Source organism: Kribbella sp. NPDC049227, from assembly GCF_043197265.1.
Classification (GTDB): Bacteria; Actinomycetota; Actinomycetes; order Propionibacteriales; family Kribbellaceae; genus Kribbella.
Map to the genome: position 1 here is coordinate 1,116,810 of NZ_JBICST010000001.1, position 111,133 is coordinate 1,227,942.

At 69.1% G+C, this 111,133-nt stretch carries 112 protein-coding genes and 1 pseudogene (2 of these 113 only partly in view); 48 read left to right on the top strand and 65 right to left on the bottom strand.

Going from position 1 to position 111,133, the window contains the following annotated elements:
• Positions 1–611, bottom strand: partial view of a BTAD domain-containing putative transcriptional regulator gene (locus ACGFH6_RS05615; RefSeq protein WP_393380768.1) — the beginning only. The gene continues 1,276 nt to the left of window position 1, outside the view; 611 of the gene's 1,887 nt are visible here — the first part of the coding sequence; its start codon is at positions 609–611; its stop codon lies beyond the left edge, outside the window.
• Positions 612–641: 30 nt separating this feature from the next.
• Between ACGFH6_RS05615 and ACGFH6_RS05620 the strand changes: the two genes are divergently transcribed.
• Complete coding sequence (locus ACGFH6_RS05620) at positions 642–1,502, top strand: alpha/beta fold hydrolase (protein ID WP_393380769.1); 861 nt, start codon at positions 642–644, stop codon at positions 1,500–1,502.
• Here the strand turns inward: ACGFH6_RS05620 and ACGFH6_RS05625 are convergent.
• Complete coding sequence (locus tag ACGFH6_RS05625) at positions 1,492–2,733, bottom strand: amidohydrolase family protein (protein ID WP_393380771.1); 1,242 nt, start codon at positions 2,731–2,733, stop codon at positions 1,492–1,494. The genes ACGFH6_RS05620 and ACGFH6_RS05625 overlap by 11 nt on opposite strands.
• A 120-nt stretch (positions 2,734–2,853) precedes the next feature.
• Here ACGFH6_RS05625 and ACGFH6_RS05630 point away from each other — a divergent pair, with 120 nt between their 5' ends.
• Positions 2,854–3,336: a MarR family winged helix-turn-helix transcriptional regulator gene (locus tag ACGFH6_RS05630; protein ID WP_393380773.1), complete on the top strand. Its 483-nt coding sequence runs from the start codon at positions 2,854–2,856 to the stop codon at positions 3,334–3,336.
• A gap of 46 nt (positions 3,337–3,382) precedes the next feature.
• Here ACGFH6_RS05630 and ACGFH6_RS05635 read toward each other — a convergent pair whose 3' ends face one another.
• From ACGFH6_RS05635 to ACGFH6_RS05645, 3 genes are all read right to left on the bottom strand, one after another.
• Positions 3,383–3,598: a helix-turn-helix domain-containing protein gene (locus tag ACGFH6_RS05635; RefSeq protein WP_012923942.1), complete on the bottom strand. Its 216-nt coding sequence runs from the start codon at positions 3,596–3,598 to the stop codon at positions 3,383–3,385.
• 128 nt (positions 3,599–3,726) lie between these two features.
• On the bottom strand, positions 3,727–4,902 hold the full coding sequence (locus tag ACGFH6_RS05640; protein WP_393380774.1) for an acetoin utilization protein AcuC: 1,176 nt from the start codon (positions 4,900–4,902) through the stop codon (positions 3,727–3,729).
• Positions 4,903–4,919: 17 nt separating this feature from the next.
• Positions 4,920–5,231 carry a hypothetical protein gene (locus tag ACGFH6_RS05645; RefSeq protein WP_393380775.1) on the bottom strand — a complete coding sequence of 104 codons (312 nt, stop codon included), beginning with the start codon at positions 5,229–5,231 and terminating at the stop codon, positions 4,920–4,922.
• Positions 5,232–5,313: 82 nt separating this feature from the next.
• Between ACGFH6_RS05645 and ACGFH6_RS05650 the strand changes: the two genes are divergently transcribed.
• The 4 genes from ACGFH6_RS05650 (at position 5,314) to ACGFH6_RS05665 (ending at position 8,697) form a co-directional block, all read left to right on the top strand.
• On the top strand, positions 5,314–5,862 hold the full coding sequence (locus ACGFH6_RS05650; protein WP_393380777.1) for a TetR family transcriptional regulator: 549 nt from the start codon (positions 5,314–5,316) through the stop codon (positions 5,860–5,862).
• A gap of 275 nt (positions 5,863–6,137) precedes the next feature.
• Positions 6,138–6,824, top strand: a complete 687-nt coding sequence (locus ACGFH6_RS05655) for a hypothetical protein (protein ID WP_393380778.1) — start codon at positions 6,138–6,140, stop codon at positions 6,822–6,824.
• 164 nt (positions 6,825–6,988) lie between these two features.
• The gene (gene trpS / locus ACGFH6_RS05660; protein WP_393380779.1) at positions 6,989–7,957 is read left to right on the top strand and encodes a tryptophan--tRNA ligase; all 969 of its coding nucleotides are present in this window, start codon (positions 6,989–6,991) and stop codon (positions 7,955–7,957) included.
• Complete coding sequence (locus ACGFH6_RS05665; RefSeq protein WP_393380780.1) at positions 7,954–8,697, top strand: endonuclease/exonuclease/phosphatase family protein; 744 nt, start codon at positions 7,954–7,956, stop codon at positions 8,695–8,697. Before trpS ends, ACGFH6_RS05665 begins: the two co-directional genes overlap by 4 nt.
• 28 nt (positions 8,698–8,725) lie before the next feature.
• Here the strand turns inward: ACGFH6_RS05665 and ACGFH6_RS05670 are convergent, their stop codons facing one another.
• Both ACGFH6_RS05670 and ACGFH6_RS05675 read right to left on the bottom strand, forming a co-directional pair.
• Positions 8,726–9,628 (bottom strand): TIGR03560 family F420-dependent LLM class oxidoreductase, encoded by a 903-nt coding sequence (locus ACGFH6_RS05670; protein WP_393380782.1) that lies wholly within the window; start codon positions 9,626–9,628, stop codon positions 8,726–8,728.
• Positions 9,629–9,652: 24 nt separating this feature from the next.
• Positions 9,653–10,009, bottom strand: coding sequence for a helix-turn-helix domain-containing protein (locus ACGFH6_RS05675; protein ID WP_131360109.1), 357 nt, complete (start codon positions 10,007–10,009; stop codon positions 9,653–9,655).
• Positions 10,010–10,060: 51 nt separating this feature from the next.
• On the opposite strand from ACGFH6_RS05675, the gene ACGFH6_RS05680 reads away from it, so the two are divergent.
• Complete coding sequence (locus ACGFH6_RS05680; protein WP_393380784.1) at positions 10,061–10,495, top strand: TIGR03618 family F420-dependent PPOX class oxidoreductase; 435 nt, start codon at positions 10,061–10,063, stop codon at positions 10,493–10,495.
• A 72-nt stretch (positions 10,496–10,567) separates the two neighbouring features.
• Complete coding sequence (locus ACGFH6_RS05685) at positions 10,568–10,909, top strand: hypothetical protein (protein ID WP_393380785.1); 342 nt, start codon at positions 10,568–10,570, stop codon at positions 10,907–10,909.
• Here the strand turns inward: ACGFH6_RS05685 and ACGFH6_RS05690 are convergent.
• From ACGFH6_RS05690 to ACGFH6_RS05700, 3 genes are all read right to left on the bottom strand, one after another.
• Positions 10,906–11,484 carry a hypothetical protein gene (locus tag ACGFH6_RS05690; protein WP_393380787.1) on the bottom strand — a complete coding sequence of 193 codons (579 nt, stop codon included), beginning with the start codon at positions 11,482–11,484 and terminating at the stop codon, positions 10,906–10,908. The two genes, ACGFH6_RS05685 and ACGFH6_RS05690, sit on opposite strands and share 4 nt — an antisense overlap.
• Positions 11,485–11,565: 81 nt before the next feature.
• Entirely contained in the window at positions 11,566–12,369 is an 804-nt protein-coding gene (gene proC / locus ACGFH6_RS05695) for a pyrroline-5-carboxylate reductase (RefSeq protein WP_393380789.1), read from the bottom strand.
• Positions 12,370–12,423: 54 nt separating this feature from the next.
• Positions 12,424–13,353 (bottom strand): proline dehydrogenase family protein, encoded by a 930-nt coding sequence (locus ACGFH6_RS05700; RefSeq protein ID WP_393380790.1) that lies wholly within the window; start codon positions 13,351–13,353, stop codon positions 12,424–12,426.
• Positions 13,354–13,569: 216 nt separating this feature from the next.
• On the opposite strand from ACGFH6_RS05700, the gene ACGFH6_RS05705 reads away from it, so the two are divergent.
• The gene (locus tag ACGFH6_RS05705) at positions 13,570–14,604 is read left to right on the top strand and encodes a DUF695 domain-containing protein (RefSeq protein ID WP_393380791.1); all 1,035 of its coding nucleotides are present in this window, start codon (positions 13,570–13,572) and stop codon (positions 14,602–14,604) included.
• Positions 14,605–14,678: 74 nt separating this feature from the next.
• Here the strand turns inward: ACGFH6_RS05705 and ACGFH6_RS05710 are convergent, their stop codons facing one another.
• From ACGFH6_RS05710 to ACGFH6_RS05735, 6 genes are read right to left on the bottom strand one after another with little or no spacing between them, the layout of a single operon-like run.
• Positions 14,679–15,416 (bottom strand): ABC transporter permease, encoded by a 738-nt coding sequence (locus ACGFH6_RS05710; protein WP_393380793.1) that lies wholly within the window; start codon positions 15,414–15,416, stop codon positions 14,679–14,681.
• A complete protein-coding gene (locus ACGFH6_RS05715; protein ID WP_393380794.1) occupies positions 15,413–16,135 on the bottom strand; it encodes an ABC transporter ATP-binding protein in 723 nt (240 codons plus the stop codon). The genes ACGFH6_RS05710 and ACGFH6_RS05715 overlap by 4 nt, the downstream gene beginning before the upstream one ends.
• 48 nt (positions 16,136–16,183) lie before the next feature.
• Positions 16,184–16,771: an HDIG domain-containing metalloprotein gene (locus ACGFH6_RS05720; protein WP_393380795.1), complete on the bottom strand. Its 588-nt coding sequence runs from the start codon at positions 16,769–16,771 to the stop codon at positions 16,184–16,186.
• Positions 16,771–17,409: a TetR family transcriptional regulator gene (locus tag ACGFH6_RS05725; RefSeq protein ID WP_393380797.1), complete on the bottom strand. Its 639-nt coding sequence runs from the start codon at positions 17,407–17,409 to the stop codon at positions 16,771–16,773. Before ACGFH6_RS05725 ends, ACGFH6_RS05720 begins: the two co-directional genes overlap by 1 nt.
• Positions 17,406–18,257, bottom strand: a complete 852-nt coding sequence (locus ACGFH6_RS05730) for a sugar phosphate isomerase/epimerase family protein (protein ID WP_393380799.1) — start codon at positions 18,255–18,257, stop codon at positions 17,406–17,408. Before ACGFH6_RS05730 ends, ACGFH6_RS05725 begins: the two co-directional genes overlap by 4 nt.
• Positions 18,258–18,262: 5 nt before the next feature.
• Entirely contained in the window at positions 18,263–19,195 is a 933-nt protein-coding gene (locus ACGFH6_RS05735) for a Ppx/GppA family phosphatase (protein ID WP_393380801.1), read from the bottom strand.
• Between the two features lie 84 nt (positions 19,196–19,279).
• Here ACGFH6_RS05735 and ACGFH6_RS05740 point away from each other — a divergent pair, with 84 nt between their 5' ends.
• Positions 19,280–20,020, top strand: a complete 741-nt coding sequence (locus ACGFH6_RS05740; RefSeq protein ID WP_393380803.1) for a hypothetical protein — start codon at positions 19,280–19,282, stop codon at positions 20,018–20,020.
• On the opposite strand, the gene ACGFH6_RS05745 is transcribed toward ACGFH6_RS05740, so the two are convergent.
• Entirely contained in the window at positions 20,013–20,963 is a 951-nt protein-coding gene (locus ACGFH6_RS05745) for an NAD-dependent epimerase/dehydratase family protein (RefSeq protein WP_393380805.1), read from the bottom strand. The two genes, ACGFH6_RS05740 and ACGFH6_RS05745, sit on opposite strands and share 8 nt — an antisense overlap.
• A gap of 76 nt (positions 20,964–21,039) precedes the next feature.
• Here ACGFH6_RS05745 and ACGFH6_RS05750 point away from each other — a divergent pair, with 76 nt between their 5' ends.
• The 3 genes from ACGFH6_RS05750 to ACGFH6_RS05760 are packed head-to-tail and all read left to right on the top strand — an operon-like array spanning position 21,040 to position 22,554.
• On the top strand, positions 21,040–21,672 hold the full coding sequence (locus tag ACGFH6_RS05750; RefSeq protein WP_393380806.1) for a VOC family protein: 633 nt from the start codon (positions 21,040–21,042) through the stop codon (positions 21,670–21,672).
• Between the two features lie 58 nt (positions 21,673–21,730).
• A complete protein-coding gene (locus tag ACGFH6_RS05755) occupies positions 21,731–22,078 on the top strand; it encodes an ArsR/SmtB family transcription factor (protein WP_393380808.1) in 348 nt (115 codons plus the stop codon).
• Complete coding sequence (locus ACGFH6_RS05760) at positions 22,075–22,554, top strand: SRPBCC domain-containing protein (RefSeq protein WP_393380810.1); 480 nt, start codon at positions 22,075–22,077, stop codon at positions 22,552–22,554. The genes ACGFH6_RS05755 and ACGFH6_RS05760 overlap by 4 nt, the downstream gene beginning before the upstream one ends.
• Here ACGFH6_RS05760 and ACGFH6_RS05765 read toward each other — a convergent pair.
• Both ACGFH6_RS05765 and ACGFH6_RS05770 read right to left on the bottom strand, forming a co-directional pair.
• On the bottom strand, positions 22,551–23,957 hold the full coding sequence (locus tag ACGFH6_RS05765; protein ID WP_393380812.1) for a wax ester/triacylglycerol synthase family O-acyltransferase: 1,407 nt from the start codon (positions 23,955–23,957) through the stop codon (positions 22,551–22,553). The genes ACGFH6_RS05760 and ACGFH6_RS05765 overlap by 4 nt on opposite strands.
• 129 nt (positions 23,958–24,086) lie before the next feature.
• On the bottom strand, positions 24,087–25,511 hold the full coding sequence (locus ACGFH6_RS05770; protein WP_393380813.1) for a beta-N-acetylhexosaminidase: 1,425 nt from the start codon (positions 25,509–25,511) through the stop codon (positions 24,087–24,089).
• A gap of 182 nt (positions 25,512–25,693) precedes the next feature.
• Between ACGFH6_RS05770 and ACGFH6_RS05775 the strand changes: the two genes are divergently transcribed.
• From ACGFH6_RS05775 to ACGFH6_RS05825, 11 genes are all read left to right on the top strand, one after another.
• Positions 25,694–26,923 carry an MFS transporter gene (locus tag ACGFH6_RS05775; protein ID WP_393380814.1) on the top strand — a complete coding sequence of 410 codons (1,230 nt, stop codon included), beginning with the start codon at positions 25,694–25,696 and terminating at the stop codon, positions 26,921–26,923.
• A 4-nt stretch (positions 26,924–26,927) separates the two neighbouring features.
• Positions 26,928–27,623, top strand: coding sequence for a class I SAM-dependent methyltransferase (locus ACGFH6_RS05780; protein ID WP_393380815.1), 696 nt, complete (start codon positions 26,928–26,930; stop codon positions 27,621–27,623).
• 114 nt (positions 27,624–27,737) lie between these two features.
• Positions 27,738–28,301 carry a hypothetical protein gene (locus tag ACGFH6_RS05785; protein ID WP_393380816.1) on the top strand — a complete coding sequence of 188 codons (564 nt, stop codon included), beginning with the start codon at positions 27,738–27,740 and terminating at the stop codon, positions 28,299–28,301.
• Positions 28,302–28,389: 88 nt separating this feature from the next.
• On the top strand, positions 28,390–29,550 hold the full coding sequence (locus ACGFH6_RS05790) for an ABC transporter substrate-binding protein (protein ID WP_393380818.1): 1,161 nt from the start codon (positions 28,390–28,392) through the stop codon (positions 29,548–29,550).
• Positions 29,550–31,322, top strand: coding sequence for a sugar ABC transporter permease (locus ACGFH6_RS05795; protein ID WP_393380819.1), 1,773 nt, complete (start codon positions 29,550–29,552; stop codon positions 31,320–31,322). Before ACGFH6_RS05790 ends, ACGFH6_RS05795 begins: the two co-directional genes overlap by 1 nt.
• Positions 31,319–32,647, top strand: coding sequence for a hypothetical protein (locus tag ACGFH6_RS05800; RefSeq protein ID WP_393380821.1), 1,329 nt, complete (start codon positions 31,319–31,321; stop codon positions 32,645–32,647). Before ACGFH6_RS05795 ends, ACGFH6_RS05800 begins: the two co-directional genes overlap by 4 nt.
• Positions 32,648–32,681: 34 nt before the next feature.
• Positions 32,682–34,082 (top strand): DNA repair protein RadA, encoded by a 1,401-nt coding sequence (radA, locus tag ACGFH6_RS05805; RefSeq protein ID WP_393380823.1) that lies wholly within the window; start codon positions 32,682–32,684, stop codon positions 34,080–34,082.
• 154 nt (positions 34,083–34,236) lie between these two features.
• Positions 34,237–35,175, top strand: coding sequence for a beta-ketoacyl-ACP synthase III (locus tag ACGFH6_RS05810; protein ID WP_393380824.1), 939 nt, complete (start codon positions 34,237–34,239; stop codon positions 35,173–35,175).
• A gap of 219 nt (positions 35,176–35,394) precedes the next feature.
• Positions 35,395–36,450, top strand: a complete 1,056-nt coding sequence (gene disA / locus ACGFH6_RS05815; RefSeq protein WP_393381159.1) for a DNA integrity scanning diadenylate cyclase DisA — start codon at positions 35,395–35,397, stop codon at positions 36,448–36,450.
• A 118-nt stretch (positions 36,451–36,568) separates the two neighbouring features.
• Positions 36,569–37,141: a PadR family transcriptional regulator gene (locus ACGFH6_RS05820; RefSeq protein ID WP_393380826.1), complete on the top strand. Its 573-nt coding sequence runs from the start codon at positions 36,569–36,571 to the stop codon at positions 37,139–37,141.
• The gene (locus ACGFH6_RS05825) at positions 37,117–38,643 is read left to right on the top strand and encodes a DHA2 family efflux MFS transporter permease subunit (protein ID WP_393380828.1); all 1,527 of its coding nucleotides are present in this window, start codon (positions 37,117–37,119) and stop codon (positions 38,641–38,643) included. The genes ACGFH6_RS05820 and ACGFH6_RS05825 overlap by 25 nt, the downstream gene beginning before the upstream one ends.
• Here the strand turns inward: ACGFH6_RS05825 and ACGFH6_RS05830 are convergent.
• On the bottom strand, positions 38,614–39,261 hold the full coding sequence (locus tag ACGFH6_RS05830) for a hypothetical protein (protein ID WP_393380829.1): 648 nt from the start codon (positions 39,259–39,261) through the stop codon (positions 38,614–38,616). The genes ACGFH6_RS05825 and ACGFH6_RS05830 overlap by 30 nt on opposite strands.
• Positions 39,262–39,284: 23 nt before the next feature.
• Here ACGFH6_RS05830 and ACGFH6_RS05835 point away from each other — a divergent pair, with 23 nt between their 5' ends.
• Positions 39,285–40,190 (top strand): A/G-specific adenine glycosylase, encoded by a 906-nt coding sequence (locus ACGFH6_RS05835; protein ID WP_393380831.1) that lies wholly within the window; start codon positions 39,285–39,287, stop codon positions 40,188–40,190.
• A 57-nt stretch (positions 40,191–40,247) separates the two neighbouring features.
• On the opposite strand, the gene ACGFH6_RS05840 is transcribed toward ACGFH6_RS05835, so the two are convergent.
• Positions 40,248–41,198: a DivIVA domain-containing protein gene (locus ACGFH6_RS05840; protein ID WP_131512584.1), complete on the bottom strand. Its 951-nt coding sequence runs from the start codon at positions 41,196–41,198 to the stop codon at positions 40,248–40,250.
• 72 nt (positions 41,199–41,270) lie between these two features.
• On the bottom strand, positions 41,271–43,253 hold the full coding sequence (locus tag ACGFH6_RS05845; RefSeq protein ID WP_393380833.1) for a kinetoplast-associated-like protein: 1,983 nt from the start codon (positions 43,251–43,253) through the stop codon (positions 41,271–41,273).
• A 249-nt stretch (positions 43,254–43,502) separates the two neighbouring features.
• Here ACGFH6_RS05845 and ACGFH6_RS05850 point away from each other — a divergent pair, with 249 nt between their 5' ends.
• Both ACGFH6_RS05850 and ACGFH6_RS05855 read left to right on the top strand, forming a co-directional pair.
• On the top strand, positions 43,503–46,190 hold the full coding sequence (locus ACGFH6_RS05850) for a hypothetical protein (protein WP_393380834.1): 2,688 nt from the start codon (positions 43,503–43,505) through the stop codon (positions 46,188–46,190).
• The gene (locus ACGFH6_RS05855) at positions 46,187–46,696 is read left to right on the top strand and encodes a hypothetical protein (RefSeq protein ID WP_393380836.1); all 510 of its coding nucleotides are present in this window, start codon (positions 46,187–46,189) and stop codon (positions 46,694–46,696) included. Before ACGFH6_RS05850 ends, ACGFH6_RS05855 begins: the two co-directional genes overlap by 4 nt.
• 6 nt (positions 46,697–46,702) lie before the next feature.
• Here ACGFH6_RS05855 and ACGFH6_RS05860 read toward each other — a convergent pair whose 3' ends face one another.
• The 5 genes from ACGFH6_RS05860 to ACGFH6_RS05880 all read right to left on the bottom strand — a co-directional run bounded on the left by ACGFH6_RS05860 (position 46,703) and on the right by ACGFH6_RS05880 (position 54,349).
• A complete protein-coding gene (locus tag ACGFH6_RS05860) occupies positions 46,703–47,953 on the bottom strand; it encodes an MFS transporter (RefSeq protein ID WP_393380838.1) in 1,251 nt (416 codons plus the stop codon).
• 116 nt (positions 47,954–48,069) lie between these two features.
• Entirely contained in the window at positions 48,070–50,610 is a 2,541-nt protein-coding gene (locus ACGFH6_RS05865; RefSeq protein ID WP_360449803.1) for an ATP-dependent Clp protease ATP-binding subunit, read from the bottom strand.
• A gap of 349 nt (positions 50,611–50,959) precedes the next feature.
• Entirely contained in the window at positions 50,960–51,289 is a 330-nt protein-coding gene (locus ACGFH6_RS05870; protein WP_131360032.1) for an Lsr2 family protein, read from the bottom strand.
• A 318-nt stretch (positions 51,290–51,607) separates the two neighbouring features.
• Entirely contained in the window at positions 51,608–53,128 is a 1,521-nt protein-coding gene (lysS, locus tag ACGFH6_RS05875) for a lysine--tRNA ligase (protein ID WP_393380840.1), read from the bottom strand.
• 9 nt (positions 53,129–53,137) lie between these two features.
• Complete coding sequence (locus ACGFH6_RS05880) at positions 53,138–54,349, bottom strand: MFS transporter (RefSeq protein ID WP_393380842.1); 1,212 nt, start codon at positions 54,347–54,349, stop codon at positions 53,138–53,140.
• A gap of 58 nt (positions 54,350–54,407) precedes the next feature.
• Here ACGFH6_RS05880 and ACGFH6_RS05885 point away from each other — a divergent pair, with 58 nt between their 5' ends.
• The 4 genes from ACGFH6_RS05885 (at position 54,408) to ACGFH6_RS05900 (ending at position 57,068) form a co-directional block, all read left to right on the top strand.
• Entirely contained in the window at positions 54,408–54,974 is a 567-nt protein-coding gene (locus ACGFH6_RS05885) for an ArsR/SmtB family transcription factor (protein ID WP_393380843.1), read from the top strand.
• Positions 54,975–55,046: 72 nt separating this feature from the next.
• Complete coding sequence (locus tag ACGFH6_RS05890) at positions 55,047–55,493, top strand: NfeD family protein (RefSeq protein WP_393380845.1); 447 nt, start codon at positions 55,047–55,049, stop codon at positions 55,491–55,493.
• A complete protein-coding gene (locus ACGFH6_RS05895; protein ID WP_393380846.1) occupies positions 55,481–56,368 on the top strand; it encodes an SPFH domain-containing protein in 888 nt (295 codons plus the stop codon). Before ACGFH6_RS05890 ends, ACGFH6_RS05895 begins: the two co-directional genes overlap by 13 nt.
• A gap of 46 nt (positions 56,369–56,414) precedes the next feature.
• Positions 56,415–57,068 carry a DedA family protein gene (locus tag ACGFH6_RS05900; RefSeq protein WP_393380848.1) on the top strand — a complete coding sequence of 218 codons (654 nt, stop codon included), beginning with the start codon at positions 56,415–56,417 and terminating at the stop codon, positions 57,066–57,068.
• Here the strand turns inward: ACGFH6_RS05900 and ACGFH6_RS05905 are convergent.
• Together ACGFH6_RS05905 and ACGFH6_RS05910 are read right to left on the bottom strand one after the other, a co-directional pair.
• Positions 57,054–58,346, bottom strand: a complete 1,293-nt coding sequence (locus ACGFH6_RS05905) for a hypothetical protein (RefSeq protein ID WP_393381161.1) — start codon at positions 58,344–58,346, stop codon at positions 57,054–57,056. The genes ACGFH6_RS05900 and ACGFH6_RS05905 overlap by 15 nt on opposite strands.
• Positions 58,347–58,456: 110 nt before the next feature.
• A complete protein-coding gene (locus tag ACGFH6_RS05910; RefSeq protein WP_393380849.1) occupies positions 58,457–59,134 on the bottom strand; it encodes a hemerythrin domain-containing protein in 678 nt (225 codons plus the stop codon).
• A gap of 105 nt (positions 59,135–59,239) precedes the next feature.
• Between ACGFH6_RS05910 and ACGFH6_RS05915 the strand changes: the two genes are divergently transcribed.
• Both ACGFH6_RS05915 and ACGFH6_RS05920 read left to right on the top strand, forming a co-directional pair.
• Entirely contained in the window at positions 59,240–62,506 is a 3,267-nt protein-coding gene (locus tag ACGFH6_RS05915) for a BTAD domain-containing putative transcriptional regulator (RefSeq protein WP_393380850.1), read from the top strand.
• Positions 62,507–62,572: 66 nt separating this feature from the next.
• On the top strand, positions 62,573–63,133 hold the full coding sequence (locus ACGFH6_RS05920) for a carboxymuconolactone decarboxylase family protein (protein WP_393380851.1): 561 nt from the start codon (positions 62,573–62,575) through the stop codon (positions 63,131–63,133).
• On the opposite strand, the gene ACGFH6_RS05925 is transcribed toward ACGFH6_RS05920, so the two are convergent.
• The 7 genes from ACGFH6_RS05925 to ACGFH6_RS05955 form a co-directional block, all read right to left on the bottom strand.
• A complete protein-coding gene (locus tag ACGFH6_RS05925) occupies positions 63,121–64,569 on the bottom strand; it encodes a multicopper oxidase family protein (protein ID WP_393380853.1) in 1,449 nt (482 codons plus the stop codon). The two genes, ACGFH6_RS05920 and ACGFH6_RS05925, sit on opposite strands and share 13 nt — an antisense overlap.
• A complete protein-coding gene (locus ACGFH6_RS05930; RefSeq protein ID WP_393380855.1) occupies positions 64,570–65,004 on the bottom strand; it encodes a hypothetical protein in 435 nt (144 codons plus the stop codon).
• Between the two features lie 87 nt (positions 65,005–65,091).
• Entirely contained in the window at positions 65,092–65,856 is a 765-nt protein-coding gene (locus tag ACGFH6_RS05935) for a type III pantothenate kinase (RefSeq protein WP_393380856.1), read from the bottom strand.
• Positions 65,856–66,710, bottom strand: coding sequence for a carboxylating nicotinate-nucleotide diphosphorylase (nadC, locus tag ACGFH6_RS05940; protein ID WP_393380858.1), 855 nt, complete (start codon positions 66,708–66,710; stop codon positions 65,856–65,858). The genes ACGFH6_RS05935 and nadC overlap by 1 nt, the downstream gene beginning before the upstream one ends.
• Positions 66,703–68,370 (bottom strand): L-aspartate oxidase, encoded by a 1,668-nt coding sequence (locus tag ACGFH6_RS05945; protein WP_393380859.1) that lies wholly within the window; start codon positions 68,368–68,370, stop codon positions 66,703–66,705. Before ACGFH6_RS05945 ends, nadC begins: the two co-directional genes overlap by 8 nt.
• A gap of 22 nt (positions 68,371–68,392) precedes the next feature.
• Positions 68,393–69,220 carry a pantoate--beta-alanine ligase gene (gene panC / locus ACGFH6_RS05950; protein ID WP_393380860.1) on the bottom strand — a complete coding sequence of 276 codons (828 nt, stop codon included), beginning with the start codon at positions 69,218–69,220 and terminating at the stop codon, positions 68,393–68,395.
• The gene (locus tag ACGFH6_RS05955; protein ID WP_393380861.1) at positions 69,217–70,146 is read right to left on the bottom strand and encodes a Rossmann-like and DUF2520 domain-containing protein; all 930 of its coding nucleotides are present in this window, start codon (positions 70,144–70,146) and stop codon (positions 69,217–69,219) included. Before ACGFH6_RS05955 ends, panC begins: the two co-directional genes overlap by 4 nt.
• A 31-nt stretch (positions 70,147–70,177) precedes the next feature.
• Between ACGFH6_RS05955 and ACGFH6_RS05960 the strand changes: the two genes are divergently transcribed.
• Together ACGFH6_RS05960 and ACGFH6_RS05965 are read left to right on the top strand one after the other, a co-directional pair.
• The gene (locus tag ACGFH6_RS05960; protein WP_393380863.1) at positions 70,178–70,735 is read left to right on the top strand and encodes a 2'-5' RNA ligase family protein; all 558 of its coding nucleotides are present in this window, start codon (positions 70,178–70,180) and stop codon (positions 70,733–70,735) included.
• Positions 70,732–71,613, top strand: coding sequence for an SAM-dependent methyltransferase (locus ACGFH6_RS05965; protein WP_393380865.1), 882 nt, complete (start codon positions 70,732–70,734; stop codon positions 71,611–71,613). Before ACGFH6_RS05960 ends, ACGFH6_RS05965 begins: the two co-directional genes overlap by 4 nt.
• Before the next feature lie 20 nt (positions 71,614–71,633).
• Here ACGFH6_RS05965 and ACGFH6_RS05970 read toward each other — a convergent pair.
• Together ACGFH6_RS05970 and ACGFH6_RS05975 are read right to left on the bottom strand one after the other, a co-directional pair.
• Positions 71,634–72,926: pseudogene (locus ACGFH6_RS05970) on the bottom strand (PH domain-containing protein); the annotation flags it as partial.
• Positions 72,914–73,402: a PH domain-containing protein gene (locus ACGFH6_RS05975; RefSeq protein ID WP_393380866.1), complete on the bottom strand. Its 489-nt coding sequence runs from the start codon at positions 73,400–73,402 to the stop codon at positions 72,914–72,916. The pseudogene ACGFH6_RS05970 and the gene ACGFH6_RS05975, both read right to left, overlap by 13 nt.
• Positions 73,403–73,427: 25 nt before the next feature.
• On the opposite strand from ACGFH6_RS05975, the gene ACGFH6_RS05980 reads away from it, so the two are divergent.
• Positions 73,428–74,633 (top strand): NADH-quinone oxidoreductase subunit D, encoded by a 1,206-nt coding sequence (locus ACGFH6_RS05980; RefSeq protein ID WP_393380868.1) that lies wholly within the window; start codon positions 73,428–73,430, stop codon positions 74,631–74,633.
• Positions 74,634–74,666: 33 nt separating this feature from the next.
• On the opposite strand, the gene ACGFH6_RS05985 is transcribed toward ACGFH6_RS05980, so the two are convergent.
• The 15 genes from ACGFH6_RS05985 to dacB all read right to left on the bottom strand — a co-directional run bounded on the left by ACGFH6_RS05985 (position 74,667) and on the right by dacB (position 87,898).
• Entirely contained in the window at positions 74,667–75,449 is a 783-nt protein-coding gene (locus tag ACGFH6_RS05985; RefSeq protein ID WP_393380870.1) for an inositol monophosphatase family protein, read from the bottom strand.
• Positions 75,450–75,509: 60 nt separating this feature from the next.
• Positions 75,510–75,905 (bottom strand): hypothetical protein, encoded by a 396-nt coding sequence (locus ACGFH6_RS05990; protein WP_393380872.1) that lies wholly within the window; start codon positions 75,903–75,905, stop codon positions 75,510–75,512.
• A gap of 43 nt (positions 75,906–75,948) precedes the next feature.
• A complete protein-coding gene (locus ACGFH6_RS05995; RefSeq protein ID WP_393380873.1) occupies positions 75,949–76,389 on the bottom strand; it encodes a hypothetical protein in 441 nt (146 codons plus the stop codon).
• Between the two features lie 11 nt (positions 76,390–76,400).
• A complete protein-coding gene (locus tag ACGFH6_RS06000; protein WP_393380874.1) occupies positions 76,401–76,916 on the bottom strand; it encodes a DUF3180 domain-containing protein in 516 nt (171 codons plus the stop codon).
• A complete protein-coding gene (gene folK, locus ACGFH6_RS06005; RefSeq protein WP_393380876.1) occupies positions 76,916–77,473 on the bottom strand; it encodes a 2-amino-4-hydroxy-6-hydroxymethyldihydropteridine diphosphokinase in 558 nt (185 codons plus the stop codon). Before folK ends, ACGFH6_RS06000 begins: the two co-directional genes overlap by 1 nt.
• Positions 77,470–77,862: a dihydroneopterin aldolase gene (gene folB, locus ACGFH6_RS06010; RefSeq protein ID WP_360449872.1), complete on the bottom strand. Its 393-nt coding sequence runs from the start codon at positions 77,860–77,862 to the stop codon at positions 77,470–77,472. The genes folK and folB overlap by 4 nt, the downstream gene beginning before the upstream one ends.
• The gene (locus tag ACGFH6_RS06015; RefSeq protein ID WP_360449875.1) at positions 77,859–78,344 is read right to left on the bottom strand and encodes a nuclear transport factor 2 family protein; all 486 of its coding nucleotides are present in this window, start codon (positions 78,342–78,344) and stop codon (positions 77,859–77,861) included. Before ACGFH6_RS06015 ends, folB begins: the two co-directional genes overlap by 4 nt.
• Entirely contained in the window at positions 78,341–79,138 is a 798-nt protein-coding gene (gene folP, locus ACGFH6_RS06020) for a dihydropteroate synthase (protein WP_131513139.1), read from the bottom strand. The genes ACGFH6_RS06015 and folP overlap by 4 nt, the downstream gene beginning before the upstream one ends.
• Before the next feature lie 117 nt (positions 79,139–79,255).
• Positions 79,256–80,380 (bottom strand): S1 family peptidase, encoded by a 1,125-nt coding sequence (locus ACGFH6_RS06025; RefSeq protein WP_393380878.1) that lies wholly within the window; start codon positions 80,378–80,380, stop codon positions 79,256–79,258.
• A 572-nt stretch (positions 80,381–80,952) separates the two neighbouring features.
• Entirely contained in the window at positions 80,953–81,525 is a 573-nt protein-coding gene (gene folE / locus ACGFH6_RS06030; protein WP_393380879.1) for a GTP cyclohydrolase I FolE, read from the bottom strand.
• Positions 81,526–81,589: 64 nt separating this feature from the next.
• Positions 81,590–83,626: an ATP-dependent zinc metalloprotease FtsH gene (gene ftsH, locus ACGFH6_RS06035; RefSeq protein ID WP_360449880.1), complete on the bottom strand. Its 2,037-nt coding sequence runs from the start codon at positions 83,624–83,626 to the stop codon at positions 81,590–81,592.
• Between the two features lie 172 nt (positions 83,627–83,798).
• The gene (hpt, locus tag ACGFH6_RS06040; protein WP_360449883.1) at positions 83,799–84,350 is read right to left on the bottom strand and encodes a hypoxanthine phosphoribosyltransferase; all 552 of its coding nucleotides are present in this window, start codon (positions 84,348–84,350) and stop codon (positions 83,799–83,801) included.
• Between the two features lie 4 nt (positions 84,351–84,354).
• Positions 84,355–85,419, bottom strand: a complete 1,065-nt coding sequence (gene tilS / locus ACGFH6_RS06045) for a tRNA lysidine(34) synthetase TilS (RefSeq protein WP_393380881.1) — start codon at positions 85,417–85,419, stop codon at positions 84,355–84,357.
• Complete coding sequence (locus tag ACGFH6_RS06050) at positions 85,391–86,485, bottom strand: zinc-dependent metalloprotease (protein WP_360449888.1); 1,095 nt, start codon at positions 86,483–86,485, stop codon at positions 85,391–85,393. Before ACGFH6_RS06050 ends, tilS begins: the two co-directional genes overlap by 29 nt.
• Positions 86,486–86,536: 51 nt before the next feature.
• Positions 86,537–87,898, bottom strand: coding sequence for a D-alanyl-D-alanine carboxypeptidase/D-alanyl-D-alanine-endopeptidase (gene dacB / locus ACGFH6_RS06055; protein WP_393380883.1), 1,362 nt, complete (start codon positions 87,896–87,898; stop codon positions 86,537–86,539).
• Positions 87,899–87,948: 50 nt separating this feature from the next.
• On the opposite strand from dacB, the gene ACGFH6_RS06060 reads away from it, so the two are divergent.
• Positions 87,949–88,437, top strand: a complete 489-nt coding sequence (locus ACGFH6_RS06060) for an inorganic diphosphatase (RefSeq protein ID WP_393380884.1) — start codon at positions 87,949–87,951, stop codon at positions 88,435–88,437.
• Positions 88,438–88,467: 30 nt separating this feature from the next.
• On the opposite strand, the gene ACGFH6_RS06065 is transcribed toward ACGFH6_RS06060, so the two are convergent.
• Positions 88,468–88,899, bottom strand: a complete 432-nt coding sequence (locus ACGFH6_RS06065; RefSeq protein ID WP_393380885.1) for a MarR family winged helix-turn-helix transcriptional regulator — start codon at positions 88,897–88,899, stop codon at positions 88,468–88,470.
• A gap of 88 nt (positions 88,900–88,987) precedes the next feature.
• On the opposite strand from ACGFH6_RS06065, the gene ACGFH6_RS06070 reads away from it, so the two are divergent.
• The 3 genes from ACGFH6_RS06070 to ACGFH6_RS06080 are packed head-to-tail and all read left to right on the top strand — an operon-like array spanning position 88,988 to position 91,618.
• Entirely contained in the window at positions 88,988–89,950 is a 963-nt protein-coding gene (locus tag ACGFH6_RS06070; protein WP_393380886.1) for a zinc-binding alcohol dehydrogenase family protein, read from the top strand.
• A 19-nt stretch (positions 89,951–89,969) separates the two neighbouring features.
• Positions 89,970–90,860 (top strand): LysR family transcriptional regulator, encoded by an 891-nt coding sequence (locus ACGFH6_RS06075; protein ID WP_393380888.1) that lies wholly within the window; start codon positions 89,970–89,972, stop codon positions 90,858–90,860.
• A gap of 44 nt (positions 90,861–90,904) precedes the next feature.
• Positions 90,905–91,618, top strand: coding sequence for an SDR family oxidoreductase (locus ACGFH6_RS06080; protein WP_393380889.1), 714 nt, complete (start codon positions 90,905–90,907; stop codon positions 91,616–91,618).
• Positions 91,619–91,661: 43 nt separating this feature from the next.
• Here the strand turns inward: ACGFH6_RS06080 and ACGFH6_RS06085 are convergent, their stop codons facing one another.
• The 4 genes from ACGFH6_RS06085 to ACGFH6_RS06100 form a co-directional block, all read right to left on the bottom strand.
• Positions 91,662–93,062: a C40 family peptidase gene (locus ACGFH6_RS06085; RefSeq protein WP_393380891.1), complete on the bottom strand. Its 1,401-nt coding sequence runs from the start codon at positions 93,060–93,062 to the stop codon at positions 91,662–91,664.
• 260 nt (positions 93,063–93,322) lie between these two features.
• Positions 93,323–94,135: an endonuclease/exonuclease/phosphatase family protein gene (locus tag ACGFH6_RS06090; RefSeq protein ID WP_393380893.1), complete on the bottom strand. Its 813-nt coding sequence runs from the start codon at positions 94,133–94,135 to the stop codon at positions 93,323–93,325.
• Between the two features lie 63 nt (positions 94,136–94,198).
• Positions 94,199–95,284 (bottom strand): WD40/YVTN/BNR-like repeat-containing protein, encoded by a 1,086-nt coding sequence (locus tag ACGFH6_RS06095; protein ID WP_393380894.1) that lies wholly within the window; start codon positions 95,282–95,284, stop codon positions 94,199–94,201.
• Positions 95,285–95,306: 22 nt separating this feature from the next.
• On the bottom strand, positions 95,307–96,578 hold the full coding sequence (locus ACGFH6_RS06100) for an RICIN domain-containing protein (protein ID WP_393380896.1): 1,272 nt from the start codon (positions 96,576–96,578) through the stop codon (positions 95,307–95,309).
• A gap of 162 nt (positions 96,579–96,740) precedes the next feature.
• On the opposite strand from ACGFH6_RS06100, the gene ACGFH6_RS06105 reads away from it, so the two are divergent.
• Complete coding sequence (locus ACGFH6_RS06105) at positions 96,741–97,625, top strand: bile acid:sodium symporter family protein (RefSeq protein ID WP_393380898.1); 885 nt, start codon at positions 96,741–96,743, stop codon at positions 97,623–97,625.
• Here the strand turns inward: ACGFH6_RS06105 and ACGFH6_RS06110 are convergent.
• Positions 97,601–98,446, bottom strand: a complete 846-nt coding sequence (locus ACGFH6_RS06110; protein WP_393380900.1) for a helix-turn-helix transcriptional regulator — start codon at positions 98,444–98,446, stop codon at positions 97,601–97,603. The genes ACGFH6_RS06105 and ACGFH6_RS06110 overlap by 25 nt on opposite strands.
• A 99-nt stretch (positions 98,447–98,545) precedes the next feature.
• On the opposite strand from ACGFH6_RS06110, the gene ACGFH6_RS06115 reads away from it, so the two are divergent.
• Positions 98,546–99,289, top strand: a complete 744-nt coding sequence (locus ACGFH6_RS06115) for an SDR family oxidoreductase (RefSeq protein WP_393380901.1) — start codon at positions 98,546–98,548, stop codon at positions 99,287–99,289.
• Here ACGFH6_RS06115 and ACGFH6_RS06120 read toward each other — a convergent pair.
• The 3 genes from ACGFH6_RS06120 to ACGFH6_RS06130 are packed head-to-tail and all read right to left on the bottom strand — an operon-like array spanning position 99,278 to position 101,835.
• The gene (locus ACGFH6_RS06120) at positions 99,278–99,577 is read right to left on the bottom strand and encodes a thiamine-binding protein (protein ID WP_329482473.1); all 300 of its coding nucleotides are present in this window, start codon (positions 99,575–99,577) and stop codon (positions 99,278–99,280) included. The genes ACGFH6_RS06115 and ACGFH6_RS06120 overlap by 12 nt on opposite strands.
• Before the next feature lie 18 nt (positions 99,578–99,595).
• On the bottom strand, positions 99,596–101,176 hold the full coding sequence (locus tag ACGFH6_RS06125) for an MDR family MFS transporter (RefSeq protein ID WP_393380903.1): 1,581 nt from the start codon (positions 101,174–101,176) through the stop codon (positions 99,596–99,598).
• Complete coding sequence (locus tag ACGFH6_RS06130; RefSeq protein WP_393380904.1) at positions 101,173–101,835, bottom strand: TetR family transcriptional regulator; 663 nt, start codon at positions 101,833–101,835, stop codon at positions 101,173–101,175. The genes ACGFH6_RS06125 and ACGFH6_RS06130 overlap by 4 nt, the downstream gene beginning before the upstream one ends.
• 165 nt (positions 101,836–102,000) lie before the next feature.
• Between ACGFH6_RS06130 and ACGFH6_RS06135 the strand changes: the two genes are divergently transcribed.
• Positions 102,001–102,546: a hypothetical protein gene (locus ACGFH6_RS06135; protein WP_393380905.1), complete on the top strand. Its 546-nt coding sequence runs from the start codon at positions 102,001–102,003 to the stop codon at positions 102,544–102,546.
• Here ACGFH6_RS06135 and ACGFH6_RS06140 read toward each other — a convergent pair.
• The gene (locus ACGFH6_RS06140) at positions 102,536–102,997 is read right to left on the bottom strand and encodes a methyltransferase family protein (RefSeq protein WP_393380906.1); all 462 of its coding nucleotides are present in this window, start codon (positions 102,995–102,997) and stop codon (positions 102,536–102,538) included. The genes ACGFH6_RS06135 and ACGFH6_RS06140 overlap by 11 nt on opposite strands.
• Positions 102,990–103,460, bottom strand: a complete 471-nt coding sequence (locus tag ACGFH6_RS06145; RefSeq protein ID WP_393380908.1) for a MarR family winged helix-turn-helix transcriptional regulator — start codon at positions 103,458–103,460, stop codon at positions 102,990–102,992. Before ACGFH6_RS06145 ends, ACGFH6_RS06140 begins: the two co-directional genes overlap by 8 nt.
• A gap of 38 nt (positions 103,461–103,498) precedes the next feature.
• Between ACGFH6_RS06145 and ACGFH6_RS06150 the strand changes: the two genes are divergently transcribed.
• From ACGFH6_RS06150 to ACGFH6_RS06165, 4 genes are all read left to right on the top strand, one after another.
• Positions 103,499–104,743, top strand: coding sequence for a nucleotide disphospho-sugar-binding domain-containing protein (locus ACGFH6_RS06150; RefSeq protein ID WP_393380910.1), 1,245 nt, complete (start codon positions 103,499–103,501; stop codon positions 104,741–104,743).
• 222 nt (positions 104,744–104,965) lie between these two features.
• Entirely contained in the window at positions 104,966–107,437 is a 2,472-nt protein-coding gene (locus ACGFH6_RS06155; RefSeq protein ID WP_393380912.1) for a GH116 family glycosyl-hydrolase, read from the top strand.
• A gap of 30 nt (positions 107,438–107,467) precedes the next feature.
• The gene (locus ACGFH6_RS06160) at positions 107,468–108,019 is read left to right on the top strand and encodes a TetR/AcrR family transcriptional regulator (protein ID WP_393380913.1); all 552 of its coding nucleotides are present in this window, start codon (positions 107,468–107,470) and stop codon (positions 108,017–108,019) included.
• A 10-nt stretch (positions 108,020–108,029) separates the two neighbouring features.
• Positions 108,030–108,536, top strand: coding sequence for a DUF2867 domain-containing protein (locus ACGFH6_RS06165; protein WP_393380915.1), 507 nt, complete (start codon positions 108,030–108,032; stop codon positions 108,534–108,536).
• Positions 108,537–108,543: 7 nt separating this feature from the next.
• On the opposite strand, the gene ACGFH6_RS06170 is transcribed toward ACGFH6_RS06165, so the two are convergent.
• Positions 108,544–109,098, bottom strand: coding sequence for a TetR/AcrR family transcriptional regulator (locus ACGFH6_RS06170; protein WP_393380917.1), 555 nt, complete (start codon positions 109,096–109,098; stop codon positions 108,544–108,546).
• 91 nt (positions 109,099–109,189) lie between these two features.
• On the opposite strand from ACGFH6_RS06170, the gene ACGFH6_RS06175 reads away from it, so the two are divergent.
• On the top strand, positions 109,190–111,133 hold the 5' portion of the coding sequence (locus ACGFH6_RS06175) for a bifunctional FO biosynthesis protein CofGH (RefSeq protein ID WP_393380918.1). The gene runs 567 nt beyond the window's last position; only the first 1,944 of its 2,511 coding nucleotides appear in the window; its start codon is at positions 109,190–109,192; its stop codon lies off the right edge, out of view.

Genomic DNA, 111,133 nt, shown 5'->3' on the forward strand with positions numbered 1-111,133 from the left:
GCCAGCAACCGCCACGCGTCCTCACGCCACGGATGCTCGGTCACATGCGCATCCAGCTCAGGCACAGCCTCAGCAGCAAGCCCTAGGGCCAGCCGCGCCTCCCCCAACCGCTCCACCGCCCGCAGCCGCAACTCCGTCAACCGCGACCGTTCACCCTGAGCCCATCCCTCGTCAGCAAACTCGGCGTACGCCGGACCGCGCCACAGCTCCAGCGCCTTCGTCAGCTCGGGCACCAACTCCACCGCCGGCAACGCAGCACCGACAGCCGCTTCGAACCGCCACGCGTCAACAGCATCCGTCCGCAACGCATAGCCCGGACCATCGGTCACCAGCAGCCGAGCCGGCGACCGCGGCGCCCGCTCCGGTTCCACCGCCCGCCGCAGCGCCGCGACGAACGTCCGCACCGCGCCCAACGCACCCTCCGGCGGATCCGCCCACAGGTCGTCCACCAGGACAGTCGCCGGTACGACGCGCCCGCGCGCAACGATCAACCGCGCCAGCACGGCCCGATGCCGCGGTCCCTTCAGACCCACCTGCCGGCCGACATCGTCCCAGGCCACCACCGGCCCGAGCACCCCGAAGTCCACCCGGCCACCGTAGCGCTCATCCAACGCTCATCCGCGCGCGCGATCCTGGCCGGCATGAAAATCAACGGCTTCGACTACCATCGCGTCTCCGGCCCCGATGACGTGAAACTCAACGTCGCCGTCGGCGGTTCCGGTACGCCGATCGTCCTCCTGCACGGGTTCCCGCAGACCCATCTGATGTGGCGGCACGTCGCCACCGACCTGGTCGCCGACCACACCGTCATCTGCCCCGATCTCCGCGGCTACGGCGAGAGCGACAAGCCGGCCGACGGCTACGCGAAACGAGTGATGGCCGCGGACATCATCGCCGTGGCGCGGAACCTCGGACACAGCCAGTTCGCCCTGGCCGGGCACGACCGTGGCGCCTTGGTCGCGTTCCGGGCCGGCCTCGACCACCCTGACACGATCACCCAGCTGATGTGCCTGGACGTGCTGCCCACCCTCGACATGTGGGACGTGATGCGCGGAACGAGCGCCGCTGTCGGGTTCCACCTCTACCTGATGGCGCAGCCACCCGGCCTGCCTGAGGAGCTGATCGCGGCCCGCCCGGACGCGTTCTTCGGCCACTTCCTCGACCTGTGGGCCAACGATCCCGCCGCGATCCCGCCCGATGTCCGGGCCACCTATCTGGACGCGTGCCGGGCTGCGGTTCCGTCGATCGTCGCGGACTACCGCGCCTCGGCAGCGATCGACGTCACCCACGACCAGGAAGATCTTGCCCAGGGCAACAAGCTGCGAATGCCAGTCACGGTGATCCAGCAGGACTGGGGAGCCGCGCTCGGCTTCGACGCCGCGGCGCGCTGGCAGGCGTGGGCTCCCGACCTTCACCACCAGACCACGACCGCGGGTCACTTCATGGCCGAGGAGTCCGCCGCAGAGATCACCACCGCGATCAGAGCCTTGCTCAAGCGGTGAGATACGTGGTCGAGTCGGCCAGGGCTTCGTAGGCAGCCGGCAGCGACGTACTGATCAGCTTGCCGTCCCGCTTGACCGGCGTACCGCCGACCAGGACGGTGTCCACGTTGCCGGGGTGGGCCGCGGTGACGACCGTGGCGATCGGGTCGTGCAGGCCGCCGGCCAGGTTGATGTCGGTGTGACGCAGCAGCACCAGGTCGGCACGGTTGCCTACCGCAAGCGATCCGACGTCGGTCAGTCCGAGGGCGCGAGCACCTCCGACGGTGGCGATCCGCAGTACTTCGGCCGCCGTGAAGGTCTTGTAGCCCAGGGCAAGCAGCTCGTGCATGGCGGTGAACATGTTGCCGCCCGCGCTCGTCACGACGTCGACCCCCAGGCTGACGTTGACACCCGCCGCACGCAGCCGGCCGGCCAGCGGCTCGCCCATCTCCATCCGCGCCTCCACGGTCGGCGTTGTCGACACCGACGCTCCGGACTCCGCGATCAGCTTCAGCTCGGAGTCCGGCAGCAGGTTCCCGTGTACATACAGCGTGTTGGGTCGCAGCAGACCGGCGTCCCGCAGACGCGTGATCGGGTCCGGAATCTGCGAGCTGCTGCTGATGTGCACGACAACCGGCACGCCCAGCGAATCGGCCAGCTCCCAGTCGGCACGGACGGTCTCGAACGACGTGAACGACGGTCCGATCGCCGCCGCCGCGAGCCCGATCCGCTCCGACCGGCGGTCCATGATCCGCCGCAGCTCGTCCGCGTCGACCGCGCCACCGCTCAATGGCGAAGGACCGTAGCCGAAGACCGCACGGATCCCGCTGCGCTCCAGGGCATCCAGCGCCGCGTCGGCCTGTGCGGGCGAGGACTGCACGTGCGAGTAGTCCTGGACCGTCGTGATCCCCGCGTCGAGACACTCGAGCGCACCCATGAGGTTGCCCGCAGCAACATCTTGCGGACGGAACCTCGAGCCGTAGGAGCCCAGTACGCGGTCGAAGTACGTGCCGAGATCGTCATCGACCGTGATACCGCGCAGCGCGGTCTGCCACAGATGCCGGTGCGTGTCCACGAACCCCGGCAGCACGATCCGCTCCGACGCGTCGATCACTTCGACGTCCGACGGATCCGCGATCAGCTGAGGGCCGACCGCCGCGATCCGCCCGTCCTCGATCAGTACGTCGGCCCGGCGGGCCACCACCTCCGGATCGGTGTCGATCACCACACCACCACGCAACAACAGGCGCATGCGCACATCTCCTCATCAGAAAGCTTTCCTGAAAGCTATCATCAAAGGCACTTAGACTGTCAACCATGACCAGACGCTCATGCGCGCTGCCCCTCGGGCAGGACGACCGGAGGGGCCGCCATGAGTGATGACCGGGTGGATCGGCTGATTGCCTCGTGGCAGCGGGAGTTGCCGGGAGTGCTGTATCCGACCAGCGAACTGACCAAGCGGATCCTCGTGCTGGCCACCGAGCTCAACGAGGCCACCCGGCGGGTGCTGCGCGACCTCGGGCTGACCACGGCCGAGTTCGACGTGATCGTGTCGCTGCGCCGATCAGGACCGCCGTACCGGCAGAAGCCGTCGGACCTCAGCCGCAGCCTGCTGCTGTCCACCGGCGGGACGAGCAACGTGACGAATCAACTGGTCCGGCGCGGTCTGGTCGTCCGCGAGCCCGATCCCGACGACGGCCGCGGCACCCAGATCCGGCTCACCGACGAGGGGGTCACCCTGGCCGAGCGCGCCGTACAGGCCAGTGCGGCCGCGCACCACGAGCTGTGGTCGGGCCTCCCGGACGACGCCGTGAAACAGGCGACCGTCGCGCTGCGGGACGTGTCCCGGACATAGCGAAGCGGCCGGTCCCGAGGGATCCGGCCGCCTGCTCTTCTCGTGGTTATCCGGCCTGGAAGAAGGCGCCCTTGAGGTAGTCGTGCACGGCATCCTCGGACACCCGGAACGAACGACCCACCCGCACCGCGGGCAGCTCACCGGAGTGCACCAGGCGGTACACCGTCATCTTGGACACGCGCATGGCCGTGGCGACCTCCGCCACGGTCAGGAACTTCACCTCGGCGAGCGGCTGCTCACCACCGGACTTCTTTGATGCCATTGCGCACCGCACTTCCAGCACGGATCGTGCGCCGGCTTCCCCTCCGGCACCTCCGTCCGTGCATGCAACGAGCGTAGTGGCTGTTGGTACGAATGGGAAAGAGGGGGACTCGTGTGACTCAGCCGGCACTAGTAGGTGGGGTCGAGGCCCAGGAGCGGGAAGCTGGCGTCGCGGGTCGCCTTGATCGACCGGTCCAGCCAGGTGTCCGGGTTGTAACCGGTCGACCAGTCCGTGTACGACGCGTCCTGGCCGTCGGTCATCCGCACCGGTGCGACCCGCTGGAACCGGATCCGGACCTCTTCGCGCCACGCCTCGGGCACCGGCGTCTGCGGGTCGATCGGGTTCCCCGCGACGATCGCCAGCAGGTGAGTCCAGGCCCGCGGTACGACGTCGACGATCGCGTACCCACCGCCACCGGTGGCGATCCACTTCCCGTCCGCGAGTTCGTGCGCCAGGTCATGCAACGCCAGGTACGCCGCGCGCTGCCCGTCGACCGTCTTCGTCAAGTGGGCCAGGGGATCCTCGACATGCGAGTCACACCCGTGCTGGGTCACCAGCACCTGCGGCCGGAACGCCTTCACCACGTCCGGAACGATCGCATGGAACGCCCGCAACCAGCCGGCGTCCCCGGTCCCGGGCGGCAGCGGGATGTTGACCGCAGTACCTTCCGCGTCAGGTCCACCGGTCTCCCCTGCGCTGCCGGTGCCCGGAAAGAGTGTGGTCGGCGACTCGTGCAGACTCACGGTCAGCACTCGCGGATCGTTGTAGAACACCTCTTGGACGCCGTCCCCGTGGTGCACGTCGACGTCGACGTACGCGACCCTCTCGGCACCGTGATCGAGCAGCCACTGGATGGCGACGGCCGGATCGTTGTAGACGCAGAAACCGCTGGCCCGGTCGGGCATCGCGTGGTGCAGACCGCCGGAGATGTTCGCGGCGTGCCGCACCTCGCCCTCCCAGACGGCCCGCGCCGCCTCCACGCTCGCGCCGACGATGCGTGCGGAGACGTCGTGCATCCCCGGAAAGCAGTACGTGTCGTCGGTGCCGAGTCCGTGCTCCAGATCCGGCACGTCCGGGTGCTCCCCGGCGCGCTTGACCGCGGCGATGTAGCCGGCCGTGTGCACGGTCCGCAGCAGCGCGTCGTCGGCCGTCGGAGGCGGAACGACCTTGAGTTCGTCGAGTACGCCGAGCGCCCGCGCCAGGTGCATCGTCAGCTCCACCCGGATCGGACTCATCGGATGCCCGCGCCCGAAGTCGTACGCCGTCAGACCCTCGTCGAAGACCAGCATCGCCTCACCGCTCATGCCTCCGACCTTAGCCGTCACCGCGCGGGCACTGGTTTCCCGAATCTGGCGTTCAGCCGGTAAGCACCACCACGCGCGTGGAACACGGACATCAGCAGCACACCCACGACAGCTGCGACGGCCGCCGCCAGCCGATGGTCGCCCACATGCGCCCAGAAGGTGAGCAGCCCGGCGATGACGAACGCGCCCACGCCGCCGACCGCGTTGCGGACCGGCGAGTTGCCGGTCAGGTTCGGGTACTCGCGGGCGGTGATGCCGAGGACGAAGTGCGGGATCCCGTTCGCCCCCATCAGCCCGGCCAGGAAGCTCAGCACGATGGCCAGTGTCATGATCAAGCCCTTTCAGTCTACGTGTGTTGACTGAAATCTAGGCCGGATCGGCGACTGAGTCAACATGCGTAGACTGAGCGGCGTGACGACCAGGATGGAGCAGCGACGGCGGACCGAAGAGCGGATCCTGGCGGCGGCGCGGCAGTTGTTCGGCGAGCACGGGTACGACCGCACCACCATCCGCGCGATCGCCGAGGCGGCCGGCAGCGACGCCGGCCTGGTGATGCGGTACTTCGGGTCCAAGGACAAGCTGTTCGCCCAGGCCGCGACCATTCCCCCGGACGGGCCGATCACGGGTTCGCCCGAGGAGATCGCCGGATTGCTGACGGCTGCTCTGACCGCCAAGCTGGCTGAGGAGCCGGCCGCCGCGCTGGCGGCGATGCGGGCGATGTTCAGCCATCCGGAAGCGGCCGCGGAGGTGCGGGCGGCGATGACAGGACAGCAACGACAGATCGCCGAGCAGTTGCCGGGTGAGGACGCCGTACTGCGCTCGGGGGTGATCGGGGCGTTGACGCTCGGGCTCGTGATCGGGCGGCACCTGGTCCGGCTGGACGGACTGGACGCGTCGCCCGAGGAGCTGATGGCGGTGGCCGGGCCGATCATCGAGGAACTGGCGAACGGTTCCAGCTGAGCCGCCAGCGGAAACGGGCGGGCGCGGCACCCCTCCAAGGCCGCGCTCGCCCGTTTCCGATCGTGCTGGTGCCAGGCACGTGCTTCATCGCGCAAACACTGCAAGGTGTTACAAGACTTGCAGGAACCTGCAAATCAGGCCGCGATTCGATCACGGAGGGTTGCACTCGAGGCGGTCTGGGCCGCACTGTCCATCCCGTGAGGAACGCCATGAACTCGGCGAGACCCAATCGGCGGCAGATCTTTACGGCGGGGGCCGTGGTTGCTGTTTCGACGGTGGCTGTCTCGACTGCGACATCGACAGAAGCCGCCTTCGGCGGCCCGTACGGCTCCGGTGACCTCGGGGCCTGGCAGGCCATGAGCAAGGCGATCTCGACCGAGACCCAGATCAAACGGGTGCTCGCGACCAACGGGGTCTTCATGTTCGGCGACAGCATCGCCGTCCAGGACGGGAAGACGCTGGCGGCCCGGCTGATCGGCCGCGACGGAAGCCAGCTGGCGGTGCACAACTGGTCCGGGCGGCCGACGTCCGGCGCCGTCGACGCGATGGCCCAGTGGGCCACGGCGTACGGCCTGACGCGCCGGATCCTGATGGCGACCGGCAGCAACGACATCTTCGACCCGCCCAGGTTCGCCGCCCAGGTCGACCGGGCGATGAAGCTGGCCGGCTCGAACCGGTACGTGTACTGGGTCAACGTGCACGCCACCCGGTGGTCGAAGACCGCGGCCGTCCAGATGGCCGACCAGCGCAACTCCGCCTGGGTCAACCTGCAGTTGTCCGACGCCCAGAAGAAGTACCCGAACCTGCGGATCATCCGCTGGGCCGAGTACCTGGCCGCCAAGCCGAGCCGGATCACCTCCTATCTGCGCGACGGCGTGCACACCTCGATCACACTCGGCCAGGCCGCCCGCAACGAACTGACCGTCCAGTCCCTGGTGGCGCCGCTGCCGGCTGCCAAGTGACCGGGCCGTCCATCGGTTATGCTGATGGTGTGAACACGAACTTGCAGCTGTGGTGGGCCGCCTAGGGCGGTCCCCAGCGTTCACGCGCATCCAACAGGCCGCCTCGCCGAGGCGGCCTTTTTGATGCCCTCGGTGAGGCATCCACGCACCGAAAGGGCATCGACATGACCACGCTTTCCGGCATCACCCCGTCCGGCCGTCTGACGCTGGGCAACCACCTCGGCGCACTGCGCCGGTTCACCGACCCCGAGGGGTTCTACTTCGTCGCGAACCTGCACGCGATGACGACCAAACACGACCCCAGACGGCTCGCCGCGCTGACCCGCGAGTTCGCGACGCTCATGCTCGCGGCCGGCACCGCACCGGGCACGGTGTTCGTCCAGTCCGACGTCAACACCCATGCACAGCTGGCGTACCTGCTCGAGTGCACGTCGTACGTCGGCGAGCTGTCCCGGATGATCCAGTACAAGGAGAAGGGCAAGGGCCGGCCGATGACGCGGGCTTCGCTGTTCACCTATCCGTGCCTGATGGCCGCGGACATCCTGCTGTACGGCGCCGACCGGGTCCCCGTGGGCGGCGACCAGTCCCAGCACGTGGAGTTGGCGCGTGACGTGGCGATCCGGTTCAACCGCGAGTACGGCGAGACGTTCGTCGTACCGCAGCTGGCCAAGGCGGCGTACGCAACCAGGGTCAAGGATCTGGCCGACCCGACGAAGAAGATGAGCAAGTCCGAGGCGGACGACGCGGTCGGGACGATCCGGCTGCTGGACCCGCCGGACGTGATCCGGCGCCAGATCATGCGGGCCGTCACGGACTCAGACAACGAGGTTCGCCACGACGAGGCCGCGAAGCCCGGGATCACCAACCTGCTGGACATCCTGGCCGCGTGCACCGACGGCGACCCGGTGCAGCTGGCGACGGCGTACTCGTCGTACGGCGAGCTGAAGCGGGACGTCGCGGACGCGGTGCTGGCCGTGCTCGAGCCGCTGCAGAAGGAGTACGCCCGGCTGACGACCGACCCCGGCGCGATCGACGAGCTGCTCGCGCAGGGCCGGGACCGGGCGCTGGAGGCGAGCCTGCCCCGGCTCCGGGCGGCGGAGCGCGCGATGGGTTTGGCAGGATCTGCTGTATGAAGATTCGCGCCGCCACCTTCAACATCCGGAACTCCTCGGCGCCGGACGGCGACAACGCCTGGCCGGTCCGCAGGGATGCGACGGTGGCGGCGATCGAACACCTCGACGCGGACGTGGTCGGGCTGCAGGAAGTGCTGCCCGACCAGCTCGAGTACCTGCGCTGGCGTTTCCCGCGGTACGACATCGTCGGCGTCGGCCGCGACGACGGGATGGACGCGGGCGAGCACTGCACCGTGATGGTCCGGCCGGGTGACTGGCGGGTGGACAAGCAGGAGACTCGCTGGCTGTCCGACGACCCGAACACGCCGGGATCCGTCGGCTGGGACGCGCACCTGACCCGGATCGCGACGCTGGTCTGGCTGCGGCACCGCAACGGTACGACGGTCGGCGTGGCGAACGCGCACTACGACCACGCCGGTGAGGTCGCCCAACTCCAGTCCTCGCGGCTGATCGCCCGGTGGACGACCGGTGCGCTGCCGTGGATCGTGATGGGCGACCTGAACGCGACGCCGGACTCGCCGGCTTTGAAGGTGCTGACCGAGGCCGGCCTGCGGCACGCCGTACCGATCTCGGCCGGTGGGAGCTGGCACGACTTCACCGGCGCGGAGGACAACGACCGGATCGACCACATCCTGGTCAGCGCCGGGTGGACCGTGGACGAGGCAGCCGTCTCCCACTACCGCCCCGGCGGACGGCTGCCCAGCGACCACTGGCCGGTCATGGCCACGCTGTCCCTCTAGATCTCGGCGTCCCTCTGGATCTCGGCTTTCAGATCTTGGCGAAGACTTCTTCGCGGAGGCGTTCGAGGGCCTCGAAGCGGCGGTTGCCGGTGCCGAGCATCGAGTCCGGGACGAGGACCTCGTCGATCCCGGCCGCCGGGTACTGCGCGACCGTGTCGAGCACCTCCTGGGCCGAGCCCATGATCACGTGCCCGCCGCGGCTCTCCAGCCGCTCCTTGCGCTCGGCCGCCTCGGTGTCCCCCGGTACGACGATCTCCAGCATCGTCTGAGCGGAACGGCGTACCGACTTGGGGTCCCGGCCGATGCGCTCGCAGTGCTCGGCGAAGACTTTCCCCTTGTGGGCGGCGAGTTCCGGGCTGCCCCAGTGGTTCCACTCGTCGGCGTACCGGGCAACGATGCCCAGGGCAACCTTCTCGCCGGCGGCGCCGATCATGATCGGCAGGTTGGCCGGCTTCGGCTCCAGCGGGGCACCGGTGAGCTGGTAGTAGGTGCCGTCGAAGCTGGTGCGATCCTGGCTGATCAGGCCCTTGATCACCTGGCAGGCCTCCTCGAACCGGGCCAGCCGCGCGCGGACCGGCGGCAGCTCGATCCCGTAGACCTCGTGCTCGTTCACCTGCCAGCCGGCCCCGATCCCGAGCACGAACCGGCCGTTGCTCATCTGGTCGATGGTCGCCGCCTGGTTCGCGACGACGGCGGGATGGCGGTAGGTGTTGCCGAGCACCATCGAGCCGACGCGCACCCGCTCGGTGCGGGCAGCGATGCCGGCGATCAGGGCCAGGCACTCGTTGACCGGGACGGACAGGTCGTCACCGTTCTGCATGAAATGGTCGGCGATCCAGACACCGTGCCAGCCGGTCCGTTCGGCGTACTCCGCTCCGTCGAGCACTTCCTGCCAGGTCCGGTTGGCCGCGGGCCACAAAGAGAAATCCATGTCCTTAGTTTCTCTTGTGACTGCCTATGTTCGCTCCTGCGCGTCCAGAACCGCTTCGCCGTTCTCCTCCGCCCACAGGGTGAGCATCCGGATCGGGCCCATCAGGGTGCGGCCGAGCGGGGTCAGTTCGTACTCCACGCGGGGCGGGACGCCGCCGAAGTTCTCGCGGGTGACCAGTCCGTTCGTCTGCAGCCGGCGCAGCGTCTGGGTGAGCACCTTCTTGGAGATGCCGCCGATCAGTGTGATCAGCTCCGTGTGGCGTCGCGGGCCGTCGTTCAGGCCCCACAGGACCACCACGGCCCACTTGTCCGCGATCACCTCGACCGCGAGCCGGGCCGGGCAGTCGGCAAGAAACACGTTCCCCGGATCCAAACCGTCCACGGGCGTCAGGGTACCCAGAGGTTCCCACGGCGGTGCCTAGCGTCTTTGTCCATGAACGGTCTTCCCGAGAGCGCACACCGGCTCTTCACCGAGCCCAAGGACGTCACTGTCATCACCCTCGACCCGGACGGATCGCCGCAGGCGTCCCTGGTCTGGGCCGAGCGGGACGGCGACGACATCCTGATCGGCATCCAGCACCCCCACCGCAAGACCCGCAACCTGCGCCGCGACCCCCGCGTCACCCTGCTCGTCCAGGACGACCAGGTGAGCTCCCGCGGCATCACGCAGTACCTGACCATCCGCGGCACCGCCAAACTCGAAGGCCCGGACATCCCCGCCGACTACAAGTCCCTGATGGACCGCCTGTCCCAGCGCTACCTCAACCTCCCCGAATTCCCCTTCGGCGAAGGCATCTGGCACACCGGCGTCATAGCCCGCATCACCGTCCAATCCACCACCGGCGAAGGCCCCTGGGGAAGGCATTAGCCGCAAACACCGTTGACACCGGGTCTGCCGCCAACACAGCATCAGGCAACAACCGACCTGGGGGATATGAACGTGGGCAAGTTCTGGTGCCGCCGCGGTTCCGTCGTACCAGTCGACCTTCGGATTCGGGTGCTGCTGTCGTTTCAGCGGGCGCTGTGGGAGCAGGTGACGCCGGGGCTGCGTGGGGTTGCTGTCCGGGTGGGATCGCAGATGGTGGAGGGGCGGTTCCTGTACGACGGTGTGCCGGGTGAGGTCGAGGAGGAGATCGTGTCCGAGACCGAGACGTACGTGATTGCTGATCTCGAGCCGGCGGTGGGTGTCAGCTTCCGGGCGGAATGGGCGCCTGAGGCAACTGCCCGGACGCTGGGACCTGGTGAGGAGTGGGTGTACCTGCGGCGGGAGCCGACCGGCTAGACGAGGTGCCAGCGGAGGAGGAAGGCTCCTATGGAGAGGATGAGGTAGGTGAGGACGAGGAGGGTGCCGATGCCGGGGCGGGGGCGGTGGTGGTGGGTAGGGGTGTCGGCGGCCTCGTGGCGGATGGCTTCCATGACGGCGCCTACCTCGGCGGTGCGGTCGCGGGGGATGCCGTTGATCTCGTTCTCGTCCTGGCCGCGGGTGAGTACGACGTTGTCGTCGCCGACCTCGATCGTGTCGACGTCCTGCCAGGCGAGGCTGCGGACCAGCATGCTGGTGCGGGCGCGGAGCGCGGTCGCGGTGAGCTCGACGCGGTAGAGGACGACACCGCCGGCGACGCGCACCACCGACGCCCCGATGATCGTGAGCAGCCCGACCGCGAGCATGTCGCGGGCGCCCATCCACAGCCAGGAATTCAGTGCGGGTACGACGATGAACGGCGCGACGAACAGCGCCCACGCCCACCACGGCGCCGGATCCAGCGGCACCCGCCACGGCAGGTCGGGGACCTGAGCCGCGCGCACGGGGGCAGGGCTCACCTGTTCGGGGCTCTCCTGCTCCGAACGATTACTCATGGGCGGGACCATAGTCGACTCATCCCTTGAACACGGCAGGAAACTGCGGCGCCAACAATAACGCCACCGGTAGCAGAGGTGTTACTCGGCGGCCAACGCGCGCGAACGGTTGCGCGCGGCCTCGATCGCGGACAGGAACGCGGCGCGGACCTTGTGGTCCTCCAGTTCGCGGACGGCGGCGGCCGTCGTACCACCCGGGGACGTCACCCGCTCGCGCAGTACCGTCGGGTGCTCGCCGGTCTCCCGCAGCAGCTTCGCCGAGCCCACAACGGTCTGTACGACGAGCTCCGTAGCGGTCCCACGCGGCAGCCCCATGTGCACGCCGGCCTCGATCATCGCCTCGACGACGAAGAAGAGGTACGCCGGTCCGGACCCGGAGATCGCGGTCACCGCATCCTGCTGCTTCTCCGGCACCCGGATCACCCGTCCCGTCGCGGCCAACAGGCCCTCCGCCAACTCCAGATGGCTCTCGTCGCAGTGCGCACCACGGGAGATCGCCGCCATGCCCTCGTCGACCAGCGCCGGCGTGTTCGGCATGACGCGTACGACGGCAACACCCTCAGGCAGCCGGGACTCGATGAACCCGGTGGTGATCCCGGCGGCCAGCGACACCACGGTCTGCGACGCCCGGACGGCCGGGGCGATCTCGGCGAGCAGATCCGGCATGTCCTGCGGCTTCACCACCAGCACCAGGGTGTCCGCCTTGGCCGCCGCGTCCACGTTGGTCACCACGTCGACGCCGTACCGCTCCCGCAGCTCGGCGGCACGCTCCTCCCGGCGCTCGGTGATCAGGAGCTCCTGCGGTCGCCGCCCGGCTCGAATCAGCCCGGACAGCAACGTCTCCCCCATCACACCGGCCCCGAGAATGGCCACCTGACTAGTCATGGCCAACACACTACTGATCCGGGCCGCCCGGGGACCCGAGCGCCCACCAGCCGGTTACTTCTTGCTGATCAGGGAGCGGGCGAAGAACTGGAGGTTGGCGGGACGCTCGGCCAGGCGGCGGACCAGGTAGCCGTACCAGTCCTCGCCGTACGGGATGTAGATGCGCATCGTGTGACCGAGGCCGGACAGGCGGAGCTGCTCCTCGGGGCGGATGCCGAACAGCATCTGGTACTCGTAGCTGCCCGGCTGCCGGTTGGCGCGGTCGGCGAGCGAGCCGGCGATCGCGATCAGCCGCGGGTCGTGCGACGCGATCATCGGGTAGCCGGCGCCGTTCATCAGGATCTTCATCGCCCGGACGTACGCCTTGTCCACGCCGCGCTTGTCCTGGTACGCCACCGACTCGGGCTCCTTGTAGGCGCCCTTGCACAGGCGGACCCGGGAGCCGGCGTGGGCGAGGTCGCGGCAGTCGCCCTCGGTCCGGCGCAGGTACGCCTGCAGCACCGCGCCGGTCTCCGGGAAGTCCTGGCGCAGCTCACGCAGGATGCCCAGCGTGGAGTCGGTGGTCGTGTGGTCCTCCATATCGAGGGTGACCGTCGTACCGGCGTTGCGGGCCGCGAGGCAGATCGTCCGCGCGTTCTCGAGCGCGATCTTCTCGCCGTCGCCCGGCAGCGCCTGGCCGACCGCGGACAGCTTGACCGAGACCTCGGCGTTCTTGGTCAGGCCGGCTTCGGCCAGTTTGCGGAGCAGTTCGAGGTAGGCGTCCGCGGTCGCGGTCGCGGCGGCCAGGTCGGTGACGTCCTCGCCGAGGTGGTCGAGGGTGACGTTCAGGCCGTTGCTGACCAGCTTCTCGGTGGCCAGCACGGCCTCCGGCGCGGTCTCACCGGCGACGAAGCGCGCGACGATGCCACTGGACACCGGGAGCGACGAAACCGCCTTCTTGATCTGGGGGCTGCGGGACATGCCCAGCAGGACTCGCCGAAGCACTACGTGTTCCTCCTCATCGACCCACCCGGCCCCATCTGCCAGTGGTGTCAGCAGGCTACGCGGCTGAACCTGAGGCTCGCGAATCGTGTGGCAGGGACCACACCACCGGGGTCACTGGTTCGGTCGTCGGTCACTGCTGACGCCGGATCGGTGACAGTACGTCGCCGTTCCGGGAACCATCGCCGGACGCACCCATGACCGGGAGAGGATGCGTCCATGCCCATCTTCAAGCGTCGCAAGCGGACTGCCGTGGAGGCCGACCCGATCGGCGCGTTCTGGTCCTGGTGGAGCGAATCCGGTGCGGCGCTGGTGGCCGATGCGATCGCACGCCAGGTGCCGGCGGATCTGAGCGACGTACTGACCGATCTGATCGCGCGGATCGATCCGGATCTGGAGTGGGAGCTCGGCCCAGGGTTGCACGCCGAGCACGTCCTGATCGTCACCGCGGCCGGGAACCCGAGCCGCCGTGCTGTCGCGCGACGCTGGCTGCGGGCCGCGCCGCCGTCGGACCGGACCTGGGAGTACGCCGACCTGCGGCGGCCGGGGCCCGCGTTCACGATCCGGTTCGACGGGATGCCGCCGATCCCGATCGACGAGGCCGTGGTTTCGATGGAGCCGGATTCGTCGGCGATCCATGTCGGCGTACATCATCCGGCGTTTCCTGAACTGCCGCTGGAGGTGCAGCGGCGGGTGACGTTCCTGATGCTCGATCTCGTGCTGGGCGAGGAGATGGTGGAGACCTGGGTCGGGGCGATCGACACGTTGGCCGAGGCGCCGGCCGATGCTGTGCCGATCGAGACGCTGCTGCCCGCGGTTGCCGCGTTCGCGGCCGATCACACCCTGGAGGACGGGAGTCCGGCGTGGAAGATGCTCGAGGGGACGCGAGACGGGCAGCGGTTGATCGCTACGGCGGAGTACCCGTTGCGGTCGATCCGGCGGCCGCACCTCGACACTCACGTCGCGGTCTCGATCCGCTACCCCGTGGTGCGCGACGACGGGCTGCCCGAGTCCGAGATGCTGGATGAACTGCGCCGCTTCGAGGACCATCTGACCGACCGCCTCGGCGGCTCCGGCAATCTGCTCGCCCACGAGACCTCGGCCGGGACCCGGACCCTCCACTACTACGCCGACGGCACCACTCCCGCCGGCGCTCAACTCCAGGCCGCCACCACCGGCTGGCCCCACGGCCAGGTCTCCGTCGAAGTCACCGAGGACCCCGCCTGGCACAACGTCTCCCACCTCGCCGGTTGAGGACTGGCTGCCAACCGCGGCACGAGGTACGGACTGTGCTCGTCGGCGATGTTCGGCGGGATCAAGACGCCACCTCAGGCAGTGCGGCGTTTGAGCGTTGCGGCGCCTAGGGCCAGGGCGGCGAGGATGAAGGCGGTGACGACCAGGGCGTCGGTGCCTGCGCCGGCACCGAAGCCGTTGCCTTGGGCAACTCCGGTGACGGCGTCGACGGCGTACGACAGAGGCAGTACGTCGCTGACGGCGTGCAGCACGCTCGGCAGTTGGTCGCGTGGCAGGAGGAGTCCGCAGAGCAGGATCTGCGGGATCATCACGGCCGGCATCATCTGGACCGCCTGGAACTCGGTCGCCGCGAACGCACTCGCGAACAGGCCGAGCGCCGTACCGAGAACGCCGTCGAGCACCGCGACCACGCCGAGCTGCCAGGCGGCGCCCTCGATGTTCAGATCGAGGGCGTAGAGCGCGATCGACACGACCACGAGGGCCTGGACCACCGCGATCAGGGCGAACGCCAACGCGTAGCCGAGCAGGAAGTCCACCTTCGCCATCGGCATCGTGAACAGCCGCGCCAACGTACCGCTGGAGCGCTCCCGCAGTGTCGCCACCGAGGTCACGATGAACATGATGATCGCGGGGAACACGGCCAGCAGCGGCCCGCCGACGCGGTCGAAGGTGGTGGGTGAGTCGATGAACATCCACCACATCAGGCTGACCAGCAGCGCCGGCAGCACGATCAGCATCGCCACCGTGCGGTGGTCGCGGCGCAACTGGGCGAGCACCCGAGCGGCGACGGCGAAGGTGACCCGGGGCGTCATTGCGCACCTGCCTTCTGCTCGATGAGCGTGAGGAACGCCTGCTCGATGTCGTCGGTGCCGACCGATTCGAGCAGGGCCTGCGGGGTGTCGTCGGCGAGCAGCTCACCGTCGCGCATCAGCAGAAGGCGATCGCAACGCGAAGCCTCGTCCATCACATGACTCGAGACGAGCAGGGTCGCGCCGGCGTCGGCGAGCCGGTGGAAGAGGTCCCAGAGATCCCGCCGGAGAACGGGATCCAGGCCGACGGTCGGTTCGTCGAGGACGAGGAGCTCGGGGTCGCCGAGGAGCGCGGCGGCAAGCGACGCCCGTGACCGTTGCCCGCCGGACAACCGATCGACGCGTACGTCGGCGTGCGACCGCAGGTCGACCGCGTCGATGACCCGGCCCACGTCGTCGGCCGGGACCCCCAGCACCGCGGCGAAGAAGCGGAGGTTCTCGGTCACGCTCAGATCCCCGTAGACACTGGGCTCCTGGGTGACATACCCGATCCGGCCACGCAGCTTGGGCGCACCGGCGGGCAGTCCGAGGACGGAGACGTCGCCGGTGACCTTGGCCTGGAGACCGACGATCGCGCGGATCAGCGTCGTCTTGCCGCAGCCGGAGGGACCGAGCAACCCGGTCACCGTCCCGGTCCGGAGGTCGAACCCGACCCCGTGCAGGACCTCCCGGTCGCCGCGCACCACCACGACGTCCCGGCAACTCACCGCGTTTTTCATCATGTGATGAATTTAGCGCGAGACCACGCGCTTGGCAACAACCTGGAGAGCTCAGATCAGCGCCTGGCCGGTGGAGTCGCTCAGACCGGCCAGGTCCGGATCGCCGTACCGGCGTCGCAGAGCGGCGAACGCGACAGCCTTCTCCTCACCCCACCGGCGGACGGCGATCTCGTACGACGCGCCGCTCACGAACACCGGCGGAGTCCGCTTGCTGTGGAACTTGTCGGCGTACATGACCAGCTCCTCCTCCCGCGACTCCGCCACGTAGTCGTCCGCCGGGATCGGCAGGCCTTGCCGCAGTACGTCCTCCCGCGTGATGCCGACCCCGCTGTGACGGGAGCAGAACCGGCTGATCGTCTCCGAGAACCCAAGACCCGCGAGCAACTCGTGCCCGAGTACGCCGTGCCGCACATAGCCAACTGTGTCGAGCACGCCGGCCGTGTAGAGCCGGTAGACGCCGACGTCGTGCAGAAGTGCGCCGGCGCGGACCAGATCGGCGTCGACGTCCAGCGACTGGAAGTACTGCGAGGCGAGCTGACAGACGATCCGGCAGTGTTCGTACACGGACTCGAAGGCCTCGCGGGTAGGCGCGTGATCGCGATGCAGGGTCTCGATCTCGCGGTCGGTCGGGAGCTGCATCAACCGGTCAGGTGAAGTTGCAGGACAGGCCCGAGCCGGTCGATCAGGGTGGCCAGGTCGACGGACGCGACCGGTTCGAGCTCGACCAGGTAGCGCGCCATCGCGAGCCCGATGAGCTGCGTCGCGACCAGCGTGACGCGAAGCTGCGCGTCGGGTACGTCGAGCACCTTGGAGACCGGCTGGATGATCATCTGGGTGATGCCCTCGCGCATGATCCGGGCCACCTCGTCGCTGCTCACCACACTGCGAAAGATCGCCTTCATCCGCTGCTGGCCGTCGGCCGATTCCCAGACGCCGAGGAACGCGGTCGCGATCCGGCGACCGAGTTCGTCGCGCGGACCGTCGATGATCCGCGCGGCGATCTGGCGCGGGTCCACCGGGACGGCCATCGCCTCGATGAACAGCTCGTCCTTGCTGTCGAAGTAGTGGTGCACCAGGGCCGCGTCCACCGCAGCCTCCCGGGCGATCGCGCGGATCGAGGTCGCCGTGAAGCCTTTGTCCGCAAAGGATTCCCGGGCCGCGCGGAGGATGTCGCCGCGGGTGTCCGGGCCGCCGGGACGTCGCCCCGCCCGCCCGGTGGTCGTCGTACGGGTCGCGCCGGACTCCGCCGTACCGCCGGATCCGCCGCGGGCGTTCACGACGTGAGCTCCGAGATCTCGCCCTGGGGAGTGACCGCGAACGACGACCGGCGCGACGTCCGGACGAAGTGCTTGCGGGTGAAGTCGAGCGACTCGACCAGGTCGACCTCGCGCTCGGACCGGCTCGTCGCGCGGCGGGTGTTGATCTCGATGATGATGTGGCCGCGGAAGTCCTGGTTCGCCAGGCCGGCCAGCAGGTCCGCGGCCCGTTGGGTGCCGCGGCCGGGCACCAGGTGCTCGTCCTTGGCGGAGCCTGTCCCGTCGGTCAGGTGGATGTGGGTGAGGCTCCGGCCCATCGTCGCGGCCAGTTCGACGCAGTCCTGCTCGGCGGTCGACGAGTGCGACAGGTCCAACGTGGTGTGCGCGTAGTCCTGCTCGGTCGGGTCCCAGCTCGGCGCGTACGCCTGCAGGCCCTTGCCGGGCGCGCGCCACGGGTACATGTTCTCCACCGCGAAGATGACGCCGGTCTCGGCTTCGAGCCTGGCGATCCCCTCGACGAACCCGCGCGCGTAGTCGCGCTGCCAGCGGAACGGCGGATGGACGACGACCACGTCGGCGCCGAGATCCTTCGCCGCCTCGGCGCTGCGCTCGAGCTTGCCCCACGGATCGGTCCCCCAGACCCGCTGAGTGATCAGCAGGCAGGGTGCGTGGATCGCGAGCACCGGCAACTGGTGGTAGTCGACCAGCCGCTGGATCGCGTCGATCTGGGTGCTCAGTGGGTCGATGCCGACCATCACCTCGACGCCGTCGTACCCGAGCCGGGCGGCCAGCTCGAACCCGCTGGCGGTCGACTCGGGGTAGACGGAGGCCGTGGACAGGCCGATCTTGGCGGTCGTGCTGGGGCTCATCGGGCTCACCGCGGTTGCAACTGGTCGAGCCGGGACAGGATGACACCTTCCCGCAGCGCCCACGGGCACACCTCGAGCGAGGGCAGGTTGAACAGATCCATCACGGCGTCGGCGACGAGTGCCCCGGCGACCAGCTGCGACGAGCGGCCGATCGAGACCCCCGGCAGGTCGGCCCGCTCGGCCGCGGTCATCTTGGTCAGCTTCGGCGTCCATTCGGCCAGATCGTCCCGGCTGAGCGAGCGCGACACGTACGGACCGTCGTCGGACGGCGCCGCACCGCAGATCCGCGCCAGCGACCGGAACGTCTTGCTGGTCGCGACCGACCGCTGCGGCTTGCCTGCCCGCAGTACGGGCCCGGCCACGGCGGCCATCTCCATCCGGATCCGCTTGCGCAGCGCCCTGACCTCGTCCTTGGCCGGCGGGTCCTGGGACAGGCCCTCCCGGGTCAGCCGGCCGGCCCCGAGCGGTACCGACACCGCGACCGTCGGCTCCTCGTCCGACCCGGCGGCGATCTCCAGCGAACCGCCGCCGATGTCGAACACCGCGAGGCGGCCGGACGACCAGCCGAACCAACGACGTACCGCCAGGAACGTCAGCCGGGCCTCGTCCTCGCCGCTGAGCACCTGCAGGTCGATCTCGGTCTCGGCGCGGACCCGGTCCAGCACCTTGTCGCCGTTGGGCGCCTCCCGCAGCGCCGACGTGGCGAACGAGAGCACCGACTCGCAGCCCTTGTCCTCGGCCAGTTCGACGGCTTCCTTCACGAACGACACCAATCCGTCGGAGCCGGACTGGGCGATCTTCCCGTCCTTGTCCAGATGTTCGGCCAGCCGCAGCTCGGTCTTGTGCGAGTACGCCGGGTACGGCGCGGCACCGCGATGCGCGTCCACCACCAGCAGGTGAACGGTGTTGGATCCCACGTCGAGTACGCCGAGCCGCATACCAACACGCTACTGGACTGCGCGAGGACCGCGCGCCGGAGTCGGCATTCACTGTCTGCGGGCGAAGGCGCGTACGCTTTCCAGGTGCCTGAGGTTTCTCTCGATTTCCCGCGTGCCTGGGTCGAGTTCATCGACCCCGACGACCCCGACCAGGTGTTCCGTTGCGACCTGACCTGGCTGACCTCCAACTGGACCTGCATCTTCGGTGGTGGCTGCCGCGGCATCTACAAGGGCCGGCCGAACGACGGCTGCTGCACCCTCGGCGCGCACTTCTCCGACGAGGACGACGAGAAGCGGGTGAAGCAGTACGTCAAGGAGCTGACCAAGGACGACTGGCAGTTCCGCAAGGAGGGCCGGAAGAACGGCTGGGTCGAGACCGACGACGACGGTGACCGCAAGACCCGCGTCTGGGAGGGTGCCTGCATCTTCCTGAACCGGCCGGGCTTCGCCGGTGGCGGCGGGTGTGCGCTGCACGGCCTGGCGCTGAAGAAGGGCGTGCACTTCGTCGAGACCAAGCCGGACGTCTGCTGGCAGTTGCCGATCCGCCGGACCTTCCGCGAGGTGGAGCGCCCGGACGGTACGACGTACACCGAGGTCGGCATCGGGGAGTACGACCGGCGTGGCTGGGGACCGGGTGGACACGACCTGGACTGGTACTGCACCGGCAACACCGAGGCGCACATCGCCGTCGAGGCGGTCTTCGAGTCCAGCCGGGTCGAGCTCCAGACGCTGATGGGCCACAAGGCGTACGACGTCCTCGCGGATCTGTGCCGGCAGCATCTGGAGGCAGCCCGGCCGTTGCTGCCTCACCCGGCGTCTAAGTGATCTTGCCGTTGTCGACGAGCCACTCGATGCCTGACAGGGCAGCCTCGATCGCCGAGTAGCGCGGGCGGAAGCCGAGCAGTCTGGCAGCCTTGTCCATCGAGCAGTTCGGGCTGTGCGCGACGTGGTCCCACATGGCTCCAGCGTCCCGTTCCGACAGTTGCTCGCGCAGTTGGCCGATCGGCAGGAAGCCGAGCTTGGCCTCCTGGCCGAACCAGTCGGCCACCGCATGGGCGTAGCCGCGCAGCGTCACCGCATCGCTCGCGACCACGTGGAAGCTCTCGCCGATCGCGGTCGATCGGCTGGTGATCGCGGCCAGGAAGATGCCGGCCACGTCGTCGGCGTGCACCGGGTTGATCGTCTCCAGGCCGAGGTTCGGCAGCAGCAGGTCGTGGCCGTGGGCGAGCTTCTCGTACACCTCCAGGTTGAAAGTGGCGGCCGGAGTGATCGGAGTCCAGCCGGGACCGCAGATGTGGCCGGGGTGGATGATCGTGGCCGGCAGGCCTTTGCGGCGGGACTGGTCGAGCAGGTAGCGCTCGATCGCCGCCTTCTGGATGCCGTAGTCGCCGAACGGCCGGCGCGGCGTGTCCTCCGTGGTCGGCACGGTCATGCTCGGCCCGTGCACCCAGATCGTGCCGCAGTGCAGGAGGTGCTGGATCTTGCCGTGCACGGCCTCGACGAGCTGCTTCGCACTGTCTTCGGTGAAGCAGATCAGGTCGATCACGATGTCCGGCTCGAGCCCGGCCACGCGCTGACCGAAGGTGCCTGCGGCATCTTCCGCGGCGCGATCGACCTGGACGAGCTCGACCTGTTTCCAGCCGCCCTCGCTCTGGTACGGCGACCGTTCGCCGCGACTGAGCACGGTCACCTGATGCCCGAGCCGCACCAGCCCCGGGACCAGGTAAGTACCGATGTGGCCAGTTCCTCCGATGACGACCGTACGCATGGTGCCGAGCTTAGAACGTGGCCCCGACACACCCCGGGGACCACGAGTGTCGGTGGGTGGGGACACAATGACTGGCATGCGTCTGGATCATCTGTCGTACGCGTGCGGCCCTGACGGCTGCAAGGCCACGCTCGAGCGGTTGTCCGCGCAACTGGGGGCGGAGTTCGTCGACGGTGGGGTGCACCCGCGCTTCGGCACGGTGAACTACATCCTCCCGTTGGAGAACGATCGGTACATCGAGGTCGTCGACGTGCTCGATCACCCCGCCTCGGACAAGGCGCCGTTCGGCCAGGCGGTCCGTGCCCGCAAGGAGCTGGGCGGCGGCTGGCTCGGCTGGGTGGTGGCGGTCCGCGACATGGCGCGGATGGAGCAGCGCCTCGGCCGCGAGGCCGCACCCGGCAACCGGCACCGCCCTGACGGGGTGAACCTGACCTGGCGGCAGATCGGCGTGAAGGGCCTGATCGCCGACCCGCAACTGCCGTTCTTCGTGCACTGGGACGACCTCACCGAGCACCCCTCGGTCGGCGGCAAGGGCATCAAACTCACCGCGCTGGAGATCGCCGGCGACCCCCACCGAGTCACCGACTGGATCGGACACCCCGCCGACCATCTCCTCGACGACCTGGATGTCGCCTGGGTCGGCCCCAACGGCCAGCCCGGCCTGGTGGCCGCCGTCTTCCAAACCCCCAACGGCGTCGTCCGCCTCTAGCACCAGATCCGCGGCTTGTGGTTGACCGGGGATGGTCGCCGGGCTAACGTACAACCAAATGGTTGTAGATGATGCTGTGGTCGACGGGTTGCTGGCGGCGTTGGCGGATTCGACCCGGCGCGACATCGTGCGGCGGTGTCTGGCGGCGGAGGCGTCCGTGTCGCGGTTGGCCGAGGCGTATCCGATGAGTTTTGCGGCGGTGCAGAAGCACGTCGCGGTACTGGAGCGGGCCGGGCTGGTGACCAAGGAACGCAGGGGACGCGAGCAACTGGTGCGCAGCGAGATGGACGCCGTACGGCGGGCCCGGGACGCACTCGACCAGCTCGAGGCGACCTGGCGTGGTCGCGTGGACCGGATGACGGACCTGCTGACCGAGAGCACACCGGAGCGAAGGGACAAGAAATGAGTGTCACGAGCGTTGACAAGGACTTCGACGCACTGACCCTGACCCTGATCGCGGACTTCGCCGCGAGTGTGGAGCAGGTGTGGGACCTGTGGGCGGACCCACGGAAACTCGAGCGGTGGTGGGGCCCGCCGACGTACCCGGCGACGGTGATCGAGCACGACCTGACGCCGGGTGGCGAGGTGTTCTACTACATGACCAGCCCGGAGGGCGAGAAGTTCCACGGCCGCTGGCAGATCGTCGCCGTCGACCCGCCCGCGGCGATGGAGTTCGTCGACTCGTTCGCCGACTCCGAGGGCAACCCGGCCGCGGGGATGCCGGCGACCACCACGCACCTGCACCTAGGCGCGCACGACGGCGGCACCCGGATGGAACTGCGGGCGGTCTTCGGCACCCGCGAGCAGATGGACCAACTCATCCAGATGGGTATGGACACCGGACTGGAACAGGGCGTCAGCCAGATGGACGCTTTGCTCTAGTGGATGTTCTCGAGGTCGGCCAGTGAGACCTCGAGCTGTGTCAGCAGCCGTTGCAGGTGCGGGACCGTCCGGCGGCAGCCGGTCAGACCGAAGTGCAACTGGTGGTCGTAGCTGGTGACGCTGATGTTCAGCGCCTGGCCGTTGAGCACGATGCCGGCCGGATACATGCCGAGCAGGCGCGACCGGTTCCAGTACAACGGGCTCTCGGCCGGGCCGGGCACGTTCGAGATGACGACGTTGTACGGCGGCGTCGTACGGCCGGCCACGCCCGGGACAACCGCCGCGGGACCGGCGATGCTGAAGCCGAAAGCGCCGACCAGCAGCCGCTGCAACGGACTGAGCTCGGACAGCACGCCTTTGGCATACGTGGTCGAGGCCATGATGCGGCGAATCCGCCGCTCGGGGTCCGCCTCGTCGGTGGCGAGATCGGCGATCAAGGTGCTCAGTGCGTTACCGCCGCCGGGTGCGTCCGCCCCGCCGCGCAGGGAGACCGGGACCATCGCCGTCAACGCCTTGTCCGGAAGGGCGTCCAGCTCGAGCAGATAGTTGCGCAAGGCACCTGAACACATCGCCAGCATCACGTCGTTCAGCGTCGCCCCGGTGATCGCGCGGACTTTCTCCAACCGTTCGATCGGCCACGACTGCGCCGCGAACCGACGCGCTCCGGTGATCGGCTGGTTGAGGATCGTCCGCGGCGCCTGGAACGCGACGGAAGAATGCTCCGCCTGCACAGTCCGGAGCAGACTCTTCACCCCGACAGGCGTGAGACCGGCAAGATCAGCCAACACCCTGACGGTGTTGCCCGGCAGCCGGCCGGCCGCCGTCAACAGGCCGGTTGACGGGATCGCCTCCGGAACAGACTCCGGGAGGGCGAAGGTGGCGGGCATGTCTGTTGTCTCGGGGCTGGTGGTGAGGGTGTCCTGCATCCAGCGGAGGGCTGTGACGCCGTCCAGCAGCGAGTGGTGGAGCTTGCTGTAGAGGGCGAAGCGCCGACCCTCGACGCCCTCGATCAGATGCATCTCCCACAGCGGCCTATGCCGGTCCAACAGGGTCCCGTGCAGGCGGCTGGTCAGCTCGAACAGTTCGCGGAACCGCCCGGGACGCGGCAGTGCGGACAGCCGCACGTGGTACTCGAGGTCGATGTCGTCGTCCTGCTCCCACGACCAGTAGCCGAGGTCGAGCGCCCGGTTCCGCACCCGCCGGGCGAACAACGGATTCACCGCCGGCGCCGCGACCATGTCGTGGTACAGCTGCGACACGTAGTCCCGGGAACCCTCCGGGAACACGTGGTCCCGTCCGGCGCCCTCGGGCAGCTCGAACACCATCAACCCGCCGACGTGCATGGGCTGCTCACGGCTCTCACCGAGCAGGAACATCGCGTCCAGCGGTCCCACCGCGGTCATCGTCCCTCCCGCTCCCGACCTGGGATCCCCGACGCCTCATCGTCGCCATCGGGGCCCAGTCCGTCTACCCCTGCCCACAGCGCTTACGGAGATTTTGTTCTCCGATCAGCGACTGCAGCAGATGCGACCTCAGTCGAGAGGACGGTAGTTGACGCCGATGCGCTCGATGCGGGCCAGGTGGGGGCGCAGGCGGGTGAGGAATTCGTCGTACGACGTCCGCGGGGAGCCCCAGGCGCGTTCGGCGAAGGCGGACAGGCGCGGCAGGAGCATGTAGCCGACCTGCTGCTCGTCCGGCATGTACTCGGTCCAGATCTGGCACTGGGTGCCGACGATCAGGGCCGCCTCCTCCTCGGTGAGCGAGGCCGGGATCACCTCGAAGTCGTAGACCTTCTCCAGCGGGATGAAGTTGCCGATCGCGAGCGGCTCGGTCGCCGGGTCGCCCTGGTAGTAGTCGAAGTACACCGACTCGCACGGCGCCATCACGGTCTGGTGGCCGGCCTTCACCGCGATCTCGCCGCGCTGCGCGCTGCGCCACGCCATGATGACCGCGTCCTTCGGGCAGTCGGTCTCGACCATCTCGTCCCAGCCGACCAGCCGGCGGCCCTCCTCGGCCAGCACCGACGCGACCTGCTCGGTGAACCAGCCCTGCAGTTGCCCCGGCTCGGTCAGCCCGAGCTCGGCCTGCCGCTTCTGCGCCTCCTCCGAGACGCCCCACTGCACCGACGGGCACTCGTCGCCGCCGAGGTGGATGTACGGGCTCGGGAAGATGTCCAGCACCTCGCGCAGCACGGTCCGGACGAACTCGACGGTCGCGTCGTTCACGTTCAGTACGTCGTCGCTGATGCCCCAGTACTGCCGCACGGTCAGCTGGGTGTCGGGGTTGTTGCCGAGCTCCGGGTACGCCGCGATCGCGGCCTGCATGTGGCCCGGCAGGTCGATCTCCGGGACCACGGTGATGCCGCGCTCGGCGGCGTACGCGACGATCTCGCGCAGGTCGTCCTTGGTGTAGAAGCCGCCGTGCCGCTGCCCGTCGTACTCGAAGTCCTTCTGGCCGTGCGACATCTTGCCGACCATGGTCTCGTCCCGCCACGCGCCGATCTCGGTCAGCCGCGGGTAGGCCTCGATCTCGACCCGCCAGCCCTGGTCGTCGGTCAGGTGGAAGTGCAGCGTGTTCAGCCGGTGCAGGGCGAGCACGTCGATCACCTTGAGTACGAACTCCTTCGGCATGAAGTGCCGGGCGACGTCCAGCATCATGCCCCGCCAGGCGAACCGTGGTGCGTCGGCGATCCGCACCGCCGGCACCGCGACCTTGCCGTCCTCGGCCGGCTCGGCCGCGTCCAGCAGTTGCGCGTACGTCGACTCCGCGTGCCGGAGTGCGTCCTCCGAGCCGGCCGACAGGCGGGCGCCGTCCGTGGTCACGTCGATCCGGTACTCGGTCTCGCCGAGGTTCTCGACGACGTCCCGGATGGCTTCGCCGGCGGGATCCCCGCTCACCCACTGGCCGTCGTCGACGGAGAGTTCACGCGGGGCAGGAACGATCGCGATGTCGGGCATCCGGAACTCCAAAGCAGGGGGTGGAATTACGTCAGAACGATCCTATAAGCGCGCATCGGCGTCCGTCCACGTTCTCAAGTGCGCATAGACCGGACGCTGGGAACAGTGTCGAGCACTGTTGAGCACCGTCGAACACACGGAATCGAGCTGCCGTACCGGTCGGCTCGATGAGAAGGTGAGGCGTGACCGCCGACACCAGACCCGCCGAGCTGCAACGAACGACGCTGCGGGTGCTGGTGGTGAGCAACGTCGTGGGCGGGGTCGCCGTCGCGAGCGGGTTCGCGGTCGCGGGGTTGCTGGCCGAGAGCATCTCGGGATCCACCTCGATGGCCGGACTGGCCGCCACGTCGACCACTCTCGGCGCCGCGATGCTCGCCGTACCGCTGGCCGGACTGGCCAGGTCGCGCGGCCGGCGGGTGTCGTTGACCGTCGGCTACCTCATCGCTACGACCGGAGCGCTGCTGAGCATCGTCGCAGCCCAGATCGACTCGCTCGCACTGCTTCTGCTGGCCGGTTGCCTGTTCGGCAGCGGTTCCGCCTCCAACCTGCAGTCCCGGTACGCCGCCACCGACGCAGCGGACCCGGCACACGTCGCCCGCTCGCTGTCCCTGGTCGTCTGGGCCACGACGATCGGCGTTGTCGTCGGGCCGAACCTCACCGGTGTCGGCGGCGCTGTGGGTACGTCGCTCGGAGTCATGGCACTCGCCGGCCCGTACATCTTCTCGGTCATCGCCTTCGCGATCAGTCTGGCCACGGTGTGGTTCGGGTTGCGCCGGCTGCACCGGAGCACCCCCAGAGCCAAGGTCGAACGGCAGCCGCTCGCCTCCACGTTCCGGACCGTGATGTCGATCCCCCATGCCCGGCTGGGGCTGCTCTCCATCGCGGTCGCCCATGCGGTGATGGTCGGACTGATGTCGATGACGTCGGTGCACCTGCGGCACCACGGTGCATCCCTCACCATCGTCGGCTTCGTCATCAGCGGGCATGTGGCCGGCATGTACGCCCTGTCCCCCGTGATGGGCTGGATGGCGGACCGCCTCGGCCGCATCCCGACCATCGGCATCGGCCTGGGTCTGCTTGCCTCGGCCATGACCGTGGCCGCGCTGGCACCCGACGACGCACACGGCCTGACCGCTGCCGCGCTGGCCTTGCTGGGACTCGGCTGGTCGGCCTGCCTGGTCGCAGGATCCACACTGCTCACCCGCTCGGTGCCGGAAGACATCCGCACCTCGGCACAGGGCCTGTCCGACCTCACCATGGGTGCGTTCGCCTCGATCGCCGGTACGGCGGCCGGACCGGTCCTCGCCCAACTCGGCTTCCACTGGCTCGCCATCCTCTGCGGGATGCTCCTGATCCCGGTCGCACTCCTGGCCGCGACGACCAGACCAGTGCCGGCAGCAACTAGGGTCTAGCGGTGTGAGCATCGCGGAAGGTGGGATCCCGAGTCCCAACATCTGGCATCACCCGAAGGTGTACGAGGTCGAGAACCGCGCCGTCGATCCTGACGGGGTGATCGAGCCGGCCATGCGGGCGATCCGGGACTGGGCCGGCGCGACGCTGCTCGACATCGGATGCGGCACCGGGTTCCACCTGCCGGCGTTCGCGGCGACCGCGGGCCGGGTCATCGGGGTCGAGCCGCACGGTGCACTGGCCGACGCCGCCAAACGCCGTACCAAGGACCTGCCGAACGTCGAGGTCCGGCAGGGTACGGCGCAGCGGCTGCCGGTGCCGGACTCGTCGATCGACGTGATGCACGCGCGCTGGGCGTACTTCTTCGGGCCGGGCTGCGAACCGGGGCTGGCCGAACTGGACCGGGTGATGCGGCACGGCGGGACCGCGTTCGTGATCGACAACGACGGCAGCCGGTCGACGTTCGGGCGCTGGTTCGCCGAGGCGTACCCGAAGATCAAGGCGGCGGAGGTGGAGGCCTTCTGGACCGCGCGCGGCTGGCAGCGCACGCAACTCGACATGGGCTGGCGGTTCGAACGCCGGGAGGACCTCGAGGCGGTGATCCGGATCGAGTTCGCGCCGGCCGACGCGGAGCGGATCATCGCATCGCACTCGGGGGTCGAGGTCGACTACGCCATCAACCTGTGGAGCCGGACCTTCTGAACCTCTTCTGAACCTCTTCTGAAACGACACCCGGACGGCCCTGCGAGCGGACCTCCACTGCCCATAGGGTTGACGAACCACTCGACGGGTCTTCTGGGGAGGCGCCAGCCAGGGATGGACGGTCTGCTGCTCGAACAGGTCCCCGGCTTGCCGGAGAAGGTCCGGATCGACGTAGGCGAGCAGCGAGCGCTGGTGATGCCGTCCGCCGCTGCCGCACGCCGGCTGGTCGACGTACTGACCGGTGCGGACGATCCACCGGCCGATGCGGTGGTGAAGATCGGCGATCCGGTCCGATTGGTGCCCGCCGAAGGCGGGCTGCTGCCACACCTGACGGTGCTCGGCAACGTCGTCCACGGCCACATCGTGAGGCACCGCGTGACCCGCAAGGCCGCGGAGGAGGAGAGCCTCGTCACCGCGGGAGACTGCGGACTGGACGACGTACTGGATCGCTATCCGCACGAGATCACGCCAGGCCGTCGCCGGCTGGCCGGTGTGGCTCGTGCACTCCGCGCACACCCGAGGCTGATCGTGCTGGAGGACGCGGCCGGCCTGCCGACGTGGGGATCGTTGCTCCGGCTGCACCACCCACCCGAGGAACCACCCCCTGAGCTGTACGGAGCCGCGGTGCTGCTGATCACCACCGACTCCAGCCGTACGACGGGCTTCCGCGATGCGTAGTAGCCGCAGAGCATTCCTGGGAGCCGCCGCGACGCTCATGGTCGCGGGTTGTTCGAACGACGTGTTGGGGCTCCGGCGCAGTGTGCGGGTGGCGGTGAGCTGGAGCGGTCAGGAGCTGCACGCGTTCCACGACGTACTCGACGGTCTGGGCAAGCTGGACTATCCGGTGGAGGTCGTGCCGCTGGGCGACGACATCTCCACCGCGTTCGGGGCCCGCTCCGGCCGGCGGCCGGACATCGTGATGCTGCCGCAGCCCGGACTGGTCCCACGCGAACGCAACGAGCGCAACGACCTCCAGGCCATCCCGGACGAACTGGCGAACCCCGGCCGAGCACGACTCTGGAAAGACCTGCTCGTGTACGACGGCACGACGTACGGCGTCCCGTTCAAGACCGCCCACAAGTCAGCGGTCTGGTACCGGCCCTCGGTGTTCCGGGAGGTCGGTGTGGAGCCGCCACAGCTCTGGTCGGAATGGCTGACGCTGAACAAGACACTGTCGGATGCAGGTGTCCGGCCACTCTCGCTGGCCGCGGGTGATGGGTGGGTGCTCACCGACTTTCTCGAGAATGTCCTGCTGGGCATAGCGCCTGCCGTCTATGCAGGGCTGGCGACAGCGACGGACCCCCGGCCGTCACGACGACCCGAGTTCGCCGCAGCCCTTCGTCTGCTGGGATCCATGTGGTCCGCTCCGGGTGCGTTGGCCGGCGGTGTGAAGCGCTCACTCGTGCAGCAGTTCCCGGACGCGATCGTCGAGGTGTTCGGCCATCGCCGAGCCGCCATGGTGCTGGCGTCCGACTTCGCCGAGCCGGTGGTGCGTTCGTTCGCGACCGATCCGGACGACATCGGAGTGTTCACGTTCCCGGCACTCGCGCCCGGCGCGGCCGCGCCGGTCGTGGTCGGAGGCGACGTGATGGTGCTGCCGAAGCCCTCCAGCGACGACGCGGTCGACTTGGTCCGCCGCCTGTCCGCACCGACCGCGGTGGACCCGTGGATCAGACAGGGCGGCTTCCTGGTCGACGGACGGGTGTCCGGCTACTCCCCCGAGCTGACCAGGCTGGCCGAACAACTGATCGCACCGAACGGACTTCTCCAGTTCGACCTGTCCGACCAACTGGGACCCGTTGGGGGCATCAACGGACTGTGGCGAGTGCTCACCGACTTCCTGATCAGGATCGGCGATCGCGGCAGTGCCGTCGTACCGCAGGCTGTCGATGCCGCGGTGAACGAACTGCGTGAGGTGGAGAGCTGATGGGCTTGCAGACGAACGGCCTGTCACTGGAGATCGTCGGCCGCGAGGTCAGCGGCCGTCCCGTGGCCGGCAAGCCACGGCGACCGGCCGGACCGTATCTGCTGGGGCTCCCCGCACTGTTGCTCAGCAGCCTGCTGCTGATCCCGATCGGGGTGACCGTGGTGGCGGCGTTCCGGACCACCAGCGGCTTCGGGTTCGGCAACTTCGCGGTGATGGGCGACCCCGGCGCATTGCGTGCCGTAGGCAACAGTCTGGCCTGGGTGCTGGTCGCGTTCGCGCTGGTCGTGGTCGGGTTCTTCCTTGCCCTGTTGAGTTATCGGCTGCCCGGCCTGACGTCGTTCCTGCAGCCTGCGCTGGTGATCCCGTTCGCGGTGTCGGTGCTGGTGTCGGGCGCGACGTTCCGCTTGATCTTCGACCCGGCACCGGAGCGCGGCACGGTGACCGCGGTCTGGACGCGGCTGTTCGGCACGAGCCCGGTGTGGCTCGGCCCCGGCCTGTTCTGGCTCGTGCTGGTGTCCGCCTTCGGCTGGACCTGGCTCGGGTACGTCGTCTCGCTGTTCCGCGCCGGCCTGGACGCGATACCGGACGACGTCACCCGCACCATCGCCGCCGAGGGTGTCACCGGCTGGCGACGGCTGTTCGCGTTGGAGATCCCACTGCTCCGGCCGATCACCGGTGTGGTGACGCTGACCCTTGTCATCGCGGCGGTCCGGGTCTTCGACCTGGTCCTGATCGTCGTACCTGGTTCCATGCAAGGTTCCGCGGACGTGCTCGGCCTGAACTGGTGGCGTGCGAACGCGAACGGTGCTGACTCGGGTCGCACGGCGGCGCTGGGTGTGGTGCTGTTCGCGATCGTGGCCGCTGTCGCCGTGATCGGCGTACGCGGCCTGCGCCGACGCCGCTGGGCGATGCCAGTCTCTGTGGTGACCCCGGATCCGACGCTGGGCCGTCCGAAACCCAGCAAGCTGGTACGCCGCTTCGGATGGATCGTCGGCTTCGCAGTCAGCCTGGTGTGGATCTTCCCGGCCGTGGTGCTGGTCGCTACTGCTCTCCACTCGCCGCGCGAGGCCGGTCTGCACGGTTGGTGGTCGCTGTCCGGTCTCGGCTTCTCGTCCTTCAGTGCTGCCGCGAACATCGGGCTGTTCCGGGCCTTGCTGTCGACAGTCCTCATCGCCGGCGCAGCCACAGCAGTTCTGCTGGTGATCGCCGTACCGACGGCCTATCTGGTCGCGTGGGGCGGTCTACCGCAGTGGCTGGGCCGTGTGGTGATGGCCATGTTCGTCGTACTCGCGGTGACGCCGGTCCAGATGTACGCCGCTCCGTTGCAGGATGCGATCGGTGCAGCGGGATTGGCCGGATCGCGGATCGCGTTGGCACTGGTCCATGCGGCCGCCGGTCTGCCGTTCGCTGTCCTGCTCCTGCGGTCCGCGTTCGCCTCTGCTCCACCGGCCCTGGTTTCTGAGGCATTGATGGGTCCTGCGCGACAGAGCGCCGTACTGGCGACGGTGCAGAGGACCTATCGGCCGGCGGTGATCGCTGTGGCGGTGCTGGAGTTCGCTCTGGTGTGGAACGACTTCATCGTCGGGTTCCTGATCAGCGGTCCTGGTACGACGCCGTTGTCGCTGGTGTTGTGGGGCGAGGCTCGGCAGTTCTCCGCGTCCAGTGGGACCGTCGCTGCTGCCGCTGTGGTCGCGTCTGTCGTGCCCGCCGTACTGATGCTGACGTTCTGGCAGAAAGTGGTGCGTGGACTGACCGCAGGGAGCCGGCCATGACCTCTGGGCCTTCTGGCGACCGGCAACCCAAGCCGGAGGACAAACCACGCCAAAGCCGCCGGCGGGGTGACTTCTTCGGGATCAGCGCGCTCGCCTCGGCGTTGCTGTCCGGTCTTGCCGGCGAGCGGTTGTCACAGAGTCTCGACAGCGGCGGCTGGGTCCGTGTGGTCGGCCTGTCGCTGACATTCCTGTTCCTGCTCATCTGGGCGGCGTACTACGCGCCGACGGTGCTGGCGGCGTACCGGCGACGGCGGCAAGAGGCTGAGGCAGTCGTCGCAGCCCCGGAGCTGCGAGCAGCTGCGGAGGAGGCCGAGCAGTGGATGATCGCGCTCGGCTCCGACACCGGCGGTATGGCGGCGGCCGAGTGGTACTCATTGAACGAGCCGCAACTGCGCGAACGCCTGCAGGCCGAGAAGCCACGCGAAGGCATTGCGGACGACTTCGCCCGGATCTGCGACGCACTGGAGGTCTGGTACCTGCGCCGGTCCGAGCCCCTCCCTTTGCTGGAGCTCAGCGAACTCCTGTCTGCCGTCGCCGAAGCATGCGGCCGCCGCGATCTCGCGGAGCTCGCTGCGGCTCGCGAGGCGACGGCGTACCGACTGCTGGGTGATCTGGAGAGCGCGACCACGCGGCTGGGTGTCTCGGACAACGTGGCGACCCATAGCCGGACCGCGGCGGCGCTGACAACTCGCCGGCAGGTCGAGCGGGCGCTGCTCCACCTGGCCCGCGCGGAACAGTCGCCGGCGGGCAACGACCGGGTCGAGGCGGTGCTGAACGCGCGGGACCGGTTGGACGACGCGCGCCTCAACCGGCCGGGCCCTGACCTGGCTGCCGAGGTGGCGATCCTCATCAACCGCGCGATCGTGAACCTGTACCAGCTGCAGCCGGAAGAGGCACTCGACCAACTGCGGCCCGCCGTCGCACGTGCCCGCGCGGCCGGCGACATCAGCGGCCAGGCACACGCGTCCGAGCTCATGGGGGTAGCGGCCTGGATGCAACGCAGTCCGCACGAGGCCAAGCGGATGTGGCGACATGCGGAACACCTCTACTCGGAGATCGACGAGAGCGAAGGCCGCGCCCGCTGCCTGCAGCACCTCGGATCGGCAGAGGTCGTGGCCGGCCGGAAGAAGCAGGCCCGGACGTTGCTCGAGCGCAGCGCGGACCTCCGGACGTCGGAGAGTGAACTGCTGACGCAGTACCTCGAAGCCGCGCAGGAGGACGGGCAGCCGCCCGAGGTGGACGACGACGGCGGGGCCGGGGTCACGGTCAGCCGGATCCGCCGGCTGCTCGACCGGGTCCGGGATCACTTCACGCTCAGCCGCTGACGTTTTGTCGGCGGGTTCGCCTAGGTTGTTCTGCATGGCGAAGGCGACGGGGACGACGAAGGCGAAGCCGCAGTTCGCGTGCACCGAGTGCGGGTGGACATCCGCGCGCTGGATCGGACGCTGCGGCGAGTGCCAGGCCTGGGGCACGGTCGCCGAGGTCGGTGCACCGAAGGCCGCCCGGATCAGCGCCGGGCCGGTGTCGTCGCCGGCCATGCCGATCGCGAAGGTCTCCGTCATCGAGGCCGAGTCCCGCCCGACAGGCATTGCCGAGCTCGATCGCGTTCTCGGTGGCGGCGTCGTGCCGGGCGCCGTCATCCTGCTCGCCGGCGAGCCCGGGGTCGGCAAGTCGACGCTGCTGCTCGAGGTCGCCGCGCAGTCGGCTCGCCGCGGGCAGCGCACGCTCTACGTGTCGGGTGAGGAGTCGGCCGCCCAGGTCCGGCTGCGAGCCGGCCGGACCGACGCGCTGGTCGACGAGCTGTACCTCGCGGCCGAGACCGACCTGTCCGCGGTGGTCGGCCAGGTGGACGCGGTCGAGCCGACGTTCCTGGTGATCGACTCGGTGCAGACGATGGCGCATCCCGAGGTGGACGGCGCTCCCGGCGGCGTGACCCAGGTGCGTGAGGTCACCGGTGCCCTGGTGCGGCTGGCCAAGGAGCGGCACATCGCCGTCGTGCTGGTCGGCCACGTGACCAAGGACGGCGCGATCGCGGGGCCGCGGATGCTCGAGCACCTGGTCGACGTCGTGCTGGCCTTCGACGGCGACCGGCACTCCGGGTTCCGGATGGTGCGCGCGACGAAGAACCGGTTCGGTCCGTCCGACGAGGTCGGCTGCTTCGACATGGTCGACACCGGGATCGTCGAGGTGAGCGATCCGACCGGCCTGTTCGTCTCCGAGCACGCCGAGCCCGTCGCCGGGACGTGCGTGACCGTGATGATGGAGGGCCGCCGGCCGCTGCTGGCCGAGGTCCAGGCGCTGGTCGGCCCGTCCGCCGCGCCACAGCCGCGCCGGACCACCTCCGGACTCGAGTCGTCCCGGGTCGCGATGGTCCTCGCCGTCCTCGGCAACCGGGTCGGCCTCAAGCTGACCGACCAGGAGGTGTATGTCGCCACCGTCGGAGGCGTGAAGATCACCGAACCGGTGGCCGACCTGGCCGTCGCGATCGCGGTCGCGTCCTCGGTGATGGACCGTCCGATCCATCCCGGCCTGATCGCGATCGGCGAGGTCGGGCTGGCCGGTGAGGTGCGCCGCGTCGGCGGTCTGGAGAAGCGCCTGGCCGAGGCCGCCCGGCTCGGCTTCACCAAGGCGATCGTCCCCGCCGACATCCCCAACCGCGGCAAGGATCTCAAGCCGATGGACATCCAGGCCAAGTACGGCCTGCGCACCTTCGCCGCACCCGACCTGCCCTCTGCTCTGCTGGCCGCCGGCCTGACGTGACGCCTGTGTCCCTGCCCACACGATCGGGTGAGGGATGAGACGCGGGCTGCCCGGCGTCCGTGGACGGAACGTAGTCTGGTGACGCCCCCGCCGGGTTCAGTGCTGAACCTGGGATACCGCCCGGCGTTGCCGGATGACCTCAGGAGCACTCGAGATGACCGGATCCAGAGTTGTCGCGCTCGGCCACTATCAACCGGAGCGGGTGCTCACCAACGACGAGCTCGCCACCATGGTCGAGACCAGTGACGAATGGATCCAGAGCCGGGTCGGCATCCGCGAACGCCGGATCGCCGCGCCCGACGAGAGTGTCGACGAGATGGCCTGGCGAGCGGCCGACAAGGCCGTGGCCAACGCGGGCCTCGCCAAGGACGAGATCGACTACGTCGTGGTCGCCACCTGTACGGCGATCGACCGGTCACCGAACATCGCCGCCCGGGTCGCGGCCCGCCTCGGCCTCGGCAACCCGGCCGCGATCGACGTGAACACCGCCTGCTCGGGGTTCGCCTACGCACTGGCGATCGCCGACCAGGCGATCCGGGCCGGCGACGCGACGAAGGCGCTGGTGATCGGCGTGGAGAAGCTGAGCGACTGGACCGACTGGACCGACCGCACGACGTGCGTGCTGATCGGCGACGGCGCCGGCGCGGCCGTGGTGGTCGCGAGCGACGAGCGCGAGGTCGGTCCGGTGGTCTGGGGCTCGGTGCCGGAGATGTCGGACGCGGTCCGGATCGAGGGCCGCGAAGGCCCGTTCCAGCAGGAAGGCCTGAGCGTCTTCCGCTGGGCCACCACCCAGCTGCCCGAGATCGCCCAGCAGGTCTGCGCGAAGGCCGGGCTCAAGCCCGAGGATCTCGGCGGCGTGGTGCTGCACCAGGCCAACCTGCGCATCATCGAGCCGCTCGCGAAGCGACTCGGCGCGACCAACGCGGTGGTCGCGAAGGACGTCGTCGAGTCCGGCAACACGTCGGCGGCGAGCATCCCGATCGCCCTGTCCAAGCTGGTCGAGAAGCGGGAGATCCCGTCCGGCGCGCCGGTGCTGCTGTTCGGATTCGGCGGTGGCCTGTCGTACGCCGGCCAGGTCATCCGCTGCCCCTGACGCGGCAGACGCCGTACCCCGAACGCCGGGTTTCACGCGGGGAACCGGAACTGCACGGTCCGGATGCACGGGCGCCTGCACGCGCACGGGCGAACACCGTCGCGACCTGACCTGCCGAGCGACCGGTCGCCGGGTACTTCCGCGCGAACGCGGCGGCGTGACCGCATAGACTCAGGTTTCGTGGCTCCGAATTCCGACAAGAACAGCACCGGCGCCCGGATGCGCGCGACCCTCGCGGCGGTGGCTCCGGGTACCGAACTGCGCGAAGGCCTGGAACGGATCCTGCGCGGGCGTACCGGCGCCCTGCTCGTCCTGGGTCACGACAAGACCGTCGACTCGATCTCGACCGGCGGCTTCGAGATCGAGGTCGAGTTCACCGCGACCGGGCTGCGTGAGCTGAGCAAGATGGACGGCGCGATCATCCTCGACCGCGACGCCACCCAGCTGATCCGCGCCGCCGTGCACCTGATGCCCGACCCGTCCATCCACACCGACGAGACCGGTACCCGGCACCGCACCGCCGACCGGGTCGCGCGGCAGACCGGGTTCCCGGTGATCTCGGTGTCGCAGTCGATGCACATCATCGCGCTGTACGTCGACGACCAGCGCTACGTGCTGGAGGACTCCGGCGCCATCCTGTCCCGCGCCAACCAGGCCCTGGCCACTCTGGAGCGATACAAGCTGCGTCTGGACGAGGTGTCCGGCACCCTGTCCGCACTGGAGATCGAGGATCTCGTCACGGTCCGGGATGTGGCCGCTGTCGCGCAGCGGCTGGAGATGGTCCGCCGGATCGCCACCGAGATCGACGGGTACGTCGTCGAGCTCGGGACCGACGGCCGGTTGCTCACCCTCCAGCTGAACGAGCTGGTCGCCGGTGTCGCCGGCGAACGCGAGCTCGTGGTTCGCGACTACCTGCCGCCGGCCGCGGGCCGCCGGCCCAAGACGGCCGACGACGTACTGCTCGAGCTGGATGCGGTCAGCCCCACGGACCTGCTCGACATCGGGCAGGTCGCCCGGGCCCTGCAGCTGGGTGGCGCCGAGCAGCTCGACGCCGCCGTGACCCCGCGCGGCTACCGCCTGCTGGCCAAGGTGCCGCGCCTGCCGGGCGCCGTCATCGACCGGCTGATCGATCACTTCGGCCACCTGCAGAAGTTGCTGGCGGCAAGTATCGACGACCTGCAGACGGTCGAGGGCGTCGGCGAGAACCGCGCCCGCACGGTCCGCGAGGGCCTGTCCCGGCTGGCCGAATCCAGCATCCTCGAACGCTACGTCTGACTGTTCGCCAGCAACGCCCCCGGCTCGTGACCGAGCCCGGGGGCGCTTGCGTTTCCGGGGTACGGCGAGCAATACTCCACATGGAACATTTCGCGTGGAACACTCCGGGTGGAGGAAGATGGCCGACCTGACCCCGCTGGCGATCTCGGTGCTGGCGCTGCTCGAGGAGCGGCCGATGCACGCCTACGAGATGTACCAACTGCTGATCAGCCGGCACAACGACAGGATCGTCAAGGTCCGCCCCGGCTCGCTCTACCACACGGTCGAGCGGCTGGCCGGGCAGAACCTCGTCCGCGCGACCGGCACCGAACGCGCCGGGAACCGCCCCGAGCGGACGACGTACGAGATCACTCCGGAGGGCAGCGAGGCGCTGACCCGGCGGGTGGAAAGTGGTATCGAGAAGTACGTCTACGAGTACCCGCTCTTCCCGGTGGTGCTGAGCGAGGCACACAACCTGGACGCCGAGGACGCGGTGCTGCGGTTCCGCCGCCGCGTCGAGGACCTGGACCACTGGCTGGCCGATCTGGACGAAGTGGTCGGCGCCGCCCGGGCGGCGAAGGTGTACGAGCCGTACTGGATCGGCGGCGCCTACGTCCGCAGTCAGATCGCCGCGGAACGCGACTGGCTCGCCACCGTCATCGAACGTATCGAGAGCAAGGACTTGGAATGGCAACCCCGCAAGAAACAGTGAGGCCGGAGGTTCGGCCGTGGCCGGCGCTGTGGGCGCTGGTCCTCGGCTTCTTCATGATCCTGGTCGACTCGACCATCGTGTCGGTCGCGACCCCGGCGATCCTGAACGATCTCGGCACCGACGTAGGCAACGTCCTCTGGGTGACCAGCGCCTACCTGCTGGCGTACGCCGTACCGCTGCTGGTGACCGGGCGGCTCGGCGACCGGGTCGGGCCGAAGAAGGTCTACCTGACCGGTCTGGCCCTGTTCACGCTGGCCTCGGTCTGGTGCGGTTTCACCACCACGATCGGGATGCTGATCGTGGCCCGGGTCTTCCAGGGCCTCGGCGCGTCGATGATGACGCCGCAGACGATGGCGGTGATCACCCGGATCTTCCCGCCGGACCAGCGCGGCCGGGCGATGAGCCTGTGGGGCGCGACGGCCGGCGTGGCGACCCTGGTCGGCCCGATCCTGGGCGGTGTCCTGGTCGACGGTCTCGGCTGGCAGTGGATCTTCTTCGTGAACGCGCCGGTCGGGGTGGTCGGCTTCGTGCTGGCCATGCGGCTGGTGCCGAACCTGGAGACGCATCCGCACAAGTTCGACCTGATCGGCGTCGCGTTGAGCACGGCCGGTCTGTTCTGCCTGGTGTTCGGGATCCAGGAGGGTCAGAAGTACGACTGGGGCCAAATCAAGGGACCGATCTCGGTCTGGTCGCTGATCATCACCGGGCTGCTGCTGCTGGTGGTCTTCGTCGTCTGGCAGTCCCGCAACCGCGGTGAGCCGTTGCTGCCACTGGGCCTGTTCAAGGATCGCAACTTCTCACTGGCCAACATCGCGATCACCACGGTCGGCTTCGCGATCACCGCGATGGCGTTCCCGTTGATGCTGTACGCGCAGTCGGTGCGTGGCCTGAGCCCGACCCAGGCCGCGCTGCTGCTGGTCCCGATGGCGGTGATCTCCGGTGCGCTGGCGCCGTTCGTCGGCCGGCTGGTCGACCGGACGCCGCCGCGGTTCATCGCCGGCTTCGGGCTGCTCTGCTGCTCGGTGGCGATGTTCTGGCTGAGCCAGGTGATGGAGCCGGACCTGCCGATCTGGGAGCTGCTGCTGCCGATCGCACTTCTGGGTGTCGCGAACGGCTTCATGTGGGCTCCGATCGGCAGCACCGCGACGCGGAACCTGCCGATGCACCAAGCCGGAGCCGGCGCGGGTGTCTACAACACGACGCGCCAGGTCGGTGCCGTCCTCGGCAGCGCGGGCATCGCCGTACTGATCGAGTCCCGGCTGGCCCACAACCTGCCGGCTCTGCCAGGCGGTGCGCCTGCGGGCGAGGGTGCTGTTGCCGGAGGCAAGCTGCCGGAGGCGCTGGTGCAGGGATTCAGTGACTCGATGGCTCAGTCGCTGATCCTGCCGGGCGCCGTGCTGCTGATCGGTCTGGTCGCGGCGCTGATGTTCGCCAAGCCGGCGCACATGGCGCGGCCGGCCGACGTCCCGGGATCAAACGACCTGGAAGGCCTGCGCGGATGACGGATTGCCGTCGAAGACGGCCTTGACCACATAGGTACCGGGCTTGGCCACCGGCTGCCCCGGCAGGCAGCCGGGGCCGGACCGGTGGCCGTTCCAGGCCACGGCACTGACCGCTTGCTTGCCCTGAGCAACCACCAGGGTTGCGCGCTTGATCGCTTGCGCGCAATGGGTCGTGGTCCAGATCAGGTCGTTGCCCGACGTCACCGTCACGGTCAGCTGACCGGGATCGACACTCGCCTTGCACCCGTCCGAGACCGCGTCGAGCCGGACCACGAAGTTCAGCACGGACCCGGAGACGATCCGGCGGGTCGCGGGCAGTACGTCGACGCGCAGGTCGGATCCTTCGCACTTGGTGTCGCGCGGCGTCGGCGGCGGCGTGCTCTTGGCCGGCTTGTCGGTCTCTGTCGCCGTCGGTGTGGTGACCGGCGTCGGCGGCGGGGCGCTGCTCGGGTTCTGCTGCGGGCCGGACGCGGCCGAGTTCTGCGGATCCTCACCGCCGCCGGAGAACAGCCGGAGGACCAGGATGAACAGCAGCGCCAGGACGACGAGCACCAGTCCCCGGCGGAACCAGTACACGCTGGCGGGCAGATGCCCGACCGGACGGAGCAGGCTGCTCATGCTCGCACCCTAATATCGGCTCTGTGCTGGACCAGTCAGGCTCGCCGCTCACCGCCGCAGCTACCGCTCTGCACGAGCCGGTGCTGCGCTGGTACGACGCCAACGCCCGGGTGCTGCCGTGGCGGCAGCCCGACGCCGGTCCATGGGCGGTGATGGTCAGTGAGTTCATGCTGCAGCAGACACCGGTCAATCGGGTGCTGCCGGCGTACCACGCCTGGCTGGAACGGTGGCCGAAGCCGGTGGACCTGGCTGTAGAGCCGCCAGGTGAGGCTGTGCGGGCCTGGGACCGGCTCGGGTACCCACGGCGTGCGCTGCGGCTCCACGCGGCGGCACAAGCGATTGTGGAGCGCCACGGCGGCGAAGTACCGGACGACCACGATGCACTCCTCGCTCTGCCCGGTGTGGGCACCTACACGGCTGCAGCGATCGCGTCCTTCGCGTTCGGGCAACGGCACGCGGTCGTCGACACCAACGTGCGCCGGGTGCTCGCCAGAACTCTCACCGGCGTCGCACAGCCGACCATCTCACCCACTGCGGCCGATCAGCGGTTGGCAGTGACCGCATTGCCCGCAGACGAGCCGACAGCGGCCCGCTGGGCGGTTGCCTCGATGGAGCTCGGCGCCCTGATCTGCACAGCACGTACGCCGAAGTGCGGCGACTGCCCGATCCGCGACCGCTGCGCCTGGGTCCTCGCCGGCAGCCCGCCGTACGACGGTCCGCCACGCAGAGGGCAGACCTACGAAGGCACCGATCGCCAGGTCCGCGGCCGGCTGCTGGCCGTCCTGCGGGCCGAGTCAGGCGCCGTACCGAAGACGGCTCTGGACGCGTGCTGGCATGACGAGGTCCAGCGTGAGCGCGCGCTGGACGGCCTCGTGGCCGACGGCCTGGTCGAGCCGCTCCCGCGCGCTCGCTACCGGTTGCCGAACTGAGCGACCGGTCACTCGAACTGAAAGGCCGGCCCGAGGTTCTCGGGCCGGCCTGGTGTTTCAGTTCTTCTTGCTGCCGGTGGTGGCTTCTTCGTCGTCGTCGGCCAGCAGGTCGAGCGGCATCGCCGGGCTGCCGGACAGCGTCGCCAGCATCTGGCGGACGTTGGTCAGCTGCGCGTTGATGCTGTCGCGGCGCTGGGTCGCGGCGGCGAGCTCGCGCTCGGACTCGGCCCGGATCCGCTCCGCCTTGTCCTTGGCGGCGGCAACGATCTCCTGAGCCTGCCGGTTCGCGTCGGCCAGCTGCTGCTGAGCCAGCCGCTCCGCCTCGGAGCGGGAGCGGTCGGCTTCGCGCTGCACCTGGGCGGCGCGGTCGGTGACGGCGGCGAGCTGCTGCTCGGCCAGCGCGGTCCGGGCGGCGAACTCCTGCTCGACCTTGCCCCGGCGCTCGGCCAGGGTGGTCTCGAAGGCGGCCGCGGCCTGAGCGGACTTGGCCCGCTCCTGCTCGTACAGCGCCTGGGCCTCGCTGCGGCGCGCGGTCGCGTCGCGCTCGGCCTCGTCACGCATGTCGTCGGCCTGGGTGCGCGCCTCCTCCAGGATGCGGGCAGCCTCGGCGTCGACCTCGCTCTTCCAGTCCAGGGAGTACTGCTCGGCCTCCTTGCGGACCTTCTTGGCGTGCGCCTCGGCGTCGGCGACGATCGCCTCGGCGTCGGTGCGGGCCCGGGTGACCAGGTCGCGGGCCTCGTCGTCGGCCAGCGACAGGATCTTCGCCACCCGCTCACCGAACTCGGTGAAGGTGGGCGTCCGGTCCTTGTTGTCCTCCTGGGCGGAGATGACCGCCGACTCCGCGGCGTCCGTGCGCTGCTGCAACTCCTGGACGTGCCGCTGCAGCTGCTCGGACTGCTGCTGCAGCGCGGTCAGCGAGGTGGTCAGCTCACGGATGTGCTGGTCCACCTGGGCAGGCTCGTAGCCACGCAGAACGGTCCGGAACGGGGTTGGGCTTTCACTGCTCATGTCTTCTGATGCTCACTTCGGTGGGTGGGTGGATCACACATTGTCACTGACAAGGATCTGACTGTCACGTCCTCATCCTGATTCCCCCGTGGAACCCTCGCTGGATGACATTCCACCACCTGGACGGAATCCCGGTACAGCGAGTGCCTCGATCACACCCGAAAGCTGGGTGAGCTCCTTGGTGATCTCATCACGGCGCTGGTTCAGTGCCGCGACCCTCGCCTCGGCGTCGGCGAGAAGTTTTCGGGCCTGAGCACGCAGGTCGTCGGCATGCTCGCGGGCCTGCGCCTCGAGCTGCTGCGCCTCGGCGCGGGCCTTGCGGATCAGGTCGTGCGACTGACGCTGCGCATCGGCCAGATCGTTGGCGGCGCGCTCCCGCAGTACCTGCGTGCTCGCCTGCGCCTCGGCCTCGCGGCGGGTCGCCCGCTCGACGATCTCGCGGGCCTCGGTCTGTGCGTTGCCCTTCAGCTTGTCCACCCGGCTCTGCGCCTGGGCGGTGAGCTTGTCCGCCTCGTACTGCGCGCTCGCCAGCGTCGCCTCCGCCTGCTGGTTGGCCGTCGACAGCGTGGTCTCGGCCAGCGCGGTCAGCTCGGCGTTCTCCCTGGCGATGGCGTCCTGGGTCTGCTTCAGCCGGCTGGTCGTGCGACCGACCACGCGGCGCATGTGCGCCCGCTTCTGACGCAGAACCTCGGTCGCCTCGGCCTGGGCCTTCGCCCGGATCGACTCGGCCTCGGACTCGGCCGCACCGATCAGGTCGTCGACCGTCTTCTTGCTCCAGATGGTCTGCCGCTCGGCCTCCGCGAGCGCCGCCTCGGCCGCCTTGTTGGCGTCCTCGACGATCCGCTGCGCCTCGGCCGTCGCGGTACGGCGATCGGCCTCGATCGAGTCGACGACCAGCTTGGCCTGCGCGCGGGCGTCGGCCATCAGCCGCTCGTTGCCGGCCTCGGCCGCGGCCTTGCGCTCGGCGATCTCGGCGACTGCCTCGGCCCGCAGCTTGTCGATCTCGAGCGAGATCGAGGCCAGCTTGGCCCGCTCGGTCTCCTCGAGTTCGGCGGTCCGGCGCTCCAGCTCGGCCCGGTTCTCGCCGCGCAGCCGCTCGATCTCGGCGTGCGCCTCGGCGATCTCGACCCGCGCCTTCTCCCGGGCGCTCTCGACCGCGAGCTCCACCGACGCTCGCAGCTCGCTCGCCTCGGTCTCGGCGCGGGCGATCAGCTCGGCTTCGTTGCGCACCGCTGCCTGCGAGACCAGCGCGGCCTGCTCGCCGGCGTCGGCGACCAGCTGCTGGGCCTCACGACCGGCCCGCTCGATCGTCTGCTGTGCCGACTCCCGCGCCATCCGGGCGTCCTCGAGCAGTTCGTCGGCCTCTTCCTTCAGCCGCGCCGCCTCGGCCTCGGCGGCCGCGATCCGCCGGTCCGCCGCCGCTTGCGACTCGGCCCGCAACCGGTCGGCCGCCGCCTGGCTCTCGGTCCGCAGCTGCTCGGCCGCTGCCTCGGACTCGGCCCGGCGCCTGGCCACTTCGTCCGCCACGGCGGCCCGGAGTTGTTCGGCCGCGCTCTCCGACTCCGCCTTCAGCCGCTGCGCGATCGAGTTCGCCTCGGCCTGGACCCGCTGCGCCTCAGCGGTCGACTCGGCGTGCAGCTTCTGCGCCGCGGCCGCGGCATCCCGGCGTACTCGCTCCGCCTCGGCGGTCGACTCGGCGCGGAGCCGCTCGGCGGTGGTCTCCGCCTCGGCGCGGACCCGGTCGGCCTCGGCCTCGGACTCGTTCCGCAGCTGCTCGGCAGCCCGATCGGCGTCGTTCAGCAGGCGCTGCGCCGCGGCGTTCGCGTCGGTCCGCAGCTTCTGCGCCGCTGCCTCGGCGTCGGCCCGCAGCCGCTCGCTCTGGGCGCGGATCCGGCCGGCTTCCTCGCGGACGACGTCGTTCTCGTGCTCGGCCTGCTCGCGCAGGGTGTCCGCGATCCGCTGGGCTCGTTCGAGCACGCCACCCGCTTGCCGCACGCCAAAGGAACCGGTGTCGGCGACCGGTTCCTGGGTCAGTGGCAGACGCGGCGCGTCCATGCGACGAGATGATTCCATCCCCGGCCCCCTTTCCGACAGTCCGGGTCCATCAGCGTGGTCACAGGGTTACAACGCGGTACATGGGTGGCAGGTAACTTCTTTTTCATGCCGCTGCGCGATCTTCCCACCGAATCGAAGGCCGCGGCGGCCCTTCTTCGTACCGATGAGATCACGCACCGCAGGACCATACGACGAACGGGGTGGCAGGGTGTAACGCTCGCGTGTCTCAGTGTGGCCACAGTGCTCTCGGTGCTCGTCCCGGCCCCGGTGGGCACAGGCTGTTACCTCTGGCGGGCGACCACCCAGCCCGTGAACGGCCGCGGTGCGGCCCTGGTGCTGCCGGTCGCGATGGTCCTGCTGGTGCTCGCGGATCGCTTGTCCGCGGACCGATTCCAGCTTCGCCGGCAGATCAGATGGACCGGTACGACGGCGATCGCACTGGTCACCGTGGCGACCTGGACCGGCCTGGTCGCGCAGGGCCGCTCAGGTTGCACGACCTCACCGGCAGTGATCGGCACCATCGCCTGCGGGACCATCGCCACCGCGGTCGCGGCGCACTGGGTGATGCGCTCGCCCGCCCCGCCCGCACCCGTCGACGACGAGCCCGGCGAGGACGCCGAAGAACCTCTCAACCAGTCCGAATTGCGGGCAGTCTTTGTCCGACTGATGACCACCGTCGACAACTGGCCCTCGCTCCGGCTCCAGCCGATGCCTGTGCTCACCGGCGTCCTCGCCGTACTGCTGTTGGCCACCACGGTCCTGTCCTGGCGTGAACTGCTCGACCCGGTGGCGCTCGGCCCGACGGCTGCCGAGGCTGGTCTAGCCCGGTCTCAACTCTGGGAGATCCCGTCGGCCCGGACGTGGACCGTCGCCATCTGTCTGCTCGCGGTCGCAACATTGCTGTCGTCCGGCGTGGTACGTCGCGCCTTGGCCGTCGGCACTGGGACAGCGATGGTTGCCGGGGTGCTGTCGCACATGGTGTGGCTGCCACCGAGGCTGCCGAATGGTGTGGGATACCGGCCCGGTCTGGGTGCTTGGACCGCGCTCGGACTCGGCTTGCTGCTCGTTGCCGCAGGCATGGTGGGTGTGCGCGGCTTGCGAGTCGTTGCCGGTGCGGCCGTGGTCGGGCTGCTCGGCGGGCTGCTGCTTCCGTCGGCGACAGGAGCTGGGTATGCGCCCGAAGCGGCTGCCGGGAAGCCGCACCGGTTGCTGGATCTGCACGGTGGCCAACTGGTCGACCGCCTTGGCATGCGGGTGTCCATCGGTACGTCGGATGCCTTGGATTCGTTGGCCGGGAGACTCGACGGGTCGCCAGGGCAATGGCTGCTGGGGCGGACCGGATCCGAGAGCTCGACGGTGTTCGCGTACCGGGACGGAGTCGCGCTGCCACAGGTGACGCTGAACCACGGCGCCACTCCGCCGGCGCTGTGGGGCGTCGCCGACAACCGCATGGTCATGCTGGCCGGCGGAGCGCTCGGCAAGCCGTGGGCGATCCTGGCCGTGCCGCTCGACCTGGCGCAGGCCGACGTGAGCCTCAGCCACAAGGACCAGAACGGCGGGTACTACGTGACGCCCGGAGTACAGATCCTTGCGACCGGCATCGGTCCCGCACTCAGCCACCGCAACTCGGACCGGTCGATCGTGGTGTCGGGTTCGGCGACCACCTGGCAGATCCCCGCGAACCAGCTGCGACCGGGCATGGTGCTGAAGGACTTCGTGATCGACCCGGGTATCGGTGCACCAGGCAACGAGGTCTCCAGCGGCCCGGACGGTACGACGGCCTGGCGTACGAGCGAGACCGGGCTGGCGATCATCCGGCCGGGCGGAAAGCCGCAGCAGCTGACGGGGATCGCTCCGGCGGGCTGTCTGGTGAGCAGTGATGCGGCCAGCTCGTCCATGACCGTGGACGCGTTCGCGGTCGATGTGCGGGGCAACCTTTGGCTGGGTGGCGCTGCTCCTACCTCGGTGATCACGCCGGACGGCGTACTGCGGAAGCTGCCGGGTGGAGCCGATGGTGTCGAGAGCATCGAGGCCAAGCCGGACGGATCGGTGGTGCTGGGGGCGTCACCGGGTGGGGGCGACCAGGTGCTGGTGATTCCCGATGCGGCGACGGCGGCCGCGGCGTACCCGGCTGCACCGCCGCCTGATCGCCGGTGTGATCGGCGTACGGCGGTTGCCGGGACGACGACGTACACGGCGACCGACATGCCGGCGGTGCCGGTGGTGGATGGCCAGCCGGGCGCGGCCGGGGTGAGCTCTCAGCTGGCCCTGGACGCCGCTGGGAGGCTGGTTCGGGTTCGAGTGCCGTTGGCGGCGCGCGCGTGGGCTCCGGACGGTCAGGGCGGCGTGTGGTGGACCCTGCTCGATCGGCCGGGCGCGGAGACCGCCGTACACCTGGTGGACGGCCGGACGACGCGTGTGCACGATCCACGGCCGGTGCAGGGTGATCCGAAGGCCGAGTTCGCCGGGGCCGCTGGGGATCGGCTGGTGACTGCGATCAATACGAGTGTCTACAACCTCTACGGGCCGGGGAGCGCGGTACGTCGCGTGCAGGTGAAGGGCGCGCTGCGGCCCGACGGGTTGGTGCAGTTGCCGTCCGGTGCGGTGGCGATGGTTCTCGGCGAGCGACTCGTGCTCGTCGGGCCGGACGGGCGGTCGGTCACGCTGCTCGGTGGTTCGACGACCGGGTGGCCTGTCTCGGCGACCGGCGTACCGGCGTCGCAGCGGACGGCCGACGGGACGTGGTTCGCCGGGCCCGACGGCAAGCTCTGGGGGTACGACGGCAGCCACCTCGTCCGCGTGGACGCGCCGGGACGCATCACGGTCGTCGCGGGGCCGACCCAAGGTGTCCCGCAGGCCACCGATCACCTCACGGTCATCGGGTCGGCGCTCTACTTCCAGCTGGGCAACGATCTGATCCGCTTGGACGCCTCATGACCGAACTACCGGACGAGGAACTCCCGGGCCGTCTCGACGCGGCAGAAAGCGAGCTGGCCACTGCTGAGCATCAGTGGTTCGCCAGGGCCACGCTCTTCGCCGCACTGGCTACCGGGGTGGCCCTGCTGCTCCCGTGGACCTACAGCCGGCGCCTTGGCTTGTCCGTCTGGCAGCTCGGCATCGAGACCGAACCGGCCCTGGCCTTCACCTGGCTGGCCGGACTGGCCACCACTGTCGTCGGACTGCTCCTCAAACCCGGCCCCAAGTCCCAGGCAACCGCAGCCGTCACCACGATCATCACTCTGCTGTTCCTGGCCGCCACCTGGCAGGCCACCAACCCCGCCACGCCCGCCGACACCTGGACAGCCCCCGGCCCCGCCGTAGCCCTCGCCACCTCGCTGACCTGGCTCCTCACCACGCTCCCCCAGTTCTTCACCCCGCGCTCCCGGCCCGTGCCCCCATCCGCCCTGGCCCGAACGGTCACCCGCCTCCGTCGTACCCGCTGATCTCACCTACCGCGGATGCCCCTCGGCGCCGGTCACCTTGCCACCGATCAGCGGGAGCACCGAGATCGCCATGACGGCGGCCGCGACCAGCAGCATCGACCGGCTGCCCAGCCGGGCTCCACCGAGCCCGCCGACCAGACCGCCCACCGGGAACAGCGCATAGACCAGGAACCGTCGTACGGCGTTCACGCGCCCGAGCAGATCCGGCGGGGTGACCAACTGCCGCATGGTCAGCTGGCCGATCGTGTACACCGCACCAGACACCCCGCCGACGAACTGTCCGACCCCGACCAGCACCGCCGGAACCACGCCGAACGGGGCTGTCAGCAGGGCGATCGCGACCGCGGTCGTGAGGATCGCGACCATGACCGAGCGGCCGAATCCGAAGCGGGTGGCCGCCCAGTTCGCCAGCAGCCCTCCGACCACCCCACCGACGCCGGCGAGCATCGCAAGCAGGCCGACGAGTCCCGCCGAGAAGTGCAGCTCACGCACGAGGGCCAGCACCAGCGACGAGTCCCGGATCGCCACCGCGAACGCCCCGATGCCGGACGACAGGCACAGCGCGACCAGGACGCGATCCTTCAGCACGTACGCCAGGCCGCTCCGGATGTCGCCGATGATCCCCCTCCGCCCACTGATCCTCGCTGCCACGAGCTCGGGCGACCGCAGGAACAGCAGCAGAACCCCGGAGCAGACGTACGACACGGCATCGACGGCGACCGCAACCGTGGCGCCAACGAGCTGGACCAGACCACCGCCCAGGCCGTTCCCCGCGATGCCGGCCACCGAACCGTTCACCGAGATCGCGCTGTTCCCCGCGCCCAGCATCACGGGCGGGAGGACCCGCGGCACCATCGACGCCGAGGCCAGGTCGTTCACCAATGTCTGCGCCTGCACGAGGAACACAACGCCGTACAGGACGGGCATCGACAACAGGTCGAGCAGACCCAGGACCGGCACGGCGCCCAGACAGATCGCGCGGCCGAAGTCGGTGAGAACCAGCACGGCCCGTTGCGGCGACCGATCGATCAGCGCGCCCGCCACGAGGCTGAACAGCACGTGCGGTACGGCGTTCAGCGCCGTCAGGACGCCGACCTCCAGCGGTGACGCGTGCAGCACCACAGCCGCCAGCAACGGGATGGCCAGCACGGTCACCCCCGTGCCGAGCGCAGACACCAGGTGCGCGGCCCAGAGCCGCCGGAAGTCCGGATACCCACGCAGCGCCGCCAACCATCGGGGTCCAGCCAGCTCACTCATGTTCCGTACGACGAGGCGGCGCCGCGAATCGTCACCAGATCTGCTGCAAGAAAAATGCCGAGCGCGGCGAGCAATGTGCTCGCCGCGCTCGGCTTGCTGGAAGGCAGTCCCTCAGATCACGTGTCCTGCAGACCCGAGCTGCCACCGGCGGCCAGGTCGGTCAGCTCCAGGTCGGGGCTGCTCGCCTTCGGCGTACCGGTGAAGGTGAAGTACTCCGCCAGACCGTCGGAGTTGACCGTGCCCTCGGGGGCCGCGTCGACCAGAACGATCTGGCCCGGGCGCACCTCCCCGAACAGGATCTTCTCCGCCAGCACGTCCTCGACGTCGCGCTGGAGTGCGCGGCGCAGCGGACGGGCACCCAGGACCGGGTCGAAGCCACGCTTGGCGACCAGTTCCTTCGCCGCCGGGGTGAGCTCGATGCCCATGTCCTTGTCCTTGAGCCGCTCCTCCACCTGCCCGACCATCAGGTCGACGATCTTGATGATCTCGTCCGGGCCGTGCTGGTGGAACACCACGATCTCGTCGACGCGGTTCAGGAACTCGGGCCGGAAGTGCTGCTTGAGCTCCTCGGTGACCTTCGCCTTCATCTTCTCGTACGAACCCGAGGTGTCGCTGGCCTGCGAGAAGCCGAGGCTGACGGCCTTCGCGATGTCCTTCGTCCCGAGGTTCGTGGTCATGATGATGATGGTGTTCTTGAAGTCGACCACGCGGCCCTGGGCGTCGGTCAGACGACCCTCGTCCAGGATCTGCAGCAGCGAGTTGAAGATGTCCGGGTGGGCCTTCTCCACCTCGTCGAACAGCACCACGCTGAACGGCTTGCGGCGCACCTTCTCGGTCAGCTGACCGCCCTCTTCGTACCCGACGTAGCCAGGCGGGGACCCGAACAACCGGGACGCCGTGTGCTTCTCGGAGTACTCCGACATGTCCAGGCTGATCAGTGCCGACTGGTCACCGAACAGGAACTCGGTCAGTGCCTTCGACAGCTCGGTCTTACCGACGCCGGACGGGCCGGCGAAGATGAACGAGCCGCTCGGGCGGCGCGGGTCCTTCAGGCCTGCACGAGTACGCCGGATGGAGCGCGACACCGCCTTCACGGCGTCCTCCTGGCCGATGTACTTCTTGTGCAGCTCCTTCTCCATGTCGAGCAGCCGGGTCGACTCCTCCTCGGTCAGCTTGAAGACCGGGATGCCGGTGGCCGTGCTGAGCACCTCGGCGATCAGCTCCTCGTCCACCTCGGCGACGACGTCCATGTCGCCGGCCTTCCACTGCTTCTCCCGCTCCGACTTGGCGTTGATCAGCTTCTTCTCGTCGTCGCGAAGGCTCGCGGCGCGCTCGAAGTCCTGCGCGTCGATCGCCGACTCCTTCTCCCGGCGCACGTTCGCGATCTTCTCGTCGAACTCACGCAGGTCCGGCGGAGCCGTCATCCGGCGGATCCGCAGCCGGGCCCCGGCCTCGTCGATCAGGTCGATCGCCTTGTCCGGCAGGAACCGGTCGGAGATGTACCGGTCGGCCATCTGCGCGGCGTTCACCAGCGCGGCGTCGGTGATGGTCACCCGGTGGTGGGCCTCGTAGCGGTCCCGCAGGCCCTTGAGGATCTCGATCGTGTGGGCGATCGAGGGCTCGGCCACCTGGATCGGCTGGAACCGGCGCTCCAGCGCGGCGTCCTTCTCGACGTACTTGCGGTACTCGTCGAGGGTGGTGGCACCGATGGTCTGCAGTTCGCCGCGGGCCAGCATCGGCTTCAGGATGCTCGCCGCGTCGATCGCGCCCTCGGCCGCGCCGGCCCCGACGAGGGTGTGGATCTCGTCGATGAACAGCACGATGTCACCGCGGGTGCGGATCTCCTTGAGCACCTTCTTCAGGCGTTCCTCGAAATCACCTCGATAGCGGGACCCCGCTACGAGTGCGCCCAGGTCAAGTGAGTAGATCTGCTTGTCCTTCAGCGTCTCCGGGACGTCACCACGGACGATCTGCTGGGCCAGACCCTCCACGATGGCGGTCTTGCCGACGCCCGGCTCACCGATCAGGACAGGGTTGTTCTTGGTCCGCCGGGACAGCACCTGCATGACCCGCTCGATCTCCATCTCGCGCCCGATCACCGGGTCGAGTTTCGATTCGCGGGCGGACTGGGTGTAGTTCCGGCCGAACTGGTCGAGCACCAGCGAGCTGCTGGGAGCACCCTCGGCGGCTGGGCCACCGGCGGACGCCGTCTCCTTGCCCTGGTACCCGCTCAGCAGCTGGATGACCTGCTGCCGGACCTTGTTCAGGTCCGCGCCGAGCTTGACCAGGACCTGCGCGGCGACACCCTCACCCTCGCGGATGAGGCCGAGCAGGATGTGCTCGGTGCCGATGTAGTTGTGGCCCAGTTGCAGGGCCTCGCGCAGGGAGAGCTCCAGCACCTTCTTGGCGCGGGGGGTGAACGGGATGTGCCCGCTCGGTGCCTGCTGCCCCTGGCCGATGATCTCTTCGACCTGGGAGCGGACGGCCTCGAGCGAGATACCCAGGCTCTCGAGAGCCTTGGCGGCGACACCCTCACCCTCGTGGATCAGGCCGAGCAGGATGTGCTCGGTCCCGATGTAGTTGTGGCTGAGCATCCTGGCCTCTTCCTGAGCCAGGACGACTACCCGACGGGCGCGGTCCGTAAATCGTTCAAACATCGCCAAAGCGCTCCTTGCCTCAGAGGAGTCGGACGTGCCGTGTAGGCCGACCCCCGTACATGCATGCTAGTCCCCGGTGCCGACAGGCTCGCTCTGGGCGAACAAAAGAACACTGCTCGATCGGCCACCCGGGACGCATCACAAGGGAAGAACCCCACGGCTCTCCAGCGTGTTCCCGTCCGGCCAGGATCGGACAGCGTGTTCGCCACCAGCGAATTCACCGAACTACCTGCCGGAGCAACCATCCGCTTCCGATCCCCGGTCACCGGGGCGTCCACACTGTGAAACAACCGGAATGCGGACGGTCCCGGCACCCTGGTGGGCGCCGGGACCGGCAGGTCCGTGGGAATTACTTGGCTTCGTTGTACGCCGCGCGTACCTCGGCCGAGATCCGGCCCCGCTCGCTCACCTCGTAGCCGTTCTCCTTGGCCCAGGCCCTGATGTCGGCGGAGTCCGACGCCGACCGGCCGCGGCCCCGCGCCCGGCCCGCGGCACCGCGGCGACCGGACACCCGGCGCGCCGAGCCGACGTACCCGGCCATGGCGTCGCGCAGCTTGGCGGCATTCTTCTTCGACAGGTCGATCTCGTACGTCGTGCCGTCCAGCCCGAAGGTCACGGTCTCGTCGGCCTTACCTCCGTCGAGGTCGTCCTCGAGAACTACCTGCACCCTTTGCGCCATCGATGACAGTCCTTTCCGCGCCCGCCACCGGGCACAATCCCCCTGCCGAATTGTTCGCACCTGATTTGTACCGCACAAACCGCCTTCGTGTCATTCACCACCCGGAATGACACGGAAAGATGTGACCAAAACCTTCGGTTCGGTGAGGTACGGGCGACACTGTGCTCCGACGGTGACCTTCAGTATTCAGCCGGGCCGGTGGATCGTAACTCGGGCTGGACCGGAATCAATTGGCCCCCGGGAATTGCATGGCCCGGAGGTTGTGCTATGCAACGAACCTCCGGGCCGGTTTCCTGAATCACTCGGGTGCGGGCGGAATCACTCCGGGCGCAGCAACGGGAACAGAATCGTCTCCCGGATACCGGCGCCGGTGAACAGCATCACCAGCCGGTCCAGGCCCATCCCCATCCCGCCGGCCGGCGGCATCCCGAACTCCATCGCGCGCAGGAAGTCCTCGTCCAGCTCCATCGCCTCCGGGTCGCCGGCTGCGGCCAGCAACGACTGTGCCACCAGGCGTTCCCGCTGGATCACCGGATCGTTCAGCTCCGAGTAGGCGGTACCCAGCTCGACGCCGTTCACGATCAGGTCCCAGGCCTCGACCAGTCCGGGAATTTCGCGGTGCGGCTTCGCCAGCGGCCGCGCCGACTCCGGATAGTCACGGACAAAGGTGGGCTGGATCAGCGTGTGCTCGACCAGCTTCTCGAACAACTCCACCGCGATCTCACCGGCATTCCAGCCCGGCTGCAGCTCGACGTCGTGCTGCTCGGCCAGCTTGGTCAGCGCGGCCACGTCGGTGGTCACGTCGACGGTCTCACCGACGGCTTCGGAGACGAGGCCGAAAAGCGTCGCATGCCGGAACGGCTGCTCCAGATCGATGTCCGAACCGTCGCGCGCGGTGATCGTGGTCCGGCCGATCGCACGACCGGCGTTCCGCATCAGCTCGGCGAAGAGTTCGGCCATCGTGTCGTAATCGCCGTACGCCTCATACGCCTCGATCATCGAGAATTCCGCCGCATGGGTGGAGTCGAGTCCCTCGTTGCGGAACGTCCGGCCGATCTCGAAGACCCGGTCGACGCCGCCGATCATCGCCCGCTTGAGATCCAGCTCGAGCGCGATCCGCAGCTTCATCTCCTGGTCGAACGCGTTCAGGTGGGTCGAGAACGGCCGCGCCGCGGCGCCGCCGTTGGTCAGCTGCAGCACCGGCGTCTCGACCTCGATGAAGTCGTGCGCGTCGAAGGTCGCCCGCAGTGACTTCAGTACGGCGGCCTTGTTCCGGACCATCTCGCGCGCCTCCGGGCGGACGATCAGGTCGACGTACCGCAGCCGGACCCGGGCCTCCTCGTTCAGCGGCTTGTGCTCGTTCGGGAGCGGGCGCAGGGTCTTGGCGGCCATCTGCCAGCCGGTCGCCTGCACCGACAGTTCACCGCGACGGCTGGTGATCACCTCGCCCTGGACGGACAGCAGGTCGCCGATGTCGACGAGTTGCTTGAACCGGGCAAGCCCCTCGTCGCCGAGGTCGGCCACCGACAGCATCACCTGGAGCTCGGTCCCGTCACCCTCGCGCAGCCGGACGAAGCACAGCTTGCCGGTGTTGCGGAGGAAGATGACCCGTCCGGCCACCGAGACGTGCTCGCCGGTCCGGGTGTCCGGCTCCAGTTCCTGTCCGTCGTACTTCGCCCGCAGGTCCTTCAGCAGGTGCGTCCGCGGCACCGAGATCGGGTACGGCTGCACTCCCTCCGCCAGCAGGCGGTCACGCTTCTCCCGGCGAACCCGCATCTGCTCGGGCAGGTCGTCCTGCCCGCTGTCGGGGTTCACCGGGTTCACGTGTGCGTCTGTCATGCCTAAAGGCTAGTGACTGACCGCCTCCACAACCGAATCCTTTGTTCGCACCAGGAGTACGGCGGCGATCGCGGCGGTCACCACGCCGGTGATCCCGCAGGTCACGAACGTCATCCGGGTCCCGAGCGCCGCGCCGAGGAGACCACCCAGGGGAAGCGCGATCAGACTGCAGCCCCGCACCGTGCCGCCCAGCGCCGCGACGACCCGCCCGCGGACGTGTTCGGCGGTCCGGGTGACGATGAGGGTGCTGCAGGCGGCGTTGAGCATGCCGCTGCCCGCTCCGACCGCCAGGCAGCCGATGGCCAGCGTGACCACGTCGTGCGACAGGCCCATGAGCACAACCGAACCGCCGATGGAGGCCATCCCGGCCAGGAGCGCCCGGGAACGGGACGCGCCGGTCACCAGGCGGCCGCTGACCCATGCTCCGACGATCAGTCCGGCTCCCTGCGTGGCCATCAGCCAGCCGTAGCCCGATGCGCCGAGTCCGACCTCGTCGGTGACCAGGAACACCTCCATGACGTTGACCGCCTCACCCGTCAGCACGAAGACCCACAGACACGTCACCAGGATCCGGAGCAGCGAGTCGCCGAACAGACTGCGCAGGCCGGCCATCAGTGCGCCGGGCTCCCGGACAGCGCCCGGCTCGGGGCGACGGCGGGTGGTGACCAGTCGGGCGACCAGGCCCAGGACGAGGAAGGTCAGGGCGTCGATCAGGAGGGCGCCGCGGTCACCGGACCAGCCGACCAGCACGCCTCCTGCGGCTGAGCCGACCAAGGTGGCGACGCCGATGAGCGCCTGGCTGGTGCCGGTGGTCCTGCCGACCAGATCGTCGCCGACGATGCGCGGGATGAGTGCGCCCCAGGCTGGTCCGGCCACGGCTTGACCGACCTGGAGGACGCAGACCAGCGCCAGGGTCTCGGCCAGGCCATGGCTGAAGGCCAGACCGATACCGGCGGCTGTCTGAAGCAGGGACGCCCAGACCAGGACGGTCCGCGAGTCGTGCCCGTCCACGATCCGGCCGGCGAACGGGATCATCACGACGGTCGGTACGGCGAACGCCAGCAGCAGGGCCGTGATTGCGCCGGGTCCGCCGTCGTGGGACACGCGCAGCATCAACGCGACCAACGCCACCGAGTCACCCGCGTAGGACAGCGCGCGGGCGGGCAGCACCAGCCGGATGTCGCGGAAGGACCAGATCGAAGTCTGAAGTGATTGCTTCATAGTTGTGAAGCTACTGCTTCATATTCCGGATCGTCAAGGGATTGGCTACGCTGACCTCGTGGCCAAGAAGAAGCGCGTGGTGATCTCCGATCCGCGGGCGATCCGCGCCCTGGCGCACCCGGCCCGGCAGCGGGTCATCGACGAGCTCTACAACGGCAGGGTGCTGACCGCGACCGAGTGTGCGGAGCTGGCCGGGCTGACCCCGTCGGCAATGAGCTACCACCTGCGGGCCCTGGAACGCTGGGGCATCATCGAGCGCGCCGAGGAGTCCGGCGACGGCCGGGAACGGCCCTGGCGGGCGTTGGCCGGCAGCCTGATGATCTCGTCGCAGGCGTCCAACGCGGGCCGGCTGGCCAGCCAGACGATCATGCGGACGACGGCGGACCGGGTTCTGGAGCAGTTCGAGGAGATGGCCTCCGACGACCCCTGGGACGACGTGAGTTCGCTCAGCCGGTCCCGGTTGTGGCTCACCCACGACGAGGCCAAGCGGTTCGGCCAGGAGCTGAGCGAGCTGGTCGACCGCTACAAGAAGGGCCGTACGCCGACCACCCATCCGGCCGCCGCCCGTCAGATCAGCACCCTGATGGCCGTCGTACCGACCGGGAAGCCGCCACAAGATAGCTGAACCGTTAGCTGCCTTCCCGCGTATCGAGGGGTACCTTCGAAAGAGAGGTCCTCTCCGCCGGCGGGTGGTCATATGGAGTCCTGGCTTTTGTGGTTGATCATCGCCGCCGTCCTCGGCACCGCCGAGTTGATGACGGCAACCCTCGATCTGCTCCTGCTCGCCGTCGCCGCGCTGGCCGCGGCCGGAGTCGCCGGGCTCGGCCTCGGGACCGGCCTGCAACTCCTCGCGTTCGCCGTCACGGCGGCCGCGATGATCACGCTGGTCCGGCCGGTCGCGCGACGGCACCTGAGATCGCACCCGCAGCTGCGGACCGGCGTCGCGGCGCTGATCGGGCGCGAGGCCGTGGTGCTGACCCCGTGCGGCCGCGATCCCGGCCGGGTCAAGATCGGCGGCGAGGAGTGGAGTGCCCGGTCGTACGACCCTGACCTGCTCATCCCCGCGGGCACCCGGGTCGACGTCTTCGCCATCGAGGGGGCCACCGCCCTCGTCCATCCTCAGGAGGATCCATGGCCGAACTGATCATCGGGCTGGTCGTCGCCGTACTCGCCGTCGTCCTGGTACTCCGGACGGTCCGGATCGTCCCGCAGGCGCGGGCCAGTAACGTCGAGCGCCTCGGCCGCTACCTGCGCACGCTCGAACCCGGGCTGAACGTCGTGATCCCGTTCATCGATCGGCCCCGGCAGCTGATCGACCTGCGCGAGCAGGTGATCTCGTTCGAGCCGCGGTCGGTGATCACCGAGGACAACCTGGTCGTCGACATCGACACGGTGCTGTACGTCCAGGTGACCGATCCCCGCGCGGCGGCGTACGAGATCGCCAACTTCGAGCAGGCGATCGAGCAGCTCACCGTCACCACACTGCGCAACGTGATCGGCAGCCTGGACCTGGAGAAGGTGCTGACGTCCCGCGAGCACATCAATTCCCAGCTCCGCGGCGTACTGGACGAGGCGTCGGGCAAATGGGGCATCCGGGTGAACCGGGTCGAACTGAAGGCGATCGACCCGCCGCCGTCGATCAAGGAGTCGATGGAGAAGCAGATGCGGGCGGACCGGGAGAAGCGGGCCGCGATCCTCACCGCCGAGGGCGTGCGGCAGTCCCGGATCCTGACCGCCGAGGGCGAGCGGCAGGCGGCGATCCTGCGGGCCGAGGGTCAGGCGAAGGCGATCGACACGGTGTTCGAGGCGATCCACCGCAACGACCCGGACCCGAAGCTGCTCGCGTACCAGTACCTGCAGATGCTGCCCGAACTGGCCAAGGGCCCGGGCAACACGTTCTGGGTGATCCCGTCCGAGGTCACCTCCGCGCTACAGAACGTCACCAAGGCGTTCAACGGCTATCTCCCGGAAATTCCTCCCGACACCAACGGCCACAGCCCTGAGAATCCCCTGAAATAGTTGCCTCGTCCCGTAATCGGTTGACCCCGGATGTCACTATGGGTGTATGGGGGAACCGTTGCACGCGCTCGCGATCATGGTCCCGACCGGCGGGGTGGCGATCGTCGCGTACCTGGTGGTCGGCCTTGTCATCGGCGTCGAGAGCATGGGGGTTCCGTTACCCGGTGAGACGACGCTGATCGCGGCCGCGCTGCTGGCGTCGCAGGGCAACCTGCACCTCGAGTTCGTCATCGCCGCGGCGGCCACCGGCGCGATCGTCGGCGACTCGGTCGGGTACTACATCGGCCGCAAGGCCGGCCGAAGCCTGTTCGAGCGGCTCGGCCGCCGGTTCCACCACTTCTCCGAGGACCGCATCGTCAAGGCCGAGAAGTACTTCCACAAGTACGGCGTCTGGACGGTCTTCTTCGGCCGGTTCGTGGCCCTGCTGCGGATCTTCGCGGGCCCGATGGCGGGCATGCTGCGGATGCCGTACCCCAAGTTCCTGGCCGCCAACGCGGCCGGCGGGATCGCCTGGTCGACCACGATCGGCATCGTCGCGTACAACATCGGCGACAACGCCGACAAGATCTTCGGCCAGCTGTCGGTCTGGGCCCTGGTCGTGCTCGCGCTCGCCGCGGTCGCGGCGTACACCTACTACCGGATCCGCCGCCGGCACCGGGAGACCGCCGCGGTGCGGGAGCCGGAGTCAGCGGACGTATAGCAAAAGGTGCTGCGTGATCGTCCCGCTCATCGACCGGCCGTACATCGTCGCGGCCGGCAGCACGAACCGGTAGGCGAAGGTCCCCGCCGAGCCCGCCCGGAACGTCCATGACGTACGGCCGTTGCGGATCGGTGTCTCCTTGACGCCGACCCACCTGCGCAGCACGCGGTTCCACACCTGCAGCGTCGCGGTCGAGCTCATGGCCGGCTTGATGATCGCGAACGCGGTGACGTTCGACCCGCGCTTCTTGACCGTCAGCCCGCCGGCGAATCCGGCCGACGCGACCCGGACCACGTTACGGACGTACGTCGGCCGGCTGGTCGACGTACTCGTGAGCAGACCGGGCTTGGTGTAGTTCGGCACCGTGACCGCGTACGGGCGGCTGCCACCGGTCGGAACCCCGACGTCGTAGTGCCCACCGGCCGTCGTCTTGCCGCGAGCCACCGGAGTCCAGCGGCCACCCGGAATCACCTGGGTGAGTACGACGATCGGCACGCCGGCCGGCGTGGCCCGCCGCTGGGTGCACGGCGTCTCGGGCTCGCACGCCACCTGTTGCAGGATGACCCGGCCGCGAGCGCGGATCGGCAGGCTGAACTGGGCCAGCCCTGGCATCGCCGCGGTGACCGAGCTGGTCAGGCCGAGCACCTGCCCGCCGAGCCGGGTGCTCCACTCGTTCTGCGTCCGGACCTGGAACACGTACGGCGGCTGGAGGCTGTTGATGACCTGGCGCGTCGACGTCGTCGCCGGGCCGATCGGCCGCAACTGCTCACCGGGCTTGCCGACCATCGGCACGTACTTCTGGGTGCGCGGTCCCTTCACGTCGAGCGGGTCGTTCGGGGTGAAGTCCTGTGGCACCACCGGCACCGTCCACTGCATCAGCGCGCCCGATCGGCCCGCCGGTGCCGCCGTCGCCGCGCTGGGCCCGACCGGACCGTCGGTGTCGAAGACGGGCGAGCGCGCGAGTTTGCTGGTCACACCACCCTGCGAGGTCCCGATGGCGACCGCCACCCGATAGTTCCCGTCCGGTGGGAAGGCCGAGGTCGGGATGTCCCAGCTGTTCGCATCGCCGGCGCCGACGTACTTCACGTACGACGGGCTCTCGCTGAGGACGCCCTCGATGGTGATCCGGTTCGGGGCGTTGTCGTCCTTCCAGCGGACCTGGACCGCGGTGCGGCCGTCACCGGACCAGCCGACCGCCACGTCGGTGGGAACCGGATCCGAGGAGCAGGCGGTCAGCAGTGCTGTGCCACACACCACCGCGAGCGCCGCGGCGAGCATCCGCCGCACTCCGACCACCTCGTCTCAGCTGCCTCACAACCGACTGCTGAACCATACCCAGATCAGCCCGCCGAGTCCGTAGGGTCGTTGCCGGATCGGTATGCCGGCGGTCAGGGCGTGGCGGTGCCGTGGACGGCGAGTGCGTGCTTGCGGAAGGCCCGGCGGGACAGCATCGGGACGAAGGAACGGACCAGCCACGGCGTGTGGCTGACGATCTCGGCGACGACCTCCGGATCTCCCTCGTACTGCATCATCCCCAGCACCAGCGGGAGGTCCGGCTTCCGGATCTCCTTGACACCTTCCTCCCCGAGCTGCAGCCACTCCTCCTCGGTGACGTTGCGGGCCGCGATCGGCAGCAGGCGCTCCTCCTCCGCCTCCAGATGCTCGCAGAGACCGAGGTAGAGCTCGTCCAGCAGCCGGGCGAGCTCGTCGCGCTCCGCCGGCCGCGCGGTGGAGCGCCACTGCGCACGCACCCGCTCGATGTCGTCCAGCACCGTCGCGACCCGCTCGTGCTGTGCCTCCATCAGGTGCACGATCGGCGCCAGCTCCTCCGGCACCCGCTCGAGCAGCTTCGGCCACAGCAGCCGGTCCTCGCCGGTGTGGTGGAGGTGGAGGAACCTGGTCACGAACTCCAGATGTGCACAGATCGTGCCGGCCCGGCCGGTGTCACCGTCCTCGACCGCGCGAACCAGGCCGGGCGCGAGGCGGAACTCGCGCCGCAGGAACGTGTGGACCACGATCATGTCGCGGGTGTCGATGACTTCGGTCGATCGTTCGGCTGCGGTCACGGCTGCTCTCCTTCGCGCGGATGCGGTGCGAGTCCACTCTGCGCGAGGCGTCTTGCAGGCGAATTGCACGCGGCTTGCACCGCCGTGCGCCCTATTCTGCGAATCATGCAGGTCCGGGTGCTCGGCGGCATCGAGCTGGCGGTCGACGGGTCGGTCGTCGACGTCGGCGGCCTGAAGCAGCGCGCGCTCCTGGCGATCCTGGTGACCGCCGACGGGCACGCCGTACCGGTGGAGCGGCTGGTCGACCTGCTCTGGGGACAGGACCCACCGGCGAAGGCGATGACCTCTCTGCACGCCTACATCGCGAGGTTGCGGCGGCTGCTCGAACCTGTGCGCGAACCGCGTGCGCCCGCCCGGGTGCTGGTGTCGCGGCCACCGGGCTACGCCTTGCTGCTCGACGGCATCGACGTCGATGCGCGACAGTTCACCGCTCTGCTGGCCGAGGCGTCGCCCTTGATCACCGCCGATCCGGCCCAGGCGGAAACACTCCTGCGGACCGCACTCGACCTCTGGCGGGGTGATGCCTTCGCCGACGTGGCCAGTACGACGCCCGCCATCCAAGCCGAGGCGGCTCGCCTGGAGGAGCTGCGGCTGGGCGCTGTCGAGGATCTCTGGGCAACCCGGCTCGCGCTCGGCGAGCACCGGCGCGCCGCACCCGAGCTCGAGCATCTCGTCGACTCACATCCGTTGCGCGAACGGTTGTGGGCACTGCTCGCGTTGGCCCTCTACCGGTCCGGACGGCAGGCCGATGCGCTGGACGCGTTGCGCCGGGCCCGCCGACGACTGGTCGACGAGGCAGGCCTCGACCCGGGCATCGAACTGCGCACCCTCGAAGACGCGGTCCTCCGGCAATCCCCCACCCTCGACCTTCCGGCATCCGCCGACTCCGTCGCACTGCCCGGCCGGGAGGAGCAACTGCTCGAGGTACGGCGGGCGATGGACGAGGCCACCGCTGGACGCGGCCGCGTCGTCCTCGTCAGCGGAGAGCCGGGCATCGGGAAGACGTCGCTGGCACAAGCGGTGGCAGCGAACGCGAAGGCAGCCGGCTTCCGGTGCGGATGGGGCGGCTGGGAGCCCGACGCGACTGCTCCGCTCTGGGGATGGCAGCAGGCTGCGGACCAGCTGTTCGGCGACATCGGCGTACTCCAGCTGACCGGCCCGGCGCCGATCGACGCGGCATCGTCGACCTTCCGGCTGGCCGGCACGGTCGTGGAGGCCTTGCGATCCGGTCCCGCATCGTTGCTCGTGCTGGACGACATGCACTGGGCCGATGCCGACAGCCTGCGCCTGCTGCGCCGGATCGCCGCCACGCTGGCCGACGTACCGGTCCTGCTGGTGGTCACCTGCCGGGACGCGGACGCGGACATCAGTACGGCGGTCGCCGAGGTCCTGGCTGCCCTGGCCCGGCTCGATCCGGTGCGGATCGGACTCGCAGGCCTGGACGAGGACGCGATCAGAGCACACGTGTCGCTCAACACCGGTGTCGAGGTCGACCGCCAGGTCGCCGCGGCCATCCGGGCCCGGACGGACGGAAACCCCTTCTACATCAATGAGTTCGTCCGATTGCTGACCAGCGCTGGAGACCTCTCCGACCCGGCGGCGCCGTCCTGGCGAGAGGTGCCCGGTGGGGTCCGCGACGTGGTTCGCCAGCGGCTGGCCCAGCTGCCGGACGACGCGGGCGAGATCCTGGCGGCTGCGGCGGTTCTCGGTCGATCGTTCGACCTCGACGTGGTCGTGGCTGCTGCGGGCGTGACAGCGAACGCGGTCGATGACTCTGTCGAGGCCGCGTTGCGGTGCGACCTGCTCGAGGAGGAGACACCGAGCCGCTACCGGTTCACCCACGCGCTCGTGCGTGACGCGATCTATCGATCGCTGCCCGCGCCCGCTCGCGCCCGGGCGCACGCGCGAGCCGCTCAGGCCTTGGAACGGCAGCGCATCGGCCATCTCGAACCCCATACGGCGCAACTGGCCGAGCACTACCGGCTCGCCGGATCCGTGCATGCGCGATCGGCCTGGACGTTCGCGAACCGGGCCGCCCGCCGGGCCGCCGAGCGCTCCGCGCACGACGAGGCACTGCGGCTGTTCCGGATGGCTGCCGAGCTCCAGGCCCAGGACCCGATGGCAACCGCCGAGGAGCGGGAGGCGGTGCTGACCGGCCTCGGCCGGGTCCAGCACTGGATGGCGCGTCCGATCGAGGCATGGGTCTCGCTCGCTGACGCGGCGCGCTCCGCACTCGCCCGCGGCGACGCCGTCGCGGCCGCTCAGGCGCTGCTCGTGATCAGCGAGCGCAACATCTGGACGTGGCGTGACTACGCCACGCCCGACGAGGTGGCGATCCGGCTGTGGGACCAGGTCCTGGCCGCGCTGCCGACCTCCGAGAGGCTGCTCCGGGCACACGTCCAGGCCGCTCTGGCCGTCGAACTCCTGTACCAGCCGGGGTCCGCCAACCGCGCGACGTCACTCGCGACCGATGCCTTGCTGACGACCAGGCAGGCCGGCTCACCACAACAGTTGCTCCCTGTCCTCCAACTGACCCACCTGGCCATGGAACGGCCCGACCTGCTCGACCGCAGGGCTGTGATCGCCGACGAACTCGTGATCCTGGCCGGACGGAACGACGACGTCGCCGGACTCGCCGCCGCGCTGTGCATGCGGGCCGTCGACCGGGCCGAGCGTGGCGCCTGGGAGCAAGCAGTCGCCGACATGCACCGTGCCGAGCGGATCGCCGCGCAGCACCAGTTCGTCCCGGTCCTGCTGATCGCCGGCTCGGCACTCGCACTCGAACGGCAGGCGGTCGGCGACTTCGCCGCTGCGGAGACTGCGCTCGAGCGCATCGTGATGTTGCAGTCGACGGTCTCGATGTCACCGGCGGCCCTCGGCATCGGCCAGTTGGCCACCATGCGCATGGTCCAAGGCCGGCTGGCGGAGCTGGAGCCGGCGCTGCGCGAAGCCGCGGTGCACCAGCCGGTCCTGCGCGACCTGCACGCGCTGGCCCTGATCGGATGCTCCCGCACCGACGAGGCGAGGATGATGCTCGGCGACTGGGCGGAGCAGCGCCCACTGCTCCGGGACTTCGCCTGGACCGGCCTCACGGCCATCCGGGCCCGGGTCTGGATCGCGCTTGACGATGCCACGGCGATCGCCGACCTGCGCGATCAGTTGACGCCGTACGCCGATCGCTTGGCGGTCGGAGGCATGGGCGCGTTCTTCCTGGGCAGCGTCAGCCACACCGTCGGACACCTCGCCCTCGCGGCCGGCGACCGCACCGCCGCGCGACAGCACCTGCGGGCCGCGCTGGAGATTCATCAGCGCCTGGGGCTGAAGCCTCACGCCGCTGCCACTGAGGCATTGCTGCGGCAAGTCGGGCAATAGCCGCGACCTCGTTGCCGGATCGATACGCCGGCCCTACCGTGAAGGAGCCGCAAGGGGGGAACCAGCATGGCGTTCATCGACACACCGTCCAACCGCGACTTCTTCGAGAGCAACCGGGCTCCGGCGGGTCACGTACCGAACTTCGTCACCACGTTCGCGGCCCGGCCGGCCGTGTACGACGCGTGGAAACAGCTCAACGGCGCGATCAAGGAATCCATGGACCTGCGCCGCTACGAGTTGGCCACGCTGGCCGCCGCGACCGCACTGAAGTCGAGCTACTGCAGCCTCGCGCACGGTCAGGTGCTGGCCGACAAGTTCTACACGTCCGAGGAAGTCGCGGCGCTGGTGGACGAGCCGCCCGCCGACCCGGTCGACCGCGCCGTGATGGCCTTCGCCCGCAAGGTCGCGCTGGCCGCCGACACGATCACCCAGGCGGACGTCGACGAACTGAAGGCCGTCGGACTGACCGACACCGACGTGCTCGACGTCGTCCTGGCCGCGGCCGTCCGATCCTTCTTCTCCAAGACCCTCGCAGCGACCGGCACCCCACCCGACGCCGCGTTCAACACCCTTCCCGAGGCCCTTCGCAAAGCCCTGACTGTCGGAGGGCCGATTCACTCGGGCTGATTGCCCGGCGAGCCGCCGAGGTGGAAGTTGCTGGTGACGCCGGCGTACATGAGGTGGGTCACCAGGCCCTGCGCGGCGTGCGGCAGGTTGTGGCAGTGGTCCATCCAGATGCCCGGGTTGTCGGCGACGAAGGCGACCTCGTACGTCTCGTCGTCCTCGACGTTCAGCGAGTCCGTCCACCACGGGCTGCCGGTCGCGGCTGTGCCGTTGCGACTCAGTACGACGACGTGGTGGCCGTGCAGATGCATCGGGTGGACCTGCCCGGACGTGTTCTTGATCGTCATCCGGACCACGTCGCCCTCGGTCACCACGAACATCGGCACATCCGGGAACTGGTGCCCGTTGATCGTCCACCACAGCCCCGGCTTCCCGTCGAAGAACCCGGGCCGCCGGCCGATGTTGTACTGGAAACTCCGGTCGGCCTTCGCCGGATCGAACTCGAGCCTCTTCGGCGAGCCGTAACCCAACAGGTCGACCCGGTCACGCGGCTCGGTGCCGGTCGGCGCGTTGCCGTCGCCGATCACCAGTGTGGTCGGTCCACCACCCAGGCCGATCCGCACGGCTGATCCCTGTGGCATCGTCACGTGCAGATCGATCCGGCCACCCGCGGTGACGAGCACGGTCTTGTTGCTCACGTCGGTCGGCGCGTTCACGTCGGTCCCGTCGACCGCCACCACCCGGTACGGCGCTCCGTCGACCCAGGCAGCCATCGGCCCGTTGTCGGTGTTGATGAGACGCACCCGGACCGTCGATCCCGGTGCCGCCACCCGGCGTTCGCCGTACCCGCCGTTCACGGTCCGGATCTTGTCGTACGTGTGCACGGCGGCGATCACGTCGGACGCACTCGGTTGCACGATCAGTACGCCGTACAGTCCCTTCTTCACCTGTTCGTGGGAGACCTGGTGCGAGTGGTACCAGTACGTGCCGGTGTCCTTGGCGACGAAGCGATAGACGAAGGACTGGCCGGGGCCGACCGCGTCCTGGGTGACGCCGGCGACGCCGTCCTCGGCGGCCGGTACGTCGACGCCGTGCCAGTGCAGGGTGATCCCCTCGGGCACGGACTCGTTGTGCAGGGTCACCTGGATCAGATCGCCTTGTTGTGCGACGATCTGCGGTCCGGGAGACGTGTGGTTCAACGTGTAGCCGTCCACCGGGCCACGCCCGGGGATCTCGAACTTCTCCTTGCGGGCGGTCAGATCCACCGCCACGTCAGGCGTCCCATCGGCAGGACCTTTGAGCGTGCTGACGTCCTGTCCGTGATGGGCGTGGACCACGGGGCCGCCACCGTAGTCGGCGTACCCCATGGTCATCGGGGAGAGGTCGTTCGGAACCAGGCTCCGCTGCCAGAAGAAGGCCAGTGGCGCCAGCACGGCCAGGGTCGCGGCGACAGCGATCAGCAGCCGGCGCCGCTCGGCCAGCTTTGTTGCCAAAGGCATCTAGGCGGCGGCCGTCGGCTCGGCGGCCGGCTCCCGGGTCCCGGCGGCCCGCCGGGCGGCGATGCCCGCGACGGCGGCCAGTGCGAAGGCGTTCAGGCCGTGCAGCGTCCCGATCACGGGTGCCACGCCGAACGACAGGAACGCGAGCACGATCTGCAGCGCGACCAGGCCGACCACGTAGAGCGCCCACCTGATTCCACCCTGGATCTTCGCGAAGAACGACACGATCAGCAGCAACAGCGCGAGGATCGGGATCACCATCATCCCGAACTGGCCGTGCAGCACGTGCCCGGTGTTGCCCTCGTAGTTCTTGTCGATGACCAGGCCGTCGTCCATGTCCTTGATCGCCGTGAACCAGCCGAGCGCGATGAACATCGCCTGCAGTACGACGCCGATGGCAACAAGACCGGCGAGTACCCGATATACGGACCTCATAGCTCTCCCCCAACCCCGGTTTTCCCCTTGAGCACATGGTGATCCCGGTCACCACACGGGCACAAGGGCTCTCGCCCGATCGGGCAACTATTGGTTGTTGCGGGCAAACGCGTGCTGCAGGCCGTGCAGGGTGAGCAACGGTTCGTGACGAACCGGGGTGGTCAGTTCGCCGGCCAGTAAGGGGGCGAGGGCACCGGTCAGCACCACCGGAGTCGAAGAATCAAGCGACTGCTCGGCACGAATGCGGCCGACCAGACCGTCGACCAGCGCCGCGAAGCCGTGGATCGCGCCCGACTGCAGCGCCTCGACGGTGTTCTTCGCGACGACTGCGCGTGGTCGGACGAGTTCGACCCGGCGCAACTGCGCGGCGGCCTGTCCGAGCGCGTCGGTCGCTGTTTCGATGCCTGGGGCAATCACTCCGCCGACGAACGCGCCGGCCGGGTTGACCACGTCGATGGTGGTCGCCGTACCGACGTCGACGACCAGGCAGGGCGCGCCGTACTGGTTGACCGCGGCAAGTGCGTTCGCGATCCGGTCGGTGCCGACCTCGCGCGGGTTGTCCACCAGCACCGGCAGCCCGGTCTTCACGCCCGGCTCGACCACCACGCCCGGCACGTGCGGGTAGTAGCGCGCGACCACGTCGCGGAGCTCGTGCAGCACATGCGGTACGGCGGAACACACAGCGACGCCGGACACGGGCGACTCCCCGGTCAGCAGTCCCTGCAGCAGGACCGCCCACTCGTCGGCCGTACGCCGGGGGTCGGTGCCGACCCACCAGTGCCGCTTGACCGTGCCGTCGAGCACCAGGCCGACCAGCGTCCTGGTGTTCTCGACGGCGACGGCGAGGAGCATCAGGATTCCCGCAGGTCCAGCCCGATGTCGAGCACCGGCGCCGAGTGGGTCAGGGCGCCGACCGCGAAGTAGTCGACCCCGGTCTCGGCCACGGCCCGGGCCTGATCCAGCGTGAGTCCGCCGGAGGCCTCCAGCCGGGCCCGGCCGGCCACCTTCTCGACCGCCTCGCGCAACTGCGGGACCTCCATGTTGTCGAGCAGGATCAGCTCGGCACCGGACTCGACCGCGATCAGCGCGTCGTCGACCGAGTCCACCTCGACCTCGACCGCGAGGTCCGGGTAGGCCTTGCGGACCAGACGGAACGCCTCCGCCACGCCGCCGGCCGCGACCACGTGGTTGTCCTTGATGAGCGCCGCGTCGGACAGGCCCATCCGGTGGTTCTTGCCGCCACCGCAGCGCACGGCGTACTTCTCCAGCGACCGCAGCAGCGGCATGGTCTTGCGGGTGTCGCGGATGACCACACCGGTCCCCTCGACCGCGTCGACCCAACGGCGGGTGAGGGTCGCGACGCCGGACAGATGGCACAGCAGGTTGAGTGTCGTCCGCTCGGCAGTCAGCAGCTGGCGCGTCTTGCCACGGATCGTCATCAGTACGTCGCCCTTGCGCACCGACGCACCGTCACGGACCGAGTACTCGAGCTCGATCTCTTCCGGGGCGGCCACCTGCCGGATCACCAGCTCGGCGACCTCCAGGCCGGCCACCACGCCGTCGGCACGCGCGACGAGTTCGGCCACCGAGATCTGGTCCGGGTCGACGGTCGCGACCGTGGTGACGTCGGCGCCACCGGCCAGGTCTTCCTCGATGGTGGCCCGCACCAGGTCACCGACCCACTGCCGATCGACGGCTTCATCCATGGTGAACATTCTCCTTGGTGTCGTGCGGGACGAACGTCGTACGCGGTCTCGCGGTCTCGCCCTCAGGCGGGAGGGTCAGGTCCAGACTGCCCGACCAGTTCCGGTCGTCGCGATCCGGGTGGTCCTCACGCCAGTGGGAGCCGCGGCTCTCCTCGCGCACGGTGGCCGCGGCGATCAGGGCGGACGCCACCGTGACCAGGTTGGTCGCCTCCCATCCCGGCGTACCCGGCTCGCCGGCCGGCTGCTCGACCAGCTTGGCGAGGGTCGCACCGGCCTCCGACAATCCGCCGGCACTGCGGATGACGCCGGCACCGACGGTCATCACCCGCTGCACCTCGTCGACAACGTCCGCGTCGACCAGGCCGGCGACGCGACTGTCGGCGACCGGCTCACGCAGCGGCGGGAGGCCGTCGGTGAGGTGGGCAGCGATCCGGCGAGCGAAGACAAGCCCTTCGAGCAGGGAGTTCGAGGCCAGCCGGTTGGCGCCGTGGACACCGGTGCATGCGACCTCACCGCAGGCGTACAGCCCCGGCACCGAGGTCTGGCCGTCCAGGTCGGTCCACACACCACCGGACGAGTAGTGACAGGCCGGCGCGACCGGGATCAGCTCACGCACCGGGTCGATGCCGTGCGAGCGGCAGGAAGCCAGGATGGTCGGGAACCGGACCCGCCACTTCTCGTCGCCGAAGTGGCGTGCGTCCAGGTAGACATGATCCTTGCCGGTGGCAAGCATCTGCCGCATGATCGCCTTCGCCACGATGTCGCGCGGGGCGAGGTCGGCCAGCTCGTGCTGACCCTGCATGAACCGATTGCCCTCGTGGTCGACCAGGAACGCACCCTCGCCGCGGACCGCCTCGGACACCAGCGGCTGCTGGCCTTTCGCGCTCTTGCCCAACCACAGCACGGTCGGGTGGAACTGCACGAACTCGAGGTCGCGCACCTTGGCGCCGGCCCGCAACGCCAGCGCCATGCCGTCGCCCGTGGAGACGCTCGGGTTCGTGGTGGCGGCGTACAACTGGCCGATACCGCCCGACGCCAGGATCACGACTCGGCTGCGGATCGCGCCGACGCCGTCCAACTGGCCCTCACCCATGACGTGCAGGGTGACTCCGGCGACGCCACCGTCCGCGGCGGTCAGCAGGTCGATGACGAGGGCGTGCTCGATCAGCCGGATGTCGTCGGCCCGCTTCACCGCGGCGACCAGCGCCCGCTCGATCTCCGCGCCGGTCGCGTCCCCACCGGCGTGCGCGATGCGGTTGCGGTGATGCCCGCCCTCCCGCGTCAGCGACAGGTCTCCGTCGGCCAGGGTGTCGAACCGCGCGCCCAGCTCGATCAGGTCTCGCACCGCGTCCGGTCCCTCGGTCACCAGCGCCCGTACGGCGTCCGGATCGCACAGTCCGGCGCCGGCGACCAGGGTGTCGTGCAGATGGTCCTCGGGCGAATCCTCCGGGCTGAGCGCGGCGGCGATACCACCCTGGGCCCACTGGGTCGAGCCGGAGGCGACGACATCCTTGGTCACCACCAGGACAGTGCCGAGCTCACGGGCCTTCAGTGCGGCAGTCAGTCCGGCGATGCCGGAGCCGATCACCACCACGTCGACGGTGTCGGTCCAGCCGGGCTCCGGCGCGGACAGCCGTTGCGGGACAGCAGGAGCGGTCATCCAGCGACCGTATCAATCGATTTCACCTGAGCGTGATGGAAATGTTGTCAATGAGACGGGTCAGACCGACGCGGGCGGCGATCAGCATGCGGGCCTCGCCGGGGCCGATCACCGGGCCGAGATCCGGTGCGCGCAGGGCGAGATAGTCGATCTTCACCGACGGCACCGCCTCCAGTTCGGCCTGGGCGGCGGCCATCACGGCGTCCGGACCGTTCATGCCGGCCTTCGCCCCCGCGGTCAGGGCGCGGTACAGGACCAGCGCTTCGTCACGCTCGGTCTCGTCCAGGTAGCGGTTGCGTGAGGACAACGCGAGACCGTCGGGCTCGCGCACGGTCGGCACCGGCACGATGTCGACGTCCCAGTCGAGGTCGCACACCATCTCGCGGATCAGCGTCAGCTGCTGGTAGTCCTTCTCGCCGAACAGGGCCAGGTCGGGCGCGGTCAGGTGCAGCATCTTCGCCACCACCGTCAGTACGCCGGCGAAGTGGCCCGGCCGGACCATGCCCTCGAGTTCGTCGGCCAGCGGGCCGGGATGGACGGTGATGGACGGCTCGTTCGGATACAGCTCGTCGCGGGACGGATTGAAGACCAGGTCGACGCCTTCGTTCTTGGCGACCGCCAGATCGCTGGCCAGCGTGCGCGGATAGCGGTCGAAGTCCTCCGACGGCCCGAACTGCAACGGGTTCACGAAGATCGTCAGCACCACACTGCCCTCGGGCCCGACCCGCTCGCGCGCCTCGGCCAGGAGCGCCGCATGCCCCTCGTGCAGGGCGCCCATCGTCATCACCACCGCCCGGGGCCGGACTGCCGCTGCCGCCCGCAGTTCGGCCTTCGTCTGGGTGAGTCTCATCGCGGTGCCTCCCCTGTCCGATACCGCTCCAGCACCTCGTCCGGGTCGCTGACCCGGTGCCCCTTCAGCACCTCGTAGAACGCTTGCGCCGTCTCCGGGGACAACCGTCCGTCCGCTGCCGCCAACTCCACCGTCGCCCTGGCCAGTTCGGCGTACGTGCCTGCCGTCCGGTCCGGGAGTACGGCCAGATGAGCTGCCACCGTGTCGACATCGCCCCGGGCGATCGGCCCGGTGAGCGCATGATGACCGGATCGCAGCGTGTTGTCGAGGGTTGCGGTCACCAATGGCCGAAGCGTTGCGGCCGGATCCGCGACGCCCGCTTCCCGCAGTACGGCGAGGGCCTGGGTAACCAACGTTGTCAGGTGGTTCGCGCCGTGCACGAGACCCGCGTGGTACAGAGCGCGGTTCTCCTCCGCCACCCACTGCACCTGCGCACCGAGCAGCTTCACCAACCGCTCGACCATCGGCCGGGCCACGTCCGGAGCGGTCGCCGTGAACAGCACGTCGTCCAGGCTGACCGGGTCGTCCCCGGTGAACGTCATCGGCGGATGGAGCGAGACCGGAGTCGCCGGCAGACCCTGCAGTGGCGTGAGCCCGTGCGTCCCGGACAGATGGACGACGTACTGGTCGCTGGTCAAGGGAAGTCCGGCGGCGACCTCGCGGATCAGGTCGTCAGGTACGGCGACCAGGACCACGTCGGCGCGTTCAGTGACCTCACCGGGTGTCAGCACCGGTACGTGCGGAAGGAGCCGGGCGGCGCGTTCGCGTGACGCGCTCGACCGTGCGGTGACGCCGACCAGGGGATGCCCGGCGGCCGCCAAGGCTGCTCCCACGGCGGTCCCGGCCCGGCCGGCTCCGATCAAGCCGATCCGTTCCATCTTCACTCTTTTCGTTCCAGTCCCGCGGTCGGGTACCAGACGATCCATTCGCCAGCCTAGGTGATGAGAGCATGGCGTGGTGAGCGATGACTGGGCCGCGCGGAGCGGATTGACCGCGATTCTGATCACAGTCCCCGAGTTGGCGGCGTACACCGATCGCTGGCGTTCGGCGTCCCGCTCGAGACTTCGGCCGCAGGTCCCGCTGACCGAGCTCATCCCGCCGCACGTCAGTGTGCTGGTGCCGTGGGTCGCCGAGCCCGCGGACGCCGATGTGGAGCGGCTGACAGCTGTGCTGGCGAAGGTCGAGCCCTTCGAGCTGAGCTTCCCCACGGCGGGGCAGTTCCCGAACGGGACGGCGTGGCTGCGGCCGGAGCCGTTCGACACTGTCCGTTCCCTGGTGCAGACGGTCTACGAGGCGTTCCCGGACTGCCCGCCGTACGGCGGTGAGTTCCTGGACCCGCATCCGCACCTGACCATCGCGTCGTCCACCGAGGGCGGCCCGAATGTCGTCGCCGAGGCTCAGGCCGCGCTCACCGAGGAGGCGGCGCCTGTCGTGCAGCTCACCGAGGTCGGACTGTGGCGGGAGGGCGTGGACAGCGTCTGGCGCCAGTTCGGTGCGGTCCCGCTGGGTGCATGACGACATTCCGGGAAGGCTGGCACACGGCGCTCTACGGACCGGACGGGTTCTACCGGCGCGAACGGCCTGCTGCGCATTTCCGTACGTCGGTGCACGCGTCAGAGCTCTTCGGACAAGCGATCGCCCGGCTCGCTCGCGCGGTCGGCGCTGACGAGGTCGTCGACATCGGTGCGGGCTCCGGCGAACTGGGCAAGGTCCTCCGCGCCGAAGGCCTCTCCGTCCTGGACATCGAACTCGACGACGAACTGCCGGCGTCCCTGACCGGTCTGGTCGTCGCCAACGAATGGCTGGACAACATCCCCTGCGACGTCGCCGAGCTCGACGAGGACGGCGTACCGCGATACCTCCTCGCCGACCTCTCCCCCGGCAATGTTGTCGACGGCAACGATCTCGCCTGGCTGCACACCTGGTGGGCCCTCCACGAACCAGGAGACCGCGCCGAGATCGGCACCACCCGCGACCAAGCCTGGGCAGACGTCCTGCACCGCCTCACCGACGGCGCCGTCGCCTTGGCCATCGACTACGGCCATCTCCGCGCCGGCCGCCCGCCGTACGGCACTGTGACCGGCTTCCGTGACGGCCGCGAGTGCGACCCGTTCCTGGACGGCTCCTGCGATGTGACAGCCCATGTGGCCCTGGACTCGCTCGGAGGCTCCCTGCTGCTCCAGCGAGACGCTCTGAGAGCCCTCGGAGTGAGTGCGGCCCGTCCGAGCCTGGAGCTGGCTCAGACGGACCCGCTGCGCTACCTGTCCGAGCTGTCGTCAGCCGGCGAGGCCGCTGAGCTGCTGGACCCGTCCGGGCTCGGTGGCTTCGGCTGGGTCTGGACTGCGAGCGGCGACGACACCGTACGGCGTGCTTCACGGGCCCTGTCCGCCTGATCCTGAAGCAGCGCTGCCGCCTCGGACTGGTCGCGGTGGAGAGCTACGGCGTCGGTTGGTCCGAGAGGCGTGTCTACGTGGACGTTGGCGAGGCCCAGGCGGCGCTGGAGCGGGCCCTGTTGCAGTCGCACGGACTGGGTCTTGTGGTGCAGCACGATCGACGTACGGCGGCTGACCCAGCCGCGGACCGTGACGAGCACCTGGTCGTCGGCGCCGTACGCGAGGTAGCGCCAGCCGATAGGGCGCAGCCACTTGGCGCGTTCCGGGGCGCGACGCATGTCGATGCGCGACAAGTCGAAGCCGGGCAGGACCCGTGCGAGTACGCCGGCCACCTCGACCCGCTCGCCGACCGGCAGGAGCTGCGCGCCCTCGCGGTCGCTCTCGCCCTCGTCCTTGTTGCCCGCCACACCGGCGATGTCCAGCTCCACCCGAGACCAGCCCAGCAGACGCCAGATGAGCGGCTCGGTGATCAGCAGGCCCTGCACCCGGCCCGGCGGCACGGTCTGCCGCTGGACGTCGAACAGGCCGCGCTTGGTGCGCAGACCGTGGTCGCTCTCCGAGAGGGTGAAGCCGTGGTTGCCGACGACCTGCTTCCAGATCGGCTGCACCACACCGAGGAGCAGCGGCAGACCGGCGAACAGACCGATGTGAAAGTTCAGCACGGTCGCTGCGGCGATCAACCAGACCAGACCACCCGCGCTCGCAAGGACTGTGGACGACAGCAGGGTCGCACCGAGCAGACGGCCGGTCGGGACCACCAGCAACGGCTCCAACTCGACCCGGGCGGTCTGCTGTTCGGCGACCTGCTGACCCTTCGCCCTCACCAGCAGAGTCGTGCGCAGCCTGCCGGCCTCCTCGTACGCGAAGTAGCTGAGCTTGCCGTCGCTCTTGCCGCCACCCGCGACGTCCATCCGCAGCTCGGCCATCCCGAACAGGCGGGCGACGAACGGCTGCGCCACATCGATCGCCTGGATCCGGTCGAACCGGATGATCCGGGTACGCCGGAACAGGAACCCGCTGTCGACCCGGATCGCATCGTCGGTCAGCTGCCACTTGGTGAACCACCAGGACAGTGAGCCCAGCAGGATGCCGCCGACCAGCACCGCGGCCAGTCCGATGCCCGCGATGGTCAGATTGCTCCGCAGACCCTCGTTGTTGACCAGCGCGAACGCCGCGACGACGAAGTACCCCCAGCCCTTCACGAACGGCGTGAGGGGGTGGAGGCGGGCGCCGGTCTGCTCAGTCACCGGCGGTCGTACCCCCGCTGTCTGCTGCCTGGGCGGGCCGGGCGTCGGCTCGGTCACAGGCCCCACGCCTGCGCCTGGCCGAGCGCCGACAGGCGGTCACGGAGCCGACCGGCTTCGTCGGGATGCAGACCGGGGATCTTGGCGTCCGTCGCCGGCGTGGCCGTGTGCAGCTCCACCGTGGCGATCCCGTACGCCCGCTCCAGTGGGCCAGCGGCCACGTCCACGAACTGCATCCGCCCGTACGGGACCACCACCAGCTCGCGGAACATGATCCCGTGGCTGACCAGCAGTTCGTCCTCGCGCTCGGCGTACTTCCAGGACCGCTGGTTGCGCCCGATCAGGACCCACGCCCAGACGAACCCGGCCGCCGCCACCAGCAGCGCGAGGACGCCGTACAGCCAGCCCACGGTCATCCCGAGCACGATCAGCAGCACGACTCCGACCACGCCGGCGGTGATCCCCGCGTTCAGCCGGCGGACCGCGGCCAGCTTCGGCGAGACCGGCGTCCAGCTGACATCCGAGGGTGCGAAGAGGTCATCCACACACCCAGCCTGTCACGATAGAGGCATGAGTACGGAACGAGTCGTGGGAATCGGCGCGGGTGCGGCTGGATTCGACCCTGCGTACGAGCGGGGTGGGACCGGGATCGGCTCGGAGCTGGCGACCACCGACATGGTGCTCAACATCGGGCCGCAGCACCCCGCGACGCACGGCGTACTGCGGCTGCGGCTGACCCTGGACGGCGAGCGGATCGTCGGCTGCGAGCCGATCATCGGCTACATGCACCGCGGCGCGGAGAAGCTGTTCGAGGTGCGCGACTACCGGCAGATCATCGTGCTGGCGAACCGGCACGACTGGCTGTCCGCGTTCGCCAACGAACTCGGCGTGGTGATAGCGGTCGAGCGGATGATGGGTCTCGAGGTGCCGGTCCGCGCGGTCTGGCTGCGCACCTTGCTGGCCGAGCTGAACCGGATCCTGAACCACCTGATGTTCCTCGGCTCGTACCCGCTCGAGCTCGGCGCGATCACCCCGGTCTTCTACGCGTTCCGCGAGCGGGAGACGCTGCAGGCGGTGATGGAGGAGCTGTCCGGCGGCCGGATGCACTACATGTTCAACCGCGTCGGCGGCCTGAAGGAGGACCTCCCGTACGGCTGGCTAGGCCGCGCGTCGGCCGCCTCGGTCGCGGTCCGCAAGCGGCTGCCCGACATCGAGGACATCATCCTCGGCAACGAGATCTTCCGCGCCCGCACCGTCGGCGTCGGCAAGCTCGCGCCCGAACTGATCGCGCAGTACGGCGTCTCCGGCCCGATCGCCCGCGCCTCCGGCGTCGACGCCGACCTCCGCCGCGACGAGCCGTACCTCGGGTACGACGAACTCCTGCGGGACGGCGTACTCCGGGTCGTCACCCGCCCGGAGGGCGACTGCTTCGCGCGGTTCTCGGTCCTGCTGGAGCAGGTGAAGGTGTCGCTGGATCTCGTCGACGCGTGCATCGACAAGCTGTCGTCTCTGCCGGCCGGGCCGGTCAACGTGCGGCTGCCGAAGATCCTGAAGGTGCCGGAGGGCCAGACGTACGCCTGGACCGAGAGCCCACTCGGCATCAACGGCTACTACCTGGTGTCCCGCGGCGACAAGACACCGTGGCGGCTCAAGCTGCGGTCAGCCAGCTTCAACAACATCTCCGCCCTGCCCGCGCTGCTCCCGGGCACCGTGATCCCGGACATGATCGCCATCCTCGGCAGCATGTTCTTCGTCGTCGGCGACATCGACAAATAGTCCGAAGACACGCTCCGCGACCGCCGGCCGGGATCAGCCGACGGACTGAGCGATCAGCTCGAGCAGCGGGTCGGCGAGGGCTGCGGAGACGGCGAAGGTGCCGCGGGATTCGGGTGCGTGCTGCGAGCCGTCGAGGTCGAGTACGACGACGCCGGCCTCGCGGCAGATGGCGACACCGGCCATGGTGTCCCAGGGTTTGTTGGAGAACATGATCGTCGCGTCGAAGTGGCCGGCCGCGGTCCAGGTCAGCGCGGTGGCCGCCGTACCGATCATCCGGATCCGCTGGGCTCGCGGGTAGAGAAGCTGGGTCAGAGCCAGCCGCTCGGCATTCACCCGGTCGGCGTCCGGCCCGACCGCATAGTCGCCCACGGCAACCAATGCGTCACTCAGGTCCGCGCACTCGCTGCCCCGGATGGGCTTTCCGTTGCAGGTCGCACCGTGACCCTCGGCCGCGGCGTACCGGGTCCCGAGCGCGGGATGGTCGATCACGCCAGCCACCGCCCGTCCCTCGTGGATCAGCCCGAGCGAGATCCCCCACAGCGGAACGCCGTGGATGAAGTTCACCGTCCCGTCGATCGGATCGAGCACCCATCGGGTCCCGTCCGTCGCGCCGCCTTCCTCCTCGCCGAGTACGCCGATCTCCGGCGTCTCCCGCTCGAGGAACGCACGCACCTCCCGCTCCACCGCGAAGTCGACCTCGGACGCCATGTCCCGATCACCCTTGGACGTGAGCACCCCAGGCGCCTGGGAGTCGGTCACCACCCGCCCGCGATCGACAGCAGCTTCGGCAACCTTCAGCAGTTCAGCGAGATCCACACCCCAGAACCTACGTGGGATCACCGGCTCCCGGCTCCTCCAGGTCCACCACCCGGTCGCTCAGGCGATCCCCGGCGCCCTCCGCCGGCGCCGCCAGGCCGCCGCGGCGGCGACCGCACCGATCGCCAACGCCCCGGCACCCGCCGCCTGCCCGATCTTGATCGGACAACCCGACCCGCACGACGGGATCGGATACGGCTGCCCGGGATTCAGCTCGTGCGTCTCGTTGGCGGCGACGTACGCCTCTGTGGCCGGGAACGGCCAGCCCTCCGCGCTCAGCAGGCGGTACCAGTCCTCGTCCTCCCACGCCTTCCGCCGGCAGGTCACATTCACCGATGCCGACTCGAACGGCGGCGGGCCCAACTGCCCGATCGGCAGGTGATCCTCGTTGAAGACCGTGACGTGCCCGTTCGGATCGTTCATCGTCACCGCCGGATAGTTCGCATCCAGCCCCATAGCCATCCCTCCCCACACCGAAGTATGGGCCGGGAGGTCTGTCTCAGGAAGCGGCCAGGCCCCGGAGTTTGAGGTCGACGACGGTGGGGGCGTCGGCCTGGGAGTGTTTGTCGCCGGCGGCAACGACCGTGGCGACCTCCTGGTCGATCTTGTCCAGGCGCTGGTCGATCTTGTCGAGCCGGCGCTGCATCAGGTCGACGAACTCGGCGTTCTCGACCACCCGCGCGCTGGTGATCCGGGAGTACTCCTGCGCCACCTGGGCGCGTTCGTCGGAATGGGCCAGCCGCTCGACCAGCAACTGATGGCGGAACAGCACCGAGGCGGCGATCGCGATCACGACGGCGCCCGCGGCGGCAGCCCGGAGAATCCAGGCATTCTGGGAGAAGAGCGCGACACTCACGCTCAGGCAGACAACGATCAGCAGACCGTTGGCAACGGTGAGAACTGTGGTCCTGGTTCGACGGCGGCTACCCCTTGACCCCATGGACCGCCATGTTAGGGGGTCTCGTCCGGGTCCTCGGGAATACGACACGCGCGTTCGAGCAACAATCCGGCCGTGACGACCAGCACTGAGACCACCGCCGCGGCACCGGCCATGATCACTCGGTTGCGCGGCCCCGAAGCACTCACCGCGTCCAGGAAGCTTAACGCGAACCCTGCGTAAACCCCGGTGCACAACGCGCCGACGAAGGCGCTCGCCTTCGCGATCAGCAGCAGGAACACCGCCCGCGACGGCTCGATCCGTTCGCGCCGGACCTGGATCCGCTGGTGGGTGTTGCGGGCCGCCATGAACAGCAGCGCGGCCAGGAACGTCCAGGCGATCAGCGTCAGCCAGGAGACCGCGGGCGCGACCCCGCCGCCGGACTCGATCGCCTTGACCATGGTCACGCCGATCGCCGCCCCGAGGACCGCGATCGCGATCAGCAACCGGCGTGAGGTCGGCCGGACCGAGCCCGGGCGCGGCGGCTCTTTGCCGGGCGCCTGGTTGGGCTCTGGACCGCCGGATGCCACTACTGGAGCTCGATGTCGAGCTTGGTCACGCCCTCGGTGCCGACCTTCGCGAGCAGTTCGGCGACCGGGCCGCGCCCCGGCAGCACCGCGTCCCGCTCGATGTCGAGCCACGGCGCCAGGACGAACGCCCGCTCGTGCGCCCGCGGGTGCGGGATGGTCAGCTCCTCGGACTCGATCTCCTTCGTGCCGTAGGTGATCAGGTCGACGTCCAGCGTCCGCGGTGCACCCGGCACGCTGCGCTCCCGGCCGAACGCCTGCTCGATCGCGTGCGCGCGGTCGAGCAACAGGTCCACGGCCAGGGTGCTGTCGGCGAGCAGGACGACGTTGAGGTACGGGCCGGACTCGTCGGGTCCGCCGATCGGCTGGGTCTCGTAGACCGGGGAGACGTCGACCACCACGACGTCCGGGGTGTCCCGCAGCGCATCGACCGCGCCCTGCAGGTTCGCCTCACGGTCGCCGAGATTGCTCCCGAGCGACAGGATCACCTGGCGGATCGGCTTGAGGCCACCGCTCAGGGTGTCCGCGTCAATGACGTGGGGACTTGGGGTCTCAGTCACGAGGATTCTCCGGCTCTGCGCTGCACGGTCAGGACAACGTCGTCGAACGGCACCGTGATCGGCGCCGAGGGTTTGTGGATGGTCACCGCGGTCGCTGTCACCCGCCGGTCGGCGAGGCACAGATCCGCGATGCGCTGGGCGAGGGTCTCGATCAGGTCCACCGGGTCGGTCTCGATCGCATGGTGCACCCGCTCGGCCACGACCCCGTAGTTCACGGTGTCGGCCAGGTCGTCGGAGGCCGCGGCGGGACGGGTGTCCAGCTCCAGCCGGACGTCCACGACGAACTCCTGCCCGTCGGCCCGCTCGTGCTCGAACACCCCGTGGCGCCCGAAACCGCGGATGCCACGAATCTCGATCACGTCAGGCAAGGACGATGCGGGACCGCTCATTCCGCCTCCTCCTGTCGGCCCCCAGACGACGACAGTACCGGTGAGGCATGGTGGATCCACAACCGCCAGCCTGAGGAAGTTTTCCGGAAGACGTTCGTGGCCAGCGCCTTACCGCCCGCGAACCCTTCCTCCGGGGCTCCTTCACCCGACGACAGGACATTCTCCGTACACGTGACGTAGGCCACGTCTTCATCCACCCGGACCTGGACATCGGTGAGAAAGAACTGGATGTACGGCGTATTGGCGAAGATCATCGCCCAGGCGCGCATCATTTCGGCGTACCCCGAGATCGCCGCGTTGCCGGGATGGATGCAGACCGGATCGGGATCCGGCAGCCAGACCGCCGCCATCAGATCCAGGTCGCCGGCCTCGAACGCGTTGTAGAACGCGGTGTTCGCGTTCAGCACGACGTCCTCCACCGTCGCACCGCGCGCACCGTCTCCTCCCGCGCTCCGGCGCGGACCGCCCGGTCCGTCCGTCATACCGTTCCCCATCTCTTCGCCACCCGGACCGCGTCCGCGCTCGGCGCCACCGCGTGGGCCCGGACACACCAGGCTCCCGCGGCGGCGGCCAGGGCGGATACAGCCGCGCTCGCATCGTCTCGTCGTACGGCCGGTCTGGGTTCACCGGTCTGCTCGTCGGCGAGCAGCCTACCGAGGAACGCCTTCCGGGACGCACCGATGAGCAACGGCCGGCCCAGTACGCCGAATTCCCGTAATCGGCGAAGAACTTCCCAGTTGTGGTCCGCGTTCTTCGCGAACCCGAGACCGGGATCCAGTGCCACCCTGCCCAGATCCACGCCGGCGGACCGGATCGCGTCGACGCGTTGGCCGAGCTCCGCGATCACCTCGGCGACCACATCGTCGTACTCCGCCCTGTTCTGCATGTCGATGGAGTGTCCACGCCAATGCATGCAGACATACGGCGTACGACGCTCCGCCACCAGGGGAAGCATGTCCGGATCGGCCTGGCCGCCGGACACGTCGTTGATCATCACCGCGCCCGCGTCGAGGGCGAGGGCGGCGACGCCGGCCCGCATGGTGTCGACCGAGATCAGGGCACCGTCGGCCGCGAGCGCCTCGATCACCGGCAGCACCCGGCGGATCTCCTCCTCGGGCGCGGGCCGCTCGGCGCCCGGCCGGGTCGACTCGCCACCGACGTCGAGCAGGTCGGCGCCGTCGGCCAGCAACTCCCGGCCGTGCTTGATCGCCGCGGCCGGCTCGAACCACTCGCCGCCGTCGGAGAAGGAATCCGGGGTCACGTTGACAACACCCATCACGAGACACCGGTCCAGGACCGGCAGCCCGTCGACGTGCACCCGCAAACCATCACTCACCAGACCACCGTAGTGGCCGTCACCCCCAGCCGCGGAACCAGCCGGGCATCAGCCGCCTCAGCTCAGCACGAGGCGCGACTGGGTCGCCTGCAGGGCCTCGCCGATCGGTTGCGAGTACGACTCGTTGGTCTGACCGGTCTTCTCCAGGCACTGGCCGTTGATCAGGGCCGCGCCGCTGGTGATGCCTTGGGCGTAGTTGCCGGTCATGTTGGCCCCGCCGGAGTCACCGGCCTCGACGCAGGCGGTGTGCTGGAACAGACCCTTGACGATCCTGTTGCTGCCGTAGTTGACCGTCACGTTGCGGGCGACGATCCGGCCGCAGGTCCAGCCGGTGCTCTTGCCCGACTTGCACAGCGTGGATCCGACGGTCGCGTTGGCGATCCCCTTGACCGAGACGTTGCCGGCGCCCCAGCCCTCGACGTACCCCTGCTGGTCCCAGCCCTCGATCACGCCGACGCTGCCGAAGTCGTTGCCCGGGAAGCTCGACGTGCGGGTGTTGCCGAGCACGTAGCCGTTCCGGGAGAACGACGGCTTGCCGGCGGTGCAGTGGCCCGCGGTGAGGAAGATCCTGGTGCCCTTGCTGGTGCGGGCGTTGAAGCCGAGGGAGCAGACGTACCCGGTGTTCTTGTCCACCTGGAGGCCGCCGCGCAGGCCGAAGTCGTCCGCGGTGGTGGACACCTGGCCGGGCGCGGACCGGATCGTCACGCGGTCGCCGTTCGCCTTGGCGCGGTCGAGGAAGCGCTGGGTGATCAGGTCGCGCGCGCCCCGGGGGACGGTGACGACCACGGTGCCCGAGAGGGGATCGACGTACCAGGACCGGACCTTGCCGGCGCTCGAGCTGCTGGCCAGCCGGTTCAGCTCGGACTGGACCGCGTTCAGCTGGTCGGCGGTGAAGCGGACCAGCCGCGGGATCGCACCCGCCGCGCGGACCAGGTCGGCGGTGGCGAGATCGGACACGGCGACGACCAGCTCACCAGCCTCGTCGTAGTAGCTGCCGACTGCCCGCGACCCGAGCTCGGTCTCGAGGGCGTCGGCGACCACCGGAGACTTGGCGGTCAACTCTCCGGGCTTCACCCCCGACGGCTCCGAGTCCGCGGTGGCCCAGTTCGCCGCGACCAGCCCGGCCGCCGTCAGTACGACGGCACCGGCGAGTGCGGCGCCGACCCGGAAACGCCCCGACATCCTTGTCCTCCTCACGCCGGCATCCGGTCCTCGTCGACCGAACGCTACTACGGAAAGTAAACGCTCAGCGACAGAATGTCCACAGACATCGGCTTCCAAACTCCAACGAGCCACCAGCCACGGAGGCTACGGCCGGGCGCGGACCACCGGGCAGTTCGTGGGGACCGCGGACAGGATGTGGGTACCGACCTGTCCCGCGGTCCTGTCCTGAGGTGTGGGTCCGGGTTCGGTGGGGATGGCGGCGTGCAGATGGACAGGTGGTGTCCGGCCGACAGGTAGTGCATTCGAGCGCACGTGCGTTCTGTGTACGGTGTATCGCAGGTGCACTACCTGTTGGTCCGTACACCACCGACCGCCCGCTCACTCCCCGCGGGCATTTGACCGGATATCCCCTCGAGTGACGGGTTGTCTGCCCGAATACGAGGAGACAAGGGACGATCCCAGGGGTTGTCCCTTCGAATGGCCGTCGGCAGGCGCACCCCACGAGCCGGCAGGTGCACCCACGGGCCGGCGGGTACACCGACGGGCCGGCTGGCGACCGGGTCAGGTGACGACCAGCAGGCGGGCGTGGATCAGCCGACGATCAGGCTCATGGCCTCGGCGCGGGTGACCGGATTGCGGAGTTGGCCGCGGACTGCCGACGTGATGGTCTTGGCGCCCGGTTTGCGGACGCCGCGCATGGTCATGCACAGGTGCTCGCACTCGATCACCACGATCACGCCGCGCGGCTCGAGCAGCTCGACCAGCGAGTCGGCGACCTGCGTGGTCAGCCGCTCCTGGACCTGCGGGCGCTTGGCGTAGACATCGACCAGCCGGGCCAGCTTGGACAGCCCGGTGATCCGTCCGTCGCGGCTCGGGATGTAGCCGACATGGGCCACGCCGGTGAACGGGACCAGGTGGTGCTCACACAGGCTCCAGACCTCGATGCCCTTCACCAGGACCATCTCGTCGTGGCCGATGTCGAACGTCGTCGTCAGCACGTCCTCGGCCCGCTGGCCCAGTCCGCCGGTGATCTCGGCGTACGAGCGCGCCACCCGGGCCGGGGTATCCAGCAGGCCGTCGCGGTCCGGGTCCTCGCCGATCGCGATCAGCAACTCCCGGACGGCCCGCTCGGCCCGTGCGTGGTCGAACTTCGGTGACGTCATTCAGCCACCTTAGACAGCAGCAGCGCCGCCACCCGGAGGGGTGGCGGCGCTGCTGGACTTCAGGTCAGTCCTTCGGCGACGGCGGGGTCGGGCCGCTGCCGTAGGTCGGCGGCTTGACGGCCTCGTCCGGGCCGACCGCACCGCCCGGCAGGACGTCGGACAGCGAGCCGTTCTGCTCGCCGCGGGTCGGCACCGGCATCACCGGCGGCTGGTCCGACGGCACCCGGGTGGACGAGCCTGTCCAGGCCGGCCGCCGCTCGCGCTTCTGCACCGGCGCGAAGACCCTGGCGATCTCGTGCTTGTCGAGGGTCTCCTTCTCCAGCAGCTCCTCGACCAGGTGGTCCAGCACCGCGCGGTTCTCGACCAGGATGTCGAACGCCTCCTGGTGTGCGTTCAGGATCAGCTTGCCGACCTCTTCGTCGACCGCCGCGGCGATCTCCTCGGAGTAGTTGCGCTGGCTGCCCAGGTCGCGGCCCAGGAACGGCTCGCCGCTGTCCTGGCCGAACTTGATCGCGCCGAGCCGCTCGGTCATGCCGTACTGCGTGACCATCGCGCGAGCCAGTGCGGTCGCCTTCTCGATGTCGTTGCTGGCGCCGGTGGTCGGGTCGTGGAAGACCATCTCCTCGGCCGCACGGCCACCGAGCATGTAGGCCAGTTTGTCCAGCATCTCGGACCGGGTGGTCGAGTACTTGTCCTCGTCCGGCATCACCATCGTGTAGCCGAGGGCCCGGCCACGCGGCAGGATCGTCACCTTCTGCACCGGGTCGGAGTGCGGCAGCGCCGCGGCGACCAGGGCGTGCCCGCCCTCGTGGTACGCCGTCAGCACCTTCTCCTTGTCCGACATCAGCCGGCTGCGGCGCTGCGGACCGGCGATGACACGGTCGATCGCCTCGTCCAGACCACGGTTGTCGATCACCTGCTGGTTGTTCCGGGCGGTGAGCAGCGCGGCCTCGTTCAGCACGTTGGCCAGGTCCGCACCGGTGAAGCCCGGCGTACGACGGGCGACCGCCGTCAGGTCCACATCCGGCGCCATCGGCTTGCCACGTGCGTGCACCCTCAGGATCTGCTCGCGACCCGGCAGGTCCGGCGCGTCGACGGCGATCTGCCGGTCGAAGCGGCCCGGCCGCAGCAAGGCCGGGTCGAGCACGTCGGGCCGGTTGGTGGCCGCGATCAGGATCACACCGCCGCGGACGTCGAAGCCGTCCATCTCGACCAGCAACTGGTTCAGCGTCTGCTCGCGCTCGTCGTGACCACCGCCGAGGCCCGCACCACGGTGCCGGCCGACGGCGTCGATCTCGTCGATGAACACGATCGCCGGGGCGTTCGTCTTGGCCTGCTCGAACAGGTCGCGGACCCGGGAGGCACCGACACCGACGAACATCTCGACGAAGTCCGAACCGGAGATCGAGTAGAACGGCACACCGGCCTCACCGGCGACCGCACGGGCCAGCAGGGTCTTACCGGTACCGGGCTGGCCGTACAGCAGCACGCCCTTCGGGATCTTCGCCCCGACCGCCTGGAACTTCCCTGGTTCCTGCAGGAACTCCTTGATCTCGCCGAGTTCCTCGATCGCCTCGTCGCAGCCGGCCACGTCCGCGAAGGTCGTCTTCGGGGTGTCCTTGGTGATCAGCTTGGCCTTCGACTTCGCGAAGCTCATCACCCGGGAGCCGCCACCCTGCATCGAGTTCATCAAGAAGATGAACACGACCGCGATCAGCAGGAACGGGATCAGCGTGGAGAACACCTGGCCGATGAAGCTCGGCTTCGGGTTCTCGACGTCGTACCGCTCGATCTTGCCGTCCTGGAACAGGGACTGCAGGTCGTTGCCGAGGGTGTTGGCCTGGCCGTCGACCCAGTGCGCCCGGACCTTGGTCCCGTCGGTCTTCTCGACCCGGATCTCCTGGTCGGGGTCGATCAGAGTCACCGACTTGATCGACTTGTCGGACGAGGACTTGGCCTGCTGGATCAGCTGGACCACCTGGCCGGTGGGCTCGGTCTTGTACCCGGTCGAGCCGGTCAGGAGCTGTCCGATCACCAGTACGCCCAAGAAGGCGACGACGATCCAGAACAGGGGTCCGCGGAAGATACGCTTCACGTCCATGATCGAGGCCTACGCCCCGTCCCTCCTAGCTCGGCAGGCCCGGGTATGCGGGCTTGAGACGGTAACACCAGTCCAAGTGTCTCGTGTCGCACAAGACAACACATAACGAGGGTCACCAAGACGGCGTGACCCCGTTGTACAGGCTGTCACCAAGTCTGCCCCGAAGGACGGATCAGGAGTAGACGTGCGGGGCCAGCGTCGCCACGCAACGCAGGTTCCGGTACTTCTCCGCGTAGTCCAGGCCATAACCGACCACGAACTCGTCCGGGAGCTCCAGTCCGACGTACTTGACCGGGACCCGCATCTTGGCCGCGTCCGGCTTCACGAACGCCGTGCACAGCTCCAGCGAGGCCGGTTTCCGTGACTCCAGGTTACTGACCAGCCAGCTCAGCGTCAGCCCGGTGTCGATGATGTCCTCGACGATCAGCACATGCCGGTTCGTGATGTCGGTGTCCAGGTCCTTCTGGATCCGGACCACCCCGGACGACTTGGTGCCCGAGCCGTACGATGAGATGGCCATCCAGTCCATCTCCACGTGCCGGCTGAACGACCGGGCCAGGTCGGCCATCACCATCACCGCGCCCCGCAGGACGCCGACCATCAGCAGGTCCTTGCCCTCGTAGTCCTGCTCGATCCGCGCCGCGAGCTCGCGCAGCTTCGCCAGGATCTGGTCCTCGGTGTAGTGGACCTTGCTCAGGTCCTTCTCGATGTCCGCGGCATCCACGCGGTCAGCCTGTCACACCTTCGCCCAACACGATGAATCCGCCCCTGCGCACCGCCCGGACCCCTTGTGGCAGATCGATCCACCGCTGTCCACGCCATGCGGTCACCAGCGCGTCGACGGCCGCGATGTGCCCCGCGGTGAGGTCCGTGGCCCGGCAGCCCGCTTCCAGGGCCGCCTGACGCAGGGCCCTGGTCCGGATCGCCGCCGGCTCGCCCTCGAGCATCCCGATGTCGCACACCACTTCGTCGTCGGTACGCCGGAGTGCGGTCTCCGCGAGGTCCGCCGCGAGCACGTCCAGCGCATCCGCGTCAGCCCGGAGCAACCCCGCCGTACGGGCGAGTGCCTCGACCACACCAGGCCCCAGCGCCTCCTCGAGGACCGGCAGGACCTCGTGCCGCACACGGACCCGGGTGTACTGCGGATCGTCGTTGTGCGGGTCGTGCCACGGCCGGAGCCCCGACGCGATGCACGCGGCCGCCGTGGTGGCTCGAGGAACCTCCAGGAACGGCCTTCTGAGCAGTCCGGCGACCGGAGCCATGCCCGCGAGCGACCGAGCGCCCGAGCCGCGCCCCAGCCCCAAGAGAACAGTCTCGGCCTGGTCGTCCCGCGTGTGAGCCAGCAGTACGACGTCCGCCCCGGATTCGTCGGCCGCGTCACGAAGAGCGTCGTACCGCGCCGCCCGGGCAGCGGCCTCCGGACCGCCGTCGGCGCCGACCTCTACCGGATGCACGTGGACCGGGTCGAGCCCCAGGGTGCGGCACTGTGTGGCGGCGGTCTCCGCGACGTGGGCGGAGTCGACCTGGAGCCCATGGTCGACGATGACCGCACCAGCACGGAGCTCCAGCTTCGGAGCCTCGAAGGCGGTCGCGGCCGCGAGGGCCAGCGAGTCCGTTCCGCCGGAGCAGGCGACCAGAACGGTCGTGCCCTTGGGCAGCTCGGCCAGCATGGTCCGCACTGCCTCCCGCGTGCGTGCGACGGCGGGGTGCAGCTTCCCTCTCCGGCGCTCGACCAGATCGTCGGCAGCCGATCCGCCCGGTGGCTCAGCCGTGGAGCCGGCTGACCCAGGCATCCGGATTCGCGATCTCGTGCTTGGTCGGCAGCGTGTTCGGCCCGGTCCAGACGCGGTTGAACCCGTCCATCCCGACCTGCTCGACCACGCGGCGTACGAACGCGGCGCCGTCCTTGTACTGCCGCAGCTTGGCGTCCAGGCCGAGCAGCCGCTTCAGCAACTGGTCCACCGGGTTGCCGCTCTGCCGGCGCGACGTGAACTTGGAGCGGATGGCGTCCACGGTCGGGATCACCGACGGCCCGACGCCGTCCATCACGAAGTCGGCATGGCCCTCGAGCAGGGACATGACCGCGGTCAGCCGGTCCAGCACCGCACGCTGCTCCGGCGACTGCATCAGGTCGACCAGGCTCAGCTCGGCCTCACCGCGGACCGAGCGGCCCAGCCGCTGCACCGCCTCGCGGAACATCGCGGCGTACGCCGACGCGTCCAGCTCGGCCTGGTCGAGGAACAACGCGATCTCCGACCGCAGGTGGTCCCGCAGCCACGGGACCGCGGTGAACTGCACCCGGTGCGTCTCCTCGTGCAGGCACACCCACAACCTGAAGTCCCGCGGTACGACGCCCAGCTCGGACTCCACGTGCATGACGTTCGGCGCGACCAGCAGCAACCGGCCGGTCAGACCCGGCCGGTCCGGGTCGGGCTCGGACGGGTAGAACGGGTCGAACTGCCCGAGCACGCGGGACGAGAGGAAGGCCAGCAGCGCGCCGGCCTCGATCGCGGTCACCCGCGAGCCGACCGCGGAGGACAACCCACCGGTCCGCTCGGCCTTCTCGCGCAGCTTGTCGGCCAGTGGCTGCAGCACGGTCCGGAAGCCGTCCGCGTTCGCCTGCACCCAGCCGGGCCGGTCCACGATCACCACCGGCGCGGTCGCCGAGGTGGCCTCCAGCTTGGTGAACTCCCGGACGTGGTGCTCGGAGTCGGCCGCGAACTGCCGCAGCTCGGCCACCACCTGATCCGCCTCCGCGCGGCTGACCGCCGGTCCGGGCCGCAGCAGCTTGCGAGCCACTCCCGTTGCCAGCTGCCAGTCGACCATCTCGGCCGCGGTCTCACCTTCCGCCGTACTCATGTTTCTGACCCTAGTCGCATGTCCCAATATGCGTCTGCTGATCGGTCCGGCTCAGACCGCGCATCCGCAGTTGGCCAGCGCGGCAGCTGCCCGGTCGAGCGCGGCCCGCGCGTCGAGGGTCTTGGGCACCGGAACACTGTCGGTGGCCACCGCGAACACGAGCAGGGTGCCGGTGCGGTCGCGGACCAGACCGGCCAGGCTGTGGACTCCGGTCAGCGTGCCGGTCTTCGCACGGACCAGTCCGGTCCCGCTGGCTGTGCCTGCTCCGGTGAAGCGCTCCTCGAGGCTTCCGCTGAATCCTGCGACCGGCAGCCCGGTCAGCAAGTGCCGCAGCTCCGGGTGCTCGGTGGAGACCGCGGCCCGGATCGCACCGGCCAGCAGCTCCAGCGGCACGTGGTTGCCCCGAGACAGCCCGCTGCCGTCGAGGATCCGGGCGTTGCTGACATCCAGACCGAGCTTCGTCAGCGTCGCCCGTACGCCCTTGACCCCACCGGCGTACGAGCCGCCGTTCTTGGTGGCCAGTCCGACCTGCCGCAGCAGCACCTCGGCTCCGTCGTTGTCGCTGTGCAGGTTCACGTACTCGACGATCTGGCCGACCGTCGGCGACTGCACCTGTGCGACGGTCTTGGCCGCAGCGGGAGCGACGGCCGCCTTGAGGGCCGGCGCCACCTGGATGCCGGCCGCACGCAACTGCGCGGCGAAGGCGGTGGCCGCCGCCTGCGACGGGGAGTCGGCCCGCTTCGCCATCCCCGGGGACAGACGGCCCTCGTTCACCCACAGCGCGGACGTCCGGGCCGCGATGCCTTCGGTGGTGTAGTTCGGCTCCCAGTTCGCGTTGGCCGCGGGCCCGGTGAACAGTGAGGCGTCGTACCCGAGAGTGACGCTCCGGATGCCTTGCGCCTTGAGTGCCTTCGCCGTACCGGCCGCCAGGTCCTGCAGGGATGCGCGGATCGGGAAGTCGGTCGGGTCACTGGACCGCTTGGTGGCGAGCAGCGGGTCGCCGCCGCCGACGAGGATCAGGGAGCTACCGGCTCCACTGACGACCTTCGTGGTGAACCTGTGGTCCGGTCCGAGGGTCTCCAGCGCGGAAACCGTCGTCAGCAGCTTCATCGTCGACGCCGGGACGTACGGCGTCGCCGCGCCCGCCGAGTACACCGCCTTGCCGCGGGAGGCGTCGTACACGTAGATCCCGCGGTGCTTGCCCAGCGCCGGGTCCTTGAGGATCGGCGCCAGCACCTTCTGGACGCCGGCCGCGGTCGGCGCGACGCCCTCGGCCTTGGCAGGTGCCAGCACGGCCGGCGCCTGCTGTGCTGCCTGGACAGATCCGGGTACGGCGTCCGCTCCGCCCGCCAGGCTCACGCAGAGCGCTGTGGCGAGCAGCGTGACGAACACCGCACGGGGAGGACGGGGCACCGGGCTGCTCCTGTCAGTTGGTCGGTCCGAACCGTGACAGTATCTGCCGTATGGAGTTCGACGTCTTCATCGAGATCCCCAAGGGCACGCGCAACAAGTACGAGCTGGACCACAAGACGGGCCGGCTCCGGCTGGACCGGACCCTCTTCACGGCCACCCAGTATCCGGCCGACTACGGGTTCATCGAGGAGACCCTCGGTCAGGACGGCGACCCGCTGGACGCGATGGTGCTGCTGCCCGAGCCGACGTTCCCCGGCTGCCTGATCAAGGCGCGCGCGATCGGCATGTTCCGGATGACCGACGAGAAGGGGCCGGACGACAAGGTCCTCTGTGTCCCGGCCGGCGACCCGCGCCAGGAGCACCTGCGCGACATCCACCACGTGCCCGAGTTCGACCGGCTGGAGATCCAGCACTTCTTCGAGGTCTACAAGGACCTCGAGCCCGGCAAGTCCGTCGAAGGCGCCACCTGGGCCGGCCGGACCGAGGCCGAAGCCGAGATCACCGCGTCCTTCGAGCGCCTGAAGACCGAAGCCCACTGATCCGTCCCGCCGGCCGGGATTCCCGGCGGTTCACTCGGCGGTCAGCCGACGGAGCAGGCCGAGCAGGGTCTTGCGTTCGGTCGCACTGAGCGGCTCCAGCAACTCCGTCTCGGCGGCCGCGATCAGCTCGTCCATCGCGAGCAGTTGCTTGTCCCCCGCGGGCGTGATCGCCACGATCTTCCGGCGCCGGTCCGCGGGGTCCACCCGGCGTTCGACGTACTTGAGCTCTTCCAGTTCGTCGAGCAGAGTGACGAGATCGCTGCGGTCGAACCCGATCCGGTCGGCCAGCGTCGCCTGAGCACCCTCGCCGTCGTCGGCCAGGCTCGCGAGCACGTGGTAGTGCAACGTGCGTACGCCGGCCTCCGTCATGTGCTGCCGGACCAGGCGCTGCGCCTGCTGGCTCGACCGGCCGAGCGCCCACAGCACCCGGTCGGCCAGACGATGGGTCGGCGACTTCTTCACCCGAACAACTCTATTGGCAGCCGTCACGTCCGGCGTTATCGTGGGACTCTCCTATTATTTATAACTCCCACGATTTGGAGACAAACCCATGCGCGCAGTGCGCTACCACGAGTACGGCGGCCCCGAGGTCCTGCGGCTCGAGGAGGTCGCCGTACCCGAGCCCGCCGCCGGTCAGGTCCTGGTCGAGGTCGAGGCCATCGGCTCCAACGCCATCGACGCCGTTCTCCGCCGCGGCAACACTCCTTGGGACCGACCGCTTCCCGCCCGGCTCACCGGTGATGTCGTCGGCCGCATCACCGCGCTCGGTCCGGACACCTCCGGTCTGGCTGTCGGCGATCGCGTGGGCGGCCTGTCCGAGGACGCGTTCGCCGAGTACGCCGTCCTCGACACGGACTTCATCGCACCGATCCCCGACCACGCCGACGCGGGCGAAGCCACGATGATGTCGATGACGGCGCCGCTCGCCCTGCGCCTGCTGGAAACCGGCCGCATCCCGGTCGGTGGCTCTGTACTGATCCAGTCCGCGGCCGGCACCATCGGCCACCTCGCCGTCCAGTTGGCCAGGTCGTTCCGCCCGGCGACGATCATCGGTACAGCGTCGTCCGCGGCGCGCCTGGATTTCATCCGCTCGCTCGGCGCCGAGGCTGTCGACCTGACCGACCCCGAGTGGCCGGCGCAGGTCCGCAAGTTCGCACCCGACGGCGTGAACACCGCCCTCGACGCCGTCGGCGGAACAGTCTTCGACCAGAGCCTCGAGCTGATCAAACCGCTCGGCACGATGATCACGTACGGCGGTATCAGCGGTGCTCTCCCGACGATTCCCGCCAGCAGCCTGTTCGGCCTCCGGTCGGTCACCGGCGTCTCGGTGATGGGCTGGCGCCTGGCCAATCCGGACGGGGCCCGCGCCGACATCGCCGAGGTCACCCGCCGCTGGCAGTCCGGCGACCTGCGCCCGGTCGTCCACGCCACCGTCCCACTGGCCGAGGTCGTCGACCTGCACCGAACCCTCGACGCCCGCGCCAACCTCGGAAGACTCATCGCCAAGCCCTGAACCGTTCTAGAGTTGACGGGTGGAGCTTCGGCAGATGCGGTACTTCGTGGGCGTCGCGGAGGCACTGCATTTCGGCCGCGCCGCCGAGCGGCTGTACATCTCCACGCCGACACTGAGCCAGCAGATCAAGCAACTCGAACGTGAGGTCGGCGCCACGCTGCTGATCCGGCACAGCCGTGGCGTCGAGCTCACGCCCGCCGGCCAGGTCTTCCTGGCCCGCGCCCGCGAGACGATCCAGGCGGCCGGTCTGGCACTGAAGGACACCCGCCGGGCCGCCGGCCTGGACGAACCCGTACTCCGGCTCGGCCTGCTCAACGGCATCCCGGGATGGTTGCCCGCGGCCCTCGAACAGCTCGCCACCGAACGCTTCCCGAACAGCACGGTCACCCTGGAGGCCGGCACGACCACCGATCAGGTCCGGATGCTCACCGCGGGCGAGATCGACCTCGGCCTGGTCCGCACACCCTTGACGTTGCCTGCAGCAATGACGTCGGAGCACCTGGCCGAGGAGGAGCTCGGCGTACTGCTGGCGGCCTCGCACCCACTCGCGTCCAGCGCCGAGCTCACCCTCGACGACCTCGCCGGACTGGAGCTGATCTGGATCCCCCGCGCCGCCGCACCGGAGTTCTACGACGACGCCCTCCGCCGACTCGGCGACCGGATCAGGCTCAGCGACATCAGCATGAGCCACTCCCAGCTCCGCTCCGCCCTGCTCGTGCGTCGGGACGCGATCAGCCTCGGCTCCCGCCGCGCCGCGACGCCCGACGTGGTGTGGCGACCGTTGTGCGGCCGCCCGCTGATCGCCCGGTACGCCGCGATCTGGCGGACCGACTCGCACAACCCGGTGCTCCGGGCCATGACCGTTAGCCCGGGCCTAACGGTAGTTAGGCAACAAGTCGTGGAAGCCTGACTCCCGCGCTGGTTGGCTCGAAGTCAACCAGCGAAGGAGAAAGAGTGCAGTCAACAGAACATGTCGTGATCGTCGGCGGAGGCTCCGGAATGGGCCGCGCGCTCGCCGCGGAATTGGTTGCCCAAGGCAGCGAAGTGACCGTCGCCGGCCGCTCCACCTACAGACTCGACGCAGTACGCAGGGAACTCGGCGTACGGACCGTTGCCGTGGACATCGGTGTCGAGGAGGACATCGAGCGGCTCTTCGCGACCACCGGCAAGGTCAGCCACATCGTCACCACCGCCGCCGACGTCAGCGGCGCCTACCAGCCGATCAGCGAGTACGACGTGAACGCGGCACGATCCGCGGTCGACTCCAAGTTGTTCGGCCCGTTGCTGCTCGCCAAGCACGGCGCACCGGCACTCGAACCGGGCGGCTCGATCGTGTTCACCTCGGGCATCGCGGCGTACCGGCCCGGGCCGAGGGCGTCGCTGGTCGCCGCACTCAACGGCGCACTCGCGTCACTCGCTTCGGCACTCGCCGTCGAGCTGGCTCCGGTCCGCGTCAACGCGGTGTCCCCCGGCTGGGTGGACACCCCGATCTGGCAGGACGTCGCCGGCGACGCGGCCGCGGACACCTTGGCCGCGATGGCCGCCCGCCTCCCGGCCGGCCGGATCGGCCGGACCAAGGACATCGCGGACGCGATCATCGCCCTGCTGCGCAATGGATTCATCACTGGCACCGTCCTGCACGCCGACGGCGGACACCGGCTGGTCTAGAGAGTGAAGGTCCCCGGCACCTGATGGTTGCCGGGGACACCTGTCAGGGGCGGCCGAAGAAGTCCGGCGGCTCCCAGTAGTAGACGCTGTCGATCTGCACCGGCTTGCCGGTCCGCGGTGCGTGGATCATCCGGCCGTCGCCGAGGTACATCGCGACGTGGTGGATGGTGCCGGGGTCGTCCGGGTTGACCGACCAGAAGATCAGGTCGCCGGGCCGCAACTCGTCCTCGTCGATGCGCCGGACCTGCTCGTACTGCGCGACGCTGTAGTGCGGCAACTGGACGCCGGCCCGCTTCCAGGCGCCCATCATCAGTCCGGAGCAGTCCCATCGCGACGGCCCGGTCCCGCCCCACAGGTACATGTCGCCGAGCTGCGAGAGCGCGAAGTCGATCGCCGCCTGAGCGCCCTTGCGGGAGCCGCCGTTGTTGCCCCGGCTGGGCCGGTCCGGCTTGTGCTTCGGCGGCTTCTTGCTGTGGTTCTTCTTCGCCTCTTCCCGCTCCTGGCGTTCCTCCCGCGCCTCCTCGGCCGCTTCCCGGGCCCGCTCAGCCGCTTCCCGGGCCCGCTCGGCGGCCTCCCGGGCGGCGATCTTGCGGCGCAGTTCGGCAGCCTTCTTCGCGGCGAGAGCGGCGGCTCGCTGGCGCGCAAGCTCCTCGAGTCCCCGCTGCCGCTGGGCGGCCACCTGGATCGATGTGTTCTGCAGAACGGCGAGCTGGGCGATCGCCTGCTTGCGCTGGACGCCCATTGCGGTCACCGCCGCGGCCTGCGCAGCCTCCGCGGCCTCGGCCGCCTTCTTCGCCGCGGCGGCCTCGTCGGTCGCCTTCTTCACCTTGGCGACCGCCTGGTCGGCCTGCACCTTGAACAGATTCGTGACGACCTGGCTCGCCGTATACCGCAGGTACGACCCCTGCATCGCGGTCGACACCGAGCGCGCCGCGCCGGCCGAGTCGAGCAGCTCCTGCGGTCCCGCGGCGGTGAACAGCGGCGCGATCTTCGCTACGTCGCCACCACCCTGGTACGACGCCGCGGCGAACCGGCCGATCTGCTGTCGCTGGGTCGTCAGTGTCTTCTGCGCCTTGGCCGCACGGGCCGCCGCGGCGGCCGCCTCGGTCTTGGCCAGCTGCAACTTGTAGACAGCGCCGTTGTAAGCCTCGTCCGCGATCCCCGACGCGACACCCAGTTGCTCGAGCCGCGCGCTGGCCGCGGAGAGCTGCTGCTCGATCCCGGCCACCTGGCCGGCCTTAGCGGCGGCGGCCTGCTTGGCCTTCTCGACCGCGGCTTTCGACGGAATCACGGGCGGCTTCGGTTTGGCGGCTTCGGCCTGGATCGGGTTGACGGCCATCGAGCCGGCCAGACAGACCGCGAGCACCCCGGAGAGCAGCGCCCTGCCGGTCTTCCCAGTGCCCGCGACCCGTCCGCCGGACCTGGCCCGCGAGGGGGTCCGCATCAGGTCGTTCCTTCCGCCGGTCACGAACCCCTTCCCCAGGGTTCGTGAACTTTTGGTCCTTCTGGACCTCATACGTGACACTAGTTGCCTGCAGCCCCATTGGGAACAGCTTTCACACAAGTAACTTTGTTTCACCTGCGTGTCGGCTTGACAAACTACAAGCTTGTAATTTCATACGAGCCGTAGTCGAGCCGCTGCTGGGAGCACGAAAACGGCGCCCACCGGCCGAGGCCGATGGACGCCGTAGGGGTCTGGGGCGGTCAGTGCAGGGTGAACGAGGCCAGCACCGGTAGGTGGTCGGAGGCTGGGGTGACCGGGACCGACGCCTTCGTCGGCACCAGCTGCGGACTGTGCAGCTGGAAGTCGATCCGCTTGGTCGGGTTGCCGGCCTCGATCGTGTAGCCCGGGCCGACTCCCACGTCGGTCCAGGTGTCGTTCAGTACGGCGGTCAGCGTCTTGATCTCGGGCGCTTCCGGCGTCGCGTTCAGGTCGCCGACCAGCAGCGTCGGCTTGTTCGACGTACCGAGCAGCTCGACCACCTTCTGCGCCTGCTCCAGCCGCTCCGCGTTGTTGTTGCTGGTCAGGTGCGTGTTCGCGAACCGCAGTTCGGCGCCGCGGACCTTGACCGTCGCGACCGCCAGCCCGCGCTGCTCACCGGTCGGGTAGAGCGGCAGCAGGGTGTTGGTGAAGTCCTTGATCGGGTACTTCGACAGGATCGCCGTACCGTACTGGCGCCGCGGCTCGCCCGGGTTCAACGGCGGCAGGTCGAGGTTGGCGGCGTACCCGTAGTGCATGTTGAGCCGCTGCGCGAACCAGGCCGGCTGGTCGACCCAGTTGCTCCGCACGTCCCAGTGCCGGTCGACCTCCTGCAGCCCGATCACGTCGGCGTCGGACTGCTCGATCAGCTTGGCGATCCGCTCGAGGTCGAGGACGCCGTCGATGCCGGCGCCGTGGTGGATGTTGTACGTCATCACCGTCAACGGCCGGCCCGGGCGGCCGGCGGCGGGCTGCGCCGCGGCAACGGTCGGTACCACCATCAGCAGCCCCACAAGCACGGTCAGCAATTTACGCATGCACCCATCTTTCCGGAAAACCGGCGACACCCGCGCTATCAGCGAGTGTCGCCGGTGTGAACGTCAGTGCACGAGTCGCGCGACCGCGCCTTTTGCGCCGGAGGCCCAGCAGCCGGCCTGGGCGCCGTGACCGCCGCACTCGACGCTGTCGAAGCTGCCGTCGTAGAACTGCTTCCAGCTGCGCCCGCCGTCGAAGCTCACGTCGCTGCCGGACGGGCCTACCGCGATGACGGTAGCGGGCGACCAAGGCACGAAGTGCGATCCACTCCGATAACCCTTGGGCGCCTTGTCCGCGGGCACCAACTTCCAAGTGCGTCCACCGTCGTACGTGACCGATGCGGCCTTCACCGCCTCGGTCGGCTTCTCGAAGTCACCGCCGACCGCCACGCCGAACAGCGGACCGCGGAACGCGAGGCTGAAGATGCCCGCCGCCGCGCCACTGGCCATCGGCGAGTCCGAGACCTTCCAGTGCCGGCCGCCGTCGAAGGTCCGGAACACGCGCGGCCGGTCGCCGCCGCCAGTCGCGAACCAGGCCGTCCGGCCGTGTCCGGCAATCAGGCACGTCCCGCTGGCCGCGAACGCGAACTCACCGGGCAACGCAGCCGGCATCCCTTCGTTCGACTGGACCTTCCACGACTTGCCGCCGTCCGACGTCGCCGCGATCCGGAACTTGCCGTCGACCGGATCGCTCAACGCCAGGCCGTGCCGGCTGTCGTTGAAGGCGAAGCAGTCGTAGAACGCGTTCGCATCGGTGTTGCGGAACGTCTCGGTCCAGGTCTTGCCACCGTCCGCGGTCCGGTACACCCGCGAGTCCTCGCCGGTCCCGATCGACAGCACCACCGCGCGCTTCGCGTCGAACGCCTCCACGTCGCGGAACTGCAGTGCCTCCGCACCAGGCGGGCTGACGTTCTGCCAGTGCCGCCCGCCGTCGACGGTCCGCAGCACCGTCCCTTCGGACCCGCCCACCCAGGCGACATCCTTGCTGACCGCGGCCAGCCCGCGGAACTGCGCGGTACTCCCGGTCGGTGTCGCCTTCCACTGGTACGACGGCGAGTGGTGCGAGGAACCGGTGCTCGCCTGAGCCGGCACGAGCTGAGACATCAACAGCAGACCTCCTGCCGCAACAGCGGCCACACGCAGGATTCTCATGCGCGGCAACCTAGTCGATGGGTCACACCATCGTCAGCAGGAAGGACTGTGCCGTGCCTCCGTTGCAGGTGAGTTGGACGAGTTGGGTGCTGTCGGCGGTCGAGCCGTTGGGGACGGTCAGGCACTTGCTGCTGTGGCGGCTGACCAGGTGGAAGTAGCCGCTGCCTTCGGAGACGGCCTGCCACTGCTGGTTGTCTCCGTTGCTGTAGGTCCACAACTGGAGCCCGGCGTTGTCGGCGGCGGACACCCCGGTCACGTCGATCACCTTGCTCGCGTCGTTGCGGTTGTTCACCCGGGTGAAGCCGCCCGACGTGGGCTGGAACTGGAACTGCTGTGCCTGCGTGCCGTTGCAGCTGTACTGCTGGATCACCGTGCCGTTGGCGACGCCGGCGGCCCGGGCGTCGACGCATTTGCCGTTGGCCTTGTTCGAGACCTTGTACCAGACGGTCGGCGACGGCTGGTCCACCGGCGGCGTCGTACCGGCGCCGGCCAGCCATTTCAGCGCGTCCATCATGAACTGGTTCTGCGCCGGGCTGTCGAAGGTCGACGAGAGCCGGGTGTTGGTCTCGTAGTTCATCGCGTTGTGGCCGAAGTTGGCGTAGATCATCTTGTAGTTCTTGTTCGTCCAGATGATCGGGTAGTAGCCGCTGTACCAGGTCTGCGCCGGGTCGGTGCCGACCGGGAAGCTGGACGGGTCGATCGACGCCAGGATCTGGATGTTCGGGTTGTTCCGCAGGTCGTTCTGCCAGCTGTACCACTCGCTCACCGAGGACCGGAACGTCGCGCCTGTGTTCACCAGCGACGGATGCGAACGGTTCTCGGCCCTCAGTGTGACGGCGGTCGGACCCCAGGTGTTCGACTGGAACCGGCCGGTCCCGAGCAGCGTGTTGTTGAACCACGGCCAGCCGCCACTCGCGTCGTTGTACGCCGACACGTGGAAGCCGAAGAACGCGCCGCCGTTGTCCATGTACCGCTGGAACCCGGTCCGCTGCGCGTCGGTGTGCGGCGAGTCGTCCAAGAACATCACCACCTGGTACTGCGAGGCACTGAGGTTGTTCAACTGGTCCCAGTTGCTGGTCGCGGTGTAGTTGAACCCGTGCTGCGCCCCGAACTGCGGGAAGCGCTGGTTCGCCTCCTTCTCGAAGTCGATGTGCGCGGCATCCCAGGTGCCGCTGTAGAAGGCGAGCACATTGAAGTTCGCTTGAACTTGAGCGGTTGCGGTGGTCGTCAGGCCACTGAGCAGCAACGCGATGGCGAGCAGGACTGCGGGCAGGCGAAAGCGATCGGAAAGCATGGGGCGGTCCTTCCGGCGGGGCGGTGTGCATGAAATTTCAGCACTTAAATTAACTCACGACGTAAGTCCGGTAAAGGCTCTGCCGCTTCCGGAACCAACGACCTCTTGCCGCCCGCCCGGCACGCTGTCACCCTGAGCCACCGGCCCCGGAAGGAGCGCTCGATGAACGACTCCGTGCTCACCTCGGTCCTGCTGCCGATCGCGCTCGCGATCATCATGCTCGGCCTCGGCCTGACCTTGACCGTCGCCGACTTCGCCCGGGTCCTGCGGATGCCCAAGGCCGTCCTGATCGCGCTCGGGACCCAGGTGATCCTGCTCCCGCTGATCTGCTTCGGGCTGGTGACGCTGTTCGACCTCGAACCCGCGCTCGCCGCCGGCATGATGCTGCTGGCCGCCTCCCCCGGCGGCACCACCGCGAACCTCTTCAGCCACCTGGCCGGCGGCGACGTCGCCCTGAACGTCTCGCTGACCGCGGTGAACTCCGTCCTCGCGGTGATCACGCTGCCGATCGTGGTCAACCTGTCGCTCGACCACTTCCTCGGCGAGGGCCAGATCGGGCTGCAGCCCGCGAAGATGCTGCAGGTGTTCGCGATCGTGCTGGTCCCGGTCGGCATCGGCATGCTGCTACGGAACAGGTGGCCCGGGTTCGCCGAGCGGATGACCCGGCCGGTGAAGCTGGGTTCGATCCTCGTGCTGGCGCTGGTGATCTTCGCCGCCATCTACACCGAGCGCGCGAACGTCCTCGACTACATCGCGGCGGTCGGCGTGGTAGCCCTGCTGCTGAACGTCCTCAGCCTCGGAATCGGATACGTCGTACCGAAGCTTGCCCGGCTGGGTGAGCCGCAGGCGATCGCCTGCTCGATGGAGATCGGCATCCACAACGCCACCCTCGCCCTCACCATCGCGCTCAGCCCGGCGCTGCTCGACAACAGCCAGATGTCCATCCCGGTGGCGGTCTACGGCATCGTCATGTTCTTCCCGACTGCCGCGTTCGCCTACTACCTCGGCCGGCGGCGGACGGTTCAGTGGGCCGGATCGAGCGCCTGACTTCCGAGCACCGCCAGCAGTTCGAGCCTGTCCGCGCTCTCGCTCCCCGGGGTGGCGGTGAAGACCACCAGGGTCTGCTGCTGGTCCCGGTTGTCGATCACCTCGCAGTACAGTTCGAGTTCGCCGACGACCGGGTGCTGGAAGCGCTTGGTCCGGCTGTGCGCGATGCCGATCTCGTGCGCGTCCCAGAGCTCGTCGAACTCCGGACTCAGCTTCCGCAGTGCGCGGACCATCGAGGCGGCGTACGACTTGGGACCGTCCGCCGTGGCGACCGAGCGCAGCCACGAGACCAGCATCCGGCTGTGGGTGGACATCTCGGGTTCGCGGTACAGATAGCGCGAGTCGGGGTCGGCGAACCAGCGGTAGAACTCGCTCCGCGCCATGCCTTCGTAGTTGGTCTGCTCGCCGGCGAACGCGACATGCGCCGGTGTCTGCGCGAGCGTCTCGCCGCACCGGTTGACCAGCATCGCGGGCGTGTCCTGCAGCCGGTCGAGGATCCGCAGCATCCCCGGGTCGACGTGGCAGGTCCCCGTCGTCCGAGGCGGCGTACCGTGCCCTGCGAGCACGTACAGGTGGTCGCGCTCCTCCAGCGTCAGCCGCAGCGCGCGGGCGATCGAGCCCAGCATCTCGGCCGACGGCTGCGGACCCCGGCCGCCTTCGAGCCGGCTGTAGTAGTCGGCCGACATCGAGGCCAGCGCGGCGACCTCCTCGCGGCGGAGTCCCGGCGTACGACGGCGCCGGCCGCGAGGCATCCCGACATCCTCGGGTTGCAGGGCCTCGCGGCGCTTACGCAAGAAATCGGACAGGTCGGCGTACTCCATGTCTCCAGTGTCCCGGACCAGCCGCCGTTATCCACTGCTTGCCGAGCAGAGGCTGAGCCGAGCCTGGTTGCCGTCGGCATCCGATCGCAGCCTGGAGACATGAGAACCACAGGCAACACCATCTTCATGACCGGCGGTACGTCGGGGATCGGCCTCGGCCTGGCCCGGAAGTTCCGCGACCTCGGCAACACCGTGATCATCAGTGGCCGCCGCCAGGACCTGCTGGACCGGATCGCCACGGAGGACGGTATCGAGGGCATCACCCTCGACGTCGCCGACCCCGACTCGATCGCCGCGGCCTTCGAGACCGTCACCGGCAAGCACCCGGACGTCAACGTCGTCGTCACGATGGCCGGCATCATGCGGATCGAGGATCTGCACGATCCCGCCCACCTCGCGACGAGCGAGGAGACGATCGGCATCAATCTCCTCGGCACGATCCGGACCATCACCGCGTTCACGCCGTACCTGCTGAAGCAGCCCGACGCCGCGATCGTCACGGTCTCGTCCGGGCTGGCGTTCGTCCCGCTGGTGGACACGCCGACGTACAGCGCGACCAAGGCGGCCGTGCACAGCTACACGCAGAGCCTGCGGATCCAGCTCGCGGACACCGGTCTGCAGGTGATCGAACTGGTCCCGCCGGCCGTCCAGACCCAGCTGATGCGCCGCGAACCGGACCCGGACTGGATGCCGCTGGACGAGTACCTGGACGAGTCGGTCAGCCTGTTCCAGACCCAGCCGGACGCCGACGAGATCCTGGTCGACCGGGTCCGCTTCCTCCGCGACGCCGAGCGCGAGAACCGGTACGACGACGTGATCCGGATCCTGAACTCAGTCGGCTAGCTCCTGCTCGATCCGCTCCACCTTCGCGGTGAGCTGGCCGGTGTACCCGGGCCGGATGTCTGCCTTCAGCACCAGGCTCACCCGCGGCGAAGCGGCGGCGACTGCATCGACGGCCTGCTTGACCACGGCCATCACCTCGTCCCACTCGCCTTCGATGTTGGTGAACATCGCGTTGGTTTCGTTCGGCAGGCCGGAGGCGCGGACCACGCGGACGGCCTCGGCCACCGCCTGGCTCACGCCTCCGGTCTCGTCACCGCCGGAAGGGCTGATGCTGAATGCAACGATCATGCGTCCCAGCTTGCCAGCTCAGACCTCGTCCTGGGCGGCTTCCTCTGTGGCGCGGCGTTCGGCACCCGAGGTGGTCAGCAACGGCTTCTCCTTGATGAACAGGACCGCGACCAGCGCCAGCACCGCGAACGGCACCGACATCGTGAACAGGTCGGCGGTCGCCGCGCCGTACGCGTTCTCGACCACGGTCCGAACCTGCTCCGGCAGCTCCGCGATGTTCGGCACCGCGTTGCTGCCGCCGGACGACGCGCCGCCCGGGTTCAGCGTCTCGGTGACCTTGTTGGCCAGGATCGCGCCCAGCACGCTGACCCCGATCGTGCCGCCCATGCTGCGGAAGAAGCTGACCGCCGACGTGGCCGCGCCCAGTTCCTTGGCCGGTACGTCGTTCTGCGCCGCGAGCACCAGGTTCTGCATCACCAGACCGATCCCGACACCGAGCACCACCATGAAGCCCCACAGCATGTACTTCGACGTGTGCGCGTCGATCGTGCCGAACAGCGCCAGCCCGATCGGCAGCAGCACGCTGCCGGTCACCAGGTAGATCTTCCACTTGCCGTACTTCGTGATCAGCCCACCCGCGATCGTGGACGCGACCATCATGCCCAGGATCAGCGGCAGGCTCATCAGCCCGGCCTTGGTCGGCGAGTACCCCTGCGCGATCTGGAAGTACTGCGCCAGGAACACCGACCCGCCGAACATCGCGACACCGACCAGCATGCTGGCGACGATCGACAGAGTCACCGTGCGGTTGCGGAACAGATCCATCGGGATGATCGGCTCCGGGTGCTTGCGCTCGACCATCACCGCCGTCACCAGCAGCGCCAGGGCCACCGCGACCAGCACGAAGCTCCAGGCCGACGCCCACTCGAACTTGTTGCCCGCGAACGACGACCAGACCAGCAGCGTGCTCACTCCGGCGGTGATCAGGAACGCGCCCCACCAGTCGATCCGCACGTCCCGGCGTACCGTCGGCAGCTTCAGCGTGCGCTGCAGCAGCACGATCGCGGCGAGCACGAACGGCACGCCGATCAGGAAGCAGGCCCGCCAGCCCAGCGGTGAGTCGACCAGGAAGCCGCCGAGCAACGGTCCGCCGACGGTCGCCGAGGCGAAGATCGCGCCGAAGATGCCGGAGTACCGGCCGAGCTCACGCGGCGGGATGATCGCCGCCATCACGATCTGCACCAAGGCGGTCAGGCCACCGGCGCCGAGCCCCTGCAGGACCCGGCTGCCCAGCAGTACTTCGATGTTCGGGGCGAAGCCGGCCACCAGCGAGCCGACCACGAAGAAGCACAGCGAGAGCTGCACCAGCAGCTTGTTGTTGTAGAGGTCGGCGAGCTTGCCCCACAACGGCACGGTGGCCGTCATGGTGAGCAACTCGAGGGTGACGACCCAGGTGTACGACGATTGGCTGGCGCCGAGGTCGTGGATGATCCGCGGCAGCGCGGTCGAGACCACGGTGCCGGCCAGGATCGCCACGAACATGCCCATCATCAGGCCCGAGATGGCCTGGATGGTCTGCCTCGGGCTCAACGTTGTAGTGATGTTCTCGGTGACCTCACCCGGCGCCGATTCGGGCGTGGGCGAAGAGGTCGTCGTCATGAGGGACCTTCCTGTTCTTCGGGCATGGTGTGGTTGGTCTTGGTCTCGTCAGGCACGGTCGGGGCGAAGCCGGGGTCGAGGCCCGCGGCGAGTACGTGGAACCCTTCGGCGACGAGGTCGCGGACGGACCGGTCCGGTGCGCTCTTGTGCAGCTCCATCGCGACCCGGCAAGCCGCACCGGCGGCGCTGACGATGAGCGCCGCACGGACCGATCCGGCCGGCTCACCCATCCGCTCGGCCAGCCCCGCGGTCAGCAGGCGCTCGTCCTCGAAGCTGGACATCATCAGCTGGTACACCAGGCTCGGCGACGACATGATCAGCTCGCCCCGCCGCGACAACTCACCCTCGCGCTCGAGATCCCGCAGTACGTCGTCGACGACGAACCACATCGTGGTCAGCGGGGACTCCGTGGCCGGCGCGGTCCGCATCCGGTCCAGCGCCCGCTCGAGATGCTCGGGGTTGCGCCCGAGGATCGCGTGCTCCTTGTGCGGGAAGTAGTTGAAGAAGGTGCGCACCGACACGTCCGCGGCCTCGGCGATCTCCTCGACCGTGACGTTGTCCGGGCCCTTGTCCAGGGCGAGCCGCAACGCGGCCTCGGCCAGCGCCGCCCGCGTCTCCCGCTTCTTCCGTTCCCGCAACCCACCCTCTGCGTGCCTCACCGGACCAGACTAGAAACAAACTTGCACTCACTGCAAACTATTAACCCTGAAATCTTGCAGTCCTGCAGAAAGTTGCCTGAACGGGCAGCCATGACCCCTTCGGACTGATAAAATGACTACGCAGCCTCCGGTAGCGGACCTTCCGCCGTTCGGAGGCTTTCGTGTATGCAGACACTCCTGTACCGCGCCGCCATCCGCGGCTTCCGCGGCACCGCCGTCCTCCCGATGAACGTGCTCCGCGACCTCCACCCGGACCTCTACGAGCGCGAGGCCCGCAAGTACGCCTACCGCCCCGCGGCGATGGACAACCCGGTGCCGCCACTCGGCTGCCGCTGGGCCGACGTCGTCTTCCTCTCGCCGGTCCACCCCGCGCCGATCTTCGACGCCCTGCGCGAGTCCGGCCGGGTCGGACCGGGCGGCCTTTCCTACTGGACCGTCGACGCCGAACTGCTCGATCCGGAGCGCACCTGCATCCTGATGAAGCGCCACGACCCGGAGTTCCGTCCGCAGCCCGCCGAGGACTACCTCCCCTACAGCCCCGCGACCGTCGCTACTCTCTCCACCCCGTCGGACAAGGCGCTCGACCGCCTCCGCAACCTGAACGCCACCGAGCCGCTGCTCCCCTGGGCCGACATCCCGCACATCCTCCACCGCGGTCCCATCCCGCTCACCATCTTCCGCGACAAGGACGGCAACAGCATCAGCGCCTGAACCGCGGCACCCACGCCGGCACGCTCCGGCGGTACGGGTCGTACTGCGCGCCGTACCGCTGGAGCAGCACGGGCTCCTCGTACCACCGCACGAACGCCGCCATCACGGCCCACGCGAGTACGCCGTACGCCAGCACCCGCAGATCGAGAAACAGCAACGCCTGCCCGAGGATCGCGGTCACCACGCCGACGTACATCGGGTTGCGGACGAAGCGGTAGTCACCGCCGACCACCAACTCCTCCGTTGGAGCGACCGGCGCCGGCGTCCCCCGCCCTTCTAGCACGAACCGCACAAACGCCCGCAGTACGACGAACGCCCCGGCTGCGACCACGACCAAGCCCGGCCAGAACCGCGGCGCAGCCCACCCACTCACCGCCCACGGAATCACTCCACCCACCACACACGGCGCGGCGAAGAAGAACGCCGTACTGCCGAGCGCGGCCTTAAGCACGGTCGAGTCTCGCGATCACGCGGTCGGACAGCTCGCAGAAGGTCTCGAGCTCGTCCGGGCTGAGGTCGGCGAACCAGTCGGCGACGGCGGCGAAGTCACCCGCATCGCGCTCACGCCAGTAGTCCGCGCTGTGATTCGTTGCCGATAGCAACTTGCGGCGACGGTCCGCGGGATCCGGCTCGACCTGCAGCAACTCCTTGCGCTGCAGGGCCGCGACGATCTGCGCGACGTTCTGATGCGTGCTCCCCAGGGCGGCCGCCGCCTCGGCCAGCGACGGCTTCCCCATCGCCTGGACCGCTGTGATCAGGGCCGCCTGCTGGGTCGTGAGCCCGTCCTCGCGAAGACGCACATCCATCTCGTGGCGCAGCTTCTGCGCAAGCATCAGCGTCGTCCGGAACGCCCGGACCGACGGCGCCAACTCCGACTCTGCTCCGAGCCCGAACATCTTGCTCCGTGACGACATAGGCAATATATTACCTATTGCCGTCGAAGGGGGCAACCGTGATCTGTCTACTGCCGCACTGCGCCTACCTGTCCGAGACCTCCCGGATGCTAGAACTGCATCGCGCCCTCACCGAGCTCGGCCTCGAGATCCGGGTCGCCACCCACGGTGGACCGCACGAGCGCCTGCTGGCCGAGGCCGGCATCGAGTACGACGTACTCGGCCCAGGCCTGTCACCCGCCCGAGCGGCCGCGTTCGTAGGTTCGGCCGTCGGGCTCGGCGATCCCCGGCAGAGCATGTACGACGATGACGAGATCCGGACGTACGTCGCGGCCGAGGCGGAGTACTTCCGAGCGCACGGGATCACCCTTGCCGTCACGGGATTCACCCTGACCACCTTGCTGTCGTCACGACTGGCCGGCGTACGGGTGATCACCGAGCATGCCGGCAGCTTCGTGCCGCCGGTGTTCGAGCATCGGCTGCTGCCGGCGCCGTCCCGGCCGGTGGATCCACGGCTGAAGCATGCACCGGATTGGCTGGCCCGATTCCTCATCAACCGGACGCCGAACCGCTTCCCGGGTTACTGCAGCGGCTTCAACCGGGTCGCCGAAGAGCTCGGCGTGGAAGGCATCCCCAGCCTGGCCGCGCTCCTTCTCGGTGACCTCTCGCTCGTCCCGGAGATCCCCGAAGTGCTTGGGATCTCCGCCGCGGAGGTAGCTGCCTGGAAACCCGGCAAGGGCTACCGGCCCGGCTCACAACTGCGGACCGTCGGCCCACTCTTCGCCCAGCTGAACCTCCCGATTCCACCCGAGGTCCAGAAGTTCCTCGACCACCCCGGCCCGACGATCTACCTCGCGATGACGTCAACCCCGCCTGACCAGGTTCGCCAGGCGGTAGCGGACCTCAGCCGGCTCGACGTCCGCATCCTCGTTGCCGGCACCATCCACACCCTCGCCGACCTGACCACAGACCAGATCCAGGTAGCCGGTGTCCTCCCCAGCCACCTCGTGATGCCGCAGGTCGATCTCGCCGTGACGACCGGCGGCCAGGGCAGCGTCCAGACCGCTATGGCCAGCGGTACGCCGCTCCTGGGCATCCCACTGCACATCGAACAAGACCTCAACATCGCGCTCCTCGAACGACTCGGCGCCGCACGCCGCGCCCGCTCCACCACCCTCGCCGACCTCGCCATCCAAATGCTCACCAACCCCACCCACCGCGAATCCGCCGAACAAATCCAGAAGCTCTACGCAACCGCCGACGGCCCAACCGAGTCAGCAACAGCCATCGCCCAGCAGCTCTGACCAGGCTCACGACGTCCAGCTCCCGTCCTGCGTCGGCGCGTTCGTGCAAACCGACAGGAGGTGCCGGCTGCGGCGTGAGCAGGTCACGCTCACCAGGACCGCCGGATCGGCGAATCGAGCGGACATGTCCTGTCGAACTGCACGCTGATGCCGACCAAGTGGTCCAGCCGACCCGCCGGAGATCGATTTCCTGGTGGGTTGGGGAGATTAGGGTCGGTGGGCATGACGACCAAGGACTGGCCCCTGCTTCGCACCTACTCCGGACGTCGGCTTCGCCGGATCGCGCTGCCGCTCGGCGGCATCGGCACCGGGACGGTCAGTCTCGGCGGCCGCGGCAACCTCCGCGACTGGGAGATCGTGAACCGCCCGGCGAAGGGCTTCCACCCGGGTACGGCGTTCTTCGCGATCCGCACCGAGTCACCCGATGGCACCGTGACGACCCGCGCCGCCGAAGGCCCGCTGGACCTCAGCGAGTACGAAGGTGCCCACGGCAGCGCCGCCCAGAGCCACGGCCTCCCCCGCTTCCGCGAAGCCACCTTCAGTACGGCGTACCCGTTCGGGCGGCTCCAACTCCGCGATGACGACGTACCGGTCGAGGTGGACCTGGAGGCGTTCAACCCGTTCGTCCCGACCGACGTCGAGGCCAGCTCGTGGCCTGTTGCGGTACTGCGCTTCGTGGTGACGAACCGGGGCGATCAGCCGTTGACGGTCTCGCTGGCGGCGTCGCTGCAGAACTTCATCGGCCGCGACGGCAGCACCGATGTTGCCTCAGACAACTACAACAGGACGGCGGCCGGCGAGAGCGGGCCGTCCGGCATTCGCGTGGACGGCGTGCTCCTGCGCAGCCGCGGTGTCGATCCGGCTGCGGAGCAGTACGGCTCCATCGCCCTCGGCGTGATCGACAGTCAGGACCTGAGCCTCCGGACCGGCTGGGCGGACCGGACGTGGGGCGACAGCCTGCTCGACTTCTGGGACGACTTCAGTGCGGACGGCCGGCTCGACGAACGCACCAGCGAGTCCGCGACACCGATCGCGTCGGTGGCCGACCGCCGTACGATCGAGGCCGGCGCGACCGAGCGCTTCACCTTCCTGCTCGGCTGGCACTTCCCGAACCGGCGCGCGTGGGAGAAGCCGGACATCGTCGGCAACCACTACACAACGCTGGTCGACGATGCCTGGACAGCGATCTGCCGGTTCGCTCCGCAGCTCAGCGGGTTGGAGCGTCGTACGGTCGCGTTCGTCGAGGACTTCCTCGGCAGCGACCTGCCGGACCAGGTCAAGGAAGCGGCGCTGTTCAACCTGAGCACGCTGCGGACGCAGACCGTGTTCCGGACGCCGGACGGGCGCTTCTTCGGCTGGGAAGGGTGCTCCGACCACGAGGGCAGTTGTTTCGGCAGTTGCACGCATGTGTGGAACTACGAGCAGGCGACGCCGTTCCTGTTCGGTGAGATCGCTCGCTCGCTGCGCGAGGTCGAGTTCGGCCATGCGACCAATGATCAAGGACTGATGAGCTTCCGGGTCGGGTTGCCGTTGGCAACGAGTGCGCAGGACTGGCAGGTCGCCGCGGCCGACGGGCAGCTCGGGTCCCTGGTGAAGCTGTATCGCGACTGGCGACTCAGCGGTGACGACGAGATGCTGCGCTCCTTGTGGCCGGCTGCTCGACGCGCGCTCGAGTTCTGCTGGATTCCCGGCGGCTGGGATGCCGATCGCGACGGCGTGATGGAGGGCTGCCAGCACAACACGATGGACGTCGAGTACTACGGACCCAACCCGCAGATGCAGTCGTGGTACCTGGCGGCCTTGCGTGCCTGTGAGGAGATGGCACGGTCCCTCGGCATCGCGGATCTCGCCGACGAGTGTCGGCGGATGTTCGAGTACGGCAGCGCCTGGATGGACGAGCACCTCTTCAACGGCGAGTACTACCGGCACGAGATCCGCCCGCCGGCCTCCGCGGACGAGGTCGCACCGGGACTGCGCGAGCGGATGGGCGCGGCCGACCCCACGAACCCTGTGCTGCAACTCGGCGACGGATGTCTCGTCGACCAACTGGTGGGCCAGCATCTCGCCCGGCTGACACGACTCGGCTCGCTGCACGACACGGACCACGTGGTGACGACGTTGCGCAGCATCCTGAAGCACAACGGCCGGTCCGGGTTCTTCGGGCACTTCAATCACATGCGCAGCTACGTGCTGGGCGACGAGTCCGCCGTACTGATGTGCAGCTACCCGCGTGGCAACCGGCCCGAGCGCCCGTTCCCGTACTTCTCCGAGGTGATGACCGGATTCGAGCACATCCTCGCCGTCGGCCTGATCTCGGAGGGTCTGGTCGACGAAGGGCTGAAGGTGATCGCCGACATCCGGGCCCGGTACGACGGCGAGCGGCGCAACCCCTTCGACGAGGCGGAGTGTGGTCACCACTACGCGCGGGCGATGGCGAGCTGGGGTGCGGTGATCGCGCTGACCGGGTTCGACTACGACGGGCGGACCGGGGTGATGCGGTTCGCGCCACAGGTCGCGGGATCCCGGCACTTCTGGTCCACCGGTGACGCCTTCGGCACCGTGGATCTGGCCGAGGGCACCCTCCACGTCCGCGAAGGCAGTCTGCGGCTCACCTCGATCGAGCTCCCGGACCGTACGCCGACCGACGTACCAGGCGGCCTGGCAACCGCGGGGGAGGTGGTGAAGTTGGGCTGACCATACCAAACGGTATGGTATGGTCGTTGCATGGTGACGCGGACGGAATGGCTGGAGGCCGGGTTCGAACTGCTGGCCGACGAGGGTGCGCCGGCCGTGACGATCGAGCGACTCACCGGCAAGCTCGGCGTCACCAAGGGCTCGTACTACCACCATTTCAAAGGTGCAGCCGGGTACCGGACGGCGTTGCTGGAGTACTTCGAAGCGCGGTTCACCACCCGGCTGATCGACACAGTCGAGCGTGAGCCGGACGCGGAACCATCGGCGAAGTTGCAGCATCTCCTGCGGCTCGTGCTGTCCGATCCGGACCACGCGAGGCTGGAGATCGCCGTCCGGGCCTGGGCGCTACAGGACCCCGAAGTACGCGGCGCGCAGGAGCGCGTGGATCGCGCACGCACGGAGTACCTGAAGGAGCTCTGCCGCGGACTGAAGACGGACGTGGACGCGGACCGGTTCGCCGAACTGCTCTACCTGATCCTCATCGGCGCCGAGCAGGTGCTGCCGCCGATCGCCAAGAACGACCTGCGCGGCATCTACGCGCTGACCTTGCGGCTCGCCACCGGCGAGACCTTGCTCGACTAGAGGAGCTGCCATGCCCACCCGCACGGACCTGCCGGAGCTGGACGATCTGCTGCCTATCGTCGACGAGATCGACGTGAAGACGATCCGCGGCGCGGTGTCACTCCGCGAGTTCATCGCGGGGTCACTGGGCCACAGTCCCCTGTGGATCAAGGGACTGTTCGCTGTCCGGATGGCGGTTGCCTGGCTGCTGCGACTGGAGACCACCGGGGTGCCGGAATCACGCGGGCTGCGACCGGAGACGGTGAGCTTCGTTCCCGGCGAAAAGGTCGCCTTCTTCACCGTGATGCGCGGCGAGGAGGACCACTACCTGCTGCTGGAGATCTCCGACAACCACCTGATCGGCTACCTGGCCTTCATCACCGACAACGCCAAGCCCGAGAGCGAGTTCAAAGCGGTCACGTTGGTGAAGTACCTCCGACCGGCGGGCCGGTTCTACTACAACCTGATCCGGCCGTTCCACCACATCGTCGTCCTCAGCATGGCCCAAGCCGGTGTGACGTCCTCCGCGCGTCAGTAGCCCCGCGCTACCTCAGCACCTCCAGCAGGGCGGCGAAGTCTGCTCGGTCGACATCCCGGGCACCGATCAGCGCCTGCATCAGCAGTCCGTCCAGCGCGGCCACCAACAGCCGGGCCTTCTGCGGATCAGCGGTGAAGGCGCGGGCGATCTCGGTCAGCGGTTCGAGCCAGGCCCCTGCCGCGGACCTCAGCTCCGGTCGTCGAGCGGCGTACAGATAGAGCTCGTACAGGGCGAGTGTCCGGCCCCGGCGCCGGATGAGGCTGTCCTCGATCAACCGGGCCAGTTCGTCGGCCGGCCGCGCGCCCAGTTCGCTCCCCCGCCCGTGCAACTCGACGGCGAGATCGTCCGCGGCCCAACTCAGTGCGGCGATCAGCAGATCGTCCAGGGTCGCGAAGTGATAGGTGATCGACGCGACCGACACATCGGCCGCCGAAGCCACCGCACGATGGCTCACACCTGCGACTCCGTCGCGCTCGACGACGCCGATGGTGGCCCGGAGCAACTCGCTCCGGCGCTGCTCACCACGCATCCGGCGGCCGTCGACACCCCGCCTGACCTGCACGAACCTCAAACTATCAGGACGTCTGTACGGATTGTTTTTGGTCCCCGGAATCGTGCGATTCAGCCGTTTTCGGCGCCTAGGCTCGGATGACGTGACAACCACTGAACTCAGTACGGCGATGCGCCGCGCTCTCAAGCGCGCGGACGACGGCAAGACCCTCGACCCGGCCGAAGCCGAAGTGCTGCTGTCTGCCTCGGGTGAGGCGCTGACCGCCTTGATGGCGACGGCGGCGCGGGTCCGCGACCAGGGGCTGGCGGATGCCGACCGCTCCGGGATCATCACGTACTCGAAGAAAGTCTTCATCCCGCTTACCCGGCTGTGCCGCGACCGGTGTCACTACTGCACGTTCGCGACCACGCCTGGCCGGGTGCACTCGCCGTACCTCTCGCCGGATGAGGTGCTGGAGATCGCGCGGCAGGGTGCGGCACTCGGGTGCAAGGAGGCGCTGTTCACCCTCGGCGATGCACCGGAGGAGCGCTGGGACGCCGCCCGGACCTGGCTGGAGGAGGCCGGGTACGACAGCACGCTCGACTACGTGCGGGCGATGGCGATCCGGGTGCTGGAGGAGACCGGACTGCTGCCGCACCTCAACCCCGGGGTGATGAAGTGGCAGGACCTGCAGCGGCTGAAGCCGGTCGCGCCGAGTATGGGCATGATGCTCGAGACCACGTCGCGGCGGCTGTTCGAGGAGAAGGGGCAGCCGCATTTCGGCTCGCCGGACAAGGACCCGGCGATCCGGCTGCGGGTGCTGGAGGACGCCGGCCGGTCCAACGTGCCGTTCACCACCGGTCTGCTGATCGGCATCGGCGAGACGCTCGAGGAGCGGGCCGACTCGATCTTCGCGCTGCGTAAGATCGCGCGCCAGTACAACGGGATCCAGGAAGTCATCATCCAGGGCTTCCGGGTGAAGCCCGACACCGCGATGCGCAACGACGACGACGTACCGCTGGACGAATGGCTGGCCGCGATCGCGGTGACGCGGGTCGTGCTCGGGCCGCGAGTGCGCGTGCAGGCCCCGCCGAACCTGGTCGACCTGGCCGAGTGCCGGGCGCTACTCGACGCAGGCGTCGACGACTTCGGCGGTGTCTCGCCGCTGACGCCGGACCACGTGAACCCGGAGCGGCCGTGGCCGCAGATCGACGACCTGGCGAAGGTCACCGCAGACGCCGGCTTCACCTTGCGGGAGCGGCTGACCACGCACCCGGAGTACTTGCGGGAGCCTTGGCTCGATCCGCGCTTGATCTCGCATGTCGAGGCGCTGGTCGATCCGGCGACCGGGCTGGCCAACGAGTCCGCGATGCCGGTCGGCCTGCCCTGGCAGGAACCCGACGGTGGCTGGGACAGCGTCGGCCGGACCGATCTGCACACCGCGATCGACACCGAGGGACGTCGTACCGAGACTCGTTCGGACTTCGACGCGGCGTACGGCGACTGGGACGTGCTGCGCGAGCAGGTCGCGGGGCGATCCGCACCAGAACGCATCGAAGGTGACGTCAAGGAAGCACTGACCGCCGCCGAACGCGACCCGGCCGGGCTGTCCGACGCCCAGGCGCTCACGTTGATCACTGCCACCGGTCCTGCCCTCGACGCGCTGGCTTCACTGGCCGATGAGTTGCGCAAGGCAACGGTCGGCGACGACGTGACGTACGTCGTGAACCGGAACATCAACTTCACCAACGTCTGCTACACCGGCTGCCGGTTCTGCGCGTTCGCCCAGCGGCGCACCGACGCGGACGCCTACTCGCTGTCGATGGACGAGGTCGGCCAGCGCGCGAAGGAAGCCTGGGTGATCGGCGCGACCGAGGTCTGCATGCAGGGCGGCATCCACCCCGACCTGCCGGGTACGGCGTACGCCGATCTGGTCCGCGCGGTGAAGGACCGGGTGCCGGACATGCACGTGCACGCGTACTCGCCGATGGAGATCGTGAACGGCTCGGTCCGCACCGGGCTGTCGATCGAGGACTTCCTGATCTCGGTCAAGGAGGCCGGGCTGGACAGCATCCCCGGTACCGCGGCGGAGATCCTGGACGACGAC

What these genes read in the sequence shown, in the direction of transcription:
- ACGFH6_RS06155 (WP_393380912.1), top strand. Translation starts at nt 104,966, where the DNA reads ATGACGACCAAGGACTGGCCCCTGCTTCGCACCTACTCCGGACGTCGG.
- ACGFH6_RS06025 (WP_393380878.1), bottom strand. Translation starts at nt 80,380, where the DNA reads ATGTCGGGGCGTTTCCGGGTCGGCGCCGCACTCGCCGGTGCCGTCGTA.
- ACGFH6_RS05895 (WP_393380846.1), top strand. Translation starts at nt 55,481, where the DNA reads ATGGCCGAACTGATCATCGGGCTGGTCGTCGCCGTACTCGCCGTCGTC.
- ACGFH6_RS06105 (WP_393380898.1), top strand. Translation starts at nt 96,741, where the DNA reads ATGAACGACTCCGTGCTCACCTCGGTCCTGCTGCCGATCGCGCTCGCG.
- ACGFH6_RS05860 (WP_393380838.1), bottom strand. Translation starts at nt 47,953, where the DNA reads ATGAGTGAGCTGGCTGGACCCCGATGGTTGGCGGCGCTGCGTGGGTAT.
- ACGFH6_RS05905 (WP_393381161.1), bottom strand. Translation starts at nt 58,346, where the DNA reads ATGCTCGCCGCGGCGCTCGCGGTGGTGTGTGGCACAGCACTGCTGACC.
- ACGFH6_RS05735 (WP_393380801.1), bottom strand. Translation starts at nt 19,195, where the DNA reads ATGCGGCTCGGCGTACTCGACGTGGGATCCAACACCGTTCACCTGCTG.
- ACGFH6_RS05710 (WP_393380793.1), bottom strand. Translation starts at nt 15,416, where the DNA reads ATGACGCCCCGGGTCACCTTCGCCGTCGCCGCTCGGGTGCTCGCCCAG.
- radA (WP_393380823.1), top strand. Translation starts at nt 32,682, where the DNA reads ATGGCGAAGGCGACGGGGACGACGAAGGCGAAGCCGCAGTTCGCGTGC.
- ACGFH6_RS05745 (WP_393380805.1), bottom strand. Translation starts at nt 20,963, where the DNA reads ATGCGTACGGTCGTCATCGGAGGAACTGGCCACATCGGTACTTACCTG.
- ACGFH6_RS05820 (WP_393380826.1), top strand. Translation starts at nt 36,569, where the DNA reads ATGGCCGACCTGACCCCGCTGGCGATCTCGGTGCTGGCGCTGCTCGAG.
- ACGFH6_RS05915 (WP_393380850.1), top strand. Translation starts at nt 59,240, where the DNA reads ATGCAGGTCCGGGTGCTCGGCGGCATCGAGCTGGCGGTCGACGGGTCG.
- ACGFH6_RS06050 (WP_360449888.1), bottom strand. Translation starts at nt 86,485, where the DNA reads ATGAGTACGGCGGAAGGTGAGACCGCGGCCGAGATGGTCGACTGGCAG.
- ACGFH6_RS05880 (WP_393380842.1), bottom strand. Translation starts at nt 54,349, where the DNA reads ATGAAGCAATCACTTCAGACTTCGATCTGGTCCTTCCGCGACATCCGG.
- ACGFH6_RS06110 (WP_393380900.1), bottom strand. Translation starts at nt 98,446, where the DNA reads ATGGAGTACGCCGACCTGTCCGATTTCTTGCGTAAGCGCCGCGAGGCC.
- ACGFH6_RS06100 (WP_393380896.1), bottom strand. Translation starts at nt 96,578, where the DNA reads ATGCTTTCCGATCGCTTTCGCCTGCCCGCAGTCCTGCTCGCCATCGCG.
- ACGFH6_RS05765 (WP_393380812.1), bottom strand. Translation starts at nt 23,957, where the DNA reads ATGACCGCGGTGGGACCGCTGGACGCGATGTTCCTGCTCGGTGAGAGC.
- proC (WP_393380789.1), bottom strand. Translation starts at nt 12,369, where the DNA reads ATGACTAGTCAGGTGGCCATTCTCGGGGCCGGTGTGATGGGGGAGACG.
- ACGFH6_RS05855 (WP_393380836.1), top strand. Translation starts at nt 46,187, where the DNA reads ATGACCGAACTACCGGACGAGGAACTCCCGGGCCGTCTCGACGCGGCA.
- tilS (WP_393380881.1), bottom strand. Translation starts at nt 85,419, where the DNA reads ATGCCTGGGTCAGCCGGCTCCACGGCTGAGCCACCGGGCGGATCGGCT.
- folE (WP_393380879.1), bottom strand. Translation starts at nt 81,525, where the DNA reads ATGACGTCACCGAAGTTCGACCACGCACGGGCCGAGCGGGCCGTCCGG.
- ACGFH6_RS06060 (WP_393380884.1), top strand. Translation starts at nt 87,949, where the DNA reads ATGGAGTTCGACGTCTTCATCGAGATCCCCAAGGGCACGCGCAACAAG.
- ACGFH6_RS06095 (WP_393380894.1), bottom strand. Translation starts at nt 95,284, where the DNA reads ATGAGAATCCTGCGTGTGGCCGCTGTTGCGGCAGGAGGTCTGCTGTTG.
- ACGFH6_RS06135 (WP_393380905.1), top strand. Translation starts at nt 102,001, where the DNA reads ATGCAGACACTCCTGTACCGCGCCGCCATCCGCGGCTTCCGCGGCACC.
- ACGFH6_RS05925 (WP_393380853.1), bottom strand. Translation starts at nt 64,569, where the DNA reads ATGCCTTTGGCAACAAAGCTGGCCGAGCGGCGCCGGCTGCTGATCGCT.
- ACGFH6_RS06015 (WP_360449875.1), bottom strand. Translation starts at nt 78,344, where the DNA reads ATGACGGACGGACCGGGCGGTCCGCGCCGGAGCGCGGGAGGAGACGGT.
- ACGFH6_RS05680 (WP_393380784.1), top strand. Translation starts at nt 10,061, where the DNA reads ATGAACGGTCTTCCCGAGAGCGCACACCGGCTCTTCACCGAGCCCAAG.
- ACGFH6_RS06165 (WP_393380915.1), top strand. Translation starts at nt 108,030, where the DNA reads ATGCCCACCCGCACGGACCTGCCGGAGCTGGACGATCTGCTGCCTATC.
- ACGFH6_RS05830 (WP_393380829.1), bottom strand. Translation starts at nt 39,261, where the DNA reads ATGAGCAGCCTGCTCCGTCCGGTCGGGCATCTGCCCGCCAGCGTGTAC.
- lysS (WP_393380840.1), bottom strand. Translation starts at nt 53,128, where the DNA reads ATGACAGACGCACACGTGAACCCGGTGAACCCCGACAGCGGGCAGGAC.
- ACGFH6_RS05635 (WP_012923942.1), bottom strand. Translation starts at nt 3,598, where the DNA reads ATGGCATCAAAGAAGTCCGGTGGTGAGCAGCCGCTCGCCGAGGTGAAG.
- ACGFH6_RS05715 (WP_393380794.1), bottom strand. Translation starts at nt 16,135, where the DNA reads ATGATGAAAAACGCGGTGAGTTGCCGGGACGTCGTGGTGGTGCGCGGC.
- ACGFH6_RS05955 (WP_393380861.1), bottom strand. Translation starts at nt 70,146, where the DNA reads ATGGATCGTCTGGTACCCGACCGCGGGACTGGAACGAAAAGAGTGAAG.
- ACGFH6_RS05800 (WP_393380821.1), top strand. Translation starts at nt 31,319, where the DNA reads ATGACCTCTGGGCCTTCTGGCGACCGGCAACCCAAGCCGGAGGACAAA.
- folB (WP_360449872.1), bottom strand. Translation starts at nt 77,862, where the DNA reads ATGAGCGGTCCCGCATCGTCCTTGCCTGACGTGATCGAGATTCGTGGC.
- ACGFH6_RS06125 (WP_393380903.1), bottom strand. Translation starts at nt 101,176, where the DNA reads ATGACGACGACCTCTTCGCCCACGCCCGAATCGGCGCCGGGTGAGGTC.
- ACGFH6_RS06160 (WP_393380913.1), top strand. Translation starts at nt 107,468, where the DNA reads ATGGTGACGCGGACGGAATGGCTGGAGGCCGGGTTCGAACTGCTGGCC.
- ACGFH6_RS05670 (WP_393380782.1), bottom strand. Translation starts at nt 9,628, where the DNA reads ATGGATTTCTCTTTGTGGCCCGCGGCCAACCGGACCTGGCAGGAAGTG.
- ACGFH6_RS05825 (WP_393380828.1), top strand. Translation starts at nt 37,117, where the DNA reads ATGGCAACCCCGCAAGAAACAGTGAGGCCGGAGGTTCGGCCGTGGCCG.
- ACGFH6_RS05965 (WP_393380865.1), top strand. Translation starts at nt 70,732, where the DNA reads ATGACGACATTCCGGGAAGGCTGGCACACGGCGCTCTACGGACCGGAC.
- ftsH (WP_360449880.1), bottom strand. Translation starts at nt 83,626, where the DNA reads ATGGACGTGAAGCGTATCTTCCGCGGACCCCTGTTCTGGATCGTCGTC.
- ACGFH6_RS05845 (WP_393380833.1), bottom strand. Translation starts at nt 43,253, where the DNA reads ATGGACGCGCCGCGTCTGCCACTGACCCAGGAACCGGTCGCCGACACC.
- ACGFH6_RS05720 (WP_393380795.1), bottom strand. Translation starts at nt 16,771, where the DNA reads ATGCAGCTCCCGACCGACCGCGAGATCGAGACCCTGCATCGCGATCAC.
- ACGFH6_RS05640 (WP_393380774.1), bottom strand. Translation starts at nt 4,902, where the DNA reads ATGAGCGGTGAGGCGATGCTGGTCTTCGACGAGGGTCTGACGGCGTAC.
- ACGFH6_RS06085 (WP_393380891.1), bottom strand. Translation starts at nt 93,062, where the DNA reads ATGCGGACCCCCTCGCGGGCCAGGTCCGGCGGACGGGTCGCGGGCACT.
- ACGFH6_RS05690 (WP_393380787.1), bottom strand. Translation starts at nt 11,484, where the DNA reads ATGAGTAATCGTTCGGAGCAGGAGAGCCCCGAACAGGTGAGCCCTGCC.
- ACGFH6_RS05625 (WP_393380771.1), bottom strand. Translation starts at nt 2,733, where the DNA reads ATGCGCCTGTTGTTGCGTGGTGGTGTGGTGATCGACACCGATCCGGAG.
- ACGFH6_RS05995 (WP_393380873.1), bottom strand. Translation starts at nt 76,389, where the DNA reads ATGGGGTCAAGGGGTAGCCGCCGTCGAACCAGGACCACAGTTCTCACC.
- ACGFH6_RS05730 (WP_393380799.1), bottom strand. Translation starts at nt 18,257, where the DNA reads ATGAGCCCCAGCACGACCGCCAAGATCGGCCTGTCCACGGCCTCCGTC.
- ACGFH6_RS05770 (WP_393380813.1), bottom strand. Translation starts at nt 25,511, where the DNA reads ATGCCCGACATCGCGATCGTTCCTGCCCCGCGTGAACTCTCCGTCGAC.
- folP (WP_131513139.1), bottom strand. Translation starts at nt 79,138, where the DNA reads ATGGGTGTTGTCAACGTGACCCCGGATTCCTTCTCCGACGGCGGCGAG.
- ACGFH6_RS05920 (WP_393380851.1), top strand. Translation starts at nt 62,573, where the DNA reads ATGGCGTTCATCGACACACCGTCCAACCGCGACTTCTTCGAGAGCAAC.
- ACGFH6_RS05840 (WP_131512584.1), bottom strand. Translation starts at nt 41,198, where the DNA reads ATGAGCAGTGAAAGCCCAACCCCGTTCCGGACCGTTCTGCGTGGCTAC.
- ACGFH6_RS05620 (WP_393380769.1), top strand. Translation starts at nt 642, where the DNA reads ATGAAAATCAACGGCTTCGACTACCATCGCGTCTCCGGCCCCGATGAC.
- ACGFH6_RS05755 (WP_393380808.1), top strand. Translation starts at nt 21,731, where the DNA reads ATGGTTGTAGATGATGCTGTGGTCGACGGGTTGCTGGCGGCGTTGGCG.
- ACGFH6_RS05795 (WP_393380819.1), top strand. Translation starts at nt 29,550, where the DNA reads ATGGGCTTGCAGACGAACGGCCTGTCACTGGAGATCGTCGGCCGCGAG.
- ACGFH6_RS06090 (WP_393380893.1), bottom strand. Translation starts at nt 94,135, where the DNA reads ATGCGTAAATTGCTGACCGTGCTTGTGGGGCTGCTGATGGTGGTACCG.
- ACGFH6_RS05785 (WP_393380816.1), top strand. Translation starts at nt 27,738, where the DNA reads ATGGACGGTCTGCTGCTCGAACAGGTCCCCGGCTTGCCGGAGAAGGTC.
- ACGFH6_RS05870 (WP_131360032.1), bottom strand. Translation starts at nt 51,289, where the DNA reads ATGGCGCAAAGGGTGCAGGTAGTTCTCGAGGACGACCTCGACGGAGGT.
- ACGFH6_RS06115 (WP_393380901.1), top strand. Translation starts at nt 98,546, where the DNA reads ATGAGAACCACAGGCAACACCATCTTCATGACCGGCGGTACGTCGGGG.
- ACGFH6_RS05760 (WP_393380810.1), top strand. Translation starts at nt 22,075, where the DNA reads ATGAGTGTCACGAGCGTTGACAAGGACTTCGACGCACTGACCCTGACC.
- ACGFH6_RS05750 (WP_393380806.1), top strand. Translation starts at nt 21,040, where the DNA reads ATGCGTCTGGATCATCTGTCGTACGCGTGCGGCCCTGACGGCTGCAAG.
- ACGFH6_RS05865 (WP_360449803.1), bottom strand. Translation starts at nt 50,610, where the DNA reads ATGTTTGAACGATTTACGGACCGCGCCCGTCGGGTAGTCGTCCTGGCT.
- ACGFH6_RS06070 (WP_393380886.1), top strand. Translation starts at nt 88,988, where the DNA reads ATGCGCGCAGTGCGCTACCACGAGTACGGCGGCCCCGAGGTCCTGCGG.
- ACGFH6_RS05630 (WP_393380773.1), top strand. Translation starts at nt 2,854, where the DNA reads ATGAGTGATGACCGGGTGGATCGGCTGATTGCCTCGTGGCAGCGGGAG.
- ACGFH6_RS05890 (WP_393380845.1), top strand. Translation starts at nt 55,047, where the DNA reads ATGGAGTCCTGGCTTTTGTGGTTGATCATCGCCGCCGTCCTCGGCACC.
- ACGFH6_RS06120 (WP_329482473.1), bottom strand. Translation starts at nt 99,577, where the DNA reads ATGATCGTTGCATTCAGCATCAGCCCTTCCGGCGGTGACGAGACCGGA.
- ACGFH6_RS05810 (WP_393380824.1), top strand. Translation starts at nt 34,237, where the DNA reads ATGACCGGATCCAGAGTTGTCGCGCTCGGCCACTATCAACCGGAGCGG.
- ACGFH6_RS05935 (WP_393380856.1), bottom strand. Translation starts at nt 65,856, where the DNA reads ATGCTCCTCGCCGTCGCCGTCGAGAACACCAGGACGCTGGTCGGCCTG.
- ACGFH6_RS05665 (WP_393380780.1), top strand. Translation starts at nt 7,954, where the DNA reads ATGAAGATTCGCGCCGCCACCTTCAACATCCGGAACTCCTCGGCGCCG.
- ACGFH6_RS05930 (WP_393380855.1), bottom strand. Translation starts at nt 65,004, where the DNA reads ATGAGGTCCGTATATCGGGTACTCGCCGGTCTTGTTGCCATCGGCGTC.
- ACGFH6_RS05645 (WP_393380775.1), bottom strand. Translation starts at nt 5,231, where the DNA reads ATGACACTGGCCATCGTGCTGAGCTTCCTGGCCGGGCTGATGGGGGCG.
- disA (WP_393381159.1), top strand. Translation starts at nt 35,395, where the DNA reads ATGCGCGCGACCCTCGCGGCGGTGGCTCCGGGTACCGAACTGCGCGAA.
- nadC (WP_393380858.1), bottom strand. Translation starts at nt 66,710, where the DNA reads ATGGATGAAGCCGTCGATCGGCAGTGGGTCGGTGACCTGGTGCGGGCC.
- ACGFH6_RS05980 (WP_393380868.1), top strand. Translation starts at nt 73,428, where the DNA reads ATGAGTACGGAACGAGTCGTGGGAATCGGCGCGGGTGCGGCTGGATTC.
- ACGFH6_RS06145 (WP_393380908.1), bottom strand. Translation starts at nt 103,460, where the DNA reads ATGTCGTCACGGAGCAAGATGTTCGGGCTCGGAGCAGAGTCGGAGTTG.
- ACGFH6_RS05900 (WP_393380848.1), top strand. Translation starts at nt 56,415, where the DNA reads ATGGGGGAACCGTTGCACGCGCTCGCGATCATGGTCCCGACCGGCGGG.
- ACGFH6_RS05705 (WP_393380791.1), top strand. Translation starts at nt 13,570, where the DNA reads ATGCCCATCTTCAAGCGTCGCAAGCGGACTGCCGTGGAGGCCGACCCG.
- ACGFH6_RS05945 (WP_393380859.1), bottom strand. Translation starts at nt 68,370, where the DNA reads ATGACCGCTCCTGCTGTCCCGCAACGGCTGTCCGCGCCGGAGCCCGGC.
- trpS (WP_393380779.1), top strand. Translation starts at nt 6,989, where the DNA reads ATGACCACGCTTTCCGGCATCACCCCGTCCGGCCGTCTGACGCTGGGC.
- ACGFH6_RS05990 (WP_393380872.1), bottom strand. Translation starts at nt 75,905, where the DNA reads ATGGGGCTGGATGCGAACTATCCGGCGGTGACGATGAACGATCCGAAC.
- panC (WP_393380860.1), bottom strand. Translation starts at nt 69,220, where the DNA reads ATGAGACTCACCCAGACGAAGGCCGAACTGCGGGCGGCAGCGGCAGTC.